This window comes from Frigoribacterium salinisoli (assembly GCF_054781095.1).
Genome location: NZ_BAAGVB010000001.1, coordinates 336,725 through 449,535, shown reverse-complemented (window position 1 = coordinate 449,535; position 112,811 = coordinate 336,725). Strand labels below are relative to the sequence as shown.

The window sequence follows — 112,811 nt, the reverse complement described above, 5'->3', positions numbered from 1 at the left end:
GTCGGCCCGGGGACCCCCGGGCCCGCGGGGCCGGAGGCGCCGGGCACGACCGCGGGACCGGGCGCGTCGGCCCCGGCGCCGGGGGTCGCGCCTCCTGACCCCCCGTCGTCGGTGGTGCGAGCCGGATCCTTGCGCGAGAACAACCCCATGCCGTCGACCCTACGGCCCCTTGGTAGGGTCGTTCGTCGACTGATCGAGGAGCACCACGTGGGAACGGTTCCGTCGGGCCCGCCCGAGGCCCTGCACCGCGACGTCGTCGGCGACGTGTGGGACGCCGACCCCGCCCTCGCGCTGCTGCGGAGCGTGAACGGACGGTGGATCCTGCCCCTGTTCTCCGAGCACCTGGAGCGCGCGGAGGGACCGGTGTCCGCGGACTGGTTCCACCAGGCCGTCGCCGAGGCGCTGGCCCGGAACGCCGCCGAGCAGGCCGCCCGACCGACGTCGCTCCCTGCTCCCCCGCCGGGCGGAGCCCAGCCCGCGCACGCCCTCGACGCGGCGAGCGCGCCGACCACCCCGATGAGCCCGGCGGACCACTGCCGGCGCTGGGTCGAGAGCCGGTGGCTCGTCCGCACCCGCGCCTCCGGCCCCGAGGGGCGCGCGCACTACCGTCTGTCGCCGCACGCGCTGCGCGCGTTGCGCATGGTGCGCGAGCTCGCCGAGTCCGACAGCGCCGTCTCGGAGGCGCGCCTGGGCAGCATCGCCCACGCCGTGCGACAGCTGGCCTCGCTGGCCGACCCCGACGCGGCGTCGCAGGTCGCCCGCCTCGACGAGCAGATCGCCGAGCTCACCCGTCGTCGGGACGCGATCGCCGCGCACGGACCCGAGCCCGTGGCCGCCGACGCCCTCGCCCGCCAGGTGCGCGAGGTGGTCCGGCTGACGGCGTCGCTGCCCGCGGACTTCCGGCAGCTGGGCGCCATGGTCGAGCAGCGGCACCGCGAGGTGGCTCGCCGGGCGACGCACGACGACGTCGGCAAGGGCGCGCTCGTCGACCAGTACCTGCGCGAGAACGACCTGCTCGAGCAGACCCCCGAGGGCCGGGCGTACCGGAGCTTCGCGCAGATGCTGGCCGGGCGCGAGGTCGACGCCATGCGCGCCGACATCGAGGCGATCCTCACCCACCCCGAGGCCGCCGAGCACCTCGGCGACGGACAGCGGGCGCAGCTCGAGCAGCTGATCTCGTCGCTGCTCGCCGAGGAGCAGCAGGTGCAAGAGACGTACGCGCGGTGGACGGCCTCGCTGCGGCGGTTCCTCAGCCGGTCGAGCGCCGACCGCCACCAGCGGCTGCTCACGCTCGCCGAGCGGGCCCTGCACGCGGGCAGCACCTGGGTCGACCGGCAGCCGGGGCACGCCTGGCTGCCCGAGGACGTGCTCGGGCTCGGCCCCCTCGACGCCGTCGACGTGTCGCAGGTGCAGCTCTGGAGCGAGCGCGGGCGGCCCACCGTCGAGGTCGCCGTCAGCGAGGGCGCCGTCGCGCTGCCCGACGCCGACCGGGCCGCGCTGCGGCTCACGGCCGGCACCAGCACGGCCGCCGTCGCCGCGACCGTCGAGCGGCTGCTCGACGAGGCCGCGGCCGCCGGCGTCGCTGCCGCGGTCGACTCGGAGGCGGACCCGGCCCCCGACCGGGCGCGCTCCGACGGCACGGTCGCGGTGACCAGCGTCGACGTCTACCGCGCCACCGACCCCGAGTTCCGTCGTCTCGGCCTCGTGCTGAGCATGCTCGACCTCGCCATCGACCGGGGCCTCGTCGCCGACGACACCGAGTCCGTCGCGCTCGCGGGCGACGACGGCACGGTCCGCCGGGTCACGCTGCCCCGTCTCGTGTTCACCCGCGACGCCACGACCACCCTGCAGGAGGACCCCGCGTGACCGACTCCCCCGACGCGACCGGCGTGGCGCCGACCCCGCCCGAGCACGCGCCCGCGACGGCAGCCTCCGAGCTGCCCCTCGCCGGCCGCCGCGCGCTCGTCACGCTGCTCACCCACCGTTTCGTCGCGCGCTCGCACCAGCGCGAGGCGTGGGCGGGACTGCTCGCGCACGAGGACGAGATCCGCCAGCGCCTCGGCGAGCTGTTCCTCGAGCTCGAGGTCGACCACCGGCACGAGGTCGCGTTCAAGCGGCAGGCGGGCGGCGACGACGCCCCCGTGCTGCTCCGGCGGGAGAAGCCCCTGTCGCGGGACGCCTCGTTCCTGCTGATCTTCCTGCGGCGCGAGCACGCGTTCACGGACGCCGAGGACGACGCGGTCGTGGTCTCGCGCGACCAGATGGCGGAGTTCCTCGGCCGGTACCACGACGACGCCCACGACGAGGTCCGCGCCGCGCGCCGGGTCGACGCGGCCGTCGCGGCCCTGCTGCAGCGCGACCTGCTCGAGCCCGAGCCCGACGACCCGCAGCTGTTCACGGTGGCCCCGGCCATCGTGCCGCTCGTGCGCCCCGAGCAGCTCGCGCACTTCGAGCGCGTCTACCTCGCCGCGGCCGAGGCCGCCGCCGACGGCTCCGGGGGCGCGGACCGCCCCGACGACGACCTCCCGCCCGACGACTCCCCCGCCGGGTCCCCGGCGGACCGTCGCGACGTGACCGGGGCCGAGCCCGGGGCGGGCGCCGCGCCGGACGCCGCGAGGGACCCGCACGACGCCGAGGACCCCCAGGGCCCCGCGGGCTCGGGGGACGCCTCCCTCGACGTCCCCCTGCTCGACCTCCCGACCGACCCCGAAGGTGACCGCGCATGACGGACCCGACCAGCGCCTCCGGCCCCGAGCTCGCCGACGACGTGCGCGACCAGCGCACGCGCGCCGACGCGGAGGCGCCCGCGCTCGACGCCGACCTCGACGGGGACGCCGAGCCCGACCTCGGCATGTTCCACCCGGGGCAGTACCGGATCGAGCTCGTGCAGCTGCTCAACTGGGGCAGCTACGCGGGACTGCACCGCATGCCGGTGGGGCGCGGCGGCATCGCGATCCTCGGTCCGACCGGCCGGGGCAAGTCGACCGTGCTCGACGCCATGTCGGCCGTCATCATGCCCAACCCGCAGGAGTTCAACCGGGCCGCCCGCGACGACTCCCGCCAGCGCAGCGAGCGCACCGTCTACAGCTACGCCCGCGGCAAGACCGACGAGGTGCGCGAGGCCGCGAGCGACCGCACGACGACGCGGTTCCTGCGCCCGCTGGGCCAAGCGTTCGCGAGCGGGGCCGCGATCACCTGGAGCACCGAGCTCGGCGAGACCGTCACCGCCGTGCGCGTGGCCTGGATCGCGGCCGACACGGCCGGCCAGGACGAGGTCACGCAGGCGAGCGTCTACCTGCTCGTCCGCGGCCGCTTCGACCTCAGCCGCCTCACCGAGCTCGGGCGGGACGCCACGAGCTCGTCGCCCATCACGAAGGCGTCGCTGTCGCGGCTCGTCGACCCGGCGCGCGACCTCGTCACCTGGTCGCAGCCCGAGCTGCGCGTGCAGCTCTGCTCGACGCTCGGCATCGGCGGCAGCGACGAGTCGCAGCTCAAGGCGCTCACGCTGCTGCGTCGCGCGCAGGCCTCGAAGGGCGTCTTCTCGATCGACGAGCTGTTCAAGCAGTTCGTCCTCACGCAGCCGAAGGCGCTCTCGCGCTGGGAGACCACTCTCGCCACCTACCGCGAGGCGTCGCAGCTCTACGACGTGTTCGAGACGACCCGCAAGAAGCTCGACGTGCTCCGCGACGTGCCCGACCTCGCGGCCCGCTGGGAGGCCGCAGGGAGCGACGCCGCGGCCGAGCGCGCCCTGCTGCGCGGCGCGGGCGAGGGGGCAGGAGGCGCGAGCGGCTCCGGCGGGTCGGCCACCGGCTCCGTCACCGGCACGAGCCGACTGCGCGTGTGGCTGGCCGAGAAGGTGGGCGACTGGGTCTCGGGCGAGGTCGGCCGGGTGCTCGACGCCAAGCGCACCGCGACCGACGAGCGCCGGTCGGCGGTCGCCGACGAGGAGGTCGCCCTGCGCAGCCGCGAGACGGCGCTCGTGCAGCTGGCCGAGGCCGGGGGCGACCCGTCGGGGTCGTTGCGCGAGCAGCTGGCCGGCGCGCAGCGCGAGCTGGCGCTCGTCGACCGCGAGCACGGGCGCCTCGCCGCCGTGCTCGGCGCGGTCGACGTGCCCGTGCCGACGAGCGAGGACGAGGTCGCGGCGTTGCGCGCACGCGCCGTGTCGCTCGCCGAGGAGGAGGCCGCGGCCCGTCGGGCCGGTGAGGAGGAGCGGACCGAGCTGGCCGCCCGCATCGCCGCCGCCCGGCAGGCGGTCGCCGCGAAGCAGCGCGAGAAGCAGTCGTTCGAGCAGCGCCGCAGCAACGTGCCCGACGAGGCCGTCGAGCGTCGCCGCCGCATCGCCGAGGGCGCGGGCGTGCCGCTGGCCGACCTGCCCTACGCGGGCGAGCTCTTCGAGGTCGCGCCCGAGCACCAGGGCTGGGCCGTGGCCGTCGAGCGCGTCCTGGGCGACGTCGCCACGCACCTCCTGGTCGGCCGCGACGACTTCGCCGCCGTGCGGCGCTTCGTCGACGAGCACGACATGCGCGGCCGTGTCACGGTCGTGCCGGTCACGGCGAGCCTCGCGCCCTCGCGGACCGCGATCGAGGGCACCGTCCCGTCGATGCTCGTCCTCGACGACGCGCACCCCTACGCGGGGTGGCTGCACGACGAGCTCGTCGACGACCGCAGCGTGCTCTGCGTCGAGGCCCCGGCCGAGCTGGACCAGCCGCTGCCCGCGGGCGTGCGGGGCGCGGTCACCCGCCGGGGCCTCCGGACGGCCTCGCGCCAGCGGGTCGTCAAGGACGACCGTGCCGGCCGCTCCTGGATCGGGCTCGACAACGCCTCGCGCGTGCAGGAGCTCGAGGCCGAGGTGGACGCCCTCATGGGCGAGCTGGACCGGGCGCGCGAGGCGTGGGACGCGGCGGAGCAGGAGTCCACGGCGCGACGTCGCGTGCTCGAGGCGCTGCGGCGCGCGGGCGAGGTCTCGTGGGAGGACGTCGACCGGGGCCCGGCCGCGGCGCGCGTGGCCCTGCTGCAGGAGCAGCTGGACCGCCTCTCGCAGGAGCGCCCGGAGATCGCCGAGCTCCAGGCCGCGATGCGTCGGCACGACGACGAGCGGGTCGCCGCGGCGCAGCGGAAGGCCGCGGCGGAGGCCGAGCTGGCGCGCCTCGAGGAGGAGCACGGCCGCCTCGTCGACATGGAGGACCTCTTCGCGGACGCCCTGGCCGAGGCCGAGGCGTCCCCCCTCACGCCGGAGGAGCGGGCCCTGCTCGCGCCCCTGCCGTTCGCGGCCCCCCGGGGCGTCGCCGACCTCGAGCGCGCGCACCGCGAGGCGGTCGAGCAGCTGCGCGGGCGGATCGCCGTGCACGAGCGGGAGCGCGAGCAGCACGAGGCGATGCTCGAGCTCGTCTTCTCGCGCTACCTCGAGCTCGACCCGAACGCGGGCGTCGACGCGACGATCGACAGCCTCCCGGCGGTGCTCGCGATCCACCGCGGCCTCGTCGAGGACGACCTGCCGCACGCCGAGCAGGACTGGCTCGCCCAGGCCGGCGCGAGCGTCGGCGACAGCCTCCGCGCCCTGCTCGTGCAGATCGAGGAGGACGGGCACGTCATCCGCCGCGGCGTGCGGCCGATCTCGGAGGCGCTCCGCGCGATCGAGTTCCGCCAGGGCTCCACGCTCGACATCGAGCCGCTCGCCGTGACGAACTCGGACCTGCAGGAGTTCCGGCGCACCCTCCGAGCGCACACGGCCGCCGACGCCGGTGCCGCGGGTGCTGCTGCCGCCGACCCGGCGGCGGTCGAGCGGCGCTTCCTGGCGCTGCGCCGCGACCTCGCGCAGCTCGAGGAGCGGTCCCAGGCCGGCGAGGCGTGGCGGCGACGGGTGCTCGACGCACGCGAGCACTACCAGTTCCGCGCCATCGAGACGCGGGCCGACGGCACGCAGATCGTGCACGAGGGCGTCGCGGGCAAGTCGGGCGGCGAGGGGCAGGAGCTCATCGCGTTCGTGCTCGGCGCCGCGCTGCGGTTCCGCCTCGGCGACGGCACCGACCGCGTGCCGACCTACGCGCCGATCGTGCTCGACGAGGGCTTCGTGAAGGCCGACACCGAGTACACGGGCCGGGCGCTCTCGGCGCTGCGGTCGCTGGGGTTCCAGCTCGTCGTCGGCGCCCCGCGCGACAAGGTCAACGCGTTCGAGCAGCACGTCGACAGCGTCGCGTACATCTCGAGCGACCCGTCGGACCCGGAGCTGTCGCGCATCTACCCGCTGACGATCCGCGAGGCCATGGAGGTCGAGCGGCACGGCCTGGAGCCGGCGCTGCTGGGCTGAGGCGCGCGGGCCTCAGCCCGCGGGGGCGTCGACGCGCACGCCGGTCTCGAGCTCGACGAAGCGCCACATCCAGTCGAGCGCGATCGCGGGCGTGAGCCCGGGCGCGTGCTGCGACAGCTGCGTGGCGAGGCCGTCGCTGTACGCGGCCAGCTTGAGGGCGAGGGCCGACGCGTCGTCCACGCGGAGCACGCCCTGCTCGGCACCGCGGCGTAGGGTGCGCGTGAGGCACGCCTCCCAGACGCGGATGCGGGCCACGTACTCGGCGGCGACGGCGGGCTTGCGGGCCACGGCCGTCCAGTAGTCGGACCAGAGGCGCCAGTGGTCCTCCGTGGCGTCGGTGCCCGAGAACAGCGGCTCGACGAGCATCCGCACCCCGGCGACGGGATCGGGCTCGGCGTCGACGGCCTCGATGATCGACGAGTAGAACCGCGCCGTCTCGAGCACGACGACCTCGTTGAGGATCTCCGCGACGCTCGCGAAGTGGTAGGTCACGGTGCCCACCGACACGCCCGCCTCGGTGGCGATGTCGCGCAGGCGCGTCGCGCCGAGGCCCTCGCGCAGGATCACGGTGCGGGCCGCGTCGACGATGAGGGCACGGCGCACCGCGGGCTCGAGCCGCCCGGCCGCGGTGCGCGGCGACCCGCCCGCGGTCGTGCCCGTGCTCGTCACGCCGACGTCCTCGGGACCACGTCGTCGAAGCGGCGCTCCGCGACCAGCTGGACCTCGGCCTCCGGTCCCCCGTCGCGGGCCCAGGCCTGCACGGTGTTGACGACGTGGAACGCCTCGGCGTCGGCGGTGACCTTCGAGGTCGTCTCGAGCCAGGCCCACCAGTCGGGCTTCTCGAGCCCGATCGACCAGTGCGACTCGGCCGAGGCCGAGAGGGGGTCGCCGTCGACGATGCGGTAGGTCTCGCGGCTGTCCTCGGTGAAGACGAGCCCGTCGGGGTACTCGCGGCCGCCGCCGTAGCCCGGGTCGACCTCGAGCACCCACTCCCCGGTCTCGACGTCGTGGGCGACCCCGCGCTGCGGGAGGGTCGAGCCGGACGGCAGGCGACGGATCGCCAACGGCTCGGCGTGCTCCGGGGGCTCGAAGGTCACGCCGTCGTCGGTGGTGCGGGTCCACGTGGGCAGGGTCACGGTGCTGCGCTCGGGGACGAGCGTCAGCGTCGCCTCCTCCGGGTGCGGCCAGACCCACGGCCAGTACGCCGACGACACGGCGATCCGCAGGCGGTGGCCGGCCGGGAACGAGTGGCCGGTCGAGACCAGGGCGACCCGGACCTCCTGCTCGACCCCGGGCTCGAGGGCGTCCGCCCGGTCGCGCCCGTGCCGCGAGTCGAGGTTGAGCACGCCGCGCGTGACGAGCGTCGAGCTGCCGTCGGGGGCGACGTCGCAGAGCCGCACGATCACGTGGGCGTGCGCGACGTCGCTCGTGAGGGCCAGGTCGACGAGCACCGAGCCGAGCACGTCGAGCGGCTCGTCGAGCGGCAGGTCGAAGCAGACCGAGCGGCCGTCCTCGGCGCGCTGGTCGGGCGGCAGGTCGGTGGCGTTGCCGAACGGGAAGAACCGGCCGGCGTCGAGCCCGGTGCTCTGCGGCGAGCGCACGACGACGGCACCGCGGTCGCCGCCGTCGAGCTCGGCGAGCGGCAGCGCCGTCGCGGTCGTGGCCGTCGACGGCCACGCCTCGGCGGCGACCCAGCGCCCGGTGCGCTGGTCGTAGGAGGTGGCAGGAGGCTCGGAGTCGTTGATCCAGGCCCGGAGCGCGGGCTCCGCCTCGACCCCGTTCTCGTCGCCGAGCAGCCAGCGGTCCCACCAGCGGAGGGTCTCCTGGAGGAACCCGATGCCGGGGCCGGGGGCGAGCCCGCGGTCGGGGTACTGGTGCGACCAGGGGCCGATGATGCCCTTGACGGGCGCGTCGAGGTTCTCGACGAGGCGCAGCACGGCGTCGCGGTACGGGTCCGCCCATCCGCCGACGGCGAGGACCGCCGCCCGGATGCTGGAGTAGTCCTCGCAGACGCTGCCGTGCCGCCAGTAGTCGTCGCGCTCCTGGTGCGAGAGCCAGACGGGCGTCAGGGGGCGCTGGTGCTCGAGCCGTTCGCGCCAGCGCTCGACCCAGTCGGCGCCGACGACCTCGGGCCGCGGCGGCCGCGCGTTGAACGCGAACATGGTCCCGCCCCAGGCGGCCATGTCGATGCCGAGCACGGCGCCGCCGATGTAGTGCACGTCGTTGTCGTAGCGGTCGTCGGTCGAGCAGACGGTGACGATGGCCTTGAGGGCCTCGGGTGCCCGCCCGGCGAGCTGCAGGGCGTTGAAGCCGCCCCACGAGATGCCGAAGGCGCCGACCCCGCCCGTCGACCACGGCTGGGCGGCGAGCCACTCGATCAGGGCGATGCCGTCGTCGAGCTCCTGCACGGAGTACTCGTCGTCGAAGAGGCCGTCCGAGGAGCCCGTGCCGCGGATGTCGACGCGCACCGAGGCGTAGCCGCGGGCGGCGTACCAGGGGTGCCGCTCGCTGTCGCGCGGGGCGGTCCAGTCGTCGAGCCGGTAGGGCAGGTACTCGAGCAGCACGGGCACCGGCCGGTCGACCCGCGGCGCCCAGACGCGGGCGTGCAGCCGCGTGCCGTCGGGCATCGGGACCCATTCGTCGCGCACGGTCACCTCGTGCAGGGTGCGGTCGGTCACGCGCTCTCCCATCGCTTGCTCCTGTGGCCGTCGCCGTGGTCGTCCCAGCCGTCGGTGTCGCGCCAGCTCGCGCGGCCGTCGCCGACGCCGGGTAGCTCGGTCGCGCCCGGGTCGAGCGTCGCGTCGAGCAGCGTGCGCGTGTAGGGGTGGGCCGGTGCGCGGAACAGGTCCTCCGTCGAGCCGATCTCGACGATCCGGCCGCCCGTCATCACGGCGACGCGATCGGCGACGCCGCGCACGACGGCCAGGTCGTGGCTGATGAAGAGGCAGCTGAGCCCCTTCTCGTCGCGCAGGCTCGTGAGCAGGTCGAGCACGCCGGCCTGCACGCGCACGTCGAGGGCCGTCGTGATCTCGTCGGCGATGATGAGGTCGGGGCCTGCCGCCAGGGCGCGGGCGATGCCGACGCGCTGCCTCTGGCCGCCCGAGAGCTGGGCGGGCAGGCGGCTCGCGAAGTCGGGCGTGAGGCCCACCTCGACGAGCAGCTCGCCGACCCGCTCGGCGGAGGCACTGCCCGTGAAGAGCTTCAGCGGTCGCGCGATCGCGGCACCGACCGTGCGGCGGGGGTTGAGCGACGTGTCGGCGTTCTGGAAGATCAGCTGCACCGAGCGGCGGAGGGCGAGCGCGCGGCCGGCGACCGGCTGGGTGAGGTCGCCCTCGAGCCCGTCCGAGCCGTGGAACGCGAAGCTGCCCGATTCGGCGGGGATCAGGCCCGCCATGGCCGTCGCGAGGGTGGACTTGCCGCTCCCGGACTCCCCCACGACCGCGAGGGTCTCCCGCTGGCCGATGTCGAACGAGACGCCGTCGACGGCCGCGGGCAAGCCGCGCGCGTAGCGGACGACGAGGTCGCGGGCGACGACGACGGGAGCCGCGGGGGCGAGGTGGGACCCGCCTCCTGAGGGCAGGCCGGTCGCCCGGGCTCGGGGCACGCTCGCGAGCAGCTCGCGGGTGTACTCGTGGTGGGGGTCGGCGAAGAGCTCGGCCGTCGGCCGGTGCTCGACGACGACGCCGTCGCGCATGACCGCGATCTCGTCGGCCATGGTCGAGACGACGCCGAGGTCGTGGCTGACGAGCAGGATCGCCATCTCGAGCTCGACGGCGAGGTCGCGGACGAGCTCGAGCACGGCGGACTGCGTCACGACGTCGAGCGCGGTCGTCGGCTCGTCGAGCACCAGCAGCTTCGGTCGCGCGGCGATCGCCATGGCGAGGGCGATGCGCTGCTGCTGCCCGCCCGACAGCTGGTGCGGGTACCGGTCGACGAGGGTCTCGGGGTCGGGCAGCCGCACGTGGCGGACGAGCTCGAGCACGCGGTCGTGCCCGCCCGGCAGCCCGTGGCTCTCGAGCGCCTCGCGCAACTGGCGGCCGACGCGCATCGAGGGCGTGAGAGCCTGGCCCGCGTTCTGCGCGACGAGCGCCGCCGTCCCACCGCGCAGGGCCCGCCGGTCGCGGTCGTCGAGCCCGAAGACGTCGGCCCCGGCGACCGTGACGCTGCCGCCGACGACGGTCGAACCGCGGCGCAGGTGCGCCAACAGGGTGCGGGCGACGGTGGACTTGCCGCTGCCGCTCTCGCCGACGAGGCCGAGCGCCCGGCCAGCCGGGATCGCGAAGCTCACGCCGCGCACGACGGGCACGTCACGGCGACCCGCGGCGTACGAGATGGAGAGGTCGTCGATGCGGACGACGGGCTCGGTGAGGAGGGGCGTGGAGGTGGTGCCGGTGCTCTCGGGGCGGGGCTCGAGGGGCGTGGAGCTCACGAGACGGCTCCCTTCTGTGCGCGGTCGATGCCGAGCGACTTGCTGAGGCCGTCGGCGCTGAGGTTGAGGCCGACGACGAGGGTGGCCAGCGCGACGACGGGCGCGAGCGTGCCGGTCGGCACGACCGTGAGGGCGGTGCGGTTCTCCTGCACCATGAGACCCCAGTCGGGCGTCGGCGGGTTCGCGCCGAACCCGAGGAACGACAGGGTCGAGATGAGCAGCACGATCCAGGAGGCGCGCATCGCGTACTCGACGAGCACCACGTCCGTCACGTTCGGCAGGATCTCGCGGAACACGATGCTCAGCGGCTTCTCGCCGCGGGCGCGGGCGGCGGTGACGTAGTCCTGCGTGATGACGGTGCGTGCGGCGCCGCGGACGACGCGGGTCACGGCCGGTGCGTAGACGACGGTGACGGCGAGGACGATCACCCAGAGGCCCGAGTCGAAGACGGTGACGACGACGAGCAGGGCGAGGATCGACGGGACCGCGAGGAGCGCGTCGACGATGCGCATGACGACCTCGTCGAACCAGTTGTCGGCGTAGGCGGTCACGCAGCCGAGGACCGTGCCGATCGCCACGGCGATGGTCGTCGCCAGGAAGGTCACGAGCAGTGCGTACCGGCCGCCGTTGAGGGTGCGCGAGAGGATGTCGCGCCCGTACTGGTCCGTGCCGAGCCAGTGCGACCAGGTCGAACCGGTGAGGGCCGCGGTCGAGTCGGTGGCGACGGGGTCGTGCCCCGCGATCCACGGGGCGAGCACGGCCAGCACGACGTGCAGGGCGATGAGGCCGAGGCCGATGGCGAGGGCCGACGAGCCGCTGATGCTGCTGGTGAGGCTGGACGCGACGCCGCGCACCCGGCCGGGCAGGCCGGCGGGGCCTCCCGAGCCTCCTGCGCCTCCTGCGCCTCCTGCTGTGGCGACGCGGGTCGCCTGCGTGGTGCTGCGGGTCATGAGCGGGCCTTCCGTCGGGTGCGGAGCCGGGGGTCGAGCGCCAGGGCCGTCAGGTCGGCCGCGAGGTTGCAGACGACGTAGACGAGGGCGCTGACGACGGCGATGGCCTGGATCGTGGGCAGGTCGCGGTTGAAGACCGACTCGAGCATGAGCTTGCCCATGCCGGGGTAGTTGAAGACGTTCTCGACGACCACGACGCCACCGAGCAGCCAGGCGACGTTGAGCGCGACGACCGTGAGGGTCGGCAGCAGCGCACTGGGCACGGCGTGGCGCCAGACGACCTGGCGGGTCGTGAGGCCCTTGAGCTCGGCCGTCGTGACGAACTCGCTGGCCATGACGTCGATCGTCGACGACCGGGCGGTGCGCACGATGTAGGCCGCCATGGCGAGCGTGAGCACGATGACCGGCAGCCACACGGCGGGCAGCAGCTCGGCGACCGTGGCGCTGTCGCCGCGCAGCACGACCGCCGGGAACACCGGGATCGCGACCGCGAAGAGCAGCACCAGGATCGTGGCGACCATGAACTCGGGCACGCTCATCACGACGAGGCTGACGAGCGAGATGGCGTGGTCGCTGGGGCGTCCGCGCCGGACGCCCGCGACGACGCCGAGCGTCAGCGAGACGAGGATGCCCACGACCATGGCCGGGACGGCGATGAGCATGCTGTTGCGGAAGGCGACGAGCAGGTCGGGACCGACGGGCTCACCGCTCACGAGCGAGGTGCCGAAGTCGCCCGTCGCGGCCGCGAGCAGCCAGTGGCCGTAGCGGACCCAGACGTTCTCGTCGAGGCCGAGCGTCGCGCGGACGGTGGCGAGGGCCTCCGGGGTGGCGTCCTGGCCGAGCAGCTGCTGGGCGACGTCGCCGGGCAGCAGCTGCACGGCGAAGAAGACGAAGAACGAGGCCAGGAGGACCGTGAGCAGCGCGGTGCCGAGGCGGCGGGCGACGAGCAGGGCCGACGTCGTGATCGTAGGGTTCATGCGCGGAGTCCGATCGAGAGGTAGTCGAACTCGAAGCCGTGCTCGCGGTAGTTGACGACCTCGCGGCTCAGGCCGACGAGGCGGTCGCCGAACATGGGGGTCATGTCGGCGGAGTCCTCGACGACGACGCGCTGGGCGTCCTGGTAGAGCATGCGGCGACGGTCGTCGTTCATCTCGGCGCGGGCGGAGTCGAGCAGGCCGTCGAACGTCGGGTTCGACCAGGCGCTCTCGTTGTACGACGAGCCGGTGCGGAAGATCTGGTTGAGCAGCTGGTCGATGGGGCGCCCGGTGAACCAGTAGCTCACCATGAGCGGCTCCTGCATCCAGATCTGCGTGTAGTACGAGTCGGACGAGGCGTTGCGGACGACGAGGTCGATGCCGGCCTCCTTCACGGCGTCGCGGTAGGCGACGGCCATGGGGGTGAACACGGACTCGTAGCTCGACGTGAAGATCTCGGTGCGGAACCCCTCGCGGCCGGCCTCCTTGAGCAGGAACCGTGCCTTGTCGGGGTCGTGCTCGCGCTGCTCGTCGAGGAACACCGCCTGGGTGGGCGGCACCGGGTTGTCCCAGCCGGGCGAGCCGGTGCCCTGCAGGGCGGTGTCGACGATCGTCTGCGGGTCGTAGGCGAGCTTCATCGCCTGGCGCACGCGCGGGTCGCTGAACTCGTCGCTCGTGAAGAGCATCGGGATCGTGTACCACTGGGCGTTCGCGGAGCGGGCGACCGTCGCGGTGCTCGACGCCGAGACGACCTGGGCGGTGGCGTAGTCGAGGTTCGTCTGCGAGATGAGGTCGATCTGCCCGGCGAGCAGGGCGTTGACGCGGGCCGTGGTGTCCTGGATCGAGTAGAAGTCGATGCCGTCGAGCACGGGACGACCGGCGAAGTGGTCGTCGAACGCCTCGATGCTGCCCGTGCCGGCGGGCTCGAAGCTGCTGAGGCGGAACGGCCCGGTGCCGATGCCCGTGCGGCCGATCTCGCCGGCACTGCCCTCGGGGATGATGTAGCACTGGTACGCCGTGAGCAGCGAGGGGAACTCCGCGTTGGCGGTGAGCAGCTCGATGCGCAGCGTCATTGGGTCGGGGGCGCTCATGCTGCCGGGGCCGATCATCGCGGCGAGCACCTCGCCCTGCGGCGAGGCCGTCTCGGGGTCGAGGATGTGCTCGATCGAGTAGATCGCGTCGGCCGCCGTGAAGCGACGCCCGTCGTGGAACCGCACGCCCGAGCGGAGCTCGAAGGTCCACACGCGGCCGTCGGGGGTGGCGGACCACTCCGCGGCGAGGTCGGGCACGGTGACGCCGGCCTCGTCGAGCTTGACGAGGCGGTTGTAGAGCGCGCCGAGGTACTCGTAGGCCGACAGCGAACTGGCGGAATCGAGGGTCTCGGCGGCGGAAGCGGCCGGGCGCGCGATGCGCAGGCGACCACCCCGGGCGGCAGCGCCGGTGGCGGCGGCCTCGGGGATGGTGGGCGTGCGGCGGTCGGGCGCGCACCCGGCGAGCGTGAGCAGGCCGAGGCCGGCGAGGCCCGCGGCTCCTGCGAGCACGGCGCGGCGGCTGGGCTGCGCGCGTGCGGCGGACGGGGGGACGATCGGTGTCATTCGGGGAAGACCTTCCGGGTTATCGTTCGCCTGAACGATAAGGGGAGGCACCGGTCTGTGGCTAGTTCGGGGGGCGGGGGTGGCCCGCCGCTCCCGTGCACGGTGTGCACGCCCGATCGGCAGCGATAAGGGGATCGCGCGGGGGTGGAACGGGCCCGCGGACGGGGCAGAACTTTACGTAGTCGTTACCTGGCGGCGGGGGTCTCGGTGGCAGGTGTCGTGCTGAGGCGGCCGCTGCGGCGGGCCCGGTCGGCACCGTGTCGGGGCGTGCGGCGGTGGTCCAGGCGGGCGTTGCGCGTGGAGAGGGACGTGACGCGGCCGGGCCCGGGCGTGCCGTGTCCCTTCGGCCGTGTCACGCGGGTCGCACCCGCGTCAGGCGGGCCGCGCGCGGGAGAGCAGTCGCACCGCCGGCAGGTCGGGCAGCGCCCAGTCGAGCTCGGCCAGGCGGGCGGGTTCGACCCACTCCATCTGGTCGTGGTCGGTGCTCCGCGTCGGCCGGGGCCCGTCGAGCGTCGCGCGGAAGCAGGCGAGCTCGATGACCCGCTCCCCCACGCGCGTCGCGTCGGTGGTCAGCTCGTCGCCGACCACGATGTCGACGGACAGCTCTTCCGCGATCTCCCGGACCAGCGCCTCCTGCGCCGTCTCGCCCGGCTCGACCTTGCCGCCCGGGAACTCCCACAGGCCCGCCGACGCCTTGCCGGGCGCGCGGCGGCAGGCGAGCACGAGGCCGTGGTCGACGACGACCGCGGCGACCACGCGGAGGGGTGGCGCGGCGGAGTGGTCGGTGGGGTCGGTGGGGTCGGGCACGAGGTCAGGGTAGCCGTGCTCATATCTAGGGGCTCGGGATCTCCGATCACGTGAAAACTTGGCGCGACAGGTGTGACCTGCTCGAGACGCAGCAGCACTTGTAATAGCGTCACCACATGGCCCGCATAACCAGCTTCGAGCCCGGAGCTCAGGAGATCCAAGCCCACCCGAGCGAGGTGACGTGTTTCCACCAAATCGTTCTCGACTCGGACGGCAAGCGTTTCCTGCACCTTTCGACCTTCGGCTCCCAGGACCGGGCTTCGAAACCCAAGTCAAGCCAGTCGATTCAGGTGGGTGAAGAAGAAGCTCAAGAGCTAGTGCAGATTCTCTTGAACGCCTTTCCAGGGATCAGGTCCTCCTAGGGCGCCACCCACATGACTGACCGCGGCACAGCCCGCCCTCACCCCTCCACGAGCTCGATGAACCGCGACAGCAGCCCCAGCCCGCCGATGCTCGTCGGCATCGCCGAGGTCAGCGCGGGCGAGTGCACGAGGTACGCCGCCCACTTCGCGCGCGAGAGGGCGACGTTGAGCCGGTTCGGCATGAGCAAGAAGTCGAGCCCGCGCGGGATGTCCGCCGCCGACGACGCCGCGAGCGACACGATCGCGACGACCGCCTCCCGCCCCTGGAACAGGTCCACCGTGCCCACGGTGGTCCCCCGCAGCCCGGCCCCGTCGAGCGCCTCGCGGATCAGCGCCCCCTGCGCGTTGTAGGGCGCGACGACGATGACGTCCTCGTCCGTCAGGAGGCGCGTCCCCTGCTCGTCGGTCCACTCGCGACCGACGACGCCCCGCGCCAGCTCGACCACCCGTGCCGCTTCTTCGGGCGACGCCGTGGTGTTGCCGGCGTGCACGACGGGCTCGACGTGCAGCCCCGGCGCGAGGCCGGCGAGGCACCGCTCGGCAGCGCTCGACGTCAGCTGCCCGGCGTAGGACAGCCGCGAGACGGGCGCCGTCAGCGCCGGGTGCATGCGCCGGGTGCGCGCGAGGAAGTACCCGAGCTCGGCCGGCAGTACGTCCCGCCCGTCGGCGAGCCAGCCGAGCGCCGAGGTGTCGACCGGCTCGGGGTGCGACCCCTGGCTCACCTGCGGCAGCTGCTGCGGGTCGCCGAGCAGCAGCAGGCGCTGTGCCGACACCGCCGACGCGATCGTGGGCGCGAGCGAGAACTGCCCCGCCTCGTCGACGACGAGCAGGTCGAGCGAGCGGCGGGCGATCGTGTCGGCGTTGGCGAAGGTCCAGGCGGTGCCGCCGACCACGCCCCCGGTCTCGCCCGGACCGGTGAGGAACGCCGCCAGCGCCGCGTTGTCCTTCATGGGCGTCCAGGCCGCGGCCTCGAGCGCCTCGGGGTCGGTCCCCTTCTGCGGCACCTTGGCCACGCGCGCCGGGTCGACGCCCTTGCCGACGACGGCGTCGAGGAAGTTCTCCGCCACCGCGTGCGACTGCCCGACCACGCCGACCCGCCAGCCGTGCTCGGTGACGAGGCGCGCCACGACCGTCGACCCCACATAGGTCTTGCCGGTCCCGGGCGGACCCTGGATCGCGAGGTACGACCGGTCGAGCCCGAGGAGCGTCGCCAGGACCGCGTCGACGGTGTCGTCGCCCGCGACGGGCACGACTCCCCCGCGCGGCGGCACCCGGCGCAGGAGGTCGAGGGCCGGGTCCGCCAGCGGCTCCGGCAGGGCGTCGAGCACGCTGCGTCCCCACTCCGAGATGGCTGCCGGCTGCGGCGCTGCGCGCGGTGGAGCGGCAGGAGTAAGCGCGAGCGGGTACTGGTGGTGCGGCTCGGCGCCGCTCGGGAGGGACTCCTTGACGAGCACGACGACGCGGTCGTGCTCCGCGTCGACGTCGAGCACGGTCGCGCGGGCCGTGGCACCGCGGAGGCCTGGGCCGGGGGCGGCGACCGACTCGGGGAGCGGGGCGTCGTAGACGAGGTGGGGCGCGCCTCCTGCGCTGGGCTTCTTCCCGGATCCCAGCTTGCTGCCGGGGGCGAGCGTGCCGCTGAGGCGCAGGTCGCGGGAGAGCGTCCGGGCGCGCGGCAGCTTGTCCCAGTCGCGGACGACCTCGGCACGCTCGACGACGAAGACGTCACGGGTGTCGGCCCACTCGTCGAGCGGGGCGCGGAGGCGGTCGAAGTGCTCCTGCCAGAAGGTCTTCGCCTCGCGGCGGTGGTAGTCGATGGCGGCTGCGGCGAGGGCGAGGGCCGTCTCGTCGGGGGTGCGATCGAGCGGGACGACGTCGGCGAGCAGGGCCTGCAGCTCGAGGTAGACGGGGTCGGGCTCGGCGCGGACGCGTTCGTCCTCGACGAGGGGCAGTGCCTCGTCGCTCGTCTCGCCCTCGGGCACGAAGCCGAGCAGCCAGTCGCGGAGCCGCAGCGTGGAGCGGCAGTCGTACTCGTTGTAGTCGGCGACCTGGTCGAGGCGGTCCTGGCCGGCGGGGTCACCGGCGCGCAGGGCGGTGATGGCCTCGACGTAGGCGGTGATGCTGTCGGCGGCGTTGACCACTCCTCCCCCGTCGCGGTAGTCGTCGCCCATGTACAGCGGCTCGAGCTTCTTGATGGAGTAGCTGCGCGACCCGACGAGCAGGGCTTTCCGCACGATGGGGTAGAGGTCGACGAGCACGCCGTCGCGCAAGAGGTCGTCGACCTCCTCCTCGCCGACGCCGTGACGGGCGGCGAGCGAGAGCAGGTGGGTGCGCTCGTAGGCGGCGTAGTGGTAGATGTGCAGGCCGGGATGGGCAGTGCGACGTTCGCGGACGAAGGCGAGGAAGTCGATCAACGCCTGTCGCTCCTCGCGCAGGTCGTGCGCCCAGAACGCGCTGAAGCGGGCCTGGTCGTCGACGAGGCCGAAGAGGTAGTCGAGGCCCCAGATCTCGTGCCCGGACTCGCTGTACAGGGGGTCGCCCTCGAAGTCGAAGAAGATGTCGCCGGGGTCGGGCGCCGGGATCGCGGCGAGGGCACCCGGGTCGACGAGCCGCACCTGCGGCACGCCACCCTCGCTGGCGACTTGCAGCTCGGCCTGGGACCGGAGGCGGGTGAGGGCCGCCCCGCTGACGCCCGGCACGCTGCCGCTGCTGGTGGCGAGGTCGTCGATGCTGTGGATGCCCGCGGCGTGGAGGGCGGTCCGCTGCCCGAGGCTGACGCCCGCGACGAGCACGAGGTCGCGGTGCGCCTCGACCTGGGCGGAGCACTGCGAGCAGCGCCCGCAGGCAGTGACGCCGGAGGCCCCCCACGGCAGGGCCTCGGGTGCGGCCAGTCGCTCGTCGAGCACCCTGCGCAGGCGGGCCCGCTGTGCGCGGTACACGGGGGCGATGTCGTCGAGCGCGTGGGTGGAGGTGCTGCCGTCGCCGAGGACGAGGTGCACCTGCCGTCCGACGGAGATGCCGAGGGCCTCGATCTGCTCGGCGTAGGCGGCGAGCTGCAGCAGGGCGGGGATCTTGGCGTGCCGGGCGAGCTTGGTGTCGTAGACCTCGTAGGCGCCGTCGGGAGTCCGGAGGAGGAAGTCGCTGAACCCGATGAAGGTGCCGTCGAAGAACGTGGCCTGGTAGAGCACGTCGGCGCCGTCGTGCATGGCCTGCTCGGCGGCGGCAGCGGCGGCCGGGTAGCCAGCGCGGTCGGGCCGTTCAAACTCGACGACATCGTGCGTCGCACGCAGTTGCTCGAGGAACCGCACCTCGTGGTCATCGCCGAGCCGAGCCGTGCGGTCGAGCATCGCATCGGCGACCTCGGCGATGGGATCGGTGCGCCCCAGCTTCGCGTCGAGGCGCCGCAGGAACGCCCACTCGCAGGCCGCCCACGTTGTCAGGTCGGAGGGGCTCGTGACGACGGTGCCGGTGTCGGGGTCGATGTAGATGCTGTTCTCCTCGCGGGGCCCGGTGGGTGCGGTCTCGGGGTCAGGCTAGCCAGAGCCGGGGACATTCTGGGGCGACGACGGCCACGCTGTGAGACGGCGTGGCACGGGTACCGCACGAGCGTGCCGTCCTCCCCAGGATCCGTGAGGGGACGACCCTCCCCGACCACCCACACGTGCGCTCCTACGCGGCTGCCCCGCCTGCTTGCCTTCGGGTCATGATCATCGAAGCTGGGTACGGCCTGCACTTCCTCCTCGCCCCGACCGTCCGCGAAGAACGCTTGGAGGGGGTCCGTCACTCTCTCTGGGCACTGGGGACCGATCGTGATCTACGGCTCGTCTCTCTCGATGCCGTGGCCGACTGGAGGGGGCACGATCTCGGGCAGTACGGCGACGCCATCGCTCGCGCCCTCGACGTCGAGCACGCAGACGTCGCGCACTACGCTCTCGCGTACTGGTCCCCCGTCGTCCTCAAGGACGACCGCCTGGACCTACGCGGGACGGAGTACGGGCTCGCCGCGCACCCCGCGCTGGTCGCCCGCGACCTCCTGGGCGTCGCCGCCTACGACGACGAGGGGTTCCGGAACACGTTCCCCCGGTTCGAGTTCAACGAGTACCTCTCGTACGAGCATCTTCCTCGGGCACACGTCCTCAGCGGGCCGCACGAACTGCAAGGGTGCCCGTGCGCTGCGTGCCGTCAGCAGCGCTCTCGGCTCCACGAACGGGGACGACGGCGAGACGCGCGAGAGTCGCGTCGGGGTATCAGCGAGTACGCGTCCACCCCCGGTACTACGGCCAGCGCCGGTTGCACGGCTGCTCATCCCCCGGAGCATCAAAAGTTCTGGTCGGGCTGACAGGATTTGAACCGGCGACCCCTTGACCCCCCGGTGGAAGGAGCAGGACTCATAGCCCACTTGACCGGGAATTTCCGTTTCAGAAGTGCGCCCCACGCGTCACACTTTGCACAAGTTGCAGGCAATTGGTCACCTGATTGGTCCAGTTCCTCTGGCCTCACAGGTCACCCAGGTTTAGTCGCCGTGAGACGCCTGTCAGCCCGGGTAAGCCGGTTGCCGGCTTGGAGTGTTCTCGACGCGTCCCGTGGCTGGCCGCCTTCTGGCAAGCTCCTCTGGCCGGATAGACACCCTGGGCACGCTCTTGCCCAAACCTCCGAAGAGAGCCAGTCCGTCTGCACTCATTTACGATGTCGGCGCTGTGATCCACAATGGACACATGCCCGCCGTTGCCCAAACCCTGCGTCTTGCGCAGCTCAAGGAGAGCGACGCAGCATGGCGGCTGCTGGACGCCGACTCGGCGCCGGTCATCATTGGCTTGCTCGGGCATCACCTCGGCGGCGATGAACGACGCGTCGACGCGGAGGAGCTGTACGAGCGGCTAGACGCAGACGTTGAGCGTCTGCGCGCCCACGGATTGCGGCTTCCGCTCAGTGCAAAGGGCTACTGCGCTCAGTGGCGCGCAGCCGGATTCCTCACACGACGGGCTTCTGCCGAGTCACGTGGCGAAACTCTTGAACTCTCCCCCGACGCAATCGTCGCGATCCGCTTTGTCGAGGGACGGGCTGCGCCGCGTTCGAGTGCGACGGAATCGCGGCTTGCGAGCCTTGCTGTGCAGGTCCGTCAACTTGCAATCGACACCGACCCCGATGCAGCGACACGCATCGCCTTGCTCGATGAGGAGATTGAGAGCATAGAGCGACGCATCCGCGCACTTCGCTCCGGCGACGAAGCAGCCCTCGACGACAGTCGAGCAATAGAGCGTGTGCGTGATCTGCTCGCACAGGCTGCTGACGTTCCGGATGACTTCGCGAGGGTTCGCGCCGACTTCGAAGCGCTCAACGCATCGTTGCGTCAGAAAATCGTCGAATCGGATGCGTCGCAGGCAACCGTCGTCGATGAAGTGTTTCGCGGTGTCGACCACATCTCCGAGTCCGAGGCTGGGCGTAGCTTCTCCGCGTTCTCGCAGCTCGTACTCGACCCAGCGCTCGGCGCGGCGTTCGAGGCAGACATCCGCCGTGTGCTTGACCGCAATTTCATCCGCGAACTCATTCCAGCCGAGCGTCGGCTACTGCGGTCTTTCCTGACGACGCTGAAGGCCCGTAGCGCAGAGATCCACGATGTGATCACGGTGTTCGCCCGGGCCCTGCGCCGTTATGTGCAGTCTCAGGCCTACCAACGCGACCGCGTCATGCGCTCACTGCTGCGCGATGCCCAGCATGCGGGCGTGCAGGCCGCAGCTCACATACGACCATGGCATCCGATCGGGCTGTCGCTGGACCTATCCTCCGTTGCGCTCGCGACGCTCGGAACGCTCGACCTCCACGACCCTGCGGAGCTTGACGCGACCGAGGAAGTCATGCCGATCGAGGTTGAGGTGGCTGACCTGGAAGAGCTGCGCGCGTTGGCGCGCGAGACCGAGATCGACTTCGACGAGCTCACACGCAATGTCAACGATGTCCTCACCCAGTTCACCACCTGCACGGTGGCGGATGTGCTTGCAGCGCATCCGGCCACGCAGGGGGTCGCCAGCGTCGTCGGGCTGCTCACGCTGGCTGCCGCCCACGGGAGGGTAGACGACGAGCCCGAGGTGCTCGAATGGACGAGCACCAGCGGCGTTTCACGCACCGCCGTGATCCCCACGCACCGTTTCACGGGGGTGGTCTCATGACCGATATAGAAACTGCTGGCGTCGAGGAAAACGGCGAGAAGCTCTGGCCAGGAGACATGGGCACGCTCCCCGATCGCACCCGCCGCGTGCTGCTGAGGCTTGTGCGCGGACCGTACCTTTCGGGAGCACGTGAGCCGCAACTGTGGGCAGTGCTCCTCAGCGACGAATCCGCCATCCGCGAGCGGCTCGCGGATCTCTTCCTCGACCTCGTAGTGGACACCGCGAACGAGTTCGCGTTCGTACGCAATGCGCCGTCTGACCAAGCGCCGAACGCCGTGCGCTCGGAGAGCCTGACTTTCCTCGACACCGCCATGCTGCTCGTGTTGCGTCAGACGCTGCTGAGCGAAGAAGGGCGAGGACGCGTGATCGTGGGACAGGCCGAGGTCTTCGAGCAGCTCACGGCATACCGCACCCCCGACCGCGATGAGAAGGACTTCGCCGCGCGTCTGAACTCGTCGTGGCACAAAATGCACAACAAGCTGCGCGTCCTTCACTCGGCAGGCGATGACAGGGCCGAGATCTCCCCCGTGCTGCGTCTAATCGTCGACGCCGACCAGGTGCGCGCGATCACGGCCGAGTACGAACGCATCGCACGCGATGGCGCAGGACCCGCCCGTCTCGAAGACGAGCCCTTCGAGAAGGATGACGAATGACGATGCTGAACGTACGCGACGAGGGTGTCATCGAGAATCCCGATCACCCTGGGCAGTGGCGGCTGACGCGCATCGAACTCGTCAACTGGGGGACGTTCGCGGGTCACGCAACGGTCGAGATTGCGCGAAAGGGACACCTGTTCACGGGGGCGTCAGGCTCTGGGAAATCGTCGCTCCTCGATGCGATCGCCGCCGTCCTCACACCCGATCGGTGGCTACGCCTCAACGCCGCAGCCCAGGAGGGCACAGCCCGCCAGGGCGACCGCACGCTCATGTCCTATGTGCGCGGGGCATGGAGCAAGGAAGCAGACACGAACGCAGACCGCGCCGTGACCAGCTTCCTCCGGGGCAAGGCGACGTGGAGCGGCGTCCTGCTGCGCTACGAAAACCTCATCGATAGTCCACTGTCACTCGCACGTGTCTTCCACGCGCCTGGCACACGAACCGACGCTGCCTCGCTCAAAGACGCGCGCTTGGTCGTGCAGGGCGAGTTCGAGCTGATGACGCTGAAACCCCATGTCGAGAGTGGGATCGATGCCAGGAAAATGACGGCGGCGCTGCCCGACGCCCTCATCACCACCGGCGGCAAGCACGGCAGATTCCACGAGCGCGTCGTGCGCCTGTTCGGATTCCGCGGAGACACAACGCTCCAACTCCTGCACAAGACACAGTCCGCGAAGAACCTCGGGACATTGGATGCGCTCTTCCGAGGATTCATGTTGGACCATCCCGGCACGTTCGCGCGGGCCGAGAACGCCGTCGAGCAGTTCACCGAACTCGATCGCGCACACGCACACGTTGTGGACCTGCGGCGCCAAGCCGATGCGCTTCGCCGGGTAAATACCGCGATCACGGCATTCGACGCGGCGAGCGCCCAGGAGACCGCCGCAGCTGGACTCCACGACGCCGTGGACGCCTATACGGCCATGCTCACACTGCAGATCGCCCGTGCGGAGCTTGCCCCGGTCCGCGCGGAGCTTGCGCGCGCCGACGCACGGCTGCGTGACGCGGAGCGCGAGCATCAGCTCGCTATGTCGGCGCTTGAGAGCGCACGAGCGCGCGTACGCAACGAGGGCGGTGCTCGCGTCGAGCTGCTGGGCGCGCAGATCGCGACGGCGGAGGCGGAAGAACGTGGCGTCGCTCACGAACGCGCACGAATTGCTGTTGAATTGGAGCGACTTGGCGCGCCCATGCCCGTGGGGCCCGCAGAGTTCACCGAACTCCTTGCGACCGCGATGGCGGAGGCCACACGCGGTATCACTGCAGTACCGCACGCGCTCTACGACGCCCGCAGCGAAGCCCGGAAAGCTCACGAAGAGACCCATAGGCTGATCACCACGGTTCGCATCAGCCGCACGAACCTTCCTCCCCGCTTGCTCGCGGCCCGAGCGTTCCTCGCCCAGAGACTCCACGTCCCCGAGGCCGCGATACCGTTTGCAGCGGAGCTGCTCTCAGTCGTTCCCGCGCACGCGGCCTGGCGTGGGGCGATTGAACGGGTGCTCGCTCCCTTGGCTACAACGCTTCTCGTGCGCGACGAGCATCTGGCCACCGTTCGCGGCGCAGCCAACGGCCGACATCTCGGTGTACGGCTCGTGATCGAGGCCGTCCCACCCGTCACCGAGGCCGCTCGCCGACCGCGCGACGCGCGGTCCCTCGTTCACCGAGTCGCCGTCGCGGACGGCGTCTTCACTTCATTCCTGCGCACGCGACTGACAGCCGACTACGACTACACGTGCGTCGATGACCCCGACGAGCTCGACCGCATCGATCGCGGTGTCACGATCACTGGTCTGGTGAAGCGCTCGTCACGGCGGTATGAGAAAGACGACCGCTCCGAAGTCGGCGACGCAACACGGTGGATGCTTGGTGGCGACGTCCACGACAGGACGGAGGCACTCCTCGATCGACTGGGTATTCAAGAGGCTACGCTCGCCGCCGCAAAAAAGGCGGTTGAGACTGCCGAGGCAGAACGTACGGCGGCTGCCGAACGGCGCAGCGTGTTCAGCCGCGTCGCCGAGTTCACGTGGGATCGCATCGACACTGCATCTGCGCAGGCCGCCGTCGACGCCCGACGAGCGGAACTCGCAACGCTGACTGCTGCATCCCATACACTCCGCGACGCACAGGCAGCGCTCGAACTCGCAACGAATCGCATGACAGACACCGACGACGAGCGTGGGACAGCACGCGGCACGAACGCAGTCGCCGCAAGCAGGGTTCAGACGGTCGAGCAGCGGATCGAGGAACTGGAATCGACACCGGGCGAACCGATCGTGTCCGAGTTCCGCACGGAATTAGAAACCAGATTTCGTGCAGAGCGGCGCTCACTGTCCCTGGAAACCGTCGACGCAGTCGCACGCAAAGTGCAAGCCACGCTCTCGCGGGAGAAGGACGCAGCAGGCAAGCGCGTGCAAAGTGCTGCCGAAACGTTCGCCGGCGGCGCCGCAGCATTCGCGGCAGCATGGCCCGCGGCATCCGCAGACCTCACCATTGAGATCGGCGACCGTTACGGCTACCGCGACCTGCTCGAGGGTATCGTGGCGCGCGGGCTCCCCCAGAAGGAGGGCGAGTTCCTCACTCTTCTGCGCGAGCGATCCCGCGACCTCATCGCTCACCTCTTGGGCGACCTACGCGACGCTCCCGCACTCGTGCGAGAGCGAACCCTGCCGGTGAACGCCTCCCTCGGACGATCCCCGTTCGAGGGAGACGACCTATTCCTGGAGATTGAGGTGAAGACCGCCCGGACAGGAGAGGTCGAGCAGTTCCTCGCCGATCTGCGCCGCATCGTCGAAGGGAACTGGTCTGACGAATCACTCACCGCAGCCGAGGAACGCTTCGGCGTGCTCCAACGCGTGATCAGCCGGCTCGGATCGAGAGACCGCGTCGACCAAGACTGGAAGACCCGAGTTCTCGACACTCGACTGCACGTCACCTTCCTCGCACGGGAGAAATCTGTGACGGGACGTGTCGCCCGCGTCTATGACTCCTCAGAGGGCCTGTCCGGCGGGCAACGCCAGAAACTTGTCGTGTTCTGCCTCGCCGCGGCTCTGCGCTACCAGCTCACAGAAGAGGAAGACGAAGTTCCACGTTTCGGCACCGTCGTCCTCGATGAGGCGTTCTCCAACGCCGACAGCGCATACACGCGCAGCACGATGGATGTCTTCGACGCGTTCGGGTTCCATATGGTCCTCGCCACACCTCAGAAGCTACTGCAGACCCTCGAACCGTACGTCGGCGCCATCACCTCGGTATCCAACCCCGCTCGCAACGCGTCGCGGATCGCCAACGTCGTCTTCGACACAGCGTCCGCGCACGATCCTGTCATGGTTCCCGCAAATCCCGCCAGGGCCGCAGAGTGACCACGCCCGTGACCGTGGATCAATTTCGTGAACGTGCCCGGCGCCTCATAGGGCGCACAAGCCGCACCTGGGCTGCCTCTGGTGACGAGTCCGTCGTGATCGATATGCCGCTTCATCCGCCCACCGAGCGCGCAGCGCTCGCGGATCTCGAAGCCGCACGCAGGTGGGTGGACTCATGGCGACATGCCTCCTCGACGATGCCGATCGAGCTCTCGTGGACCGCCCGCGACTGGCCTCGCATCGGATCGCAAGAGCTCCCGGAACGTGCAGTCGTACTCGGGCCCGGCAACATCGCCACCGTCGCCGGCGCCACCGAAGCACGCGCGTGGACCTCACTGAGCACCCGACTGTCAGAACTACGTGCCCTCATCGGCACGGACGACAGCGTCGCAACCACGCTCCGCTATCACGCGCGCACCATCGCGGCCCTCTCCCCGGACGACGTCGAGCGGCTCCACGGAGTGCTGCGCTGGCTCAGCGAGAACCCTACATCCGGACGCACGGCCCGAGAACTGCCAATCCGCGGCGTGGACACGAAGTGGATTGAGGCCCGACGTGGACTCGTCGAAGCGCTACACCGGCTGATGTTATCGACCCCCGGACTCGGCCTACGCGAGCAATCTCCGCTCGTGCGCATGCGCGCGCTCGACGGACGCATAGCCCCCGGCGGTCTGACAGACATCTCCGCTCCGATCGACCACCTCGCAACACTCTCACTACGTCCCGAACGCGTCTTCGTCTTCGAGAATCTGGAGTCCGTGCTGGCAATGCCTCCCCTACCCGGGACTATCGTCCTCAATGGCGGCGGCTACCGCGTCGATCTCATCGCCCGGCTACCGTGGGCGCAGAAAGTCACCTACTGGGGCGACCTAGACTCCCACGGCTTCGCGATCCTCCACCGGTTGCGCTCGCACGGCGTCCAAGCGACAGCCGCACTCATGGACACCGAAACCCTGCTCGCACACCGCGACCTCTGGGTCCTGGAACCCGAACCAAGTATCGCGTCGCTCCCCCTCCTCACCGCCGACGAGGAATCGACGCTGCGGCTGCTGGGCGCCGAGGGCAATGTGCGACTGGAGCAGGAGCGCATCCCGTGGCAGTACGCGCTTGCGCAATTGGGCATCGACTGACACACGGGTGCCAGAAGTTGGGATCATGGCTCGCCTGACCTGAAGTACTGCGATCACGTTCGCCCGAGTTGCGCGCTGTGGTGCAAAGCGCCACTTTGGTCGCACCTCAATCGCTGACTGCATCTGTACCGCCGGACTGATCGAGTCAGCCTGCCCACGGTCAATGTGGCTTGGCGTTCAACACCTCCGCGATGTACTGGCCGCGAAACTGTACCGGTGCCGTGAACTGCTCCCAAACGTATTGGCTACAAGCCGAGTACGCCCATTCCTTGCCGTTAGGGAACCGGACAAGGATGGTTTCAAGCTCTGCCACGAACGCCTCCGCGACCTTGCGTGAGGACCCCGCGACTGGTTGCCATTCGATCATGATTCCTCCGTGTTATAGGTGCCACGCCATGACTCCATCGCGGCGGCGACGTTGGGAACGGTGCTTTGCGACCGCCAGGACAGCAGAGACGGGTCATGCGCGTTGGGGAATGGTTTCGGGGCGTCGACTAGAGTCCTCACCGGGAGCGAAACAGCCTCTCCCGAGATCAGGGCCTCGCCTGTTCGTAACGAGGGCAGCACCGCGGCGAGGCCGGAGACGCTGTCGGGAAGAGCAGCACGGATCTTTGCTTGGCCAGCCGAGTTGCTCAGTCGCAACGCGATCAATGTGCCCGACTGCGCAAGCGCCGTTTCCGGAAGCTCGGAAGGTCGTTGCGTGACTAGCATCAGGCCAACGCCGTACTTGCGGCCTTCCCGAGCGATCCAATTCGCTGCCCCCGGGCCATCGCAATCGCTCCGTCGCCTAGATACCTGTGCGCCTCCTCCAGGACGATGAAGACAGCTCGAGTCCTCCCGATGCCTTCTCCGCCGCTGGGAGTCCGTATCGCGGCCTCGAAGATGAGCGTCAGGATCACTCCGATAGCCATCTCGCTAGCTGTCTCGGGGACACCGCTGAAGTCCAGGATTCAAACTGGCATTTCGCGGCAAAGCCAGTTTGCGACCTCGTCGACGAGTGGATCATCACCTTTTTGATCTCCGGCTGGTTGTTGCAGGAACGCGGGGCGGGGGTCAAGAAGACCAAGTCGAAGAAGTTCGGGGAGGGCTCCATGCATGCCGTGATAGGGGCCCTTAAAGGGAGCTATGGCGCCGGCTCCGTAGGGTTCGCATCTTCGGGGCTCGAGTTGACTTGCGTCACCTTCGGACTCGACGGCAGCGATGCTCGGGTCCTTCTGGACCCGAAGGGTCTCGTTCTCCTCGGCATCGAGCTGATACCGAACCGCCCGTAGGTCGAACGCTACGGGCGTGTCTTCGGTGACAGCGGCGTCGTCGATACGGAGCCATTTGGCGGCGTCTGAGAACTCGTGTCGCGTCTTGGTGACCAGCTCAGCAAATCGATTCTGGGGGGTCATGCCCCCCTGGGAGCCTGCGAAGGCAGCCAGGATGTCACTCGCGGGCAAGGCCCAATACGGGACTCGAGTGCCCCGGTCCCCATCTGCTAGGACTGACCGCACCGACGCTTCGTCTCCCAGCGCATCGGCGTACTCACCGTGAGGATCGATGACCACGATGTTTGCGGCATCCCACCCACTGCGAGCGAAGCTCTGGAGCAGCGACGCAACGCAGCTCGTCTTGCCGGAACCGGTCGATCCCACCACTGCGACATGACGAGTAACGAATCGGCTAGCGTCCAAGCAGACCGGGATTTCGTCAGCCGCAGCGAGTCTTCCAACTCCGACTGAAGCCTCTGTCTGCGAGGGAAAGAGCGCGCGGAGATCGTCAGGGGTTGCGAAATGGACGGGTCGTCGAGACCCGGATAGCTCCCGACACCTCGCTAGATTTCGCCAGTAGCCCTGTTCACTTCCCCGAGCAGTTCCACCTGAAGCCATCGATCGCCCATTTTAATTTGTCACAGTTGGACGGGAAGCGCCGCTCAGCTCAGCGATCCCAAGGAGGCTTACTTGGACTATGAGATCGACTAGGCCCTGAGGAAATCTGACAAGGGACCCAATCTGCCCGATCCGTTGGAGCTGGCCGCGGTAGATCGGGGCCACTTCTGCCAGGTCCGGGTCAAGTGCGACTGTAACCTGCGCCCCGAGAATGTGACGGACTCGGCCGATGCAGGTTGGTTGGCGCTCAGGCATTGAATCTCGCGGTAGTGGTAAGCAACTCGCTAAGCCGTGCTTCGAGTTCCCCGTGCGGGGGCAAGCTCCTCGCGAGGAAGCGACTCAGTTGAGCAAAATCTCCAAGATGGAAGGGTCCATCAGCCCAGACATCGTCGGGGGCATCTTGAGGCTCATCCCAGTCGTACCGCAAACCTCCCAGGATCGCTTCCGTTGGTGACAGAACCTAAAAGTTCGGGACCGTGAGTGCAACCTCAGCGAGCGCCTCGGGGATCGAGTCAAAGCAGAACGCGATGAACTCGGAGCGCGGGCGCCGTCTCGCGGACTCGAAGAGAACCTCATTCAGATGCTGGCCTCCAAAGGCATACCCCGTAATCAGGACGAGACTCTCCGGGTGATGAAGCGCGTGCGTCAGTCGATCTTGAAGCACGACGAAGGGAACTCGCCGAGACTCGTCGTACTTTGTGTCAGAGGGGTAAATAGCTGCCGGGAGCCCTTCCGGCGTCGCCGAACCCAGGCGGACAACCTCGCGTTGTTCGGCGGTGCCCCAAGTCCAGTGGACCGAACCGTGCAGTTTCCATAGACGGACAACCTCTGAGGGAAGCAGGTCTTTGCCGGCGGCAACCGATGGCTCCACGAGATCGCTCCGGAATCGCGCCCGAAGCGTGCCGACAAACCCATCGAAATACCCAACGCTCAAGGATTCAAGACCAGTCCCAACAAGATGATCGTAATTGACCGTGAAGATTTGGAGAGCTTGATAGTATCCAGCTCTAGCCACCCAATTAGCGAGCCGTAGTGCAGGATCAAGATTAGCATTTGAGACGTCGAGTTGCTCGATGATGAGGCGGCAAATTGCCAGATCTAGGTCTTTTGCACTCTCAGCGGATAAACCGTCGACACGATCGTCTGTTTCTTCAAGAAGCGCTGCGATACGCCGGACACGACTTAGCACCTGTTCCAGGTTGCGTGTCCTGGAAAGCCGTTCGAAGGCCGACTTCTGGTCTCCCGTGAGGGTGTTCCTGACGCATTCAGCGAGGCCGGCGACGTCTGGGAGACCACCAGCTCGCAATGCTCCCGCCCCGATGAAGATACAGACGTGACGGGAACGCGAAGCGAGCTTCTCACTCAGTCCGCCAACGAAACGGAGCACATTATGTCCTGGCATAGTTGAAAGCCACGGCACCGTGCTCTGTGCTCTGTGCTCTGTGCTCTGTGCATCGTTGCGACTCGCGCGACCCTCGCAGGCTACTGCCGCCGTCGTCCTCCAACTCCATACTCCTGCTGCCACACTTACAACAGTTCGTTGAGCCATCCATACTTATCCGAGAAGTACTGGTATCGCCGGTCGAGCATAGCGTCGCTCGGTGCCCCAGCTCTGCTCGGCTGGTTCAAGACCTGATGCGTCTGCTCGATAAATCGTCGCACAGCAAGATCGTCGCCAGCCTGGCTGAGGACGTCTGGATGGAAGACAAGCTCAAGACTGCCAGGAAGCACCGCTATTTGATGCCGGTCGAAGGAGAGATGATGGTTCGCGCACAGCGCGATGCCGTTGACCAGGCTGTCATCCGAGCCTGGGGCAGATGCGGGATAGATGTGCGCTCCTTGGACGAGCGAGAGACCGAGATCACACATGGCGCAGCGTCTTCCATATGCGTCGAGAATCTGGCCTCGGAACCTTGTATCCCTGACCAGGACGGAGACGGCACGACGCAGCCGGCGCCGCCCACCTGGCGTGTCGGCATCCGGGTCGTCAGCTTCAAAGTAGCCCGTCGCCCGAATTGATTTCTGAACTACGTAATCATCTAGGTCTATCCCGGAGGCGTACGCCTCGACCGCGAGCGCAGTGAGTTCAGGCCGGAAACAAGTGATTCGCTCTCCGGAGCCACTGATCTGCGTCGACCATCCGGCTTCCTCGGCCTCAACTAGAGTATCTAGAGAAACGAACACCGACCATCGAGTCGCGCGATCGGCTCGCCTCTCCGCATCTGCGAGAGCAAGTACAGGGTTGCCCATGCGGACAAACCGGTCGTCTTCCCATACTCCCAGGAGCAGGGAAACACGCCCCGGCTGCCCAACGAGCGGAACACCACCGGCCGGGTTCTGGAAGCGGCGCTCAAGGTCATCTCTCCCCCGGTGTGATAACCCGATCGGACCAACGAAAAGAGAAACCGGCAAGATCCTGCGCTCGGATAGGACCTCGGCAAGAGAGGGCCACCCGTTTGCATCTTCCTGGAGCCGCAGGGCCGGACTTGCAAGGACGGCGAGCCGGTCGACCAGATCATTACGCGACGGCATCGCGCCCTTGACCGCGGTAAGGAAGCGCCGCCCACTGCTTCCTGCCCATTCTCAGCCCACTGCGACCCGATTTAGGGCCAGCTCTCGGCCGAGGTACCCCAACTGGTCCATCAACGCTCGGACCACAGCCTTGCCAAGTTCCAGCGGGACAGCATTGCCGAGCTGACGTTGCACGTCTGCGCGGGTGCCTTCGATCTTGAAATCGTCGGGGAAGGACATGAGTCGAAGCATCTCGTTGACGCGGAGGCGTCGTGCTCGTTCTTCGCCGGAGGCGGTGCGGACGTTCTCCCAGTGGAATGGTCCGACCCATGGGCCGGGCTGCGCCTGGAGCGTGGTGGAGGGCCGGTTGGGCTCGAGGCGGAGCAGGAAGGTCCAGTAGCGGCTGCGCCATTCGAAGTGGTTGCGTCCGCCGTAGCGATCGGTGTGCCAGAGGTAGTTCTGGCCGGGCGGGATCTCCGCGGCAAGCTGCCCGTAGTTGCCATCGACGATCTCGTCCTCGGCTGCGCGGACCAGTCTGGGCAGTCCCTCAAAGGCCTGGGAGGCGGTGACGTGAGGGATCTTGCTGGCGTCGACGGTGCGGGTGTGCTCGCTCCATCCGGAGTGGGTGGGCTCGGGGAACTCGAACTTCCCCCCGTCGCGCCGCCCGACGACGAACACGCGACGGCGCAGCTGCGGGACACCGTAGTCCGCAGCGAGCAGCACCTTCCACTGAGGGTTGTAGCCGAGTTCGCCGAGTCCCTTGAGGAGCCGCTCGAACTGGGCTTTGTGGGTCTTGTAGGTAAGGCCCTGCACGTTCTCCAGGATGAACGCCTCGGGGCGTGACTCGCGGACGACGCGGACGTACTCGTCCAACAGGGAGGCGTTGGGGTCGCGGCTCTCGCGCTTCTGCTCCAGCCAGAACCCGGATTTGCTGAACGGGGTGCACGGCGGGCCGCCGACGACCAGCACGGGCTCCTTGGCATGTAGCCCTGCGGTGGCGAGGATCTGCTCGGTGGAGACCTGTCGGATGTCGCCAGTGAGGGTCGCGGCGCCGTCGAAGTTCGCCTTCAACGTCTGCAACGCGGGCTCGTTGTAGTCCGTCGCGACCGACACACGAAGGAGGCCGCTGCCGAGGTCGCAGGCATCGAGGGGTTCGGCGTCGGCACGTTCGACGGCGAGGTCGAGTCCTCCTGCTCCGGAGAACAGGCTCACCACTGGGAGCTGTTCGCCCATCGGCCACCTCTTTCTATACGTGCACGCACGGCCCGCCTCTGCGGGCAGTGCGTGTCTGACCAGTATCGTCGAGACGAGTCTGCCGACGGCCACCGACATGCCCAACGTGACCAAGGACGTCGGTGGACAACCCGAGCCGGAAGGGGTCCTGTGGAGGAAGAGCCGCTCGCCGGGCGAGCCTTCGGCGAGGTCTACCGCGTCCAGGGGCGCAGCGACTTGCACGCGTTCCTCCTCGACGCCGTCCGTGCATCCGGCGGCCGAGTGCTGTACGCGAGCGACCCGCACCGCGCGCCGGTCTATCTCGGCGTGCAGCTGGACTCCGACGAGCGGATCGGGATGCTCGTGTACCCGTTCCGAGTCAAAAAGGTGGAGACCAAAGGCAGGCCGGACGACGAGGTCCGCGGCCAGCTCCGATACGGCGCGGAGGAGTCCTGGAAGAGGGAGCACCCGGTCGGACGGGATGTCGCCGCCGTGGACGTGACGATGATCCTCGGCGTCGATCTCGCCGACGGCGTCATTCTCGGCCTGGACGCGAACCTCTGGGACCCGCTGCCCATGGGCATCTCCTTCTACACCAAGGCTGCCGAGATCACGCAGGCCAAAGCATCCGGTTGGCACGTCTGGGAGAAGATCAACCGGCCAGGAACAAAGCGCTCCGAGCCCCGCTCCCCCACCAGCCTGGAGACGTTCGTCGCGTTCACTCCCGACCGCCTCATCGACTACGCACGTCTTGAACGACGAGCGACCTCTCTATGTCTGGACCCGCCGCTGCGATACTCGGCCGCCGTCGCGCTCGCAGACAAGACAGCGGTCGACAAGCTTCCGCGCCGACACGTGCTGGAGGAGCAGTTCGCACTCACCAGCGAGCAGATCCTCGACATCATCGGCGGCCGCAACCGACTCTCGGTCGCCGTACGCGGCGGGGTCGCCGAGTACCATCTGGAGCACCTGCTCGAGACATCGCCCGACATCTCCGCGGTCGAGCGGCTCGACGTGGACGCGATGCACGACTTCGACGTGATCCTCGCGGGCGGAAGGCTGATGAGGGTCGAGTGCAAGAACGCGAGCCCCAAGACCTCCGCCGCCGGGAACTTCAAGGTCGAGGTGCAGAAGACCCGCGCCTCAAAAGGCGATCCCGCGTCGCGCTTCTACCCCGTCGACGGGTTCGACGTCGTCGCCGCGTGCCTCTTCTCGCCGACCGGACGGTGGGAGTTCCGTTACGGGCTCACCTCACGCATGCCGCGGCACAAGGATTTTCCCGACAGACTCGCGCCGATCCAGACGATCACCGACGACTGGGCGGAGAGCCTGTCCGCCCTCAACGAGTGACCTTTCGTCGATCGCGCACGACATCCACGATGCACGCGGCGATAGAGGTGGCGGCTTCGTGTTCCCAGAACCGAAGAACCCTCCAGCCGCGCCCCTCAAGCAACGCGGTGGTCTCGATGTCGCGGAGCCGGTTCCGACCTATCTTGCCCTCCCAGTAGTCGCGGTTCGTCGACGGCATCTTGAAGTGCTCGGGACAGCCGTGCCAGTAGCAGCCGTCGATGAGCACCGCGACGCGGGCGCGAGTGAACAACAGATCTGCCGTCCTGGGCAGGTCGCGCTCCGGTCGCGCGTTGACCCGGTATCGCAGTCCCGTGGCATGCACCAGGCGGCGGACCGCCAGCTCCGCCTGCGTGTCCCGGCTTCGGTTGCCCTGCACAGTCTTCCGAGCGGCAGCACTGGAAGCCCACGGCGTGTACATGCTTTGAGGTTACGGACTCGTCGTGAATGGTTCACCCCGTCGGAGCCAGTGAGCACATCCAGAAACGACCAAGCCCTGATGAAAGTTGCCTCTCACCAGGGCTTTTGGTCGGGCTGACAGGATTTGAACCTGCGACCCCTTGACCCCCAGTCAAGTGCGCTACCAAGCTGCGCCACAGCCCGAAGAAGTCGTTCCGAAGAGCGTCTCCTTGGTCGTTGCTCCGACCGAAGCAACTCGACCAGCATAGCGGACCCCGGGCCTCCTGTTGACCACGCGGTCGACGTCCCGTCGCACGCAGGCCGTGACCCGGCGGACCGCCGACTGTTGCGCCCCGTGACGCTCTCCGCGCGGCCCGACCCCACGTCGCCCTACCGTCGGGTCATGTCCACGACGACCGCTCCCGCCGCAGCCCGCGCCCTGCCCGTCACGCTCAGCGGTGTCGGCCGGAGCTTCGGCCGCGACGTGCTCCGCGGCGTCGACCTGGCGATCGAGCCGGGCGAGATCGTGGCCGTCCTCGGCCCCTCGGGCTGCGGCAAGTCGACGCTGCTGCGCCAGGTGGCCGGCCTCGACTCCCCCGACGCGGGCGCCGTCGAGATCGCGGGCAGCCGGGCCGTGCACGCGGACCAGCGGTGCGCCGTCGCGTTCCAGGAGCCGCGCCTCCTGCCCTGGCGCACCCTTCGCGGCAACGTCGCGCTCGGGCTGCCGAAGGGCACCGACAAGGCCGAGGGAGCCCGTCGCGTCGACGAGCTGCTCGAGCTCGTCGGACTCACGGCAGCCGCCGACCGCCGCCCCCGCGACGTCTCGGGCGGCATGGCCCAGCGCGCGAGCCTGGCCCGGGCCCTCGCCCGTGAGCCGCGGGTGCTGCTCCTCGACGAGCCGTTCGGCGCCCTCGACGCGCTCACCCGGCTGCGCATGCAGGACCTCCTGCTCGACGTCCACGCCGCCGTGCCGACCACGGTCGTCCTCGTCACGCACGACGTCGACGAGGCCCTCTACCTCGCCGACCGCGTCGTGCTCCTCGCCGACCTCGCGCACGCCGACCTCACCGAGGGCGCAGGAGGCGCGACGAGCGTCGACCGCATCGCCCGCGTCCCCGGCGCCCGCCCCCGGGATCGCGACGCCCCCGAGCTCGCCGTCCTGCGGCAGGAGCTGCTGGCCGGCCTCGGCGTGGAACGTCACGCCCGCCGCGCCTCCCCCACGCACTGACACCCGTCCCAGCACCGCACCCGACCCACCACCACCCACACCAGGAGACGCCATGACCCGCACCGCACCCGTCGCCCGCACGAAGGCCGCCGCCGCCCTGGCCCTCTCGGCGAGCGCCGCGATGCTGCTCAGCGGCTGCGTCGCCGGCGAGGACGCCGCCGCGGGCGGAGCCGACCAGGCCGGCGCCGCCACCGCCTCCGGCGAGTGGAGCGCCGACACGCTCGCCGTCGACTTCGCGACCTACAACCCGCTCAGCCTCATCGTGAAGGACCAGGGGTTCCTCGAGGACGAGCTCGGCGACGACGTCGAGGTCACCTGGACCCAGTCCGCCGGCTCGAACAAGGCCAACGAGCTGCTGCGCGCCGGCGCCGTCGACGTCGGCTCCACCGCCGGCAGCGCAGCCCTGCTCGCCCGCTCGAACGGCTCCCCCATCAAGACCATCGACATCTACTCGCAGCCCGAGTGGTCGGCGCTCGTCGTCGCCGGCGACAGCGACGTCACCGACGTCGAGCAGCTGAAGGGGAAGACGGTCGCGGCGACGAAGGGCACCGATCCCTACTTCTTCCTGCTGCAGGCGCTCGACGAGGCGGGGCTGAGCGCGTCCGACGTGACCGTGCAGAACCTCCAGCACGCCGACGGCCGCGCCGCCCTCGAGAACGGCAGCGTCGACGCGTGGGCCGGCCTCGACCCGATCATGGCCGCCAGCCAGGCCGAGGCGGGCACCGAACTGCTCTACCGAAACGTCGACTTCAACACCTACGGGTTCCTCAACGCCACCGAGGAGTTCCTCGAGACCAGCCCCGACCTCGCCCAGGCCGTCGTCGACGCCTACGAGGAGGCCCGCGCCTGGGCCACCGAGAACCCCGACGAGACCGCCGCGATCCTCGCCGAGGTCGCCGGCATCGACCCCGCCGTCGCCACCTCGGTGCTCGAGCGCACCCACTTCGACGTCTCGCCCGTGCCCGGCGACGACCAGCGCGCCGTGCTCGAGGAGGTCGGACCGATCCTCGTCGAGTCTGGCGACGTCACGTCGCAGGACGCCGTCGACGATGCCCTCGACTCGCTCTTCGAGCCCACCTATGCCGAACAGGCCGACCGCTCGTGACGCAGCTCGTCGTGACCGGGGCCGACCGCGAGGCCGACGCGCAGCAGGCGGTGCGCGAGTCCCGACCGGACGCCGTGGGCTCCCCCGGCCCCGCACCTCCTGACCGCCCCCGCAGGAGGCTCGCCTGGCTGGGCGCGCTCGTCCCCCTGGCCCTCGTCACGGCCTGGGTGCTCGCCACCGAGGTGCTCGGTGCCCCGGCGTACAAGCTGCCCTCGCCCGGCGACGTGTGGGCGGCCGCGCTGCAGCTCGCCGGGACCGGCCAGCTCGGGCTCTACGTCGCGATCTCCGTGCAGCGGGTGCTGCTCGGCTTCGCCGTCGGGGCTGTCGTCGGGCTCGCCCTCGGCGCCGTCGTCGGGCTGTCGCGCGTCGGAGAAGCACTTCTCGCGCCGACGATCGCCGGCGTGCGCGCTGTGCCGTCGCTCGCGTGGGTGCCGATCCTGATCCTCTACTTGGGCGTCGGCGAGGACTCCAAGATCGTGCTCATCGCGATCGGGGCCGCGTTCCCCGTCTTCACGACGGTCGCCGGGTCGCTCCGTCACGTCGACCCGCACCTCGTCGAGGTCGGCCGCGCGTACGGACTGCGGCCGGTCGAGCTGTTCGCCCGCGTGCAACTGCCGGCCGTGCTGCCGGCGCTCGTGTCGGGCCTCCGGCTGGCCCTCGCGCAGGCGTGGCTGTTCCTCGTGGCGGCGGAGCTGATCGCCTCGTCGATGGGCCTCGGCTTCTTGCTGTCGGACTCGCAGAACAACGGGCGGGTCGACCGGATGTTCCTCGCGATCCTCCTGCTGGCCCTGCTCGGCACCGTCACCGACGCCGTGCTGAACCTGCTGCAGAGGGTGCTGCTGCGCCGCTGGCGCTGATCGGGAGGCGGAGGCGGACGAGCGGCGATCCCGGGACAGCTGGACCGGGTCCTCACTCGTGCCGCCCGCTCTCCGCGCCGACCCGGCCTGCTGCCTTACCAGGGCCCGCCGTCGGGTCCGAAGACCTCGCGGTAGGCGCGCACGGTGCGCACGGCTCGTGCGCGGGCGACCCAGGCGCGGCGACTCTCGGTCGACGTCGCGGGGACGTCGGGTGCCGGAGGGGACGACGGCAGGGTCCGACGCCCCAGCAACGGCCGGATCGTGTGCACCCTCCTGGCCCGGTGCTCCGCGTCGACGGCCCGGAACGCGACGGTGAGGCCGACGATCCCGAGGACGGCGGCGACGAGGAGGTGGACGTCGTCCTCGGTGGTGACCCTGCCGACGGCAGCTTGCGCCGCGAACGACACGATCCCGGTGACGACGAGCACCGCGAGCGCGTGCTGCCTCCCGAGGATCCGGACGCGCAGCAACGCGAGCTCGCGCAGGTCGGCCTCGTGCTGACGCCGCGTGCGCTCGTGACGGAGGTGCTCGTCGTGCAGCTGTGCCGCTCGCTCCATGAGCTGGATGCGCAGCTCGTGGACCTCCTTGACCAGGAGCACCCGCAGCTCGTCACCGGCGAAGAGGCTCTCCGGCGGGGTCGTGCCGGTGAGGGGTGAGCTGGTCGTGGGCTCCCGGAGACGCTCGGCCATGCTCGCCAGCGTAGCGATCTGTCATGTCACATGACGCGGCGGGTCGGGCGGCGCCGGGAGAGCGCGATCAGTGAGGTGCGGGTTCCGGTCCTGCCCCTGCGGCGGCGCTCGCCTCGGGCTTCGGGAACGCCTCGCGCATGTGCCTGCTGCTGAGGACGGCGCTGATGCCGACGAGCAGGAACGAGAACACGATCTGCTCGAGGACCATCCAGGCCGGGTAGAGGCCGGGGATCGAGGCGACGACGAGCGTGACGACGGGGAAGATGCGGCTGAACAGGCGGAGGCGCGAGTACGCCCACCACCAGCCGAGCTGTGCCCGCCACGCGAAGACGTAGAGGGTGAGCGTGATGCCGAGGACGGCGGCGCACCGGACCCAGACGGCGAGCGGCACGACGTGGCCCGAGTCGGAGAGCGCGACGGCGATGACGACGGCCCCGGTGCTCACGACGGTGAGGGCGACGAGCAGCCAACGCAGCCTCTGGAACGCGAGGACGGTACGCGGGTGCTGCCGCATGTCCTCCCGGATGACGTAGGCGCGCTGCCGCCCGCCGGCGAACCGGTCGATCTGGAGCCGCTGCCAGGCCCGGTCGGCGACGACCCCCACGCAGGAGGCCCGGGTCGCCCCGGTGCGCGCCTCGCGCTTCACCTGCGCGCTCCTGCTCGTCGTCCCACGAAGCACCATCGTGCCCCATGCCGCTCCCGCCGTCGAACCGCGGCGGAACACGCTGGCCGGGGCGACGTTCTCATGACCGCTGCGGGGTCGTCCGTGCTGGTCAATAGGTGTTGCCGCCGTCGTAGTCGGCGAGGTCGGTGACGCACGCAGAGAACGAGGACAGGGCGATGTGCCGCCCGTCGTCGTAGGCGTCGATGATGATGATGGCGTGCCCTGGGCCCTCGACGACGAGGCGGGGCCCGCCCCGTCCGGCCTTCTCGAACGATGCCGGGAGACCCGTCTCGGCGGTCCACGCCGTCGACATGCGCTCCAGCAAGGGCACGAGGTCTTGCTGTTCCTTCACGATGACCTCTGCGGCGCTGGCCCACTGGAAGGCCTCCTCGGAGCAGGACATCAGGACCCCTTCGGCGTTCTGCCACGACTCGGCGACCACCTCTGCAGGTACGGCGGCCACCAGCAGTGACGTCCAGGCGAGTGTCTGCTGCTTGGCATCGGCGAGGTCCATGGTCGACCCGATGGTCTCCTCTGGGTCGCGGTGCGAGGCATGTGATCCTCCGGCGAAGCCGGCCACGACGAGCAGGGTGGCCGCCAGGGCCAGTACCTTCGCGCCTCGAGCGGACATCGGTCGAGGACGTCCTTCTCGAGGTCGGAGCCGAGCCGTCGGACGATCGATCGGGGGTCGCCTGGTCATGGCTCTTGCGCGTAACACGGCGAGTAGGCCGTGATCTGGAAGACGGGCAGGGTGCGCTGACCCATGACGATGCTCGCTCCCGTGTCGATCTCCTGCGCGAACAGACGCGCGCCTCCCCCGAGGTCGGTGTCTTCTTGCACCTCGGACTCACCGGTCTCGCGGAGCGACGCCGCGATCTCGCGGATGACGCCGTCCGGATCCCCGTCAGACCGGGGCCGAACGTCGACGAACCGCGATCTCTGCACTGCCGATGCCGAACACGACAACGCCACATCGTCGGTCATCCGGTCGACCAGCTCTTCGTCACCGTCACGGGGAACGAGACCGATGAAACGTTCCACGACACGGTCGAGAGCCTCCTGCGCGGTCTGACGGTCAGGGAGCGCAGCTGCTCCGAGGTCTGCGTTCGTGGCAGGAGAGTAGATGGTGCAGGCGGACAGCTCCAGTGCGCACAGGAGAACGACGATGAAGGAGGCAGCTCTGCTCGACACGGCGTTCCTCCGGAACTGGCGGACACCGTTCACAAGGCGCGTCTTGTTCGGACACGCGGCAGATGACGATGGTCTGTTCAAGGCTCTCAATATGTGTTGCCCCCGTCGTAATCCGCCAGGTCGGTCACGCACGTGGAGAACGACGAGATGGCCAGCCTGCGACGGTCGTCGCGCGCGTCGATGATGATCGCAGCGTGACCGGGACCCGAGACGACGAGACGCGGGTTCCCACGACCGGTCTTCTCGAACGAGGTCCTGAAACCGTCGTCGTCACTCCAGGTGGCAGCCATGCGCTCGAGCATCGGAACGAGGTCCTGCTCCGCGTCGAGGGTGACCTCCGCCGCGCTCGACCACTGGTACGAGTCCTCCGAGCACGACATGAGCACGCCGTCGTCGTGCTGCCACGACTCCGCGACGAGCTCCGTCGGGACAGCGCCCATCAGCATGGAGGTCCAGCCCAGCGTTTGCTGCTTCGCCTCGGCAAGGTCGACGGTGGGCACAGTGGTCTCCTCGGGGGCGAGATCCTCCACCGGGGAGGATGCCCGACCGCAGCCAGCCAGGGCGAGCAGGGCGGCGGCAAGAACCAGCGTGGTCCAGCCATGAGGGAACTTCGTTCGAGGGCGTCTTTCTCGAGGCCGAGGCCGAGGCCGAGACCGAGTCGTCGAATGATCGATCGGGGCTCGCTCGGTCATGGCTCTTGCGCGTGACACGGTGAGTAGGCAGTGACGTGCAGGGAGCCATCGCGCTCCTGCCCGACGACGATGCCCGACCGGTCAACGTCGTCCTCAGCGATCATGATCGTGAGTCCCTCGGCGAGGCTCTTCTTCGTCCGGACGGGCCACCCCGTCTCGTCACGAAGATGCTCGGCGAGATCGCTCAGCACCACTTCCACGTCTGCGTCTGCGTCTGCTCCAAGGCGGACATCCGCATGACGCGTCCGCTGGGCCGTCGTCTCACCGCAGCTGATCTCCGATTCTCCCTCCTGATGAGCCACACCCTCCGCGTCGACCTCAGGCGTGCCCGCTACTGCTAGCTCGAGCAACATGTTCGCTCTTGCTTGGGCTACGGCTCGGTCGGAAGCCGTCGCGACACGCGTGTCCGCACGATCGGAAGAGGTACAACCGAGCAGGGCCAAGGGGACCCCGAGAAGTGTGACGACCGGCATCCACCCACCCCCGCGCCGTCCTCTTCCAGAGCCCCTCGGGCAGGCGCTCGTTGCTGGAGTCCTCGTCCAGCACCCGATGCTCGTCATGGACCCCTCAGCTCTGGGCAACGATGTCGTCGCGCGGTCCTCTGCCCGACGAGCGCCCCGGGGCAGGGGGCGGGTGTCTTGCGCTCCCGTCATTCGTCGACCTCGTAACACGGCGAGTAGGCCGTGATCTGGAAGACCGGCAGGGTGCGCTGACTCATCACGATGCTCGCTCCCGTGTCGATCTCCTCCGCGAGAAGCCGAGCATCCCCCATGATGTCGATGTCCTCCTCCACGTCGAACTCCCCGGTCTCGCGCAGCGAGGCCGCGATCTCGCGGATGACGTCATCCGGGTCCCCGTCAGACTTCGGCCGCACGTCGATGAAGCGTGACTCCTGCACTGCCGATGCCGATGCCGAACACGGCAACGCAACGTCGTTGCTCACGCGGTCGATCAGTTCCTCGTCGCCGTCACGGGGAACGAGGCCGACGAAACGTTCCACGAGACGGTCGAGAGCCTCCTGCGCGGTCTGATGGTCAGGCAATTCATCCACTCCAAGGTCTGCACTCGGCACGGGCAAGAGAAGCGTGCAGGCGGACAGCGTCACGGCGCAGAGGAGAACGACGACGCTCGACGCGGCCCTACTCGACATGGTTCTCCTTCAGTACCCGGAGGAGATCGTCACGCACTTGCCGATTCTCTTCACGGGTAGCGGACGCCACGAGATTGTGGTTGTCCACCAAGAGGTCCCCCACCTGGTCCAGCGCGAGGGGGTCGTCCCGGAAGTCGTTGTCTCGGGACGACGAGTAGTAGTCATCGTGCGTGAAGGCCGACCTGTGCCTGGGATTGTTGTAATGCCAGACCTTGCCCGTCGCCTGGGCGACCTGCAATGCGTCCTTGTAGCTGAAGTCGTAGTACTCGGTCTCCGGATGCGGCTTCCAGACCAAGGGCATGCCCGCCCCCGAGAGCGAGACGACACGGTCGTAGTGCACGCCCAGGCATTCGGAACTCGTGATGTTCGCCAGACCCCAACTGTGACCGACAGCGTCGATGGTGACGGACGGCAAGGTGTCCAGTGTCAGCTCGAGTGAGCGTTGGAACGTGAACAACGACACACTGGACAAGCCCGTGAAGACCTCGTTGTTCGCCTCTAAGTACCCCCATGCCTTCTCCTCGGGCTCGACGGCGTGCTCGCCGGGAAATGCACCGTCCTTGAAGGCGAAGGTGACGGCATCAGCACCCAAGGACTCCTGCATCCATCTCGCCATCGCCTGGGCGCCGTCCTTCTTCGCGTAGAACGAGTCGAGCGAGGTGAACGTCCCAGGAACGTACGTGGCGACGTGGTTCGTCGTGGCACGGAAGGTGCCGAACATCTCGATGAGCCGTCCACCGTCGTGGTCGTACAGGTACAACTGCACCTCCGGCGACGGCCCCACCGCACGTTGCAGGTACGCCTTCTCCCGCCGCAACGAGACCACATCAGCTCCGGGCAGCACCAGCTCGCGCTCGATGTCGCGAAGCCTCGCTGCAGCGTTGAGTGCGTTGGCAGCGATGCGGGCATGGGGTGGCAGGCCGTCGAGACGGCCCAGGAGACCGGGCATCACCCCGACGAGTGCCGCCTGACGGGGCGAGAGCACCCAGGGGTCGCCACCGTCCATGGACGCCCACCACTCATGGACGTCTCGCGGCGAGCCCTCGAGGAACGGCTGCAGCACCTCCGGGTGCCTCTCGGCGAGCAGCCTCATGTCCGTCGCGGACAGGTCGCCCAGGTACCTCAGCAGCTGGCCGCTGGTCGGACACCCGGCACTGCTCGTGCCCAGCACGAGGGCGAGCTTGCCGAGCGCCGCCGTGCTCCCCAGCGCCGCCCTGCACGCCGCGTCGGCGCGCCTCCTGTCGGCGACGAGGTCGTCCCAGTCGAGGTCGAGGCGGCGCCCCAGCGCGTCGGCGGCGGCGATGCGGTCCGCCGCCGAGGGCAGCACCATGCCGAAGGGCAGGGTCTCGGCGGGCCGCGCGCTGAGCATCAGGCCCTCCTCGCGGATCGCCGCCGCCCGCTCCCGCTCCACCTCGCCCCGCCGGCGCTCCAGCTCGCGCTGGCGCTCCTGGATGCCCTCGACGGCGCGCGCGTAGACGCGCAGGGCCTCCGCGTGCTCGTCGAGACCGGTGCGGAGCGTGCGGGCGTCGCGCAACGCCTGGTCGAGCCCCGTCGCGAAGGCGTCGCGGGCGGCGCCCTCCCACACGGGCGGAGCGGTCTCGGCGAGGGCCGACGAGCCCCGCTGCACGACGAGGTCGAGGTCGTCGACCTCGTCATCGCGAGCCGCCGCCAGTCGGCGGATGCCCGCGGGGTCGCCCACCCCCGGGTTCGTCAGCAGGTCAACCACGCCCTGCCCCCTCGAGCTCGGCCTCGACTCTCTCCACCTCGTCGGCGGCTGCCCGGGCCAGCCTGGCGACGGCCCGGAGGGACTCGGTCAGGAGCTCGGAGCGCCGCCGCTGGTCACCCGCGGTGGACTCGAACTCGGTGACGACCGAGGGCGAGCCGAGCGCCCCTCCTGCGGCGTAGCGGAGGTCGGTGGACCAGCCCGCCCGCCCCGCCAGCTCGTCGACGCCCGTCGCCACTGCCGCGAGCGTGCCGCCCGCGACCACCATCTTCGACCCCATGTGACCTCCGACATGTCAGTACCAGTTCGGGGTCACCCTACAAGACAGAACGCTCGGCCGCAGGGGCCGAGCGTTCTGGTGGGCGGCGTCCACAGGCGCCGCGGGTGGGGTGGAGGGGTCAGGTGCGCTTGCGCTTCTCGCGCACGCGCATGTTGACCGTGATCGGCGTGCCCTCGAAGCCGAAGATCTCGCGGAGGCGGCGCGTGATGAAGCGCCGGTACTGCGGATCGAGGAACCCGGTCGTGAAGAGCACGAAGGTCGGCGGACGGTTCGCCGCCTGCGTCCCGAACAGGATGCGCGGCTGCTTGCCGGAGCGGAGCGGGTGCGGGTGCTCGGCGACGAGCTCGGCGAGCAGGGCGTTGAACTTGCCCGTCGGGATGCGGGTGTCCCACGACTCGAGGGCCAGCTCGAGCGCGGGCACGAGCTTCTCGAGGTGACGGCCCGTGCGGGCCGAGATGTTCACGCGCGGCGCCCACGACACGTGGTCGAGGTCCTGCTCGATCTCGCGCTCGAGGTAGCGACGACGGTCGTCGTCGAGGAGGTCCCACTTGTTGAACGCGAGCACGAGCGCACGGCCCGACTCGAGGACGAGGTCGATGATGCGGAGGTCCTGCGTCGAGATCGGCTCGGTGACGTCGAGGACGACGACGGCGACCTCGGCCTTCTCGAGCGCGGCCGACGTGCGCAGCGACGCGTAGAAGTCGGCGCCCTGCTGCAGGTGCACACGCTTGCGGATGCCGGCGGTGTCGACGAAGGTCCACACGCGGCCCGCGATCTCGACCTGCTCGTCGACGGGGTCGCGCGTGGTGCCGGCGAGCTCGTTGACGACGACGCGCTCCTCGCCCGCGGCCTTGTTGAGCAGCGAGCTCTTGCCGACGTTGGGGCGGCCGAGGATCGCGACGCGGCGCGGCCCGCCGACCTCCTCCTTGGCGACGGCGGAGACGTCGGGCAGCTTCGTCATGGCCAGGTCGAGCAGGTCGGCGACGTTGCGGCCGTGCAGGGCCGACACCGGGAACGGCTCGTCGAGGCCCAGGGACCACAGCGATGCGGCCTCGAGGTCCTTGCGGGCGTCGTCGCTCTTGTTCGCCACGACGATGATCGGCTTGTGCGAGGCCCGGAGCATGCGCACGACGTGCTCGTCGGTGGCCGTGGCCCCGACGTTGACGTCGACGACGAACAGCACGGCGTCGGCGAGGTCGACCGCGATCTCGGCCTGCATGGCCACGGACTTGTCGATGCCGAGCGCGTCGGGCTCCCACCCGCCGGTGTCGACGAGGGTGAAGCGACGACCGCCCCACTCCGCCTTGTACGAGACGCGGTCGCGGGTGACGCCGGGCTTGTCCTCGACGACGGCCTCACGGCGGCCGAGGATCCGGTTCACGAGCGCGCTCTTGCCGACGTTGGGCCGACCGACGATCGCGAGCACCGGCAGGGCCGGCGAGTACGTCAGCGCGTTCGGGTCCCACTCGCCGTCCTCGAGGACGGACAGGTCCTCGTCGGCGAGCTCGTAGTCCTCCAGGCCGGCCCGGAGCGCGCGTGAGCGCTGCTCGGCGTCCTCGTCGGGCAGCTCCTGCAGGCGCTGCACCATCTGGGCGTCCAGCTCGGGAAGCTTGTCGTCGTCTGCCACGGGGGCTCCTAAAGAATCGTGCCCGCGCCGGGCGCCGGGGCGGCCCGCACGAGCGTGACCACGGCCTGCACGGTCTGGTCGAAGTCGAGATGGGTGGAGTCGACCGTCTCGACGCCGGGGGCGGCGGTCATGAAGTCGACGACCTTGCTGTCACGCCGGTCGCGGTCGGCGAGCTGACGTGCGGTCTCGTCCGCACTCTGCCCGGTGACCTCGGCGGAACGCCTGGCCATCCTAGCGGCTTCGCTCGCCGTGAGCAGGATGCGCACCTGGGCGTCCGGGGCGACGACCGTCGTGATGTCGCGGCCCTCGGTGACGATCCCCCCCTTGTCGGTGGCGGCGATGATGCGACGGAACAGGTCGACCATGTACCGCCGGACCTCGGGCAGCTTCGCGACCGAGCTCACGGCACCGGTCACCCGCGGGGTGCGGATCTCGTCCGTGACGTCGCGCCCGTCGACCGTCACCGACGGCGCGGCCTCGGGGTCGGTCGCGATGGCGTACCGGAACGCGGGCAGCGCGGCGACGACCGCGTCGGCGTCGTCGAGGTCGACGCCCGTCTCGAGGACGTGCAGCGCGAAGGCCCGGTAGGCCGCGCCGGTGTCCTGGTAGTCGAAGCCCAGCGAGAGGGCCGCGGCACGGCTGACGCTCGACTTGCCGCTGCCGGCGGGCCCGTCGACGGCCACGACGAGGTGCGCGTGCACCGCCTCGGCCGTCTCGGCGCGGAGCTCGGCGACGTGCGCCTCGCCCGCGGGACCGCCCACGCCGTGCTCGCCGGGGACGCGCTCGGGACCGGAGGCGAGGTCCGCGGCGGGGCCGGTCGGGCCTCCTGCGCTGCCCTGCGCGCTCACGAGCGGGCCTCCGGGATCGTCCAGCCGCGCCGTTCCAGCTCGGCGACGAGTCGTTCTTCGTGTTCGGGCACGATGGCCACCTCCGCGAGTCCGACCTGCGCGCCCGGCGAGTGCTCGAGGCGGAGGTCTTCCAGGTTGACGCCGATCTCACCGATCTCGGTGAGCAGGCGAGCGAGCTGCCCCGGCACGTCGTCGACCATGACGACCACCGAGCTGTACTGGTCCGAGCGCCCGTGCTTGCCGGGCAGGCGCGCCACTCCCCCGTTGCCGGCACCGACCGCCTCGGCGACGGTACGCCGGGCCCCGGGCGCCGACGGCTCGGCGAGCGCCCGCACGACTCCGTCGAGGTCGTCGCGCAGCTCGCGGAGCACCGGCACGACGTGCTCGGCGTTGGCGGCGAGGATCTGCACCCACAAGGCGGGGTCGCTCGACGCGATGCGCGTCACGTCGCGGACGCCCTGCCCCGCGAGGCCGAGCGAGGCGTCGGGCGCGTCACGGAGGCGCGCGGCCATGAGGCTCGCGACCACCTGCGGCGCGTGGGAGACGAGGGCGACGCCGGTGTCGTGCTCCTCGGGGGTCATCTCGACGGGCGTGGCGCCAAGGTCCAGGGCGAGGTCCTCGACGGCCGCGGCGCGACGGTAGGTGATGTCGTCGTGCCCCGCGATCACCCAGGGGCGCCCGACGAAGAGGTCGGCGCGGGCCGAGATGGCCCCGCCGCGCTCCCGACCGGCCATGGGGTGCGAGCCGATGTAGCGGCTGAGGTCGGCACCGCGGGCGCGCAGCTCGGCGAGCGGCGCCCCCTTGACCGACGCGACGTCGGTGACGAGCGCGCCGGGGTGAGCCGCCAGCTCGCGCGCGACGACGTCGGCGGTGACGTCAGGAGGCACGGCCACGACCACGAGGACGGGCGCGTCCCCCTCGGCGGGCGGGCGCCCCGCGCCGTAGTCGACGGCGAGGCTGCGGGCCGCGGGCGACACGTCGTCGAGGACGACGTCCACGCCCTGCTGTCGCAGCCGCAGGCCGATGCTCGCGCCGAGCAGGCCCGAGCCGACGATGCGGACCTGGCCGCTCAGCCGGCGGTCGCCCGTGGTCAGGTCGCCGACGGTCTGGTCGGACGGGCTGCCGTCAGGATTTGGGGCGGCGGTCGCGTGCGTCACCGGCCGTCACCACCCCGAGGGCCCCGACCACCGCCGCGCGGTCCGCCGCGGTCGTCGCGCGAGGGACGCCGGTCGTCGTCACGGCGCGGACCACGGTCGTCGCGACCCTGGTAGCCACCACCGCGAGGCGCGGCACCGCGGTCGTCGCGACCCTGGTAGCCGGAGCGCGGAGCACCGCCACGGTCGTCACGGGGAGGGCGTCGATCGTCGTCGCGGCGCGGGGCGCGGTCGTCACGGGGAGGGCGTCGATCGTCGTCGCGGCGCGGCGCACGGTCGTCACGGCCCTGGTACCCGCCACCACGAGGAGCAGCACCACGGTCGCGGCGACCCTGGTAGCCACGGCGGTCGTCGCGACCCTGGTACCCGGAGCGCGGGGCGCCTCCACGGTCGTCGCGCGGAGGACGACGGTCGTCGTCGCGGCGCGGCACACGGTCGTCGCGACCCTGGTACCCGCCACGCTCGGGGCCGCCGCGGTCGGCGCCGCCACGGTACCCACCACCACGAGGGGCGCCACCGCGGTCGTCGCGACCCTGGTACCCGCCACCACGAGGAGCAGCACCACGGTCGTCGCGACCCTGGTACCCGGAGCGCGGGGCGCCTCCACGGTCGTCGCGCGGAGGACGACGGTCGTCGTCGCGGCGCGGCCCACGGTCGTCGCGACCCTGGTACCCGCCACGCTCGGGACCGCCGCGGTCGGCGCCGCCCCGGTACCCGCCGCGCGCAGCGCCACCGAGGGCGTCGCGACCCTGGTACCCGCCACGGTCGGAGCCGCCGCGGTACCCGCCGCGGTCGTCGCGCCCGCGCTCGGGGCGTCCGCCCGGCTCGCGGTCGCCGTCACGACCCGCGTCGCGGCGCCCGGCCTGTTCGCGTCGCACCTCGGCGCGGCGCGAGAGGGGTGCACCGCCACCGCGGGGCGCGCGGTCGGGACGGGACCCGTCGGGGCGACCCGGGCCTCCTGCGGGGGTGCGCCCGCGGCGTCGCTCGTCGCGCGCGTCGGTGTCGGGGTCGAACTCGACGTCGTCCTCGTCGTAGTAGTCCTTCTCGGCGTCGACCTCGACGTCGACGACGTCGGCCTCGGCGAGCCCGGTGCGGTCGTCGGCGTCGTCGGGGCGCTGGGCGTCCTGCGGGTCGCGGGCGAGCGTGAGGATCGCGCCGAGCTCGTCGCGCGTGAGGGCGCGCATGTGGCCGATCTTGAGCGTGCCGAGGTGGAGGGGCCCGAACTGGCGGCGGACGAGGTCGATCACGGGGTGGCCGACCGCCTCCATCATGCGGCGCACGATGCGGTTGCGACCCGAGTGCAGGGTGATCTCGACGAGCGAGGAGTCGCCCGAGCGCGACAGGCCGGCCCCGCCCCCGACGAGGCGCGCCTTGTCGGCGGCGATCGGACCGTCGTCGAGCTCGATGCCCGCCGACAGCTGCGCGAGCACCTCGCGCGTGACCTGGCCGCGCACCTTCGCGACGTACGTCTTGGTGACGCCGAACGAGGGGTGCGCGAGCACGTGCGCGATGCGGCCGTCGTTCGTGAGCAGCAGGAGGCCGCTGGTCTCGGAGTCGAGGCGGCCCACGTTGAACAGGCGCTCGTCGTACTCCTCGGTGAACTGCCGCAGGTCGGGGCGGCCGTGCTCGTCGCTCAGCGACGAGACGATGCCGACCGGCTTGTTGAGCATGACGTAGCGGCGCGTGGCGTCGAGCTGCACGACCGTGCCGTCGACGACGACCTCGTCCGTCTCGGGGTCGATGCGACGACCGGGCTCGGTGACCACGCGGCCGTTGACGCGCACGCGGCCGGCGGCGATCAGGTCTTCGGAGACCCGGCGGGAGGCGACGCCCGCGGCGGCCATGACCTTCTGCAGGCGCTCGCCGCCGGGCAGGTCGCCGTCGTCGTGGGACTCGGTCGTGGGTGCGTCAGGCGACATCGGAGACCCCTTCGCGGCCGTCGGAGAGCAGGGGCGACAGGAGCGGGAGCTCGTCGAGGGAGGTGATGCCGAGGTGCGTCAGGAGGAGCTCCGTGGTCTGGTAGGTGACGGCGCCCGTCACGGGGTCGGTGCCGGCCTCGGTGACGAGGCCGCGCCCGAGCAGCGTGCGCACGACCGAGTCGACGTTCACCGCCCGGATCTGCGCCACGGCGCTGCGCGTGACGGGTTGCTTGTAGGCGATCACCGCGAGGGTCTCGAGGGCCGCCTGCGACAGTCTGGTCGGGTTCTGCGTGAGCACGAAATCGCGCACGAGCGGATCGTGCTCGGAGCGCACGTAGAACCGCCAGCCGCCGCCCACCTCGCGCAGCTCGAAGCCGCGCCGTGGGCCGCCGGCCTCGCCGTCGTAGTCGGCCACGAGTGCGGTGAGCGCGCGCCGCACCTCGGCGACGGGTCGACCGGCACCGGTGGCAAGCTCCGTGGGCGACTGCGGCTCGTCGGCCACCATGAGCAGCGCCTCGAGGCGGCGCTGGAGCAGGTCGAGGTCAGCCGTCATAGTCGGCCCCCAACGCCACCAGGGACTCGTCCGTCCAGCTCTCGGCGGTCCAGCGCAGGCTCAGCTCGCCGAGCGGCTCGACCTGCTCGAACGTGAGCGCGGCGGTGCGGTAGAGCTCGAGGACCGCGAGGAACCTGGCCACCACCACGCCCTTCTGGTCGACGCCGGCGACGAGCTCGCGGAACGTCGCGACCCCGGACCTCCTGAGCATCGCCACGACGTGCGCGGCCTGCTCGCGGATGCTCACCAGCGGCGCGTGCAGGTGGTCGAGCCCGACGGTGGGCACCTCGCGCGGCGTGAGCGCGAGTGCGGCGAGCGCGGCGAAGTCGTCGGGCGAGAGGGTCCAGGTCAGCTCGGGCACGGTCTCGCGGTACTTCTCCTCCAAGCGCACCGAACGGGCGTGGCGACGCGACTCGGCCTCGGCGTGCTCGGCGAACCACCGGGCGGCGAGCTTGAAGGCGCGGTACTGCAGCAGCCGCGCGAAGAGCAGGTCGCGCGCCTCGAGCAGCGCGACGTCCTCGGCGTCGACGAGCTCGCCCTGGGGCAGGAGGCCCGCCACCTTGAGGTCGAGGAGCGTCGCCGCCACGACGATGAACTCGCTCGCCTGGTCGAGGTCGACCTCGGCGTCGACGTCGCGCAGGTAGCTCAGGAACTCGTCGGTGACCGCCGAGAGCGCCACCTCGGTGACGTCCATCTCGCGCTTGGTGATGAGCGAGAGCAGGAGGTCGAAGGGGCCCTCGAAGTTGTCCAGCGTGACGCGGAACCGCGCGCCCGTGCCCTCGCGCGGAACGAGGTCGAGGCCGGCGTCGCCCCGTTCGGCGACGGGCGCCTCAGGCAGCGGCACCACGGGAGATCAGCTCGCGCGCGAGCTGCCGGTACGCCTTGGCCGCCGCGTGCTCGGGGGCGAACTGCGTGATGGGCACGCCCGAGACGGTCGCGTCGGGGAACTTCACGGTGCGACCGATGACGGTCTCGAGCACCTGGTCGCCGAAGGCCTCGACGACGCGCTCGAGCACCTCACGGCTGTGCAACGTGCGCGAGTCGAACATCGTGGGGAGGATCCCGTCGAGCTCGATCGCCGGGTTGAGGCGGTCGCGGACCTTGTCGATGGTCTCGACGAGCAGGGCCACGCCGCGGAGGGCGAAGAACTCGCACTCGAGCGGGATGAGCACGCCGTGCGCGGCCGTGAGGGCGTTGACGGTGAGCAGGCCGAGCGAGGGCTGGCAGTCGATGAGGATGACGTCGTACTCGCCGGAGACCTGGCGCAGGACCCGCGCCAGGATCTGCTCACGGGCGACCTCGTTGACCAGGTGCACCTCGGCGGCGGAGAGGTCGATGTTGGCGGGCATGACGTCGAGGCCGGGCACGCGCGAGTGCACGATGACGTCGTGGGCGTCCTTCACGGTGCCGATGAGCAGGTCGTAGACGGTGGCCTGGTCGTGGGTCTGCAGCGCGAGGCCGGCCGACAGGGCGCCCTGCGGGTCGAAGTCGATGGCGAGCACGCGGCGGCCGTACTCGGCGAGCGCCGCGCCCAGGTTGATGCTGGTGGTCGTCTTGCCGACGCCGCCCTTCTGGTTGCAGAGCGTGATGATGCGAGCGGGCCCGTGCGTCGCCAACGGCTCGGGGACCGGGAACTCGGTGCGCGGGCGACCGGTCGGCCCGAGCTCGGGCGTCGCCGGCACGCCCTCGAAGAGGGTGGGGGTGCTCGAGGTCGGCTTCGTGCTCACCCTCCCAGGGTACCGGCGAGGTCCGACGGGGCCGGGGCGCGGCACGCGCGACACGGACGATGGGCCTCACCCTCTACATGAGGGTTGACCCTGGTCAGGGACCGGTTGCGACCGGGGGCGCAGGAGGCGCGGGCGACCCCGGCACGGTCCCCGCGGTCGCCGTCGTCGCCCGCGGGTGCGCGGTCGTGTAGACGTCGCGCAGGGCGTCGGCCGTGACGAGCGTGTAGAGCTGCGTCGTCGCGACCGAGGAGTGCCCGAGGAGCTCCTGCACCACGCGGACGTCGGCCCCGCCCTCGAGCAGGTGCGTCGCGAAGGAGTGCCGCAGGGTGTGCGGCGACACGTCGACGTCGAGCTCGGCCCGCTCGCCGGCGGCCTGCAGCACGAGCCAGGCCGACTGTCGGCTCAACCGCGCTCCCCGGCTGCCGAGGAACAGCGCGGGCGTCGACCCGCCCCGCACCGAGAAGACCGGACGGGCCCGCACCAGGTAGGCGTCGAGCGCCCGGCGCGCGTAGCTGCCGAGCGGCACGATCCGCTGCTTGGACCCCTTGCCGAGCAGGCGGACCACGTCGCCGTCGACGACGTCGTCGACGTTGAGGCCGACGGCCTCCGAGACGCGGGCCCCCGTCGCGTAGAGCAGCTCGAGGAGCGCCTTGTCGCGCACCCGCTCGGGCTCCTCTCCGTCGGTGGCCCGCAGCAGCGCCTCGACCTGCGCGAGCGTGATCGCCTTGGGCAGCCGGGCCGGCTGCTTCGGCGGGCGGGTCGTCGCCGCCACGTCGGCAGCCACGAGCCCCTCCTCGAGGAGGAACCGGTGCAGCCCCCGCACGCTCGAGAGCACACGGGCGACGCTCGACGGCCCGAGCGCCCGCTCCGCCCGCGTGGCCAGCGCCACCGGGAACGCCGCCACGTCGGCCGCCGTCACCGCGCCGACGTCGCCGCGCCCGAGGCCCGCCAGGTGCTCGGCCCAGAGCACGAGGTCGCGGCGGTACGCCGCCGCCGTGTTCGGGGCGAGGCCGCGCTCGACCGTGACGTGCCTGAGGTAGCGGTCCACGGCCTCCTGCACGGTCGTCACGGCGTCGCCCCGACGAGCGTCACGCGCTGATCGTCACCCCGGCGAGCGTCTTCTTGCCCCGCCGCACGACGACGACGCCGTGCAGCGGACCGCTCTCGGCGAGCGTCTGGTCGGCCGACGCGACGCGCGCGTTGTTGGCGTAGACGCCACCCTCGGACGCGGCCCGACGAGCCGCGCCCAGCGAGGCCACGAGCCCCGTCTCGACGAGCGCCTGCGCGATCGTCGCGCCGCCCTCGAGGGTCGCCGACGGTAGCTCGGCCGTCGCGCTCAGCAGCGTCGTCTCGTCGAGCAGCGCGAGGTCGCCCTGCCCGAAGAGCGCACCGGAGGCGTCGATCGCCGCCTGTGTCGCCGCCTCGCCGTGCACGAGGCGCGTGACCTCCCACGCGAGCGTGCGCTGCGCCTCGCGGCGGAACGGCTCGTCGGCCACGGCCCGTTCGAGGCGCTCGATCTCGTCGCGCCCGAGGAACGTGAAGACCTTCAGCCGCTCGACCACGTCGGCGTCGTCGGTGTTGAGCCAGAACTGGTACAGCGCGTACGGGCTCGTCAGCTCGGCGTCGAGCCAGATCGCGTTGCCCTCGCTCTTGCCGAACTTCGTGCCGTCGCTGTTCGTGATCAGCGGCGTGCCGATCGCGTGCACGGCCACGCCCTCGGTGCGACGGATGAGGTCGACGCCGCCGATGAGGTTGCCCCACTGGTCGCTGCCGCCCGTCTGCAGCACGCAGCCGTAGGTCGCGTGCAGCTCGCGGTAGTCGAGCGCCTGGAGGATCTGGTAGCTGAACTCGGTGTAGCTGATGCCCGCGTCGCTGTGGAGGCGCGCGCTCACGGCGTCCTTCTTCAGCATCGTGCCCACGCGGAAGTGCTTGCCGATGTCGCGGAGGAACTCGATCGCCGAGATCGGGCTCGTCCAGTCGAGGTTGTCCACCACCCGGAGGCCGTTCTCGCCGTCGGGCGACAGGAACTTCTCGACGTGGCCACGGATGCGCTGCACCCACTCGCCGACGACCTCGGGGGTGTTGAGCGTGCGCTCGGCGGTCGGGCGCGGGTCGCCGATGAGGCCCGTCGATCCGCCGACGAGCCCGAGCGGCTTGTGGCCCGCCAGCTGCAGGCGGCGCAGGGTCAGCAGCTGCACGAGGTTGCCCAGGTGCAGGCTCGGCGCCGTCGGGTCGAAGCCGCAGTAATAGGTGATCGCAGGTCCGGCGAGGAGGGACTTCAGGGCATCGGCGTCGGTCGAGACGTGCACGAGGCCGCGCCACACCAGTTCGTCCCACACGTCGTCGAAGGTGGGGTCGTTCCGTTGGGCGGCCAGGACGTCCGCGGTCGTTCTGCTGGTCACCCGCACACGGTATCAGCGCGCAGGAGGCCCGCCCCGCCCCCGGCGCGACGTGGCCGCCCGGTACGCCGACACCGTCGGGTCGCCGGGCAGCCAGAACCGCCACGGGAAGGCGTCTCCCCCGGCGTGCCCGGACACGCCCACGCGCGGCCCGGTGGCGACCTCCGGTGCGGGCCCGGACGGGAGGTGGAGCGAGGCGCGTCCGGTGCCGAGCCGGAGGCCGTCGTCGGCGAGCTCGATGCCGAGCGCCGTGCCGAGCCGGCCGGGCCCGCTCGCGAGGTCGTCGTCGCGACGGGACGTCGCGCGCCGGGCCCGCGCCTCCGGTAGCCCCGCGACGACCTCGCCGGCGCGGAGCAGCAGCCCCGACGCGTAGCCCTCGGGACCGCACACGACGTTGACGCAGCGGTGGATGCCGTACGAGAGGTACACGTAGAGCGTGCCGCCCGGCCGGAACATGCTGCCGTTGCGGGCCGTCTCGCCCCGGTGCGCGTGCGATCCCGGGTCCTGCCCCTGCCCGTGGTACGCCTCGACCTCGGTCAGGCGGACGGCCACGGGCCCGACCCGGAGGACGGCACCGAGCAGGCTCGGTGCCACCTCCAGGGCCGGGCCCTGCAGCAGTGCGGCGGCCTCGGGGTCGAGGCCGGGTACGGGATCGGTCACGCCACGGCGGGGTCCAGCTCCCGCACGAGACCGCGCACGCGCTCGGTCAGCGCCGCGACCTGCTCGGCCACGCGCTCGGGCGCCGTGCCGCCCGCACCCCGACGGCTCGCGATCGAGCCCTCGACGGTCAGCACGGCCCGGATGTCAGGGGTGAGGTGCGGCGACACCTGGCGGTACTGCTCGTCGCTCGGCTCGTCGAGCTCGAGATCGTGCTGCTCGCAGAAGCGGACCAGCTCACCGCTGATCTCGTGCGCGTCGCGGAACGGCACGCCCTGGCGCACGAGCCACTCGGCGACGTCCGTCGCCAGCGAGAAGCCCTGCGGGGCCAGCTCGGCCATGCGGGCCTCGTCGAACGTGAGCGTCGCGACCAGGCCCGTGAAGGCCGGGAGCAGGACCTCGAGCTGCGTGACGGAGTCGAAGACGGGCTCCTTGTCCTCTTGCAGGTCGCGGTTGTACGCCAGCGGCAGCCCCTTGAGCGTGGCCAGCAGGCCGGTCAGGTTGCCGATGAGGCGACCGGACTTGCCGCGGGCGAGCTCCGGGATGTCGGGGTTCTTCTTCTGCGGCATGATGCTCGACCCGGTCGAGAACGCGTCGTGCAGCGTGACGAAGCCGAACTCCCGCGTCGACCAGAGGATGATCTCCTCCGACAGGCGCGAGAGGTCGATCCCGATCTGGGCGGCGACGAAGGCGAACTCGGCCACGACGTCACGGCTGGCCGTCGCGTCGATCGAGTTCTCGGTCGTCCGGTCGAAGCCCAGCTCGGTGGCCACGAGCAGCGGGTCGAGGCCGAGCGAGCTGCCCGCCAGCGCCCCGGCGCCGTAGGGCGACGCGCCGGCACGCCGCGACCAGTCGCGCAGGCGCTCGAGGTCGCGGACCAGCGGCCAGGCGTGCGCCAGGAGGTGGTGCGCCAGCAGCACGGGCTGGGCGTGCTGCAGGTGCGTGCGCCCGGGCATCACCGCGGTCTCGTGGGCGGTCGCCTGCGAGACGACGGCGTCGACGAGCGCGACGACCTGACGGCCGATCGTGGCGGCGTGGTGGCGCAGGTACAGGCGCACCAGCGTCGCGATCTGGTCGTTGCGGCTGCGGCCCGCACGGAGCTTGCCGCCGAGCTCGACGCCCGCGATCGCGATGAGGCCCCGTTCGAGCGCCGAGTGGACGTCCTCGTCGGACTCCTCGGGCGCGAAGGCACCGCTCGCCACCTGCTGCTCGAGCTCGTCGAGCGCGGCGACCATGGCCGTCAACTCGTCGGCGTCGAGGTACCCAGCCGCGGCCAGGGCGCGGGCGTGCGCCCGCGACCCGGCGAGGTCGTACGGTGCCAACTGCCAGTCGAACTGCGTCGACCGGCTGAGCGCCGCCAGCTCGGGCGACGGCCCGGAGGCGAAGCGGCCGCCCCAGAGGGAGCCCGCCTCACCGGCACGCTCGTTGGCCGTCACGGCCGGGGCGTCGCCGCCCCCGGCCGTGACGTCGGGCGTCGTCGCGTCGTCGGTCGCCATGCCTACTGCTGGCTCAGGTCGCGCCGCGCCGAGATCTTGCTGGGCAGCGACCAGATCTCGATGAAGCCCTTCGACAGCGACTGGTCGAACGTGTCGCCCGTGTCGTAGGTCGCGAGGTCGAAGTCGTAGAGGCTCTGCTCGCTGCGCTGACCGGTGACGACCGCGCGGCCGCCCTGCAGCTTGAGGCGGATCTCGCCCGAGACGTAGCGCTGCGTGTCGTCGATGAAGACGTCGAGCGAGCGCTTGAGGCCGGAGAACCAGAGGCCGTCGTAGACGAGGTTGGACCACTCGGCCTCGACGCCCCGCTTGTAGCGGCCGAGGTCGCGCTCGAGGGTGAGCGCCTCGAGGGCCTCGTGCGCGACGATGAGCGCCACGGCGCCGGGGGCCTCGTAGACCTCGCGGCTCTTGATGCCGACCAGGCGGTCCTCGACGACGTCGATGCGGCCGACGCCGTGCTTGCCGGCGAGCTCGTTCATCCTCTCGACGATGCCCAGCGGCGTGTAGGCCACGCCGTCGATCGCGACCGGGACCCCGGCCTCGAAGCGGACGACGACCTCGTCGGCGTCCTTCAGGACGGCCGGGTCCTGCGTGTACTCGTACAGGTCCTCGATGGGAGCGTTCCACGGGTCCTCGAGGAAGCCCGTCTCGACCGCGCGACCCCAGACGTTCTTGTCGATGGAGTACGGGTTCGCCGCGCTCTGGCGGATCGGCAGGTCGTGCTGCTCGGCGTAGACGATCGCCTTGTCGCGGGTCAGGGCGAGGTCGCGGACCGGCGCGATGCTCGTGAGGTCGGGCGCGAGCGCGGCCACGGCGGCCTCGAAGCGGACCTGGTCGTTGCCCTTGCCGGTGCAGCCGTGCGCGACGCTGTCGGCGCCGAGCTCCTTCGCCACGCGGGCGAGGTGGCGCGCGATGAGCGGGCGGCTCAGGGCGGAGACCAGCGGGTAGGTCTTCTGGTACATCGCGTTGGCCTTGAGGGCCGGCATGAGGTAGTCCGTGCCGAACTCCTCCTTGGCGTCGACGACGACCGACTCGACGGCGCCGCAGCCGAGGGCACGCTGACGGATGTCCTCCATGTCCTCACCGCCCTGACCCACGTCGACGGCCAGGGCCACGACCTCCTTGCCGGTCGCGTCGGCCAACCAGCCGATGCCGACCGAGGTGTCGAGGCCGCCCGAGTATGCGAGGACTACGCGCTCCGCCATGGTGCTCCTTGATGCGTTGGTGTTCGTGTGCTGTCGTGAGGGGGGTAGGTGGCGACGCCGACCGGGCGGTCGGCGCCGCCGGGGGCTCAGTGCTCGAGGAGCCAGGCCAGCAGCGCCTTCTGGGCGTGCAAGCGGTTCTCGGCCTCGTCCCAGATGACGCTCGAGGGTCCGTCGATGACGTCGGCGTCGACCTCGTACCCGCGATCGGCGGGGAGGCAGTGCAGGAAGATCGCGTCGTCGGCGGCCTCGCCCATGAGGGCGGCGTCGACCTTGTACGCGCCGAAGACGGCGACCCGCTCGGCCTTCTCGTCCTCCTTGCCCATCGACACCCAGGTGTCGGTGACGACGACGTCGGCGGAGGCGACGGCCTCGTGCACGTCGGTGGTGACGAGCACCGAGCCCGCGGTGCCCGCGGCGATGCGCTCGGCGTCCGCGACGACGTCCGCCTCGGGCTGGAAGCCCTGCGGTGCCGCCACGCGGACGTGCATGCCCGCGGTGGCGCAGGCGAGCAGGTAGCTCTGGCCCATGTTGCTGCGGCCGTCGCCCACGAAGGTCACGGTGAGGCCCGCGAGGGTGCCCTTGCGCTCACGGATGGTCTGCAGGTCGGCGAGCAGCTGGCACGGGTGGAAGTCGTCGCTCAGCGCGTTGACGACGGGGACGCGCGTGCCCGCGGCCATCTCCTCCAGGCCCGACTGCGCGTACGTGCGCCAGACGATGGCCGAGACCATGCGCTCGAGCACGCGGGCGGTGTCGGAGGGGGTCTCCTTGCCGCCCAGCTGGCTGTTCGCCGTGGCGATGATCAGCGGGCTGCCGCCCAGGTCGGCGACGCCCACCGCGAAGGAGACGCGGGTGCGGGTGGAGGACTTGTCGAAGATGACGGCGACCGTCTGCGGCCCCTCGAGGGGACGGCGCGCCCAACGGTCGCGCTTCATGGCGTCGGCGAGGTCGAGGACCTCGAGCTGCTCGGCGGGCGACAGGTCGTCGTCGCGGAGGAAGTGGCGGGTCATGCGAGGCCTTCCAGGACGGTGGAGAACAGGGTCGTGAACTCGGCGATCTCGGCGTCGCCCACGATGAGGGGCGGGGCGAGCCGGATGCTCGAGTCGTTCGGGGCGTTGACGATGAGGCCGGCCTCGAGGCAGGCCGCGGCGATCTCGGCCGCGACCGGCTGGGTGAGCCCGACGCCGACCAGGAGCCCGCTGCCGCGGATCTCGGCGACGAGCGGGGAGCGCAGGCCCTCGATCGCCGCGCGCAGCTGCGCGCCGCGGAGCGCCGCCTGGTCGACGAGGCCGGCGCGCTCGATCTCGCCGAGCACGGCGTTGGCCGCGGCCGTGGCCAGCGGGTTGCCCCCGAAGGTGGTGCCGTGCTGCCCGGCCTCGAAGAGGTCGGACGCGTCGCCGAAGGTGACGAGCGCGCCGATGGGCACGCCGCCGGCGATCCCCTTGGCGAGGGTGATCGCGTCGGGCACGATGCCGGAGCGCTGGAACGCGAACCAGGAGCCCGTGCGGCCGATGCCCGTCTGGATCTCGTCGAGCACCAGCAGCGCACCGTGCTCGGTCGTGAGCTCGCGGGCACGCTCCAGGAACCCGTCGGGCAGGTCGAGGACCCCCGCCTCGCCCTTGATCGGCTCGACGAAGACCGCGGCGACCCGGTCGTCCATGGCCGCCTCGAGAGCCTCGAGCGTCGTGTCGATGTGCTCGACGCCGGCCGGCACGGGCTCGAACGGCTCGCGCAGCGCCGGCTTGCCGGTGAGGGCGAGCGCGCCCATGGTCCGACCGTGGAACGAGGCCTGCAGCGCCAGGACGCGCGTGCGGCGCCCGTCACCACGGTTGAGCCGGGCGAGCTTGAACGCGGCCTCGTTGGCCTCGGCGCCGCTGTTGCCGAAGTAGACCCGGCCGCGCTCCCCCGCACCCGTGAGCCGGACCAGGCGCTCGGCGAGCTCCAGCTGCGGCGCGGTCGCGAAGTAGTTCGAGACGTGGATCAAGCTGCCCGCCTGCGCGGCGATCGCCTCGACGAGCACCGGGTGCGCGTGACCGAGGGCGTTGACCGCGATGCCGGCGAGGAAGTCGAGGTAGCGCTTGCCCTCCGAGTCCCACACCTCGCACCCGCTGCCGCGCTCGAGGAGGACCTTCGGGACCGTCGTCGAGCGCATGATGTGATCGCCGAATCGGCGCTGCCAGGTACCGCCTTGCGTCTGCGTCATGGTCACGACTGTCCTTCCTTCTCGGGGGCCCCGGACGGGGCGGTGGTGGGGACGGCGGAGGCGGCGCCGGTGGACGCCGCTCGCTCGTCGGGGACGACCTCGGTGCCCGACCCGCGCTGGGTGAAGACCTCGAGGAGGATCGAGTGCGGGATGCGACCGTCGATGATGGTCGCCCCGCCGACGCCGCCGACGACCGCGTCGAGGCAGGCCCGCATCTTGGGGATCATGCCCGACTCGAGCGACGGCAGGAGGTCGCGCAGCGCCGAGACCGAGATGGCCTCGACGAGCGAGTCCCGGTCGGGCCAGTCGGCGTAGAGCCCGGCCACGTCGGTGAGGACCACGAGCTTGGCCGCGCGCAGCGAGACGGCCAGGGCCGCCGCCGCCGCGTCCGCGTTGACGTTGAGGAGCTGCGACGCGTCGTCCTCGTCGGCGGCGAGGCTCGAGACCACGGGGATGCGCCCGGCGTCGAGCACGTCGAGCACCCGCGAGGGGTCGACCGCGACGACGTCGCCCACGTGGCCGAGGTCGACGGGGGCGCCGTCGACGACGGCCTCGCGCCTCCTGCCCGTGAAGATCGGGGCGCCGTCGCGTGAGACCGCGCGGGCGAGGTCGCCGTGCTCGCCGATCTGGGCCACGAGCTCGCCCGCGACGCCACCCGTGAGGACCTCGCTGACGACCGTGATCGCCTCGGTGCTCGTGTAGCGGTACCCGCCCCGGAAGTCGCTCGGGATCCCCGCCTCGGCCAGGGCGGCGGTGATCTGCGGACCGCCGCCGTGCACGACGACGGGACGCAGTCCGACCGTGCGGAGGTAGACCATGTCCTCGGCGAACGCACGACCGAGCTCGGCGTCGACCATGGCGTTGCCGCCGAACTTGACGACGACCACCTCGCCCGAGAAGCGCTTGAGCCACGGCAGCGACTCGATGAGGGTCGCGGCCTTGACCGCGGCGAGCTCCTGCTCGCCCTGTGCCTGCTGGTGAGGGCCCGCCATCAGCTGGAGTACGCGCTGTTCTCGTGCACGTAGTCGTGCGTGAGGTCGTTCGTGAGGATCGTCGCCTCGGCCTCGCCGACGCCCAGGTCGACGAGCACGTGGACCGCGCGCGAGCTCAGGTCGACCTCGTCGCTCGGCCGGTCGGGGGCGCCCTCGTGGCAGACGCGGACGCCGTTCATCGACACGTCGACGGCGTAGGGGTCGAAGGCGGCACCGGTCGTCCCGATCGCCGCGAGCACGCGACCCCAGTTGGGGTCGTTGCCGAAGACGGCCGCCTTGAACAGGGCGTTGCGGGCGATGGAGCGCCCCACCTCGACGGCGTCGGCCTCGCTCTCGGCGTGGACGACCTCGATGCGGATGTCGTGCGAGGCGCCCTCGGCGTCGCCCTGGAGCTGCTCGGCGAGGTCGGCGCAGAGCTGCTCGACCGCCGCGGAGAACGCCTCGGGCGAGGGGCTCACGCCCGACTCGCCGCTGGCCAGCAGAACGACGGTGTCATTGGTCGACATGCACCCGTCGGAGTCGAGCCGGTCGAACGTGCGCCCCGTGGCGTGCCGGAGGCTCGCGTCGAGCTGCGCGGCGGGCAGGTCGGCGTCGGTGGTCAGCACGACGAGCATGGTGGCCAGGCCGGGCGCGAGCATGCCCGCGCCCTTCGCCATGCCGCCGACGACCCAGCCGTCTCCCGTGACGACGGCCTGCTTGGGGCGGCTGTCGGTGGTCATGATGGCCCGCGCGGCGTCGTCGCCACCGTCGACGCGGAGCTGAGCCGCGGCCTCGGTGCTGCCGGCGAGGACCTTGTCGCGGAAGACCTGGTCACCGACGCCGATGAGGCCCGTCGAGCAGACGACCACGTCGCCCGCGCCCACGCCCAGCAGCTCGCCGACCCGCTCGGCGGTGGCGTGCGTCGTCTGGAAGCCGAAGGGCCCGGTGAAGCAGTTGGCTCCCCCGCTGTTGAGCACGACGGCCTCGACGACGCCGTCGGTCAGCACCTGCTGCGACCACAGCACGGGGTGGGCCTTCGCCCGGTTGCTCGTGAAGACGGCGGCGGCCGCCTTGCTGCGCCCCTGGTTGACGACGAGCGCCACGTCGCGGGCGCCCGTGCTCTTGAGCCCGGCGACGACGCCGGCCGCGGCGAAGCCCCGCGCGGCCGTGACGCTCACGGTGCCACCCCGTCGACGCTCAGGCCGGTGGTCTCGTCGAGGCCGAGGGCGAGGTTCGCGGCCTGCACGGCCGCCCCGGCCGTGCCCTTGACGAGGTTGTCGAGCGCGCTGACGACCACGACGCGTTCGGCGGCCTCGTCGACGGCGATCCCGACGAGGCAGGTGTTCGCCCCGATCGTGTCGGCCGTGCGCGGGAACTCGCCCTCGGGCAGGAGGTGCACGAAGGGCTCCGCCGCGTAGGCCCGCTCCCACGCGCCCCGCACGTCGTGCGCCGAGACGCCCGGTGCGAGCGTCGCGGTGGTCGTGGCCAGGATGCCGCGCGACATGGGCACGAGCACGGGGGTGAACGACAGGCGGACCTCGGTCGCACCGGCGAGCCGGAGGTTCTGCTGCACCTCGGGCACGTGCCGGTGCGTGCCGCCGACGCCGTAGGCCGACGCCGACCCCAGCATCTCGCTGGCGAGCAGGTGCGCCTTGAGCGCCTTGCCGGCGCCGGACGGGCCGACGGCGAGCACGGACACGATGTCGGTGGACTCCACGACGCCCGCGGCCACGCCCGGGGCGAGGCCCAGGGTGATCGCGGTGACGTTGCACCCGGGCACGGCGATGCGCTTCGTGCCGACGAGCTCGTCGCGCTGACGACCGCCCGTGCCACCGTGCAGCAGCTCGGGGAGGCCGTAGGTCCAGGCCCCGAAGAACTCGCCACCGTAGAACGTGGCCCAGTCGGCCTCGTCGGTGAGCCGGTGGTCGGCGCCGCAGTCGACGACGAGCACGTCGTCGGGCAGCTCGGCGGTGATCGCCCCGCTCTTGCCGTGCGGCAGCGCGAGGAAGACGACGTCGTGCCCGCGCAGGTTGACCGCGGTGGTCTCGACGAGCGTGAGGTGGCTGAGGCTGCGGAGGTGCGGTTGCACGCTGACGAGCGGCTGGCCGGCGTTCGAGAACGCCGTGACCGTGCGCACCTCGAGGTCGGGGTGCGCGGTCAGGATGCGGAGCAGCTCGCCACCGGCATAGCCGCTGGCGCCCGCCACGGCGACGGAGAGGGGCATGGGTCCACCCTAGTGTTCGAGGTCGGTCGAGGATCGGGGCGGCGACGCCGGGCGAGGTCTAGTCGCGGAGCGTCGCCCCCGATCGCTCGCCCGCCAGCCGGACCGCGCCCTGCTTCGCCCCGGTGGCCTCGGCCGCCGTCAGCGTACGGTCGTCGGCGCGGAAGCGCAGGGCGAACGTGAGGCTCTTGGTGCCGGCCTCGAGCCCCTCGCCGCGGTAGTCGTCGACGAGGCGGACGGCCTCGAGCAGCTCGCCCGCGCCCTCGCGCACGGCGGCCAGGACGTCCCCTGCGGCCACGCCCTCGGCCACGACGAGACTGAGGTCTTGCGTGGCGGCGGGGTAGGTCGAGATCGGCGCCGGGCTGGGCTCGCGACGGGCGAGCTCGAGCAGCCGGTCCAGGTCGAGCTCGGCGAGGGCGACGACGCGCGGCAGGTCGAGCTCGTCGGCCAGGGCGGGCAGCAGCTCTCCGGCGTGGCCGACGACCTCGCCCGCGACGACGATCTCGGCGGTGCGGCCAGGGTGCAGCGACACGTGGTGCCCCTGGCGGAACTCGACCTCGGCGGCGACGGCGTGGGCGGCGACGCGCACCGCGTCGAGCACGTCGACGAGCGACGCGGCCACCTCGGGCTGACCGGGCTGGCGATCGATGGAGGCACCGAGGGCGAGGACGCCCAGGTGGCGCGGCTGCGGGGGCAGGCTCGCGTGCAGCTCGGCGAGCACGTCGGCGTCGGGCACGGCCGCCCCCTGCGGCACCTCCGCGGTGCCGTAGGAACGGTCGGCCTCGGGCAGGAAGACCCGCCCCGACTCGAAGAGGGCCAGGTCGACGAGCCCGCGGGACAGGTTGCGCCGCGCGACGTCGAGCAGCCCGGGCAGCAGGGACCGGCGGAGCTCGGCCGCGGCCGAGTCGAGCGGGTTGGCGAGCCGGACGCCCGTGACGGCGCTGCCGTCGGCACTGCCGAAGGCGGCCTGCTGCGCGGCCGTGAGGAACGGGTACGCCGCGACCTCGTCGAGCCCGGCACCGGCGAGGGCCGTGGCGACCCTGCGCGCCAGCACCTGCTCGCGCGTGAGGCCGCGACCGGGAGGCGCGACCGGGAGCACGGAGGGGATCCGGTCGTACCCGGTCACCCGCGCCACCTCTTCGACGAGGTCGGCGGAGTGCACGAGGTCCGGACGCCAGCTGGGCGGGGTCACCGACCAGCCATCGGCGACCGCCTCGACGGTCGCGCCCACGGTCTCGAGCGTCGAGACGATCTCGTCGTCGGTGTAGTCGACGCCCATGAGCGCAGCGGTGCGTCCGCGCGGCAGCGTCACCGCGGACGGCGCAGGGGCCTCGTCGAGGACCGAGCCGAGGTCGTCGGCGGTGCCCCCGGCGAGCTCCACGAGGAGGTCGACGACGCGCTGAGCGGCCACGCGGGACACCGCGGGGTCGACGCCGCGCTCGAAGCGCTTGGACGCCTCGGAGGGCAGCTTGTGCCGACGGGCCGTGCGAGCGACCGACACGGGGTCGAAGGTCGCGGCCTCGACGAGCACGTCGGACGTGGCCTCGCCGATCTCGGTCGTGAGGCCGCCCATGACGCCGGCGAGCCCGATGGCCCCCGACTCGTCGGCGATGACCAGGTCTTCGGGGTGCAGGTCGCGGACCTGGCCGTCGAGCGTCTCGAGGCGCTCCCCCGGTGCCGCGCGGCGGACCGACAGCCCACCGCTGAGCGCACCGAGGTCGTAACCGTGGATGGGCTGCCCGAGCTCGAACATGACGTAGTTCGTGATGTCGACCGGCAGGGAGATGCTGCGGACGCCCGCGAGCCGCAGCCTGCTGCGCATCCAGGCCGGCGTCGGGCGCGTCGGGTCGATGCCCCGCACGACGCGCGTGACGAACGTGGTCACGCCGGGACGGCCGCGCACGGGGGCCTCGTCGGCGAGGACGACGTCGAAGCCGGATCCGTCGCGCGGATCGACGGCCAGTGCCGGGTCGCGGAAGCTCGCACCGGTGGCGTGCGAGTACTCGCGGGCCACGCCGCGGATGCTGAAGGCGTAGCCGCGGTCGGGCGTGACGTTGATCTCGACCGCGGACTCGTCGAGGCCCAGCAGGGCCACCGCGTCGGTGCCGACCTCGGGGTCGAGCCCGAGCGACGAGAGCAGCAGGATGCCGTCGTGCTCGTCGCCGAGGCCCAGCTCACGGGACGAGGCGATCATGCCGTCGCTGACGTGGCCGTAGGTCTTGCGCGCCGAGATGGGGAACGGGCCGGGCAGCACCGCGCCGGGGAGCGACACGACGACCTTGTCGCCGACGACGAAGTTGTGCGCGCCGCAGACGATGCCCCGGACGTCGTCGGGACCGACCGCGACCTGGCACCAGTTGATCGTCTTGCCGTTCTTCTGCGGCTCGGGCACGAGCTCGAGGACCTGGCCGACCACGAGCGGGCCCGTGACCTCGCCCGCGTGCACGGCCTCTTCTTCGAAGCCGACGGAGACGAGCGCCGCGTGCACGTGCTCGAGGGAGACGTCGTCGGGCAGGTCGACGTGCTCGGCCAACCAGGAGAGGGGGATGCGCATCAGACCACCATGCCGAACTGCTCGCCGAACCGGACGTCGCCCTCGACCATGTCGCGCATGTCGTCGAGGTCGTTGCGGAACTGGAGGGTCCGCTCGATCCCCATGCCGAAGGCGAAGCCCTGGTACTGGTCGGGATCGATGCCCGCCGCCCGGAGGACGTTCGGGTTGACCATGCCGCACCCGCCCCACTCGACCCACCGCGCGCCGCCCTTGGCGTGCGGCTGCCAGACGTCCATCTCGGCGCTGGGCTCGGTGAACGGGAAGTAGTTGGGCCGCAGGCGGATCTGCGCCTCGGCGCCGAACATCGACCGCGCGAGGTGCTCGAGCGTGCCGCGCAGGTGCGCCATGGTGAGGCCACGGTCGATGGCGATGCCCTCGATCTGCGTGAAGACTGGGGTGTGCGTCGCATCGAGCTCGTCGGTGCGGTACACCCGGCCGACGGCCACGTTGTAGACCGGCAGGGGCTTCTCGAGCAGGGTGCGGATCTGCACGGGCGAGGTGTGCGTGCGGAGCACCAGGTGCTGGTCGACCGGGTCGACGAAGAAGGTGTCCTGCATGGCGCGCGCGGGGTGGTCGGCGTCGAAGTTGAGGGCGTCGAAGTTGAACCACTCGTGCTCGAGCTCGGGACCCTCGCTGAGCTCCCAGCCCATCGCCGTGAAGTGGTCGACCATCGTCTCTTGCAGCAGGGTCAACGGGTGCCGCGAGCCCGCACGGCGACGGGTCGGCAGGGCCGTGACGTCGACCGCCTCGGCCTCGAGCCGCGCGGCCTCCTCGAGCTCGGCGAGCACGGCCTCGCGATCGGTGACGGCCTTCGCCACGCGGCCCCGTGCCGCGCCCATGAGCTTGCCCGCGCCCGCCTTCTGGTCGGACGGCAGGTCGCGGAGACCGGCGTTCATGCGGGCGAGCACGGAGGCTTCGCCGACGTGGCGCGCGCGTGCGGCCTTCAGCTCGGCGACGGACGCGGCGGTGGCGATCGCCGCGAGGGCGGCGTCGACCGCCGAGGCGACGGCCTCTTCGGTGATCGGGACGGTGTCTGGCACGAGCACAGAGCTTACCGAGGTCCGACGGTGCCCCGCGCGCCGGCGGGGGAACCGTGGACGATCACTGCCGGCTCTCGCCCGTGGAGGAGGGCAGGCCGACGGCGAGGCCGGTCGCCTCGACGCGCGTCCCCTGGTCCGTGCCCGTGCCTCCTGCGCCCCGGCCCTGCCCGCGACGACGGCGCGGCACGACGGCGCGACGCCCCGTGCGCCGGTCGACGATGCGCACGACCCACGACAGCAGGAGGTTCGTCGCGAGGTAGACGACGAGCACGACGATCCAGAGCGTGAACTGGTACGTGTTGCCGTAGTAGGACCCCAGCCGGTTCAGCCCCGAGCGCGTGAGCTCGACGTACCCGACGATGTAGCCCAGGGAGGTGTCCTTCAGGAGCACGACCAGCTGCGCCAGGATGATCGGCAGCATCTGACGGAAGGCCTGCGGGAACTCGACGAGGAACCGCGTCTGCACCGGTCGCAGGCCCAGCGCCAGGCCCGCCTCGCGCTGGCCCTTGGGCAGCGAGGCGATGCCGGCCCGCAGGATCTCGCCGATGAGCGCGCCGTTGTAGACGATGAGCGCCGCGACGACGGCCCAGAAGGCGCCCGTCGCGAAGACCAGCAGGATGAACAGCATCATCAGCAGCACGGGCATGCCGCGGAAGAACTCGAGCACGAAGGCCACGGGGACGCGGACGACCCTGCTGCGAGCCGTGCGCCCGAACGAGAACAGCACGCCGACGACGAGCGCTCCGACCGCGGCCACTCCGGCGGCCTGCACGGTGGCCAGCCAGCCGCGACCGATGGCCCGCCAGAGCGCCAGGTCGCCGACGATGTCCCACCGGCTCGCGTCGAACATGCCGGGCGTCTCGGCACCGTTGGCGTTGAGGCGCGGCTTGCCGAGGGCCCAGGCGAGCCAGGAGAGGCCTGCGAGCAGCAGCAGGACGCCGACGACCGAGATGACGCGCGAGAGCCGACGTGCGCGGGGACCGGGGGCGTCGTACAGGACGGACGTGGTCATCGGAGGACTGCGACCTTCTTCTCGATGCGGGCCGCGATCTGCCCGAGGCTGACGGTCACGAGGAGGTAGGCCACGGCGACGGCCAGGAGCGTCGTGACCACCGCGTCACCGCGGTCGTTGGCGATGTACCGACCCGCCGCGAAGAGCTCGGACACGAAGAAGGCGCCGGCCACGGAGGTGTTCTTCGTGAGCGCGATGAAGACGTTGATCAAGGGCGGCACGACCATGCGCAGTGCCTGCGGCAGCACGACGGACGTCAGCGTCTGGCCGAACCCGAGGCCGATGCTCCGGGCGGCCTCCGCCTGCCCGACGGGCACGCCGTTGACGCCGGAGCGGACGGCCTCGGCGACGAACGGCGACGTGTAGGCGGTGAGGCCGATGCAGGCCAGCGTGAAGTAGTCCAGGGGCACCTGCAGGTAGGGCAGCACGTAGGCGCAGCCGAACAGCACGATCGTCAGCGGCACGTTGCGCAGGGCCTCGGTGTAGACGGTCGCGAAGCCGCGGAACGAGGCGACCGGCGAGATGCGCATCGCCGCCACCACGACGCCCACGACGACCGCGCCGAGGCCCGACACCAGCAACAGGCGCAGCGTGGTGAGGAACCCGTCGAGGAACCGGGGCCAGTTGTCGGCGACGGCGTCGAGGCCGGGGATGAGGTCGACGGGGTTCATCGGGTCTCCAGGTCACGGGCGGCACCGGGGTGCCGGGGCAGGACGGGCAGGAGGCGCGGGTCGTCGTGACCCGCGCCTCCTGCCGCGTGCGTCAGTAGCGGTCGACCGCCGGGGGCTCCGGCGTCGGCAGGACGGTGCCCGCGGTCTTCTCCCAGAGCTCGGCCCAGGTGCCGTCCTCGTAGGACTCCTCGAGGGTGTCGTTGATGAAGTCGCGGAACTCGGTGTCGTCCTTCGCGAGGCCGATGCCGTAGGGCTCCTCGGTGAAGGGGGCGTTGACGACCTCGAAGTCGCCCTCGTTCTGGTCGGCGAGGCCGGCCAGGATGACGTTGTCGGTCGTGACGGCCTGGACCGCACCCGTGCGGAGCGGCTCGAGGCAGTTCGAGTAGGTGTCGGTCGCGATGATGTCCGAGGTGTACTCCTGGACGTTCTTCTCGCTCGTGGAGCCGCTCACCGTGCAGACCGCCTTGTCGGCGAGGTCCTCCGGGCCCTCGATGCCGTCGGGGTTGCCCGCGAGCACCAGGAGGTCCTGACCGGCCTGGTAGTAGGGCCCGGCGAACGAGATGACCTCCTTGCGCGCGTCGTTGATGGTGTACGTCGCGACGACGAGGTCGACCTGGCCGTTCTCGATGAAGGGCTCGCGGTTGGCCGACACGGTCTCGACCCAGTCGATGTCCTCCGGCGCGATGCCGAGCTTCGCGGCGATGAGCTTGCCCATCTCGGCGTCGAAGCCCTCGGGCTGGCCGTCGGGGTTCACCAGGCCGAAGAGCGGCTGGTCGAACTTCGTGCCGATGGTGATGGTGCCCGCGTCGGCCAGCTCCGCCATGGTGCTGCCGGCGGGGAACTCGGCCGGCTCCTCGACCTCGACGGACGGTGCCTGCGAGTCGCTGCAGGCCGAGAGGCCCACCACGACGACGGCGGCTGCGGCGGCTGCGGTGAGGCGTCTGCTGAGTCGCATCTCGTTCTCCTTGTGAAGGGGGTCCACCGACCGGACGGCCAGCGGGACGACGTGCGGCCGGCGCCGCACGGGGGTCAGTGGGTGAGGATCTTGGAGAGGAAGTCCCGGGCGCGGTCCGAGGACGGCGCCGTGAAGAACTGCTCCGGCGTCGCCTCTTCGACGATCTCGCCGTCGGCCATGAACACGACCCGGTCGGCGGCCTTGCGCGCGAAGCCCATCTCGTGCGTGACCACGATCATCGTCATGCCGTCCTTCGCGAGCTGGACCATGACGTCGAGCACCTCGGTGATCATCTCGGGGTCGAGCGCGCTCGTGGGCTCGTCGAGGAGCATGACCTTCGGGTCCATGGCGAGGGCCCGGGCGATCGCCACGCGCTGCTGCTGGCCACCCGAGAGCTGCGAGGGCATCTTCGCCGCCTGGTTCGCCACCCCGACGCGCTCGAGCAGCTCCATCGCGCGCTTCTCGGCCTCGACCTTGGAACGACCGCGGACCTTGATCTGCCCCAGGGTCACGTTCTCGAGCACCGTCTTGTGGGCGAAGAGGTTGAAGTTCTGGAACACCATGCCGACGTCGGCGCGGAGGGCGGCCAGGGCCTTGCCCTCCTCCGGCAACGGCGTGCCGTCGATGGTCACGACGCCGTCGTCGATGGTCTCGAGGCGGTTGATGGCCCGGCACAGCGTCGACTTGCCGGAGCCGCTCGGCCCGATGACGACGACGACCTCGCCGCGCGCGACGGTCGTGGACACGTCGCGGAGGACGTGCAGGTCGCCGAAGTGCTTGTTGACGCGGTCGACGACGACGAGGGGCTCCATGTCGCCACACAAACAGAAAGGCAGGTTCCGGTCAAACTCCCAGGCCGTTCGTAACAGAACCGAAACGACTGGTGCGCTCCCCCGGTCGCGCGCCTCCTGCCCGGATCAGGACCGCTGGGCGAACGCGCTCTCGTACAGGCACACGGAGGCCGCCGTGGCGAGGTTCATCGACTCGGCCTGCCCGTAGATGGGCACCACCACGACGTCGTCGACACGGGCCAGGTCGTCGTCGGTGAGGCCCCGGGCCTCGTTGCCGAAGAGCCAGGCGGTGGGGCGCGTCAGCGTGCCCTCGTCGCGCACCTCGGGCAGGGCGCGGCCCTTGACGTCGGCGGCCAGGACCTGCAGGTCGGCCTCCCGGCAACGCTCGAGCGCGGCGGGCAGCTCGACGCCGACGGCCACGGGCAGGTGGAACAGCGAACCGGTGGTGGAGCGCACCACCTTCGGGTTGTAGAGGTCCACGCTGCGACCCGTGATGACGACCGCGTCGGCGCCGGCTGCGTCGGCGGCACGGATGATCGTGCCCGCGTTCCCCGGGTCGCGCACCTCTTCGAGGATCGCGATCAACCGAGGCGCCGGTGCTCCGTCGCGCGGCGTGAAGACGTCCTTCACGGCCGTGGGGAACTGTCGGCAGACGGCGACGACCCCCTGGGGCGTGACGGTGTCGGCCATCGCGCCGACGACGGCCTCGGAGGCGTACTCGACGTCGACGTCGGCCTCGTCGATCGCGGCGGCCAGGCCCGCGTAGCGCTCGAGGGCGGTCGGCGTGACGAACAGCTCCAGGACGAGCTCGGGCCGCCAGCGGAGCGCCTCGGCGACGGCCTGCGGCCCCTCCAGGAGGAACGTGCCGGTCTCGGTGCGCGCGTCGCGCCTCGCGAGCCTCGCGATCGCCTTGACGCGGGGGGAACGGGGGTTCTCGAGGAGTTCGGGCATCCGACCAGTGTGCACGAGAAGGGCCCGCACGTCGTGCGACGTGCGGGCCCTCGTGCCCCGGAGGGCGGTGGTGCGGTGCGTGCTACGCGGCGGCGTCGGCCTTGGGGGCCGAGGTGTCGGCGGGCAGCGCGGCCTTGGCCGTCGCGACGAGCGAGGCGAAGGTGGCGGGCTCGTTGACCGCGAGGTCGGCGAGGATGCGACGGTCGACCTCGACGCCGGCCAGGCCGAGGCCCTGGACGAGGCGGTTGTAGGTCAGGCCGTTCGCACGCGACGCGGCGTTGATGCGCTGGATCCAGAGGCGACGGAACTCGCCCTTCTTGGCGCGGCGGTCACGGTACGAGTAGACGAGGGAGTGGGTGACCTGCTCCTTCGCCTTGCGGTACAGGCGCGAACGCTGACCGCGGTAGCCCTCGGCCCGCTCCAGGACGACGCGACGCTTCTTGGCGGCGTTGACCGCCCTCTTGACTCTTGCCATGGTGTTGTTCCTCTACGTTCGTGTCGTCGGTCTCAGCGACCGAGCAGCTTCTTGGCGACCTTGGCGTCGGCGGGGGCGAGCACCTGGTCCTGGTTCAGGCGGGCCTTGCGCTTGGCCGACTTGACCTCGAGGTTGTGGCGCATGCCGGCCTGCTGCTTCATCAGCTTGCCGGTACCGGTCACCTTGAAGCGCTTCTTGGCACCGGAGTGCGTCTTCTGCTTGGGCATCTGTTCTCGTTCTCTCTCTGGGTCACTCGGCCGGTGCGTCGGCCGCGACCTCGTCGGACGTGGGGTGCTTGGGCCCCTTGGCGGCGACCTTGCGGGCCTCCGCCTCGGCCTTGGCCTCGGACTTGTTCTTGTGCGGCCCGATGACCATGACCATGTTGCGGCCGTCGATGGTCGGGGTGGACTCGACGCTGCCGAACTCGGCGACGTCCTCCGCGAAGCGCTGCAGGAGGCGCACGCCCTGGTCGGGACGCGACTGCTCGCGGCCCCGGAACAGGATCATGGCCTTGACCTTGTCGCCGCCCTGGAGGAAGCCCTCGGCGCGCTTGCGCTTGGTCTCGTAGTCGTGCTTGTCGATCTTCAGGCGGAAGCGCACCTCCTTGAGGATGGTGTTCGCCTGGTTGCGACGCGCCTCTTTCGCCTTCTGAGCGGTCTCGTACTTGAACTTGCCGTAGTCCATGATCTTGGCCACGGGCGGCTTCGAGTTCGGGGCCACCTCGACGAGATCGAGCTCGGCCTCCTGGGCCAGGCGCAGGGCCATGGCGATGGGGACGACGCCGACCTGCTCACCTCCGGGGCCGACGAGGCGGACCTCGGGGACGCGGATGCGGTCGTTCGTACGGGGATCGCTGATGCGGAGCTCCTCTGTCGTGTCTTCGTCATCCGGTGCACCTGGCAGGGCATCGGAGAAAGAGGAGGCTCACGCACGGGTCGCGGACGACGACGCACGACACCCTGGCTACCGATCCTGTCGACGACGCCCTCGGAAGGGGCCGCACGGTCGGACCGGCGGGGTGCAACGACCCGGTAACCTCGTACAACGGTCGACGCGGGTGGGAGGGACTCCACTTTCGCACCGGGACAGATGCCCCGGGCCTCCAAGACGATAGCAGAGGATCACATGGAACACACCCCCCACGACACGCACGGCGAGGCGGACCCGACGACGGGCGCCGCGCGCGACATCGCGGACGTCAACGCCGTCGAGGTCATCAACACCGTCGCCGTGCACCTCATGAGCGCCGCGGCCGTCAAGGTCGGGCTCGCGGACGACCCCGACGCGCAGACCGACCTCGACGAGGCGCGCAAGCTCATCACGTCGCTCGCCGGACTCGTCACGGCCAGCGCGCCCGAGATCGGCAACCAGCACGCCCGCGCGCTCCGTGACGGCCTCCGATCGCTGCAGCTGGCCTTCCGGGAGGCCTCGACCTTCCCCGACCCGATCGGTCAGGGCCCCGGCGAGAAGCTCACCGGCCCCGTGAGCTGAGCGGGGCCCGCGCCGCCCGGCTCGGGGCCCGCGCCGCCCGGCCCCCTGCCGGGCGGCGGGCTCCGCGAGCCCCCGGCCGTCGCCGAGCGATGCCGGGCGTCGGGCCTCGGGCGCCGGGCACCAGGTCTCAGGCGTCAGGCGTCAGGCGGGGACGACCCGCACGGCCAGGCTGTCGACCCGTTCCGCGACCACGGCGTGCGCCGACCAGGCGGCCTGCAGCCGGGCGAGCAGGGCCGTGAGGGCCGCACGGTCGAGCCCGGGACGCAGGGCCAGCCGGACGACCAGCTCGGGACCGTCCAACCGTGCGCCCGGCGTGCCGGGAGCCAGGACGACGCCCGCGACCGCGGGCTCCCCCGCGACGCCCTCGAGGAACGCCTCGAGCACGGACCCGTCCTGGTGGCTCGGCAGCCACGGGTGGTCCTGCGCCACCGCCCAGACGGCGGGCCGGCGGAGGCCGAACTCCGTCGGGCTGCCGGGATCGAGGACCATCAGCTCCGTGCCCTCCGCCGCGGCCGCGAGGGCGACGCGACGGGCCTCGACCGGGACCGGACGCGCCTCCTGACGCCACGCCTGCAGGGCCGCGACCGAGGTGAAGGCGGGCAGCACGTCCCGCCCGTCGGGCCCGGCGACCGTGACGATCGACAGCTCCTGCGTCTTGTCGACGCGCACGCCGTGCTCGTTCAGCCCCTCGTCGCCCGCCACCGCGACGAGCGGGACCAGCAGTCGAGCCGGGCGCAGGGCGTCGACGACCTCGTGCGCCCCCGCCGCGTCGGCGGCGAAGCGCTGCAGGGCGTCCAGGAGGCGCGGATCGGCGCTCCCGTCGTCACCGGCGAAGGCCGTGTCGTGGTGCTGGAACGTCCGGCCCGCCCAGGGGCGCCCGGCGCTGTCGGCACCGGGTGCACCCGGCGACGACGCACTGGTCGGCGCGCGCCCTCCCGGGCCGTGGTCGCGGGGCTCGTGGTCGTCGGGGCCGCGCTCCCCCACGTCAGCCCGCGGCGACGTCGAGCGCCGCCGGCAGCGTGAACGCCCCGGCGTAGAGGGCCTTGCCGACGATGGCGCCCTCGAGGCCGAGCGGGACGAGCTCGCGCAGCGCGACGAGGTCGTCGAGGCTCGAGACGCCGCCGGACGCGATGACGGGGCGGTGCGTGCGGTCGAGCACCTGGCGGAGCAGCTCGATGTTCGGGCCCTTCAGCGTGCCGTCCTTCGTGACGTCGGTGACGACGTAGCGGGCACAGCCGGCGTCCTCCAGGCGCTCGAGGACGGTCCAGAGATCGCCGCCCTCCTTCGTCCAGCCGCGAGCCGCGAGCGTGGTGCCGCGCACGTCGAGCCCCACGGCGATCGCCTCGCCGTACTGCGCGATGACGTGGGCGGCCCACTCCGGGTTCTCGAGGGCCGCCGTGCCGAGGTTGATGCGCTTGACGCCCGTCGACAGCGCTTCGTCGAGCGACCGGTCGTCGCGGATGCCGCCCGAGAGCTCGACGTTCACGCCCTTGACCTGCTTGATCACCCGGCGCAGCACCGCGCGGTTGTCGCCCCGACCGAAAGCGGCGTCGAGGTCGACGAGGTGCAGCCACTCGGCGCCCTGCCGGACCCAGTCCTCGGCGGCGTCGACGGGGTCGCCGTAGTTCGTCTCGGTGCCGGCCTCGCCCTGCGTGAGGCGGACGGCCTTGCCGTCGGCGACGTCGACCGCCGGGAACAGCGTCAGTCGGGGGGTCTCGGTGAACTCGCTCATGGTGTCTCTCCGGCGCGGCGCGCCTGTGCTGCTGCACCCCGCGGGGTGCGGGGTGCGGGGTACGGGGTCAGAGGGTGCCGAGCCAGTTCGAGAGGAGCCGGATGCCCGGCTCGCCCGACTTCTCGGGGTGGAACTGCGTGGCCCAGAGCGGGCCGTTCTCGACGGCGGCCACGAACCGGCCGCCGTGGTCGGCCCACGTGACGCGGGGCCGCGGGAACGGCGGGATCACGTCGAGGGACCAGTCCTGGGCGGCGTAGGAGTGCACGAAGTAGAAGCGCTCGTCGCGGACGCCGTCGAAGAGGACGCTGTCGCCGGGGGCGTCGACGGTGTTCCAGCCCATATGGGGCAGCACGTCGGCCTTGAGCTCGTCCACGACGCCCGGCCACTCGCCCAGGCCACCGGTGCGGTCGCCGCGCTCGACGCCGCCCTCGAAGAGGACCTGCATGCCCACGCAGATGCCCATGACGGGGCGCCCGCCGGCGAGGCGGCGCTCGATGAGCTCGCCGCCGCGGATGGACTCGAGCTGGGCCATGACGGCCGAGAACGCCCCGACCCCGGGCACGAAGAGCCCGTCCGCCTCGGCGACCCGTTGCCGGTCGCGCGTGAGCTCGACGTCGGCACCGGCCGCCTCGAGCGCCTTGACGGCCGAGTGCACGTTGCCGCTGCCGTAGTCGAGGACGACGACATCGGGCCGGGCGCCGCCCTGCGGGACGGCGGTCACAGCGCGCCCTTCGTGGACGGCACGCCCGTCACGCGCGGGTCGGGCTCGACCGCCTTGCGGAGCGCACGGGCGAACGCCTTGAACTCGGCCTCGGCGATGTGGTGCGGGTCGCGACCCGAGAGGACGCGGACGTGCACGGTCAGGCCCGCGTTGTAGGCGATGGCCTCGAAGACGTGCCTGACCATGGACCCGGTGAAGTGGCCGCCGATGAGGTGCAGGGCGAAGCCCTCCGGCTCGCCCGTGTGGACCAGGTAGGGGCGACCCGAGACGTCGACGACGGCCTCCACCAGCGCCTCGTCGAGCGGCACGAGGGCGTCGCCGTAGCGCGAGATGCCGGACTTGTCGCCGAGCGCCTCGCGCAGGGCCCCGCCCAGGGCGATGCCGATGTCCTCCACCGTGTGGTGGACGTCGATGTGGGTGTCGCCCGTCGCCTGCACGTCGAGGTCGATGAGCGAGTGCTTCGACAGCGCGGTGAGCAGGTGGTCGAAGAACGGCACCGACGACGACACGGTCGACGTGCCGGTGCCGTCGAGGTCGACGGAGAGCGCGATGGTGGACTCGCTCGTCGAGCGTCGGACGGACGCACGACGGGACGCGGGCTGCTGGTCGGTCACCCGACGAGCCTAACGCCTCACGGTGCCGCGCCCGACGGGTGCAGGAGGCCCGTCAGCGTCGCCCGGTCACCTCGCGCAGGGCGTCGAGGAACGTCGTGGTCTCGGCCTCCGTGCCGGCGCTCACCCGGAGGTGCCCGGGGATGCCCAGGTCGCGCACGATGACCCCGCGCTCGAGCAGCCCCTCGAAGACCGCTCGGGGATCGTCGACGCCGCCGAAGAGGACGAAGTTGGACCAGGTGCGCCACGGCCGGTAGCCGAGCGCCGTGAGCTCCGCCACGATGCGGTCGCGCTGCCCCTTGATGTCGTCGACCATGGCGAGCATCTCGTCGGCGTGCGCGAGGGCCGCGACGGCGGCCGCCTGGGTGAGGGAGGACAGGTGGTAGGGCAGCCGGACGAGGCGCAGCGCGTCGGCGACGGCCGGGTGGGCGGCGAGGTAGCCGACGCGCGCCCCGGCGAAGGCGAAGGCCTTGCTCATGGTGCGACTGACGACCAGGCGCTCGCGTCCCTCGAGGAGGGTGAGCGCGGTGGGCTGCCCGGTGGGCATGAACTCGGCGTAGGCCTCGTCCACGAACACGATGCCGTCCGTGGCGTCGTAGGCGGCGCGGACGGTGTCGAGGTCGAGCGGCGTGCCCGTCGGGTTGTTCGGCCCGCAGAGGAAGACCAGGTCCGGGCGCGTGCGCTCGATCTCGGCCACGGCGGTGGTCGGCGAGATCTCGTAGTCGGCGTCGCGGACGCCCTCGACCCAGGTCGTGCCCGTGCCCGACGCGATGATCGAGTGCATCGAGTAGGTGGGCGGGAAGCCGAGCACGGTCCGGCCTGGTCCCCCGAAGGCCTGGAGCAGCTGCTGGATGACCTCGTTGGACCCGTTCGCCGCCCAGATGTTCGCACTGGTCAAGCCGTGGCCGAGGTACCGCGCCAGGGACTCGCGCAGGACCGTGAACTCCCGGTCGGGGTAGCGGTTGACCTGCAGCACGGCCGCCGCCATGGACTCGACGATGTCACGGGCGACCCCCTCGGGGATGGGGTGCGTGTTCTCGTTGACGTTCAGCGCGACGGGCACGCGCGGCTGGGGCGCGCCGTAGGGGGTCAGGCCGCGCAGGTCGTCGCGGAGGGGCAGGTCGTCGAGGCTGAAGGGCACCGACCCAGCCTAGGACCGACCCGGCGCGCTGACGACGGCCTCAGCCCGCGTACTGCGTCGGAACGGCGAGCTGCTGCCCAGGGTGGACCGCAGGGCTGCTCAGGGCGTTGAGCGAGACGATGTCGGCGATGACCTCACGAGGGTCCGCGTTCGGGGCCAGGTCGGCGGCCAGCTGCCAGAGCGTGTCGCCGCCCTGGACCGTGACGGTCGCGAACTCGGTCGACGCGGGCGTGTCGGAGGCGACGGCACCGCCGCCGTCGAGGACGCCGAGCGCGACGCCGGCCAGGAGCGGCACCGCGGCGAGGGCGGCGAGGACGCCGCGCCCACGGCGCGTGAGGCGCAGGTGGCTCGCGACCACCGTGCGCGCCCCGGTCGACCCGTCGACGGGGGACGCGGCGGAGGTGGAGACGACGGAGACGGCACGGCGGGTGCCGACGGGGGCTGCTGCGATGGCGCTCATGGTGTTCCTCTCTCAGGGGCGGTCCGTGCTCCGCGTTCGGCACTCGGCCGGGGGTGCCGAACGCGAAGACGTGTTCCGAACATACCTTCGAACACCCGTGCTGGCAACCCCGATCTGGTCCCGCTACCCGCGGATCTCGCGACACACTCGAACAGGTGTCCCGGGACCAGTGGTGCATCGGATACGGTTTCGATCGGTGGCACCAGTGCACCATCGACCACCGACATCGACGGCAGGAGAGCCATGAGCGACGCGCAGCGCACGACCGAGGCCCCGGCGGGCAGCGCCCGCAAGCCGCTGACGCCGAAGCAGGAGTCGATCCTCGAGGCCATCCAGGAGAGCATCGCCGGCCGGGGCTACCCGCCGAGCATGCGCGAGATCGGCGACGCCGTCGGCCTGCGCTCCCTCTCGAGCGTCACGCACCAGCTCAACCAGCTCGAGCTCGCCGGTCGCCTCCGCCGCGACCCCAACCGGCCCCGAGCGATGGAGGTCCTCGCCCACGAGGACTCCCCCGTGGCCCCCGTGGCCTCGATCCTCGCCACGAGCGACGACGGCGACACGGCCCACGTGCCGATGGTCGGCCGCATCGCCGCCGGCGTGCCCATCACGGCCGAACAGCAGGTCGAGGACGTCATGCCGCTGCCGCGCCAGCTCGTCGGCAAGGGAGACCTCTTCATGCTCCGCGTCGTCGGGGACTCCATGGTCGACGCCGCCATCTGCGACGGCGACTGGGTCGTCGTGCGCCAGCAGCAGAGCGCCGAGAACGGCGACATCGTCGCCGCCATGCTCGACGACGAGGCGACGGTCAAGGTCTTCCGGCAGCGTGACGGCCACACGTGGCTGCTGCCCCGCAACAGCGCGTTCGAGCCCATCCTCGGCGACCACGCCCAGATCGTGGGCAAGGTCGTGGCGGTCCTGCGCAGCGTCTGAGCCCGCGCCTCCTGCCCTGCACGACGGAGCGCCCGTCCCCCACCAGGGGACGGGCGCTCCGTCGTCGTGCCGGGGGTCAGGCCCGGCCGGCGACCGCCTCGGTCGCGAACTCCTGCAACGACGAGACGTCGCTCGGGTACACGCGGACCCGCACGTGCGTGCCCGACTCGACGTAGTCCGTCGTGAGGACGCGCCCCGACTCGTGCAGGTGCGACACCACGTCGCCACGGTCGAACGGGACCAGCAGGTCGAGCTCGACCTCGGGCTCGGGGAGCAGCGCCGCGATGCGGGAGCGCAGCTCGTCGATGCCCTCGCCGGTGCGCGCCGAGACGAAGACCGCCGTCGGCACGAGCCCGTGCAGCACCACGCGCTGGTCGTCGTCGACGAGGTCGCTCTTGTTGAAGACCACGATCTCGGGGATGTCGCGCCCGTCGACCTCGCCGATGACGTCGCGCACGGTCGCCAGCTGGGCGGCCGGGTCGGGGTGCGAGCCGTCGACCACGTGGACGATGACGTCGCTGCCCTGCACCTCTTCGAGCGTCGACCGGAACGCCTCCACGAGCTGGTGCGGCAGGTTGCGCACGAAGCCGACGGTGTCGGAGTAGGTGAACGGGCGCCCGTCGGGCGTCGAGCTCTTGCGCACCGTCGCGTCGAGGGTCGCGAAGAGCGCGTTCTCGACGAGCACCCCCGCCTGCGTGAGCCGGTTGAGCAGGCTCGACTTGCCCGCGTTGGTGTAGCCCGCGATCGCCACCGAGGGCACGGCGTTGCGGTCGCGGTTCGCGCGCTTGGCGTCGCGCGCCGGCTTCATCTCCTTGATCTGGCGACGGAGCCTGGCCATGCGGGTGTGGATGCGACGACGGTCGAGCTCGATCTTGGTCTCACCCGGGCCGCGGCTGCCCATGCCGGCCCCCGCGCCGCCGACCTGCCCACCGGCCTGGCGCGACATCGACTCGCCCCAGCCGCGCAGGCGCGGGAGGAGGTACTCGAGCTGCGCCAGCTCGACCTGGGCCTTGCCCTCGCGGCTCTTGGCGTGCTGGCTGAAGATGTCGAGGATCACGGCCGTGCGGTCGATGACCTTGACCTTCACCACGTCCTCCAGGGCACGCCGCTGGGAGGGCGCCAGCTCGGTGTCGGCGATCACGGTGTCGGCGCCGAGCGCTGCGACCGTGCCGCGGAGCTCCTCCGCCTTGCCCTTGCCGAGGTAGGTGCTGGGATCGGGGTTGGGCCGCCGCTGCAGGAGGCCGTCGAGGACCGCGGCGCCCGCAGTCTCGGCGAGGGCGGCGAGCTCGCGCAGGCTGTTCTCGGCGTCGGCGAGCGAGCCCTGGGAGTAGACGCCGATGAGGACGACGTTCTCGAGGCGGAGCTGTCGGTACTCGACCTCGGTGACGTCCTCGAGCTCGGTCGAGAGCCCGGCGACCCGGCGGAGGGCCGCGCGGTCCTCGCGGTCGAACTGGTCGCCGTCGGAGGATCCCTCGCCCGAACGGTCGAGGGACCGGGTCTGGATGGCCTGGGCGGGCGAGAAGAGGGTGTAGCCGGAGGCCCGCGACGCCGCCCGCTCGAGGACGCGCTCGACCACGTCGTCGGTGCCGGGGTGCCGCTCGTCGTCGAACGGGGTCGTGGGGGTGTCGGTCATCGTGGTGATCGTAGTCCTTTCGGCGTTCCGGTAGGTTCGAGGTCGTGACCAGTGAGCACTATTTCTCTCCGGAGCCGGAGAGCCCGCTCCGCCGTCGCAGCATCACGGTGACGCTCGCGGGACGCACGGTGCCCGTGACGACCGCCGCGGGAGTGTTCAGCCCCGACCGGGTCGACCCGGGCACGAGCGTGCTGCTGTCGCGCGTCCCCGCTCCCCCCGCCTCCGGCCACCTGCTCGACGTCGGCTGCGGCTGGGGTCCGATCGCACTGACCCTCGCCCTGTCGTCGCCCGACGCGACCGTGTGGGCCGTCGACGTGAACGAGCGGGTGCTCGACCTCGTGCGCGAGAACGCCCGGAGCCTCGGCCTCGAGAACGTCAACGCCGCCAGGCCCGAGGATGTTCCCGACGACCTGCGCTTCGCGACCCTCTGGTCGAACCCGCCGATCCGCGTGGGCAAGCCCGAGCTCCACGCGATCGTCTCGCACTGGCTGCCCCGGCTCGAGACCGGCGCGGACGGCTGGCTCGTCGTGCAGAAGCACCTCGGTGCCGACTCGCTGCAGCGCTGGATCGGCGAGGAGCTCGGCGACGCCCTCGAGGCCTCGCGCAGCTCGACGGACAAGAACTACCGCGTCATCCGGGCGCACCGGCGCTGACCTCCGCGCAGGAGGCTCGACAGCGGCCACGGGGTGGGTCAGACCGCGACCTCGCCCGAGAAGACCAGCTCGGCAGGCCCGCTGAGCAGCACGTGCTCACCGTCGGCAGCGGCCACGACGCGGACGCCGAGGACCCCGCCGGGGACGCTGACCGTCCAGGCGTCGGGCGCCCCCGTACCGGCCCAGTGGCGCACCGCGAGGGCCGCCGCGGCCGCGCCCGTGCCGCAGGAGAGGGTCTCGCCGCTGCCGCGCTCGTGCACCCGCATGCGGAGGACCCCGGTGCCGTCCACGACCAGCGGGTCCGCGGGAACGACGAACTCGACGTTGGTGCCGCCGGCGGGGGCGGGCTCGACGACGGGCGGCACCGAGAGGTCGAGCGCCGCGAGCTCGGCCTCGCCCGCCAGGGCCACGACGACGTGCGGGTTGCCGACCGAGAGCGCGAGGCCGGGGCGGGCCGCGTGCAGCTCCCGGGCGCGGACCTCCGGCTCGTCGCGCTCGAGGTGCCAGGCACCGAGGTCGACCTCGAAGCCGCCGCGCACGCGGGTCACCGTGCGGACGCCGGCCCGCGTGCCGATGCTCAGCGCCTCGCCCTCGTCGAGCACCACGAGGCCGCGCTCGAGCAGGTAGCGGACGAAGACGCGGACCCCGTTGCCGCACATCTCGGCCACGCTGCCGTCGGCGTTGTGGTAGTCCATGAACCACTCGACGCCCTGCTCCGCCGCCGCCGCCGCGGTGCGGTCGAGGAGCGCTCCCGAGCGCGCGGCGCGGATGACGCCGTCGCCACCGATGCCGAACCTCCTGTCGGCGAGGGCACGCACCAGGTCGGGATCGAGGGGGAACTCCGCCTCGGGATCGGTGAAGAGCACGAAGTCGTTGCCCGTGCCCTGGCCCTTGGTGAAGTGCAGCGTCGTCGTCACCCGGCGAGTCTATCGACGGCCCGCTGCACGGCCTCCTGATCACCGGGACCGGACCAGTCGACGTCGTCGTAGCGGCGGAACCAGCTCACCTGGCGGCGGGCGTAGCGGCGGGTGAGGGCGGCCGTCTCGGCGATCGCCTCGGCCTCGCCCAGCTCGCCCCGCAGCTGACGGGCGGCCTGCGCGTACCCGATGGCCCGCGACGCGGTGGCGCCGCGCTCGAGCCCCCGGGGCAGGAGGTCGCGCACCTCGTCCACGAGTCCGTCGCGCCACATCGCCTCGACCCGACGGTCCAGGCGCTCGACGAGCTCGGAGCGCTCGACCCGCAACCCGTGCACGGCGGCCTCGCGCCACGGCGTGGGCGCGGCGGGGAGCCCCACCGAGAAGGGCTGCCCCGTGATGTCGACCACCTCGAGGGCGCGGGCGAGGCGCCGGCCGTTCGTCGCGCCGATGGCCGTCGCCGCGGCCGGGTCCCGCTCGCGCAGGAGGGCGTGCAGCCGCCCGGGGCCGCGCTCGTCGAGGAGGGACTCGTAGTGCGCCCGCACCTCGGGGTCGGTGCCCGGGAAGCGGAAGTCCCAGAGCACGCTCGACACGTAGAGGCCCGATCCCCCGACGAGCACCGGCACCGCTCCTCGAGCGAGCACGGCCTCGACGACGGCGCGCGCCTCGCGCTGGTAGCGCTCCACGCTCGCCTCGTCGACGACGTCGAGCACGTCGAGCAGGTGGTGCGGGACGCCCCGGCGCTCGGCCGGCGACAGCTTCGCGGTGCCGACGTCCATGCCCCGGTAGAGCTGCATGGCGTCGGCGTTGACGATCTCGGCGGCCCGACCACGCGCCGCCAGGCCCTCCGCGAGGTCGAGCGAGAAACGGGACTTGCCGGTGCCGGTCGCTCCGACGACGACGGCCAGCACCGTCAGCGCTGCCCGTCCGCGACGCGCAGCGACGGCAGGCCCAGCGAGACCCTCGCCGGTCCCCCCGACGACGGCGCTGCCGGGACGCCGCACGAGGCGGCCTGAGCACGGTCCCAGGCGTCGCCGGAGGGGGTGCGCCGGAGCTCCCACGCCGACCCCGGGCTCGCGTCGGCCACGAGGTAGAAGGTCGCGGCACCGGTGACGTCCACGCCCACGATGTCACCGGGACGTGGCTCCTGCGCCCCCGCGGGCACCTCCACGTGCACGAGGCGGCCGTCCTCCGCCCGCCCGGACAGACGGTGCCTGCTCGCGTCCTTCCGGCCCTCGCCCGAGCCGACGAGCACCGCGACGCGGCGCCCGACCTGTCGCTGGTTCTCGTCCGCGCTGATCGCGTCCTGGAGGGCGACGAGCCGCTCGTAGCGCTCCTGCACGACCTCCTTGGGCAGCTGGTCGGGCAGCGTCGCGGCCGGCGTGCCCGGTCGGATCGAGTACTGGAAGGTGAACGCCGAGGCGAACCGCGCCCGCTCGACGACGCGGAGCGTGTCGGCGAAGTCCTCCTCCGTCTCCCCCGGGAAGCCGACGATGATGTCGGTGCTGATCGCCGCGTGCGGGATCGCGGCCCGGACGCGGTCGAGGATCCCGAGGAACCGCGCGCCCCTGTAGCTGCGCCGCATGGCGCGCAGCACGCGGTCGGACCCGGACTGGAGCGGCATGTGGAGCTGCGGCATCACCGCGGGGGTCTCGGCCATCGCCTCGATGACGTCGTCGGTGAAGGCGGCGGGGTGCGGGCTCGTGAAGCGCACGCGCTCGAGCCCGGGGACCGCGCCGGCAGCACGGAGCAGCTTGCCGAAGGCGAGGCGGTCGCCGAACTCGACGCCGTAGGAGTTGACGTTCTGTCCCAGGAGGGTGACCTCGACCACGCCGTCGGCGACGAGGGCCTCGATCTCGGCGAGGACGTCGCCCGGGCGGCGGTCCTTCTCCTTGCCCCGGAGGCTCGGCACGATGCAGAACGTGCACGTGTTGTTGCAGCCGACCGAGATCGAGACCCAGCCGCTGTGGGTCGACTCCCGCTTGGTGGGCAGCGTGGACGGGAACACGTCGAGCGACTCGAGGATCTCGACCTGGGCCTCGTCGTTGTGCCGCGACCGCTCGAGGAGCGCGGGGAGCGCACCCGTGTTGTGCGTGCCGAAGACCACGTCGACCCAGGGGGCGCGTTCCAGGATGGTCGCGCGGTCCTTCTGGGCGAGGCAGCCGCCCACGGCGATCTGCATGCCCTCGTGCCGCCGCTTCACCCCGGCGAGCTGCCCCAGCGTCCCGTAGAGCTTGTTGTCGGCGTTCTCGCGCACCGCGCAGGTGTTGATGACGACGACGTCGGGGTCGACGCCGTCCGCAGGACGGTAGCCGGCCGCCTCGAGCGAGCCGCTGAGCCGCTCGGAGTCGTGCACGTTCATCTGACAGCCGAAGGTGCGCACCTCGTACGTGCGGAGGGAGGCCGCGCCCGGACCGCCCGGGGCCGTGATCGGGTCGGTGAGCGGCGTGGGCGTGACCGTCGTCATGGGACCCGAGTCTACGACCGCTGCCCACCGGCCCTGGAGGCCGGCGGGCAGCGGCCGGACGGACGCGCCGGGGCGGGGGCGATCAGCCGCGAGCCCAGGGCACGGGGTGCCGTCACTCGAAGCGGACGCCGCCACCCTTGGCGCCGCCGCGGGGCAGTGCCCGTTCGATCGCTCGTCGCACGGTCTCGGAGCGGTAGCCCCGACGCTGCAGGTAGCCGTGCAGCCGTCGCTCGGCCGTCTCCCGGTCGAGCCCGCGGAGCGACGAAGCCCGCTTGCGGGCCCACTCGTCGGCGCGCGCCTGCTCGTCGTCGTCGTCGATGTCGTCGAGCGCGGCCGTGACGGCGTCGCCGTCCAGGCCGCGCTGCCGCAGCTCCGCCGAGACAGCGCCGCGACCGAGACCCTTGCGACGCTGCTTCTGCTCGACCAGGTCACGGGCCAGCTGTGCGTCGTCGAGCAGCCCCACCCCCTCGAGGCGCGCGACCTCGTCGGCGACGACGGACTCGTCGAGATCGCGATCGCGGAGCAGTCGCGTCATCTCCGCGGAGGAGACGCCTCGCCGGGAGAGCGCGTGCAGGCTGACGTTCTCGGCCCTGCGGCGCTGCGCCTCGAGCCCCTCGGGCTCGTCCGGCCCGTCCGGCTCGTCGTCGTGGGCACGATCGTCGATCGCGCCCGTCGCGGGAGCAGCCCAGTGCTCCGTCACGGCTGCGAGAGCGCGGCGCTCGGCGTCGGTGGTGGCCGTGGACGTCCGACCCCCGTCGGGGCCCGTCGTCGACGCGCGACCGACGTCGGTGCTCGAGGAGGGGTCGCTCGCTGCGGCCCCTGCCGGGGCCCCACCGGCCCGGGCCGCACCCCCGCGACGCCCGAAGAGCGGCGTCACGGGGGCGAGGTCGTCCGCGCCGGCGTCAGGCGCGGTCATGCGCCCTTGCGCGCGGCGATCTTCGTCTGGATGGACTCGACCGGCGCCTCGACGGGTGCCTTCGCACCGCCCACGCCGAGCTTCGCGAGGATCTTCTGCTCGATCTCGTCGGCGACGGGCTTGTTGTTGAGCAGGAAGTTGCGCGAGTTCTCCTTGCCCTGCCCCAGCTGGTCGCCCTCGTAGGTGTACCAGGCGCCGGACTTGCGGACGATGCCGTGCTCGACGCCGAAGTCGATGAGGCTGCCCTCCCGGGAGATGCCGACGCCGTAGAGGATGTCGAACTCGGCCTGCTTGAAGGGCGGGGCCATCTTGTTCTTGACCACCTTGACGCGGGTGCGGTTGCCCACTGCGTCGCTGCCGTCCTTCAGGGTCTCGATGCGACGGATGTCGAGGCGGACCGAGGCGTAGAACTTGAGCGCCTTGCCGCCGGCGGTCGTCTCGGGGCTGCCGAAGAACACGCCGATCTTCTCGCGCAGCTGGTTGATGAAGATCATCGTCGTGCCGGTCGTGTTGAGACCACCGGTGAGCTTGCGGAGGGCCTGCGACATGAGGCGCGCCTGCAGGCCGACGTGCGAGTCGCCCATCTCTCCCTCGATCTCGGCGCGCGGCACGAGGGCCGCCACCGAGTCGATGACGACGAGGTCGATGGAGCCCGACCGGACGAGCATGTCGGCGATCTCGAGCGCCTGCTCGCCCGTGTCGGGCTGCGACACCAGGAGGGCGTCGATGTCGACGCCGAGCTTCTTGGCGTACTCGGGGTCGAGCGCGTGCTCGGCGTCGATGAAGGCTGCGATGCCGCCGTTGCGCTGGGCGTTGGCGATGGCGTGGAGCGTGAGCGTGGTCTTTCCCGAGGACTCGGGACCGTAGATCTCGATGATGCGCCCGCGGGGCAGCCCGCCGATGCCGAGCGCGACGTCGAGGGCGATGGAGCCCGTGGGGATGACGGCGACCGGAGCACGCTCGTCGCTGCCCAGGCGCATCACGGCACCCTTGCCGAACTGTCGGTCGATCTGGGCGAGCGCGGTCTCGAGGGCCTTCTCGCGGTCTGCTGCTGATGGCATGGGATCTCTCTCTCGGTGGATGCCGGTGCGCCTGTAGGCTGTCGCGTCGCTGCCGACCCGTGGTGCGAGGTCACCAGCTGTACGACAAGGCTGGTGCCGCCGGGGTGGCCGGCGACGGTGGAGCGTCGATGTCGACACGCTACGGGTGACCCCCGACATCGACGAGCGACGGCGGAGGACCTGTGGACGAGCGACATCACCGCCCTCCTGTGGAGGCTAGCAGCGTCCGAACACGCGTTCGAGCGACGCGCCGCAGCCTTCCGAACACACCGACGGGCCGCCTCCGCGCCTCCCGGCCCCCGGGGACGACGCCCTCGTCGTCAGCGCGGCGGGCGGGGCAGGCCGACGCCGTGCCGCCTGGCCTCGGGCACGCCCTGCGCCTCGCAGAGCGCGATCCAGACGTCGCGGGGCGGGACGCCGTCGCGCAGCGCCTGCTGCGCCGTGCGGTCGCCGAGGTCGTGGAGCACGACGTCCTTCGTGACCACGGGGGCGTAGGCCTCGCCGAACTCGGAGACGACGGCCACGGTGAACTCGCTCGTGCGCATCGGTCGATCGTATCCGGCACGAGGTGCACGGTCCTCGCCCGGGCGCCGCGTCGGGGCCCTGCGGTCACCCGTGGACGCACGGACGCCCCGGCCGGAGCCGGGGCGTCGTCGGTGTCTCGGGGTCCGCGTCAGCGGACGGCGAGCCCGGGGTCGAACTCGGCGACGAGGTCGTCGGGCAGGGTGTCGGGGACCGTGGCCAGCCCCTCGACGACGGCCAGCCGGTCGCCGACCTCGCGCATGATGACCGAGATCGGGGTGTCGAGGGCGTCGGCCACCGAGGCGAGGATCTCGGAGCTCGCCTCCTTCTGACCGCGCTCGACCTCGCTGAGGTAGCCCAGGGCCACGCTCGCCTTGCTGGCGACCTGACGGAGCGTCCGGCCCTTCTGCAGGCGGAAGTCTCGAAGGACGTCACCGATCTCTTGTCGTACCAGGACCATGGGACCCTCCTCCGTTCATGACGACCCACCCCGTCGGGACGATGAGGTGGAAGGGTGCCACGAGCGCCGTGGCCGACTGCCACTGTAACCAGTCGGCACTGGGCGACGCTTGTGAACCCACGGTGTGCAACCCGTGCACCCGCCCCGACATTCCCGCTACCGGGACGAGCCCGACGGACCCTCGCGGAGCAGTGCGAGCAGGGTCGAGAGGCATTCGGAGACCGAGGCCGCGCGGATGGCCGCGCGGTCGCCGAGGAGCTGCAGCGGCACGACGCGCACGCCGTCCCCGAGGGCCACGCCGACGAACACGGTGCCCGGTGCCTGCCCGCCCTGCGGGTCCGGCCCGGCCACGCCCGTGGTCGACAACCCGACGTCGGCGGGGCGGCCGTCGACCGCCAGGCGGTCGCGCACCCCCGTCGCCATCGCGGCGGCCACGTCGCCGTCGACCGGCCCGCGCTCCTCGAGGAGGCCCGCGTCGACGCCGAGCAGCGTGTGCTTGAGCTCCGTGTCGTACGCCACGACTCCCCCGCGCACGACCGCCGACGCCCCCGGCACGCTCACCAGCGCGGCGACGACCAGCCCGCCCGTGAGCGACTCGGCCACGGCCACCGTCAGACCACGGTGGGCGAGCTCGGCGACGACGTCGGCAGCGAGGCTCACGAGGTCCGGCCGTGCTTCACGGCGACGCGCACGTAGTCCGCGCCGGAGGCGAGCGTGGCGACGACGGCCAGCGTCATGGTCACGGTGTTCACGACGTGGGCGGCGTCGCCGACCAGGTGCCACCACGGGAACAGGGCGAGCGTGACCGCGACCGCCTGCAGCACCGTCTTCGCCTTGCCGCCCCGCGAGGCGGGGATCACCCGGTCGCGCAGCACGGCGAAGCGGTAGACCGTGATGCCGACCTCGCGCAGCAGGATGAGCGCCGTCACCCACCAGGGCAGCTCCCCCAGGACCGTCAGCGCGACCAGCGCCCCGCCCACCAGGACCTTGTCGGCGATGGGGTCGACGAGCTTGCCGAAGTCCGTCACGAGGTCGAGCCCGCGCGCGAGCATGCCGTCGAGGCTGTCGGTGAGGATCGCCACCACGAAGAGGACGGCCGCCGCGAGGCGCAGCGCCCCGTCGTCGCCCCCGTCGACGAGGAGCATCGCGATGAAGACGGGGGCGAGCAGGATGCGCAGGACCGTCACCACGTTGGCGACGTTGGCCGTGCTGGCCGGCCCCGGCCCCTTGCGCAGCACGCGGCCGCGCCAGGGGAACGAACCGCCACGGCCCGGAGGTGTCGTCATGGTCAGTCCCGTCCCGTCAGTTGCCAGGCGTCGTGGTCGCCCTCGTCGCCGTCGACCTCGTCGTAGCCCCGCGTCATGGCCTCGACCGGGTCGTGGACGGCCATCGGGCTCGCGCCTCCTGCGCCGTGGCCCGGGACGGCCGGGCTCGCGCCGCCGCCGCCCCGGATCTTGTCCAGGGTGCCGGGCAGCTGCTCGGCCGTGACGAGGACGTCGCGCGCCTTGGAGCCCTCCGAGGGCCCCACGATGTCGCGCGACTCCATGAGGTCCATGAGGCGGCCGGCCTTGGCGAACCCCACGCGGAGCTTGCGCTGGAGCATCGACGTGGACCCGAACTGCGTGCCCACGACGAGCTCGACAGCCGCGACGAGCAGCTCGAGGTCGTCACCGATGTCGCCGTCGATCTCGCGCTTCTCGACGACGGCGGCCACGTCGGGCCGGTACTCCGGCCGCGCCTGGCTCGTGACGTGCTGCACGACCTGGGTGATCTCGCTCTCTTGCACCCAGGCGCCCTGCACGCGCATGGCCTTCGACGCGCCCATGGGCAGGAAGAGCCCGTCGCCCTGGCCGATGAGCTTGTCGGCCCCGGGCTGGTCGAGGATGACCCGCGAGTCGGTGACGCTCGTGACCGCGAACGCGAGGCGCGACGGCACGTTCGCCTTGATGAGCCCCGTGACCACGTCGACCGAGGGACGCTGCGTCGCCAGCACGAGGTGGATGCCCGAGGCGCGGGCCAGCTGCGTGATGCGCACGATGCTGTCCTCGACGTCGCGCGGCGCCACCATCATGAGGTCGGCGAGCTCGTCGACCACGACGAGCAGGTACGGGTACGGCTTGAGCTTGCGCTCGCTGCCCGCGGGCAGCACGATCTCGTCGGCCACGACCGCCCGGTTGAAGTCGTCGATGTGCCGGAACCCGAAGCTCGCGAGGTCGTCGTAGCGCATGTCCATCTCCTTCACGACCCACTGCAGCGCCTCGGCGGCCTTCTTGGGGTTCGTGATGATGGGCGTGATGAGGTGCGGCACCCCGGCGTAGATCGACAGCTCGACGCGCTTGGGGTCGATGAGCACCATGCGCACGTCGGTCGGCTTCGCCCGCATGAGCAGCGACGTGATCATCGAGTTGACGAAGCTCGACTTGCCCGACCCGGTGGCGCCGGCCACGAGCAGGTGCGGCATCTTCGCGAGGTTGGCGACGACGTACCCGCCCTCGACGTCCTTGCCGACGCCGATCGTCAGCGGGTGCGTGCTCTTGGCCGCGGCGGCGGAGCGCAGCACGTCGCCGAGCGCGACCACCTCTTTGTCGGTGTTCGGGATCTCGACGCCGATGGCGCTCTTGCCCGGGATCGGCGAGAGGATGCGGACCTCGTTCGAGGCGACCGCGTAGGCGAGGTTCTTGGTCAACGCCGTGACCCGCTCGACCTTCACGCCCGGGCCGAGCTCGATCTCGTAGCGCGTGACCGTGGGCCCGCGCTTGAACCCCGTGACCTTCGCGTCGACGCCGAACTGGTCGAGGACGGTGGTGATGGCCCGCACGATCGCGTCGTTGGCCTCGCTGCGCGCCTTGGCGGGCGGGCCCAGCTCGAGCACGGTCGCCGACGGCAGGTGGTAGGGGCTGCTGGCCGTGGCCGGATCGACGCCCTCGAGCGACGGCGGCGCCGGCTCGTCGTCGGACGGCGCCAGGAACGCCGACGCGGCGTCGCTCTCGCCCTCGTCGAGCACGGGCAGGACCGTCGTCTCGGCGACGGGGTCGGGCACCGTGCCGCCGGCGTGCCGGACGGCGTCCTCGGCGAACGCGAGGTCGTCGAGCAGCTCGGCGGAGAAGACGTCGGTCTCGGCGGTCGCCGGCCCGTCGCGACCGGGCAGCGGGGCGGGGACGGTCGGTGCGTCCGGCGCGGCCGCCTCGGCCGCACGGGCCTTGCGTCCCTTCTTCGGCGGTGCGTACGGGGCGTCGTCGACGGGCGCGATGAGCGGGGTGTCGTAGGCGGGGTCGTCCTCACGACCGGACTCGTTGCGTCGCCACCAGGGCAGCTGGGCCTCGGCGTCGTCGTCGTCCGGGCCGGCGCCCGCGGCCTTGCCCTTGCCCTTGCCCTTCGCGCCCGTCGGGGCTCCGCCGACGGCGTCGTCGGAGGCGTCCGTCGTCTCGCCGAACAGCCAGGCGTACAGCTCGCCCAGGCGGTGCCCGATGCGGTTGGGCGGGGTCTTCGTGATGATGAGCAGCGACAGCACCAGCAACGCCACGACGAGCGGCACGGCGACCCACTCCGTGGCGAGGGCGACGAGCCAGCTGGCGACGACCCAGCCGAGCACGCCGCCACCGGTGGCGAGCTCGGGCAGGCCGGCGGACGCCTGTGGCTGGCCGCCGAAGATGTGGCAGAGCGCACTGACCGAGACCAGGGAGAGGCCGAGGCCGATCCCGATGCGGGTGTTGTCGTGCACGGAGCTGGGGTGCCGGAAGAGCCACCCCGCGAAGAGGACCATGATGACCGGCAGGGCGTAGGCCACCCGGCCCAGGAGGCCGCCGAACGTGTAGGCGTCGAAGGCCTGGGCCAGCGGGTCGGTGGGGTTCAGCCACTCGACCACGGCGCCGGCGACGGCGAGCAGCACGAGCAGGAACGGCACGCCGTCGCGGCGCTCGCCCCGTTCGAGGTCCTCGCGGCCGAGGAGCCGGAACCCGGCGCCCGTCATGTGCGCCAGGCCCATCCAGGCCCGGACGAGGAGGTTCGGCCCCTCGTCGACGGGGCGGGGCTGGGCGACGGGCAGCTTCTTCGTGGCCTTCGTCGTCGTCGACGGGCGCGACGACGAGCGCTGTCGAGCGGTCGGCTTGGTGGGCGTGGCCATGGGCTCCACGGTACCCGGCGCCACCGACGCGGCCCGGAGGCGTGCGGCGCGTCCGACCCGCCCCGCGCCTCTGGCCCGCCCGTCAGTAGCGGATCGCGTCGATCACCTTGACGCGCACGGCGACCAGGGCCGGCAGGAGGCCCGCCACGGCTCCGATGACCGTCGCCGAGACGAGCCCCAGGACGGCGGCCCCGACGGGGAAGGGCGGGACGTCCTCGAGCGGCCCCTGCGCGATGAAGCCCTGCACCGTCGGGTCTTGGACGACGGCCACGGCGACCGCGACCCCGGCCAGTCCGGCCAGCACGGTGCCCGCCACGCTCTCGAGCATCACGGAGAAGAACACGCGCGGCGCCGTCGCCCCGAAGGAGCGGCGCACGCCGATCTCGCGGATGCGCTGCCGCACGGTCACGAGGGCGATGTTGACCAGGCCGAGGCCGCCCAGCAGGAGGACGAGCACTCCCACGCCACCGATGGCGAGCTTGACGGGCAGGAACGGGTCGCCCTCCTGACCGGCCGCGTAGTCCTGCCGGTTCGCGACCACGTCGACGTCGTCGCCCAGCGCGGACGCGACCTCGCTGCGCACGAGCTCGCCCAGCGCCTCGCCGTCGCCCTCGGGGACCCACATCTCGTGCTGCGGCTGCTCGTCGCCGTACCCGCCGGCGAGGGCCGTGGCCGAGCGGAGGTCGCGGTCGACCGGCAGCATGAACGCCGCCGGGGACTCCTCCCAGCCCGGAGCGGGCGTGACCCCGACGACCACGGCCGTCACGGCGTCCGCCCCCAGGAGGCGCACCGTCGGGTGCGTCGCGACCTCGGGCGCGCCCAGGCGCTGCCAGAAGGCGTCGTTGACGACGAGCGCGGGCGCCAGGCGGTCGGCGTCGCGCTCGGTGAACCACGAACCCTCGGCGACGCGCAGGCGGTGCATCTCGGCGAAGGGGACCTCGACGACCTCGGTGGGCACCTCGACGACGCCGTCCGCGAACTGCACCTCCCGCTGGGCGTAGGTGTGGACGCTGGTCCAGGTGATGCCGTGGCGCGCGGTGGCGCTGCTGAAGGCGTCGTCGACGTCCGCGGGATCGAGGGAGGCGCCTCCGGTCGCGTAGGCCTCCAGCACGAACGTCGCCGGGCGCCCCTGGTAGCGCTCCTGGCTCTCGCGGGCCGATTGCTCGGCGAGCGCCCCGACGCCGGTCGTCGCCGTGATGGCCGCCACGGCGACGGCCACGCCCAGGAGGCTCAGCAGGACCCGCAGCCTGTTGACGCGCAGCTCGGCCCACGCCTCGACGACCGCACCGACGACGCTGGTCACGACCCGCATCACGGGGCCGCCTCGAGCTGCTCGGCGCGCGCGACGCGCGCCCCGGTCGGCACCGCGGCGGACAGCACGCCGGCGTCCAGCTCGTGGTGCCGCGTCGCGAGCGCGGCGACCGCGGGGTCGTGGGTGATCGTCACGAGCGCGGCGCCGTTCTGCCGTGCGACGTCGTCGAGCAGCGCCATCACGGTGGAGCCCGTCTCGACGTCGAGCGCGCCGGTCGGTTCGTCGGCGAGGATCAACCTCGGCTCACGGACGAGGGCCCGCGCGATGGCCACGCGCTGCTGCTCCCCGCCCGAGAGACGGTGCGGCATGGCCTCGGCACGGTGCCCGAGCCCGACCCGCTCGAGCATCTCCGCCGCGAGGCGGCGGCGGCGCCAGAAGCGCCGCCCCGTCGCCTGGAGCAACGGGGTCGTCACGTTCTCGAGCGCCGTGCGCCCCTGCAGCAGGTTGAACTGCTGGAAGATGAAGCCGACCTGCTCGCCGCGGAGGCGGTCGCGACGCCCCGTGCGGAGCGTGGCGACGTCGACCCCGTCGAAGGAGTGGACGCCGCTGGTGGGCGAGTCGAGCAGGCCCAACAGGTTGAGCAGGGTCGACTTGCCCGAACCGGAGCGGCCCACGATGCTGATGTGCTCGCCCACCTCGACGGCGAGGTCGACGCCGCGGAGGATCGTCAGCCGACCCCCGTCGGCGAGCGGCACGGTCTTCGTCACGCCCTCCAGGGCCACGAGCGTCATCAGCCGCAGGCCTCGAGGCCGTCCGGGCCGCAGCCCAGTTCCACGGCGGGCGCCCCGGGGACGAACTCGAGGACCTCCTCCCCCTCCTCGAGGCCGCTCGTGACCTCGACCGTGGTGCCGTCGGACACCCCGAGGCCTATCTCGCGCTCCTCCTGCTCGCCCTCGGGCGTGACCGTGCGGACGATGCCCTTGCCGGCCGCACCCTCGACGGCCGTGAGCGGCACCGTCAGGACGTCCGTCGCGACGCCGGCGGGGACCGTGAGCTCGGCCGCGAGACCGGCGAAGACCGTCACGTCGCCCGGGACGGAGCAGGTGACCTGCTGCTCGCCGCCGGTCGATCCGTCGGACCCGTCGGACGAGGACGCGCCAGCGTCGGCCGAGGGCGCTCCGGAGGCGCCGGTGCCGATGACGAGGCCGGTGCAGGCGAAGGGCGCCGGTCCCCCGGCGATCGCGACCGTGCCCTCCGTGGGCCGGGAGACGAGCCGGTACAGCTGGGCGGCGCCGAGCGAGGCGGTGACGTGGAAGCTCCCCGGTGCGACCTGGGCGACGGCGTCGCCGACGGCGACGGCCTGGTCGCGGATGACCGGCAGCTCGGCGACGGTGCCGGCGACGGGGGCCGTGACGACGGCCGTCTCGACGAGCGGCTGCTTCTCGACGACCGTCCCGTCGGGCTGCACCACGGGATCCCGGGGCGTCTCGCGGCGCAGGCCGACCAGGCTCTGCCCGGCCTCGACGGCCTCTCCCGGCTCGACGTAGACCTCGGAGACCTCGCCTGCGAGCGTGGCCCTGGCCGCGCTCGGCGCGTCGGCCGCCACGCTCGCGTCGACCACGACGTCGTTGACGACGGTCCCTCGGGCGACGGCCACGACCGGCTCGGCCAGCTCGCCGGTCGGTACGGTGACGTCGTCGTCGCCCTGCGCCGCGGTCGGGAAGAAGGCGACCTTGACGAGGGCGACGGCGATCGCCAGCAGGATCAGGATGCGGAGGATCGGGAAGATCCAGGTCTTGGCGACGCCCATGCGCGCAGGCCCCCCTCGTGGAACATCAGATGACGCCCCCGACCCTAGGGCATCACCGCCCGAGCGCACCTCAGCCCCCAGGATGATCACCTGGGGGCCGAGGGACGGATCGGGCGGGCTACTACGCCGCGACGACGACCGGCACGATCATCGGCCGGCGGCGGTGCCGGGTGTTCACCCAGCGGCCCGTCGTGCGGCGGACGACCTGGCTCAGGGCGTGCAGGTCGCGGGTGCCCGCGTCGGCGGCCTCGGTGAGCGCCGCCACGATCTTGGGCACGACGTCGTCGAACACGGAGTCGTCCTCGGCGAAGCCGCGTGCCAGGACCTCGGGGCCGACGACGACGCGCCCGCTGGCCTCGTCGACGGCCACGAAGACCGAGATGAAGCCCTCTTCCGAGAGGATGCGCCGGTCCTTGAGGTCGGCGTCGGTGATCCCTCCGACCGTGGAGCCGTCCACGTAGACGTAGCCCAGGTCCAGCTGCCCGACGACCTCGGCGACGCCGTCGCGGAGGTCGACCACGATGCCGTCCTGGCCGAGGATCGTGTTCGCCGCCGGCACGCCCGTGCGCTGCGCCAGCGCGGCGTTGGCGTGGAGGTGGCGGTGCTCGCCGTGGACCGGCAGGACGTTCTTCGGACGCAGGACGTTGTAGCAGTAGAGCAGCTCCCCGGCGGCGGCGTGACCCGACACGTGCACCTTCGCGTTGCCCTTGTGCACGACGGTGGCGCCGAGCTTGGTCAACCCGTCGATGACCCGGTAGACGGCGTTCTCGTTGCCGGGGATGAGGCTGGAGGCGAGGATCACGGTGTCGTCGGCGCCGATCTCGATGGGGTGCTCGAGGTTGGCCATGCGGGCGAGGACGGCCATCGGCTCGCCCTGGGAGCCCGTGCTCATGTAGACGATGCGCTCGTCGGGGAGGTCCTTCGCCCTCTTCGCGTCGATGAGGACGTCCTGCGGCACCGTGAGGTAGCCCAGCTCGGCCGCGATCGCCATGTTGCGCACCATGCTGCGTCCCATGAACGCCACCCGGCGACCGTTCGCGTGCGCGGCGTCCAGCACCTGTTGGACGCGGTGCACGTGGCTCGAGAAGCTCGCGACGACGACGCGCCGGGGTGCCCGGCGGATGACGTCGTCGAGGACCGGGCCGATGTCGCGCTCGAGCGGGGTGAAGCCCGGCACATCGGCGTTGGTCGAGTCGGGCAGGAAGAGGTCCACGCCCTCCTCGCCGAGCCGGGCGAACGCGCGCAGGTCGGTGATGCGCCCGTCGAGGGGCAGCTGGTCCATCTTGAAGTCGCCCGTGTGCAGCACGGTGCCCGCCGTCGTGCGCACGGCGACGGCCAGCGCGTCGGGGATGGAGTGGTTGACCGCGATGAACTCGAGGTCGAAGGGGCCGAGCTGCTCGCGCCCGCCCTCGGCCACGACCAGCGTGAACGGCTTGATGCGGTGCTCCTTGAGCTTCGCCTCGACGAGGGCGAGCGTCAGCTGCGACCCGACGAGCGGGATGTCCGGGCGGAGCCGGAGCAGGTACGGCACGGCGCCGATGTGGTCCTCGTGCCCGTGCGTCAGGACGATCGCGAGCACGTCGTCGAGGCGGTCCCGGATCGGCGAGAAGTCGGGCAGGATCACGTCGACGCCCGGCTGGTGCTCCTCGGGGAACAGCACCCCGCAGTCGACGACGAGCAGCTCGCCGTCGAGCTCGTAGACGGTCATGTTGCGGCCGATCTCGCCGAGGCCGCCGACCGGGACGATGCGCAGGGTGCCCTCGGCGAGCGGCGCCGGGGCGTGGGGTGTCGTCGTCGGGTGCATCAGGTCCTCCTGGGAGAGCGGGGCGCCGCCCCTCGTGGTCCGCGCGTCAGCGCGTGGTGCCGTGCACCTTGGGCAGGGCGCCGCCCGCGGCGGCGTTGCGGTCGGGGCGGAAGCGCGACAGGTCGAGGCCGGGGATCCGGCCCACCTTCGAGAGCTCGTCCTCGATGAGGGCCGCCTCGCTGTCCTCCGGGCCCACCAGGGGCAGGCGGACGCGCGGGCTGGAGATGCGGCCCAGGCCGTGCAGCACGTACTTCGCGGCCACGGTGCCGGGCACGTGCGTCATGACGGCGCGCACGAGCGGCTCGAGCTGCTGGTGCGCTGCGGTCGCCGTGTGCAGGTCGCCCGCGTTCACGGCGTCGACGATCGTGCGGTACGGCGCGGCGGCGATGTTGGCCGTGACGCCGATGAGACCGGAGGCCCCGATCGCCAGGTGCGGCAGCACGTTCGCGTCGTCGCCCGAGAAGTACAGCAGGTCGGTCTGGTTCATCACCCGGCTCGCCTGAGCGAAGTCGCCCTTGGCGTCCTTCACGGCGAGGATGTTCGGGTGCTTCGCCGCCCGGAGCAGCGTCTCGTACGTGATGGGGATGCCCGCACGGCCGGGGATGTCGTAGAGGATCACGGGCAGGTCGGTCGCGTCGGCGATCATGCGGAAGTGCGTCAGCACGCCCGCCTGCGTCGGCTTGTTGTAGTAGGGCGTGACGATCATGACGCCGTCGGCGCCGGCCTTCTCGCTCGCCTTGTAGAGCTGGATCGCGTGCGCGGTCTCGTTCGACCCGCCGCCCGTGACGATCTTGGCGCGACCCGCGGCCACCGACTTGCCGACCTCGACGAGGCGGAGCTTCTCGGGGTCGGTCAGGGTGCTGGTCTCGCCCGTCGTGCCGGTGACGACGATGCCGTCCGCACCCGCGGTGATGCAGTCGTCGATGTGCTGCTCCACCCCGGGCCAGTCCACCTCGCCGTCGGCGGTGAAGGGGGTGACGAGCGCGACGAGGACCTGACCGAAGGGATTGCTGTTGTTCGACACGGGCACCAGCGTACCGGCAGCGGCGCGCACGGCAGCCTGCCGGACGTGGGTCGCCGCAGCGTCGCGACCCGTGCCCTCCTGCCCCTCGGTCAGGGCGCCACGCGCCCGTTCGCCGCGAACGCCGCCGCCGTGCCCGGCATGAGCTCGGTCCAGGCGGTCTCCATCTTCTCGGCGCACATCTCGATCTCGCGCTGGGGGAAGGACGGGAACGAGGCGTCGTCGCTCTTCGTGCGGAGGCTCAGGAAGTTCATGAGCGACCGGGCGTTGAGCGTGACGTACATCGACGAGTAGATGTTCAAGGGCAGGACCACGCGGGCCACCTCGCGGGCGACGCCGGCCTCGAGCATGCGCTGGTACGAGGCGAAGGCCTCGGCCGACGTGCGTCGCACCTCGTCGTCGACGATCGCGTGCTGCTCGTCGGTGCCGGCGAGGAACTCGTAGGCACCGGGCTTGCCGACCTGCACGAGGTTGCGCTGCGGACCGGGCACGTAGAAGACCGGGCGCAGCTCGCGGTAGCGACCGCTCTCTTCGTTGTAGCTGGCCATGCGGTGCCGCATGAACTCGCGGAACACGAAGATCGGTGCCTGCACGTAGAAGGTCATCGAGTTGTGCTCGAAGGGCGACCCGTGGCGGTCGCGCATGAGGTAGTTGATGAGGCCCCGGTCCCGGCGCGCCTGCACCTCGGGGTCGACGCTGGTCTCCGCGCCCTGGGCGATGTCGAGGGTCTGCTCCCCCTGCGTCGACACCCTCGCCGCGAAGACGACGTCGGAGTCGGAGGCGTTGGCCCGGACCAGCTCGACGGTGACGTCGGAGCGGAAGACGAGGTCGTGGGCGGGGGTCGCGGGGGTCTCGGTCACGGCGACGACTCTACCCTCCGGGCCACGGTGGGCGAGCCCAGGGCGAGCCGCAGGCGAGCCGCAGGAGGCGCGCCTACGGTGGCAGGGGCCGGGGGCGTCCCGGCGCGACGACGAAGGCAGAGGGACCATGACGGACCAGACGCAGACCGTGCTCATCGCGGGGGCCTCGGGCATGATCGGCACCGAGCTCACCCAGCAGCTGCGGGCGGAGGGGCACACCGTGCTCTCGCTCGTCCGCCGGGCTCCCCGGGCGCAGCACGAGCACGCCTGGTCGCCCGCCCACGGCATCGTCGACCACCACCTGCTGGGACGCGTGGACGCCGTCGTCAACCTCTCGGGCGCGCCCCTGGGCCGTCTGCCCTGGACGCCCCGCTACCGGAGGGAGATCCGCGACTCCCGCGTGCAGGCGACCACGACGCTCGTGCGGGCGATGGCGCGCACGGACACGCCCCCGCGCACCTTCCTCAGCGGCTCGGCCGTCGGCTTCTACGGCGATCGCCCCCTCGACCGCCTCACCGAGGACGCCGGCAAGGGGCACGGGTTCCTCGCCGACGTCGTGGAGGCCTGGGAACGGGCCGCCACGGGCGCGCCCGAGGGCACGCGCGTGGCGCTGCTGCGCACGGGCATCGTGCTCGGACCGGGCGGAGCCGTGAAGCCCCTCGTGCCCCTCACCCGGCTCGGCCTCGGGGCGACGATGGGGTCGGGGAAGCAGTACTGGCCCTGGATCAGCCTCCACGACGAGGCCGCCGCCATCGGGCACCTGCTCACGTCGGAGCTGTCCGGTCCCGTCAACCTCGTCGGGCCCGAGCCGGCCACGAGCGCCCAGGTGACGACGGGCCTCGCGCAGGAGCTCCACCGGCCGCACGCCCTGAGGGTGCCCGAGGGCGTCATCGCGAACGCGATGGGCGACGCAGGGCGCGAGATGCTGCTGGCCAGTCAGCGCGTCGTCCCCGAGGCACTGCTCGCCGACGGGTTCGCCTTCCGGCACCGCACGCTGGACGAGGCGCTCGACGCGCTCCTGCCGCTGCTCTAGCCCGCGCCGCCCGGACGGGCGGACGCGTCGGTGCGTCGCAGGGCGACGGCGCGACGCACCGCCCGCCGGGCGCGCCTGCGGTCACCGCACGCGTCGTACGCGAGGCCGAGCCGGAACCACGCCCGCCAGTCGTCCGGTCGCCGTTCGACCTCGGCCGCGTAGGGCGGGAAGGCCGCGTCGGCCGCCGCCCGGTCGTAACGGCCGGAGGCGCGCCGCGGCACGTCGTCGACGGGGAGGGTCCCCTCGGCGGCCATCTGCCGCACGATCTGCTGGGAGCGGAACCCGAAGGACACCTCGGCCCACAGTGCCCAGGCGCCCAGCAGCGGGAGCACCACGAGGGCCGCCCCGAGCACGACGGCGACGGGCTCCCCGCTCGCGACGAACAGCCACGCGCGGTGACCGACGAGCACCAGGTAGAGCACCAGGAGCGCCACCATGACGGCGGCGGCGACGCGGCCCCGCACGTCAGTCGAGGTCGAGCACGCGGTCGAGGCCCACGACCACGCCGCGGACGCCGCGGACGGCCCGGAGCGCCACGAGCACGCCCTGCTCGTACGCGGACTGCGAGATCGTGTCGTGCCGGAGGGTGAGCGTCTCGCCCTGCCCGCCCAGGACGACCTCTTGTCGCGCGACGACGCCCCGGAGACGGAGGCTGTGCACCGGCACGCTCGCGACCTGCTGGCCCCGGGCCCGCTGGTCGGCGTGCGGTGCGTCGACCGGGCCGAGGTCGCGGCGGGCCTCGGCGACGAGCTCGGCCGTGCGGACCGCGGTGCCCGACGGCGAGTCGACCTTGCCCTCGTGGTGGGCCTCGATGATCTCGACCGACTCGTAGAAGCGGGCGGCGACGGTGGCGAACCGCGTGGCGAGGACCGAGCCGAGCGAGAAGTTCGGCACGACGAGCACGCCCGGTCCCACCGCGGGGTCGGCGACGTCGCGCACCAGCGCGGTGAGCGAGGCGAGACGATCGGCGCTCCAGCCCGAGGTGCCCACGAGCACCGGCAGGCCGGCCCGCACGGCGTGCTCGACGACGGCGGGGCTGACCGCCGGGTGCGTCACGTCGACGACGACGTCGGCGCCCTCCATCGCGGAGAGGGCGTCCCGGGAGGAGAGCCCCGCGTGCAGCTCGAGGTCGGGTGCGGCCTCGACGAGGCCGACGATGTAGGAGCCGAGGGTGCCGGTCGCGCCCACGACCGCGATGCGCGTGGTCATGCCCACGACCCTACCGGGAGCCGTCAGATGGGCTGTTCGACGGGGAGCCCCGTGCGCAGCTCGACCGGCAGGTGCCCGAGGTCGTTGTGGGTCACGAGCTCCGGCGGCTTGGCCGAGCGCACGCGGATGATCGTGAGGCCCGCGTTGGCCTGGTTGATGCCCATCCAGCGCCAGGCCGGTGCTCCGAAGACCTCGCGGACGAACCAGCCGATGACGAAGTTGTGCGTGATCAGCAGGTCGTGGCGGTCCTCCCGGGAGGGCGTGAGCCACTCCGAGACGGCGTCCGCCATCTGCGCCTGCCCCGCCTCGACCTCGTCGTCGGTCACCGCTCCGAAGAACGGCTTGTACGCCTGGGGCATGTCGCTCGTGGGGCCGCTCGGCACGCAGTCGAAGAGGAGCGTCGAGGGCTCGCAGGCGAGCGCTGGCATGCGCTCGGTCATGATCCGCGCGGTCTCGGTGGCGCGCTCCAGCGGCGAGTGCCAGGCCGCGTCGAAGGGCACCCCGCCCAGCCGCTCGGCGATCAGGCGCGCCTGGCGCTTGCCTCGCTCCGACAACGGGCCGTCGGGCAGTCCGTGCTCTGCGTCCTGCTGTTCGCCGTGCCGGACGAGGTAGAGGTAGTGCGACACGGAGGCCTCCTGGTTCACCGGGCCCCCGCCGGCGCCGTCGCCGGGAGGGCAGATTCGTCGACCTCGCCCACCACGACGGTGGAGAGGGGGCCGCGCAGCAGCGTCGCGGCGAGCTCGCGCACGTCGTCGGCCGTGACCCGTTCGAGCCGGCGGAGCGACTCGTCGAGGTCGACGAACTCCCCCGTCGTCAGTTCGGCGCGACCGAGGCGGTTCATGCGCGTGTCGCTGTCCTCCAGGACGAGCGCGGCGGCACCGCCCAGCTGCCCCACGGCGCGACGGTGCTCGTCGGTCGTGATGCCCCCGTCGGCCAGCCCCGCCAGCTCGTCGAGCATGAGCGCGGCGACCTGGGGGGCGTTGCGCGGGGCGCACCCGGCGTAGAGGCCGAAGAGGCCTGCGTCGGAGTAGCTCGGGCCGAAGCTGTGGACCGAGTACGCGAGGCCGCGACGTTCGCGGACCTGCTGGAACAGCCGCGACGACATGCCCCCGCCCAGGACCGCGTTGAGCACGCCCAGCGCCGGACGGCGCGGGTCGCCCACGGCGAGTCCCGGGACGCCCAGCAGCACCGTCGCCTGCTCGAGCGGACGGCGCACCACGGTGACGGGCCTGCCCTGGGTCAGGACGGCGGCCCCCTGTCGACGACGCGCGGACGGACCGGAGGCCCGGTCGCGCCAGCCCGCCGCGTCGAGCGCCGCGGACACCCGGCGCACCACGTCGTCGTGGTCGACCGCCCCGGCCACGGACACGACCAGCGCGCCGGCCCCGTAGTGCTCCCGGTAGTGGTCGACGACGTCGTCCCGCCGCGCGACCCGGATGGCGTCGGGCGAACCGCCGATGGGCCGCCCCAGGGGATGGTCGCCGAAGACGGACTCGAAGAGGCGCTCGCCGGCCACGTCGGCGGGGTCGTCGTCGGCCATGGCGAGCTCTTCGAGGATGACGCCGCGCTCGGTCTCGAACTCCCCGGGATCGAGGACGCTCGAGGTGACCATGTCGGCGAGCACGTCGACCGCCGAGGGCAGGTCGACGTCGCGCACCTTGGCGTAGTAACAGGTGTGCTCCTTGGCGGTGGCGGCGTTGTGCTCGCCCCCCACCGACTCGAAGGAGACCGCGATGTCGAGCGCGGTGCGCGTGGGGGTGCCCTTGAAGAGCAGGTGCTCGAGGAAGTGGGTCGAGCCGCGGTCCGCGACGGACTCGTCGCGGGACCCGACGGCGACCCAGAAGCCGACCGTGGCGCTCCGCGCACCGGGGACCGCCTCGGTCAGCACGCGCGTGCCCGAGGGCAGGACCGTCCGACGGACGACCGCGTCGCCCGTCGCGACGAACGACAGATCGACCGCGTCGAGGGGAAGGGGGACCGGGCCGTTCATCAGGTCGAGCCTACGGGACGACGCCCCGGAAGGCCCTGGCACCTGCACTGGGGTACAGAAGGGGGACCCACAGACGACTTTGTTTGTCCTCCTTTCTGCTACTGTCGTCCCGTCGCCGCCGCTCCGTCCCTACCGGAGAGCGGCGACGCCACGGGCCGCGACCCCCAGCGGCCTCGGCGACGGCCCCCGCCGTCGCGTCCCGCCGAACAGCACCGAGGAGCACGCCATGACGGTCGAGTCCCCCACCTTCGTCCAGTCCGTCTCCCCGCCGGCCGTCGGCGCCGGTCCGCGGTCCGGGGGCGCCAAGCTGCGCGTCCTCGACACCGCGGACCGCCTCTTCTCCGACGAGGGCATCCGGGTCGTGGGCGTCGACCGGCTCATCGCCGAGTCGTCCGTCACGAAGGCGACGTTCTACAAGCACTTCGGCGCGAAGGACACCCTCGTCCTGCACTACCTGACCCGTCGCCACGAGGCCGACGTCGCCGAGCACGACGAGGTCGCCTCGTCGACCGACGACGGAGCCGAGGCGCTCCGCGAGCTCGTGGAGCGGCTCACCGTGCGCCTGCAGAAGGTCGGCTTCCGGGGCTCGCCCTACGCCAACGCCGCGGCCGAGTTCAGCGACCCGACGCATCCCGTCCGCGGCCTCGTCGCCGAGCACCGCGAGTGGCGCACCGGCGCCTACGCCGAGCTGTTCCAGCGCGCGGGGCACCCGATGCCGGGCGACGCGGCCGACGACCTGCAGCTGGCCGTCGACGGAGCCCAGCTGGGCGCGTACGCGGGCGACGCGATCGCCGCCGTCGCGAGCCTCCGTCGCGCGCTGGACCGCCTGCTCGCCGCCTGACGCGCCGCGCTGCGGCAGGAGGGCCCGCTCGACCGTCAGGTCGGGCGGGCCCTCCGTCGTCCTGCCCGTGCGGCACGCTCCGCCGTCGGCACGGGCACCAGCAGGAGCAGCAGCAGCAGCGTCAGTCGCTCGCGCGATCGAGGTCGAGCACCTGCGACCGCGACAGCTGCACACGGGCCGCCTGCGCCAGCTGCACGACCTGCGCCGCGTTCGTCGCGCTCGCGACCGGCGCCACGACGTTCGGCTTCGCGAGCAGCCAGGCCAGGGCGACGGCCGCGGCCGACACCTCGTGCACGGCAGCGATGCGGTCGAGCTCGTGGAGCACCCGCAGTCCGCGCTTGGTCAGGTGCTTCTGCACGGCCGCCCGGCGGGGGCTCCCCGCGGCGTCGGCCCGCGACCGGTACTTGCCGGTCAGGAACCCCCCTGCCAGGGCGAAGCGGGGCATGACGCCGAGGCGCTGCTGCGCGGCCACGTGCGCGAGTCCCTGCTCGTACTCGCCGCGGCGCAGGAGGTTGTACTCGTTCTGGAGCGCCACCATGGGCGCGACGCCGAGCATGCCCGCCGCGATGCGCGCCTCGTAGAGGCGGTTGCCCGAGTGGTGCGATCCACCGAACCAGCGCACCTTGCCGGCGCGGATCAGGTGGTCGACCGCGAGGAGCGTGCGCTCGAACGCCACCTCGGTGTCGTCGACGTGCAGGTAGAGCAGGTCGATGCGGTCCGTGCCGAGCCGTTCGAGGGAGGCCTCGACGCTGCGCTCGATCGCCCGGGGCGTGAGGCCGGGGTGGTCGGCGCCCTTGCCGACCTTGGTCGAGACCACCATCTCGTCGCGCGTGCGGCGCCGGCGCATCCAGGCGCCGATCATGATCTCGCTGCGCCCGCCGGCGTAGGAGTCCGCGGTGTCGACGAAGTTGCCGCCGACGTCGTGGTACGCGTCGAGCACGGCGGTGGTCTCGGCCTGGTCGGCGGTCCAGCCGAAGACGTTGCCGCCGAGGGCGAGCGGGAACACCCGCAGGTCGGAGACGCCGAGGCGTCGCCGCGGCTGGATGACGCCCAGGTCGACGGGCACCGTGGGCAGCCCGCTCGCGGCGGTCACGACGCTCGGCGCGGCCGCCGCAGCGGCTCGGTCGCGGCGTCGTCGTGGTGCGGGCAGCTCGACCGCGGGGACGACCGGCGACGCTCCCGTGCCCCGCCCTCGGGCTGGTCGCTCGGTCACGCTGCCTCCTCTTCGCGACGCCCGGTCCCCCGACCTCGGCGCCGTCGGAGCGGGCCGTCCACGTCTCGCCCCGAGCGTACGTGCTGGGGCCGCGGACGGCGCGGCGACGCACCCGATCGTTACCGGGACGACGCCCCGAGTTCGGGGGACGATCCGCCCCCGCAGCTCGACGCGCAGGAGGCCCGCCCCGACGGATCGGGACGGGCCTCCTGGGCTCACGGGTCGGGTCAGCCCTCGACGGGCGACTCGACCTCGGGCGAGGCGGCGTCGTCGGCCTCCTCGGCGACCACCGGGGCGAGCGAGAGCTTGCCGCGGTCGTCGATCTTCGTGATCTCGACGAGGACCTTCTGGCCGACGCCGAGGACGTCCTCGACGTTCTCGACGCGCTTGCCGCCGGCCAGCTTGCGGACCTCGCTGATGTGCAGGAGGCCGTCCTTGCCGGGGAGCAGCGAGACGAACGCACCGAAGGCGGCGATCTTCACGACCGTGCCGAGGAACTGCTCGCCGACCTCGGGGTTGGTCGGGTTGGCGATGGCGTTGACCTGGGCACGAGCGGCCTCCGCCGACGGACCGTCGACGGCGCCGATGTACACGGTGCCGTCCTCCTCGATGGAGATGTCGGCGCCGGTGTCGTCCTGGATGCCGTTGATCGTCTTGCCCTTGGGGCCGATCAGCTCGCCGATCTTGTCCTGCGGGATCTGGACCGAGATCACGCGGGGCGCGGTCGGGGCCATCTCGTCGGGGGCGTCGATCGCGCTCGTGAGCACGGCGAGGATGGCCGTGCGGGCCTCCTTCGCCTGCTTGAGCGCGGCGTCGAGGACCGCGGTGGGCAGGCCGTCGAGCTTCGTGTCGAGCTGGATCGCCGTGACGAACTCGCTCGTGCCGGCCACCTTGAAGTCCATGTCACCGAGGGCGTCCTCGGCTCCCAGGATGTCGGTGAGGGCCGCGTAGCGGGTCTGGCCGTCGACCTCGTCGGACACGAGGCCCATGGCGATGCCGGCGACCGGGGCGCGCAGCGGCACGCCGGCGTTGAGCAGCGACAGCGTCGAGGCACAGACGGAGCCCATCGAGGTCGAACCGTTGGAGCCGAGCGCCTCGGAGACCTGGCGGATCGCGTAGGGGAACTCCTCGCGGCTCGGCAGGACGGGGACGAGGGCGCGCTCGGCGAGGAAGCCGTGCCCGATCTCGCGGCGCTTCGGCGAGCCCACGCGGCCGGTCTCACCGGTCGAGTAGGGCGGGAAGTTGTAGTGGTGCAGGTAGCGCTTCTTCGTGACCGGGCTCAGCGAGTCGATCTGCTGCTCCATCTTGAGCATGTTGAGCGTGGTCACGCCCATGATCTGGGTCTCGCCGCGCTGGAAGATGGCGGAGCCGTGCACGCGCGGGATGACCTGCACCTCGGCGTCGAGCGGACGGATGTCGGCGAGGCCGCGGCCGTCCATGCGGACCTGCTCGGTGAGGATGCGGCCGCGGACGACCTTCTTCGTCGCCGTCTTGTAGGCGGCGCCGACCTGGCCCAGTGCGGTCTCGGGCAGCTCGCCGGCCTCGACCTTGGCCGCGATGGCGTCCTTGACGCGCGCCTTGAGGGCGTCGTCGGCGTCCTGGCGCTCGATCTTGCCGGCGATCGTGTACACCTCGGCGAGCTCGGTGCCGGCGGCCTCGGTGACCGCCGCGAGGACCTCGTCGGTGTAGGGCAGGAAGACCGGGTAGTCGGCGATCTCCTTGGCGGCCTGGGCGGCCATCTGCGACTGCGCGTCGACGAGCTGCTTGAGGAACGGCTTCGCCGCCTCGAGGCCCTGGGCCACGACGGCCTCGTCGGGCTTCGTCGCGCCGCCCTGGATGAGGCCCCAGGCGTGCTCGGTGGCCTCGGCCTCGACCATCATGATGGCGACGTCCTCGTTGCCCTGCGCGTCGGTGACGACGCGACCGGCGACCGTGAGGTCGAAGACGGCGTCGGCGAGCTGGCTCGCCTTGGGGAACGCGACCCACTGGTCGCCGATGAGCGCGAGGCGCACGCCGGCGATGGGGCCGGAGAACGGCAGGCCCGAGATCTGGGTCGAGGCGCTGGCCGCGTTGATGGCGAGCGCGTCGTAGAACTCGTCGGGCGCGATGCTGAGCACCGTGATGACGACCTGGACCTCGTTGCGCAGGCCCTCGACGAAGGAGGGGCGCAGCGGCCGGTCGATGAGGCGGCAGACGAGGATCGCCTCGGTCGAGGGGCGGCCCTCGCGACGGAAGAACGAGCCGGGGATCTTGCCCGCGGCGTACGAGCGCTCCTCGACGTCGATGGTCAGGGGGAAGAAGTCGAAGTTGTCCTTCGGCTTCTTGCTGGCGCTCGTGGCGCTCAGCAGCATGGTGTCGTCGTCGAGGTAGGCAGCGACGGCCCCCTGGGCCTGCTGCGCGAGACGACCCGTCTCGAAGCGGACGGTGCGCTTGCCGAACTTGCCGTTGTCGAGGACGGCTTCGCCGAACTTGATCTCTGGACCCTCCATGGGGCAGCTCCTCTTTGTCCTCCATCGAGGCCCCGTGTGGGCCTCGCTGTCGTGCGGGAGCAGGGCGGTCGCGGCAGCCCGCGGTCCTCTGGTCGGAGGCAACGCTCGCTCGTCGACGGCACAGGAGGCGGTCGTACGTCTGGCCAACAGTAGAAACGGTCGGACCCGCTGGGGTTCCGCCTGTCACCACCGGTGACCAGCAGCCGTGTCGGCCTGCTCCGCGAGCGAGCCTACCACCGGCCCCTCGCGGGCCTCCTGGAGGCGACGCTAGGGTCGTCGCATGGTCGACTCCCCCGCTCCGTGCCGCCTCCCGCGGTCCGGCACGGGCCGAGGTGCCCGGGCGGCCCGGGCCACCGCGACGGCGCTCGTGCTCGCCCTGGGGGCCTCCGTGCTCGGCACGACGCCCGCCCCGGCCGCCGAGCGGCCGTCGTGGGACGACGTCCGTGCCGCCCGGGGCGACGCGGCCGCCACCCAGCGCCAGGTCGACGCGGTCGAGGCGGCGCTCGACGACCTCGAGGCCACGGCCGCCGCCCGGGGGCGCAGCGCCGTGACGGCGGGTGCCGAGGCCGCCGAGGCGCGGACGGCGCTCGCGGCGGCGACCGCGGACCGGGACCGTCTCGCCGGCGACGCGGACCGCGCCGCCGAGCGCGCCGACGAGGCGGCGCGCAGCGCGGGGCAGCTCTCGGCCCAGCTCTACCGCACGGGCGGGGCCCGGTCCCTCGGCACGGGCCTGGTCGGGTCGGACGACGCCGGCGACGTCCTCTACCGCCTGGGCGCGCTGACCCAGCTCGGCGACCGCTGGCAGGGCGTGCTCGTCGGGGCCCAGGTCGCCCAGGGCACCGCGAGCTCCCTGCGGGACCGGGCCGCCGCGGCCGCCGGCGCCCTCGAGCGCGCGGCCGCCGAGGCCGACCGCAGCGCCGCCGAGGCGGCCGACGCCCAGCGCGCCGCCGACGCCGAGGTCACCACCGCGCAGGACGAGGGCGCGGAGCTCTACGCGCAGCTCGCCGAGCTCAAGCAGACCAGCGTCGACGTCGAGCAGCAGTACCGGGCGGGCGTGGCCGCGGAGAGGGCCTACGCGGAGCAGGCGGCAGCGGCGGCAGCAGCAGCAGCGGGGACCTCGGGAGGCGACGCCGCCTCCGGCACCGTCGTCCCGCCCGTCGCGGCACCACCTCCCGCCGCACCACCGGCCTCGGCACCGCCCGCCCCCGCCCCGTCGACCTCGCGGCCCGCGCCTCCGCCCGTCGCGCCTCCTGCCCCCGCCCCGGTCGCGCCGCCCGTGGCGGTCGTCGACGACCCTGCCGGCGCCAAGGCCTACGCCCGGTCCGCCCTCACGGCCCGCGGCCAGGGCGGCGACCAGTACACCTGTCTCGTGCAGCTCTGGAACCGCGAGTCGGGCTGGCGCACCGGGGCGACCAACCCGTCGAGCGGCGCCTACGGGATCCCCCAGGCGTACCCGGGCTCGCAGATGGCGTCGGCGGGCCTCGACTGGCGCACGAACCCCCGCACGCAGGTCGACTGGGGACTGGGGTACATCCGCGACCGGTACGTCACGGCGTGCGCCGCCTGGGACCACTCGAACCGCAAGGGCTGGTACTGAACCGGTCGACGGACCACCGCTCGCCCGGCCCTCGGCGCCCGCGGCTCCCCCGCACCACGAAGGACGGCCCGCCCCTCCGTGAGGAGGGACGGGCCGTCGGTCGAGACGGGTCTCGACGAGGTGCTAGCGGCGCAGGCCGATGCGCTCGATGAGCGAGCGGTAGCGGTTGATGTCGACGTTGCTCAGGTAACCGAGCAGGCGACGGCGCTGACCGACCAGGAGGAGCAGGCCACGACGCGAGTGGTGGTCGTGCTTGTGCTCCTTCAGGTGCTCGGTGAGGTCCTTGATGCGCTGCGACATCACGGCGATCTGGACCTCGGGGGATCCGGTGTCGCCGGGGTGGGTCGCGTACTCGTCGATGATCGCCTTCTTGACCTCGGGTGCGAGTGCCATGGGGATCCCCTCTCTCGTTCGTTGCGCGGTGCTCGTCGCAGGATGCGTGAGCTCTCTTGATCCGCGGCCGTCATGACGGCAACCTGTGGAGCTTACCAGACGGGGGCCTGCTGGCGGGCCCTCGAGCGAGGGCGACGTCGGCGCCGCCGCGGCAGGACCATGCCGACGAACGCCGCACCGATCACGGCGCCGAGGGTGTTCATGACGATGTCCTGCGGGTCGGAGAAGCGCGTGGCCGAGAGCATCGCGCCCTGGTACCACTCGATGGCGCAGGTCGCGGCGAAGCCGACGACGATGCCGACCCACCAGTACCGGCGCGGCAGCAGGAGGGCGGGGAACATGCCCATCGGCACGAACATCGCCACGTTGGCCGCGGCCTCGACGCGCGCGAAGGTGATCCAGTCCGTCTCGTCGTGGCGGGAGAAGAACCCGAGCGCCCGGTACAGGAGGTCGCTCGCCCCGGGCCCGTACACCGACGGGCGCAGCGTCATCCACGCCACGAAGGCGAGGTAGACGAGGCTGAGGAGCAGCAGGACGGCACGGCGCATCCCCCCATGGTGCGGCAGGCGACCTGGGCGGAGCCCCCTCGGGGCCGGAAGTCCTCCGGGAGGACGACCGGGATCGACCGGACGTCGCAGGCCGCCCCCGGCGCCGGCCCTAGCCTGGCGGGGTGCAGCAGCTCAGCGATCTCTGGTCCCGCGTCGTCCTCCGCGCCGAGCCCCTGCCCGTCGGGTGGCTCCTCGCCGCGGTGGCCGTCGGGGTCGTCCTGGTGGTGCTGCCGGGCACCTGGCGGCGGGTCCGGCACGCCGTGACGGTGCTGCACGAGGGCGGCCACGGCCTCGCAGCCGTGCTCTCGGGTCGGAGGCTCTCGGGCATCCGCCTGCACTCCGACACCTCGGGGCTGACCGTGTCGCGCGGGCCGGCCCGGGGCCCGGGCATGGTCGTGACGCTGCTCGCGGGCTACACGGCCCCCGCCCTGGCCGCGCTCGGTGCCGCCTGGCTCATGGGTGCGGGCTACGCGGCGGGCCTGCTCTGGGCGCTGCTGGTGCTGCTCGCCCTGGTGCTGGTGCAGATCCGCAACTGGTTCGGCCTGTGGGTGGTGCTCGTCGGCGTGGCGCTCGTCGCGGGCGTGACGTTCGCGGCTCCGCCGCTGTGGCAGCAGCTCTTCGGGGTCGTCGTGACGACCGTGCTCGGGGTGGGCGCGCTGCGGGCCGCCGTCGAGCTGCAGGGCAGTCGACGCCGCTCCCGGTCGTCGGCGTCGGACGCCGACCAGCTCGCCCGTCTCACCCGGGTGCCCGGCCTCGTCTGGGTGGCCCTGTTCGTCGTCGTGGCCGCGGCGTGCGTCGTCGGTGGCGCCGTGCTGCTCGTCCCGGGCGTGGGCGACGCGGTGGGCGGGCTGCGGGGCTGACGCCGGCCCGGCCGCGACGGTCAGGAGGCACGTGCCCGGTCGTCGAGAGGCTCGGCCCCGACGGTCAGGAGGCGCGTGCGCTGGGGTCGGCCCGGCGCGCCCGTCAGGCGGGCGCGCTGGTGAGCGCGTGCACCGGCACGGTCGCCGCGAGCCGGTCACGGCCGCCGAGGCCGTCGAGCTCCAGCAGCACCGCGATGCCGACGACGTCGTAGCCGGCCCGCTCCAGGAGCGTCACGGTCGCGAGGGCGGTGCCGCCCGTGGCGAGCACGTCGTCGACGACGAGGACGCGCGCGCCCTGGGGCAGCTGGCCCGGACGCACCTCGAGCGTGGCCTCGCCGTACTCGAGCGCGTAGCTCTCGCTGAGCACCTCGCCGGGCAGCTTGCCCGCCTTGCGCACGGTGACCACGCCGACGCCCTGCTCGATCGCGATGCCGCCGGCGAGCGCGAAGCCGCGGGCCTCGATGCCCGCGACGGCGGTGAACGACCCGTCGAAGGGCTCGGAGAGGCCGGCGGTGACCGTCGCGAAGGCGTCGGCGTCGGAGAAGACGGGCGTCACGTCGCGGAAGAGGATCCCGGGCTTCGGGAAGTCGGGCACGAGGGCGGTGAGGCGGTCGACGAGGGCGGCGGCGTCAGAGGTCGTCATTGGGTCGAGGTTACCGGGGGCGAGGGGCATGCCGGGACCGGGCGGGCCTCCTGCGCCCCGTGCCGGGGAGGCCCACCGGTCGGACCGTCGGTGGTCGGTGGCAGGGTCGGGGCATGACCCGCCACGTCGTGCCCCCGTACCTGCTGGCCCGCCTCGCCGAGGCCGGCGACCGGTTCGACCGGGCGGCCCGGGCCGCGCGCGCCGGGCTGGCCGGGTGGGAGGCCGTCGCCGACCACCGGGACGACGCGCCGCCGTCGGCGGTCCCCGGCCGGAGCGGCGGGCTCGACCGCACCGTCTCCGACGCCGGCGGTCGCGAGGAGCTCCCCGGCCGCACGGTCCGCACCGAGGGCGGCCCCGCGACCGACGACGTCGCCGCGACCGAGGCGTACGACGGTCTCGGTGCCACGTACGCGCTCCTCGCCGAGGTCTACGGGCGCTCGTCGATCGACGACGACGGGCTGCCCCTCCGGGCGACGGTGCACTACGGCGACGACTACGACAACGCCTTCTGGGACGGCGAGCGGATGGTCTTCGGCGACGGCGACGGCGAGGTCTTCCGTCGGTTCACCGCGTCGGTCAGCGTCATCGGGCACGAGCTCGCGCACGGCCTCACCCAGTACACGACGAACCTCGCGTACCGCGGGCAGTCCGGCGCCCTCAACGAGTCGGTCAGCGACGTCTTCGGGGCGCTCGTCGAGCAGTACGCCGCGGGCCAGACGGTCGACGAGGCGTCCTGGCTCATCGGCGAGGGGCTCTTCACGGAGGCGGTGCAGGGCCGCGCGCTCCGCTCCATGGCCGCGCCGGGCAGCGCGTACGACGACGACGTGCTCGGCAGCGACCCGCAGCCCGGGCACCTCGACGACCTCGTCGTCACGGAGCAGGACGCCGGCGGCGTGCACATCAACTCCGGCATCCCGAACCGCGCCTTCCACCTGGTGGCCACCGCGCTCGGCGGCCACGCGTGGGAGCGCGCGGGGCAGGTCTGGTACGACACCGTCACGGCGGGCACGCTGCCGGCGACCGCCGACTTCGCCCGCTTCGCGGCGGCGACCCTCGAGGCGGCCGTCGCGCGCTACGGGGCCGGCTCCGACGAGGCGCGCGCGGTCGCGGCCGGTTGGACGGCCGTGGGACTGCCGCTCGACGCGTCCTGACGACGGCGCCGACCGGGAGGCGCCGGCCCGGGCCCGGGCAGGAGGCGCGGGTACCATCGCGACATGATCGTCACCGTCGCGCGCACCGGGGGCGTCGCGGGCCTCACGCGCACCTGGCGCGTCGACGTGGACGCGGAGCCGGACACCGAGTCGTGGCTCGTGCTGCTCGACGCCCTGCCCTGGTCGGACCTCCCCCGCGGGCAGGAGGCCCGACCCGACCGCTTCGTCTGGCTGGTCACGGTCGGGGCCCGCCCGGTGCGCGAGGCCACCCTGCCCGAGCAGCAGGTGACGGGACCGTGGCGCGAGCTCGTCGACCGGGTGCGCGCCGCCGGGTCCGCCGACCGCCCCTCCGGCCGGGGCTCGGTGCCGGGCGACGAGGGCCCGTCCGCCCCCTGACCCTGCGCGGCGTTCCTGGGCGCGTCCGGGCGCCCGCGGTGGAGGATGGACGGATGACGACCTCCGACGACACCGTCAGCGTCCGACGGGCCGAACAGGACGACCTGCACGCGGCGGCCGGGCTGCGCTGGCGCTGGATCGTGGGCGAACGCGGGAGCGCACCCCTCGACGACGCCGAGGGATTCGCCGCCTCACTGGTGGCCTGGGCGGACCAGCACGCCGACACGCACCTGTGCCTCGTCGCCGTCGACGGCGCCCACGGCACGGAGCAGGTCGTGGGGCTGGCCTGGCTCGCCCTGCAGGAGCGCGTGCCGACGCCCTCGCTCCCCCGACGCCTCACCGGCGACGTGCAGTCCGTCTACGTCGCGCCGGAGCACCGCGGCGCCGGCGTCGCGCGGCGCCTGGTCGACGCCCTCCTCGCCGAGGCCTGGGCGCTCGGGCTGGAGCGCGTCACGGTCCACTCCGACCCGGGCGCCGTGCGCCTGTACGAACGGGCCGGCTTCGCGGCGACCCCGAGCCTGCTCGAGATCGACCGCCCCGACCCAGCCCGGGACCGTGCCGACCCGGTCCCGGACCTCGACGCCCCCGCCCCGACCCCCGACGAGGAGCACCGCCCGTGAGCGAGCCCGCCCGCACCCCCGACGACGCGCAGGCGCCCCGCCTGGCGCGCCGCCACGTCGTGCTGCCCGTCCTCCTCTCGATCGGGGTCGCCGCCCTCGCCGCGGTCGTCGTCGTGGCGTTCGCCGTCGCCGGGCCGGAGGCGAAGGACGGGCACCGGCCGGACGTCCGGGTCG

The 112,811-nt window shown here is 72.0% G+C and carries 107 protein-coding genes, 1 tRNA gene and 1 pseudogene (2 of these 109 running past the window's edge); 24 read left to right on the top strand and 85 right to left on the bottom strand.

The window, feature by feature from the left end; translation table 11 throughout:
- A protein-coding gene (locus tag ACYVHQ_RS02160; RefSeq protein WP_460510487.1) for an SseB family protein crosses the window boundary here: on the bottom strand, positions 1-149 show its 5' portion. It extends 865 nt beyond the left edge of the window; 149 of the gene's 1,014 nt are visible here — the first part of the coding sequence; the start codon lies at positions 147-149; its stop codon lies off the left edge, out of view.
- 58 nt (positions 150-207) lie between these two features.
- On the opposite strand from ACYVHQ_RS02160, the gene ACYVHQ_RS02155 reads away from it, so the two are divergent.
- Genes ACYVHQ_RS02155 through ACYVHQ_RS02145 form a run of 3 tightly spaced genes read left to right on the top strand, consistent with a single transcriptional unit; the run spans position 208 to position 6,307 of the window.
- Positions 208-1,866 carry a DUF3375 family protein gene (locus tag ACYVHQ_RS02155; RefSeq protein WP_460510486.1) on the top strand — a complete coding sequence of 553 codons (1,659 nt, stop codon included), beginning with the start codon at positions 208-210 and terminating at the stop codon, positions 1,864-1,866.
- Complete coding sequence (locus ACYVHQ_RS02150) at positions 1,863-2,726, top strand: DUF4194 domain-containing protein (RefSeq protein WP_460510485.1); 864 nt, start codon at positions 1,863-1,865, stop codon at positions 2,724-2,726. The genes ACYVHQ_RS02155 and ACYVHQ_RS02150 overlap by 4 nt, the downstream gene beginning before the upstream one ends.
- Positions 2,723-6,307, top strand: a complete 3,585-nt coding sequence (locus ACYVHQ_RS02145; RefSeq protein WP_460510484.1) for an ATP-binding protein — start codon at positions 2,723-2,725, stop codon at positions 6,305-6,307. The genes ACYVHQ_RS02150 and ACYVHQ_RS02145 overlap by 4 nt, the downstream gene beginning before the upstream one ends.
- A 12-nt stretch (positions 6,308-6,319) precedes the next feature.
- Here the strand turns inward: ACYVHQ_RS02145 and ACYVHQ_RS02140 are convergent, their stop codons facing one another.
- From ACYVHQ_RS02140 to ACYVHQ_RS02110, 7 genes are all read right to left on the bottom strand, one after another.
- Positions 6,320-6,976 carry a TetR/AcrR family transcriptional regulator gene (locus ACYVHQ_RS02140; protein ID WP_460510483.1) on the bottom strand — a complete coding sequence of 219 codons (657 nt, stop codon included), beginning with the start codon at positions 6,974-6,976 and terminating at the stop codon, positions 6,320-6,322.
- Positions 6,973-8,985 (bottom strand): CocE/NonD family hydrolase, encoded by a 2,013-nt coding sequence (locus ACYVHQ_RS02135; protein WP_460510482.1) that lies wholly within the window; start codon positions 8,983-8,985, stop codon positions 6,973-6,975. The genes ACYVHQ_RS02140 and ACYVHQ_RS02135 overlap by 4 nt, the downstream gene beginning before the upstream one ends.
- Positions 8,982-10,736, bottom strand: coding sequence for a dipeptide ABC transporter ATP-binding protein (locus ACYVHQ_RS02130; protein WP_460510481.1), 1,755 nt, complete (start codon positions 10,734-10,736; stop codon positions 8,982-8,984). The genes ACYVHQ_RS02135 and ACYVHQ_RS02130 overlap by 4 nt, the downstream gene beginning before the upstream one ends.
- On the bottom strand, positions 10,733-11,686 hold the full coding sequence (locus ACYVHQ_RS02125) for an ABC transporter permease (protein WP_460510480.1): 954 nt from the start codon (positions 11,684-11,686) through the stop codon (positions 10,733-10,735). The genes ACYVHQ_RS02130 and ACYVHQ_RS02125 overlap by 4 nt, the downstream gene beginning before the upstream one ends.
- Positions 11,683-12,663: an ABC transporter permease gene (locus ACYVHQ_RS02120; protein WP_460510479.1), complete on the bottom strand. Its 981-nt coding sequence runs from the start codon at positions 12,661-12,663 to the stop codon at positions 11,683-11,685. The genes ACYVHQ_RS02125 and ACYVHQ_RS02120 overlap by 4 nt, the downstream gene beginning before the upstream one ends.
- Positions 12,660-14,255 carry an ABC transporter substrate-binding protein gene (locus ACYVHQ_RS02115; RefSeq protein WP_460510478.1) on the bottom strand — a complete coding sequence of 532 codons (1,596 nt, stop codon included), beginning with the start codon at positions 14,253-14,255 and terminating at the stop codon, positions 12,660-12,662. Before ACYVHQ_RS02115 ends, ACYVHQ_RS02120 begins: the two co-directional genes overlap by 4 nt.
- 372 nt (positions 14,256-14,627) lie before the next feature.
- On the bottom strand, positions 14,628-15,062 hold the full coding sequence (locus tag ACYVHQ_RS02110) for a (deoxy)nucleoside triphosphate pyrophosphohydrolase (protein ID WP_460510477.1): 435 nt from the start codon (positions 15,060-15,062) through the stop codon (positions 14,628-14,630).
- A gap of 116 nt (positions 15,063-15,178) precedes the next feature.
- Here ACYVHQ_RS02110 and ACYVHQ_RS02105 point away from each other — a divergent pair, with 116 nt between their 5' ends.
- On the top strand, positions 15,179-15,424 hold the full coding sequence (locus ACYVHQ_RS02105; RefSeq protein WP_460510476.1) for a hypothetical protein: 246 nt from the start codon (positions 15,179-15,181) through the stop codon (positions 15,422-15,424).
- A gap of 38 nt (positions 15,425-15,462) precedes the next feature.
- Here ACYVHQ_RS02105 and ACYVHQ_RS02100 read toward each other — a convergent pair whose 3' ends face one another.
- A complete protein-coding gene (locus ACYVHQ_RS02100; protein ID WP_460511216.1) occupies positions 15,463-18,861 on the bottom strand; it encodes a TM0106 family RecB-like putative nuclease in 3,399 nt (1,132 codons plus the stop codon).
- Between the two features lie 263 nt (positions 18,862-19,124).
- Between ACYVHQ_RS02100 and ACYVHQ_RS02095 the strand changes: the two genes are divergently transcribed.
- From ACYVHQ_RS02095 to ACYVHQ_RS02075, 5 genes are all read left to right on the top strand, one after another.
- A complete protein-coding gene (locus ACYVHQ_RS02095) occupies positions 19,125-19,760 on the top strand; it encodes a hypothetical protein (RefSeq protein WP_460510475.1) in 636 nt (211 codons plus the stop codon).
- 376 nt (positions 19,761-20,136) lie between these two features.
- Positions 20,137-21,588: a DUF3375 domain-containing protein gene (locus tag ACYVHQ_RS02090; RefSeq protein ID WP_460510474.1), complete on the top strand. Its 1,452-nt coding sequence runs from the start codon at positions 20,137-20,139 to the stop codon at positions 21,586-21,588.
- On the top strand, positions 21,585-22,241 hold the full coding sequence (locus tag ACYVHQ_RS02085) for a DUF4194 domain-containing protein (protein ID WP_460510473.1): 657 nt from the start codon (positions 21,585-21,587) through the stop codon (positions 22,239-22,241). The genes ACYVHQ_RS02090 and ACYVHQ_RS02085 overlap by 4 nt, the downstream gene beginning before the upstream one ends.
- Positions 22,238-25,600: an ATP-binding protein gene (locus tag ACYVHQ_RS02080; protein WP_460510472.1), complete on the top strand. Its 3,363-nt coding sequence runs from the start codon at positions 22,238-22,240 to the stop codon at positions 25,598-25,600. The genes ACYVHQ_RS02085 and ACYVHQ_RS02080 overlap by 4 nt, the downstream gene beginning before the upstream one ends.
- Positions 25,597-26,730 carry a Wadjet anti-phage system protein JetD domain-containing protein gene (locus ACYVHQ_RS02075; protein WP_460510470.1) on the top strand — a complete coding sequence of 378 codons (1,134 nt, stop codon included), beginning with the start codon at positions 25,597-25,599 and terminating at the stop codon, positions 26,728-26,730. Before ACYVHQ_RS02080 ends, ACYVHQ_RS02075 begins: the two co-directional genes overlap by 4 nt.
- A 160-nt stretch (positions 26,731-26,890) precedes the next feature.
- Here the strand turns inward: ACYVHQ_RS02075 and ACYVHQ_RS02070 are convergent, their stop codons facing one another.
- From ACYVHQ_RS02070 to ACYVHQ_RS02045, 6 genes are all read right to left on the bottom strand, one after another.
- Positions 26,891-27,097, bottom strand: coding sequence for a hypothetical protein (locus ACYVHQ_RS02070; protein WP_460510468.1), 207 nt, complete (start codon positions 27,095-27,097; stop codon positions 26,891-26,893).
- Positions 27,094-27,477, bottom strand: a complete 384-nt coding sequence (locus ACYVHQ_RS02065) for an ATP-binding protein (RefSeq protein ID WP_460511215.1) — start codon at positions 27,475-27,477, stop codon at positions 27,094-27,096. Before ACYVHQ_RS02065 ends, ACYVHQ_RS02070 begins: the two co-directional genes overlap by 4 nt.
- Before the next feature lie 203 nt (positions 27,478-27,680).
- Positions 27,681-28,601, bottom strand: coding sequence for an ATP-binding protein (locus tag ACYVHQ_RS02060; RefSeq protein WP_460510466.1), 921 nt, complete (start codon positions 28,599-28,601; stop codon positions 27,681-27,683).
- Between the two features lie 460 nt (positions 28,602-29,061).
- On the bottom strand, positions 29,062-29,988 hold the full coding sequence (locus ACYVHQ_RS02055) for an SIR2 family protein (protein ID WP_460510464.1): 927 nt from the start codon (positions 29,986-29,988) through the stop codon (positions 29,062-29,064).
- A 140-nt stretch (positions 29,989-30,128) separates the two neighbouring features.
- Positions 30,129-31,133 (bottom strand): HNH endonuclease, encoded by a 1,005-nt coding sequence (locus ACYVHQ_RS02050; RefSeq protein WP_460510462.1) that lies wholly within the window; start codon positions 31,131-31,133, stop codon positions 30,129-30,131.
- 51 nt (positions 31,134-31,184) lie between these two features.
- Positions 31,185-32,345, bottom strand: a complete 1,161-nt coding sequence (locus ACYVHQ_RS02045; protein WP_460510460.1) for a DNA cytosine methyltransferase — start codon at positions 32,343-32,345, stop codon at positions 31,185-31,187.
- A 150-nt stretch (positions 32,346-32,495) separates the two neighbouring features.
- Here ACYVHQ_RS02045 and ACYVHQ_RS02040 point away from each other — a divergent pair, with 150 nt between their 5' ends.
- Positions 32,496-33,674, top strand: a complete 1,179-nt coding sequence (locus tag ACYVHQ_RS02040) for a hypothetical protein (RefSeq protein WP_460510459.1) — start codon at positions 32,496-32,498, stop codon at positions 33,672-33,674.
- Here the strand turns inward: ACYVHQ_RS02040 and ACYVHQ_RS02035 are convergent.
- Both ACYVHQ_RS02035 and ACYVHQ_RS02030 read right to left on the bottom strand, forming a co-directional pair.
- Positions 33,664-34,092, bottom strand: a complete 429-nt coding sequence (locus ACYVHQ_RS02035; RefSeq protein WP_460510457.1) for a very short patch repair endonuclease — start codon at positions 34,090-34,092, stop codon at positions 33,664-33,666. The two genes, ACYVHQ_RS02040 and ACYVHQ_RS02035, sit on opposite strands and share 11 nt — an antisense overlap.
- A 105-nt stretch (positions 34,093-34,197) precedes the next feature.
- Positions 34,198-34,274 (bottom strand) — tRNA-Pro (locus tag ACYVHQ_RS02030).
- A 199-nt stretch (positions 34,275-34,473) separates the two neighbouring features.
- On the opposite strand from ACYVHQ_RS02030, the gene ACYVHQ_RS02025 reads away from it, so the two are divergent.
- From ACYVHQ_RS02025 to ACYVHQ_RS02015, 3 genes are read left to right on the top strand one after another with little or no spacing between them, the layout of a single operon-like run.
- Positions 34,474-35,298, top strand: a complete 825-nt coding sequence (locus tag ACYVHQ_RS02025) for an ABC transporter ATP-binding protein (protein ID WP_460510455.1) — start codon at positions 34,474-34,476, stop codon at positions 35,296-35,298.
- 52 nt (positions 35,299-35,350) lie between these two features.
- Complete coding sequence (locus ACYVHQ_RS02020; RefSeq protein ID WP_460510453.1) at positions 35,351-36,403, top strand: aliphatic sulfonate ABC transporter substrate-binding protein; 1,053 nt, start codon at positions 35,351-35,353, stop codon at positions 36,401-36,403.
- Positions 36,400-37,260, top strand: coding sequence for an ABC transporter permease (locus ACYVHQ_RS02015; protein WP_460510451.1), 861 nt, complete (start codon positions 36,400-36,402; stop codon positions 37,258-37,260). The genes ACYVHQ_RS02020 and ACYVHQ_RS02015 overlap by 4 nt, the downstream gene beginning before the upstream one ends.
- A 95-nt stretch (positions 37,261-37,355) precedes the next feature.
- Here ACYVHQ_RS02015 and ACYVHQ_RS02010 read toward each other — a convergent pair whose 3' ends face one another.
- From ACYVHQ_RS02010 to infC, 36 genes and pseudogenes are all read right to left on the bottom strand, one after another.
- A complete protein-coding gene (locus tag ACYVHQ_RS02010; protein ID WP_460510449.1) occupies positions 37,356-37,949 on the bottom strand; it encodes a hypothetical protein in 594 nt (197 codons plus the stop codon).
- A gap of 67 nt (positions 37,950-38,016) precedes the next feature.
- Positions 38,017-38,595 carry a hypothetical protein gene (locus ACYVHQ_RS02005; protein WP_460510447.1) on the bottom strand — a complete coding sequence of 193 codons (579 nt, stop codon included), beginning with the start codon at positions 38,593-38,595 and terminating at the stop codon, positions 38,017-38,019.
- Positions 38,596-38,722: 127 nt separating this feature from the next.
- Positions 38,723-39,193, bottom strand: a complete 471-nt coding sequence (locus ACYVHQ_RS02000; protein ID WP_460510445.1) for a hypothetical protein — start codon at positions 39,191-39,193, stop codon at positions 38,723-38,725.
- A gap of 116 nt (positions 39,194-39,309) precedes the next feature.
- Positions 39,310-39,804, bottom strand: coding sequence for a hypothetical protein (locus ACYVHQ_RS01995; protein WP_460510442.1), 495 nt, complete (start codon positions 39,802-39,804; stop codon positions 39,310-39,312).
- An 86-nt stretch (positions 39,805-39,890) separates the two neighbouring features.
- A complete protein-coding gene (locus tag ACYVHQ_RS01990) occupies positions 39,891-40,304 on the bottom strand; it encodes a hypothetical protein (protein ID WP_460510440.1) in 414 nt (137 codons plus the stop codon).
- A 188-nt stretch (positions 40,305-40,492) separates the two neighbouring features.
- Positions 40,493-40,849, bottom strand: coding sequence for a hypothetical protein (locus tag ACYVHQ_RS01985; RefSeq protein ID WP_460510438.1), 357 nt, complete (start codon positions 40,847-40,849; stop codon positions 40,493-40,495).
- Positions 40,850-41,145: 296 nt separating this feature from the next.
- On the bottom strand, positions 41,146-41,601 hold the full coding sequence (locus tag ACYVHQ_RS01980; protein WP_460510436.1) for a hypothetical protein: 456 nt from the start codon (positions 41,599-41,601) through the stop codon (positions 41,146-41,148).
- A 34-nt stretch (positions 41,602-41,635) separates the two neighbouring features.
- On the bottom strand, positions 41,636-43,372 hold the full coding sequence (locus tag ACYVHQ_RS01975) for a WXG100 family type VII secretion target (protein WP_460510434.1): 1,737 nt from the start codon (positions 43,370-43,372) through the stop codon (positions 41,636-41,638).
- Positions 43,365-43,649, bottom strand: coding sequence for a hypothetical protein (locus ACYVHQ_RS01970; protein ID WP_460510432.1), 285 nt, complete (start codon positions 43,647-43,649; stop codon positions 43,365-43,367). The genes ACYVHQ_RS01975 and ACYVHQ_RS01970 overlap by 8 nt, the downstream gene beginning before the upstream one ends.
- A 118-nt stretch (positions 43,650-43,767) precedes the next feature.
- A complete protein-coding gene (der, locus tag ACYVHQ_RS01965; protein WP_460511214.1) occupies positions 43,768-45,237 on the bottom strand; it encodes a ribosome biogenesis GTPase Der in 1,470 nt (489 codons plus the stop codon).
- Between the two features lie 47 nt (positions 45,238-45,284).
- The gene (gene cmk, locus ACYVHQ_RS01960) at positions 45,285-45,977 is read right to left on the bottom strand and encodes a (d)CMP kinase (protein WP_460511213.1); all 693 of its coding nucleotides are present in this window, start codon (positions 45,975-45,977) and stop codon (positions 45,285-45,287) included.
- Positions 45,978-46,120: 143 nt separating this feature from the next.
- Entirely contained in the window at positions 46,121-47,218 is a 1,098-nt protein-coding gene (locus ACYVHQ_RS01955) for a prephenate dehydrogenase (protein ID WP_460511212.1), read from the bottom strand.
- 1,184 nt (positions 47,219-48,402) lie between these two features.
- Positions 48,403-49,197, bottom strand: a pseudogene (locus tag ACYVHQ_RS01950) (pseudouridine synthase); the annotation flags it as partial.
- Positions 49,187-49,750 carry an SMC-Scp complex subunit ScpB gene (gene scpB, locus ACYVHQ_RS01945; RefSeq protein ID WP_460510430.1) on the bottom strand — a complete coding sequence of 188 codons (564 nt, stop codon included), beginning with the start codon at positions 49,748-49,750 and terminating at the stop codon, positions 49,187-49,189. The pseudogene ACYVHQ_RS01950 and the gene scpB, both read right to left, overlap by 11 nt.
- Positions 49,740-50,597, bottom strand: a complete 858-nt coding sequence (locus tag ACYVHQ_RS01940) for a segregation and condensation protein A (RefSeq protein WP_460510428.1) — start codon at positions 50,595-50,597, stop codon at positions 49,740-49,742. The genes scpB and ACYVHQ_RS01940 overlap by 11 nt, the downstream gene beginning before the upstream one ends.
- Positions 50,581-51,432 (bottom strand): ParA family protein, encoded by an 852-nt coding sequence (locus tag ACYVHQ_RS01935; RefSeq protein WP_460511211.1) that lies wholly within the window; start codon positions 51,430-51,432, stop codon positions 50,581-50,583. Before ACYVHQ_RS01935 ends, ACYVHQ_RS01940 begins: the two co-directional genes overlap by 17 nt.
- A 139-nt stretch (positions 51,433-51,571) precedes the next feature.
- Complete coding sequence (locus ACYVHQ_RS01930) at positions 51,572-52,546, bottom strand: site-specific tyrosine recombinase XerD (RefSeq protein WP_460510426.1); 975 nt, start codon at positions 52,544-52,546, stop codon at positions 51,572-51,574.
- A gap of 19 nt (positions 52,547-52,565) precedes the next feature.
- Positions 52,566-53,879, bottom strand: coding sequence for a tyrosine--tRNA ligase (gene tyrS / locus ACYVHQ_RS01925; RefSeq protein ID WP_460510424.1), 1,314 nt, complete (start codon positions 53,877-53,879; stop codon positions 52,566-52,568).
- A 12-nt stretch (positions 53,880-53,891) separates the two neighbouring features.
- Positions 53,892-54,536: a DNA-3-methyladenine glycosylase gene (locus ACYVHQ_RS01920; RefSeq protein ID WP_460510422.1), complete on the bottom strand. Its 645-nt coding sequence runs from the start codon at positions 54,534-54,536 to the stop codon at positions 53,892-53,894.
- On the bottom strand, positions 54,533-56,029 hold the full coding sequence (gene argH / locus ACYVHQ_RS01915; protein ID WP_460510420.1) for an argininosuccinate lyase: 1,497 nt from the start codon (positions 56,027-56,029) through the stop codon (positions 54,533-54,535). Before argH ends, ACYVHQ_RS01920 begins: the two co-directional genes overlap by 4 nt.
- A 2-nt stretch (positions 56,030-56,031) precedes the next feature.
- Positions 56,032-57,231 carry an argininosuccinate synthase gene (locus ACYVHQ_RS01910; protein ID WP_460510418.1) on the bottom strand — a complete coding sequence of 400 codons (1,200 nt, stop codon included), beginning with the start codon at positions 57,229-57,231 and terminating at the stop codon, positions 56,032-56,034.
- Positions 57,232-57,317: 86 nt separating this feature from the next.
- The gene (argF, locus tag ACYVHQ_RS01905) at positions 57,318-58,238 is read right to left on the bottom strand and encodes an ornithine carbamoyltransferase (RefSeq protein WP_460510416.1); all 921 of its coding nucleotides are present in this window, start codon (positions 58,236-58,238) and stop codon (positions 57,318-57,320) included.
- Positions 58,235-59,431 (bottom strand): acetylornithine transaminase, encoded by a 1,197-nt coding sequence (locus ACYVHQ_RS01900; RefSeq protein ID WP_460510414.1) that lies wholly within the window; start codon positions 59,429-59,431, stop codon positions 58,235-58,237. The genes argF and ACYVHQ_RS01900 overlap by 4 nt, the downstream gene beginning before the upstream one ends.
- A gap of 2 nt (positions 59,432-59,433) precedes the next feature.
- Complete coding sequence (argB, locus tag ACYVHQ_RS01895; RefSeq protein ID WP_460510412.1) at positions 59,434-60,423, bottom strand: acetylglutamate kinase; 990 nt, start codon at positions 60,421-60,423, stop codon at positions 59,434-59,436.
- Positions 60,423-61,580, bottom strand: a complete 1,158-nt coding sequence (gene argJ / locus ACYVHQ_RS01890; protein ID WP_460510410.1) for a bifunctional glutamate N-acetyltransferase/amino-acid acetyltransferase ArgJ — start codon at positions 61,578-61,580, stop codon at positions 60,423-60,425. The genes argB and argJ overlap by 1 nt, the downstream gene beginning before the upstream one ends.
- Positions 61,577-62,626 carry an N-acetyl-gamma-glutamyl-phosphate reductase gene (gene argC, locus ACYVHQ_RS01885; RefSeq protein ID WP_460510408.1) on the bottom strand — a complete coding sequence of 350 codons (1,050 nt, stop codon included), beginning with the start codon at positions 62,624-62,626 and terminating at the stop codon, positions 61,577-61,579. The genes argJ and argC overlap by 4 nt, the downstream gene beginning before the upstream one ends.
- 58 nt (positions 62,627-62,684) lie before the next feature.
- Positions 62,685-65,177 (bottom strand): phenylalanine--tRNA ligase subunit beta, encoded by a 2,493-nt coding sequence (gene pheT, locus ACYVHQ_RS01880; RefSeq protein WP_460510406.1) that lies wholly within the window; start codon positions 65,175-65,177, stop codon positions 62,685-62,687.
- Positions 65,177-66,217 (bottom strand): phenylalanine--tRNA ligase subunit alpha, encoded by a 1,041-nt coding sequence (gene pheS, locus ACYVHQ_RS01875; protein ID WP_460510404.1) that lies wholly within the window; start codon positions 66,215-66,217, stop codon positions 65,177-65,179. Before pheS ends, pheT begins: the two co-directional genes overlap by 1 nt.
- A gap of 61 nt (positions 66,218-66,278) precedes the next feature.
- Positions 66,279-67,229 (bottom strand): amino acid ABC transporter permease, encoded by a 951-nt coding sequence (locus tag ACYVHQ_RS01870; RefSeq protein ID WP_460510402.1) that lies wholly within the window; start codon positions 67,227-67,229, stop codon positions 66,279-66,281.
- A complete protein-coding gene (locus ACYVHQ_RS01865) occupies positions 67,226-67,900 on the bottom strand; it encodes an amino acid ABC transporter permease (protein WP_460510400.1) in 675 nt (224 codons plus the stop codon). The genes ACYVHQ_RS01870 and ACYVHQ_RS01865 overlap by 4 nt, the downstream gene beginning before the upstream one ends.
- 91 nt (positions 67,901-67,991) lie before the next feature.
- Positions 67,992-68,855: a glutamate ABC transporter substrate-binding protein gene (locus tag ACYVHQ_RS01860; RefSeq protein WP_460510398.1), complete on the bottom strand. Its 864-nt coding sequence runs from the start codon at positions 68,853-68,855 to the stop codon at positions 67,992-67,994.
- Positions 68,856-68,929: 74 nt separating this feature from the next.
- Entirely contained in the window at positions 68,930-69,667 is a 738-nt protein-coding gene (locus ACYVHQ_RS01855) for an amino acid ABC transporter ATP-binding protein (protein WP_460510396.1), read from the bottom strand.
- A gap of 105 nt (positions 69,668-69,772) precedes the next feature.
- Positions 69,773-70,597, bottom strand: a complete 825-nt coding sequence (locus ACYVHQ_RS01850) for a TrmH family RNA methyltransferase (protein WP_460510394.1) — start codon at positions 70,595-70,597, stop codon at positions 69,773-69,775.
- Positions 70,598-70,679: 82 nt separating this feature from the next.
- Positions 70,680-71,072 carry a 50S ribosomal protein L20 gene (gene rplT / locus ACYVHQ_RS01845; RefSeq protein ID WP_460510392.1) on the bottom strand — a complete coding sequence of 131 codons (393 nt, stop codon included), beginning with the start codon at positions 71,070-71,072 and terminating at the stop codon, positions 70,680-70,682.
- A gap of 32 nt (positions 71,073-71,104) precedes the next feature.
- Entirely contained in the window at positions 71,105-71,299 is a 195-nt protein-coding gene (gene rpmI / locus ACYVHQ_RS01840; RefSeq protein ID WP_460510390.1) for a 50S ribosomal protein L35, read from the bottom strand.
- Between the two features lie 22 nt (positions 71,300-71,321).
- Positions 71,322-71,930, bottom strand: a complete 609-nt coding sequence (infC, locus tag ACYVHQ_RS01835; RefSeq protein WP_460511210.1) for a translation initiation factor IF-3 — start codon at positions 71,928-71,930, stop codon at positions 71,322-71,324.
- A gap of 267 nt (positions 71,931-72,197) precedes the next feature.
- Here infC and ACYVHQ_RS01830 point away from each other — a divergent pair, with 267 nt between their 5' ends.
- Positions 72,198-72,563, top strand: coding sequence for a DUF1844 domain-containing protein (locus ACYVHQ_RS01830; protein WP_460510388.1), 366 nt, complete (start codon positions 72,198-72,200; stop codon positions 72,561-72,563).
- A gap of 141 nt (positions 72,564-72,704) precedes the next feature.
- On the opposite strand, the gene ACYVHQ_RS01825 is transcribed toward ACYVHQ_RS01830, so the two are convergent.
- The 6 genes from ACYVHQ_RS01825 to ACYVHQ_RS01800 all read right to left on the bottom strand — a co-directional run bounded on the left by ACYVHQ_RS01825 (position 72,705) and on the right by ACYVHQ_RS01800 (position 77,228).
- Positions 72,705-73,547, bottom strand: a complete 843-nt coding sequence (locus ACYVHQ_RS01825; protein WP_460510386.1) for an SseB family protein — start codon at positions 73,545-73,547, stop codon at positions 72,705-72,707.
- 1 nt (position 73,548) lies between these two features.
- On the bottom strand, positions 73,549-74,295 hold the full coding sequence (gene priA, locus ACYVHQ_RS01820) for a bifunctional 1-(5-phosphoribosyl)-5-((5-phosphoribosylamino)methylideneamino)imidazole-4-carboxamide isomerase/phosphoribosylanthranilate isomerase PriA (RefSeq protein WP_460510384.1): 747 nt from the start codon (positions 74,293-74,295) through the stop codon (positions 73,549-73,551).
- 67 nt (positions 74,296-74,362) lie between these two features.
- Positions 74,363-75,016 (bottom strand): imidazole glycerol phosphate synthase subunit HisH, encoded by a 654-nt coding sequence (hisH, locus tag ACYVHQ_RS01815; RefSeq protein ID WP_460510382.1) that lies wholly within the window; start codon positions 75,014-75,016, stop codon positions 74,363-74,365.
- The gene (gene hisB, locus ACYVHQ_RS01810) at positions 75,013-75,630 is read right to left on the bottom strand and encodes an imidazoleglycerol-phosphate dehydratase HisB (protein WP_460510380.1); all 618 of its coding nucleotides are present in this window, start codon (positions 75,628-75,630) and stop codon (positions 75,013-75,015) included. Before hisB ends, hisH begins: the two co-directional genes overlap by 4 nt.
- A 52-nt stretch (positions 75,631-75,682) precedes the next feature.
- Positions 75,683-76,768: a histidinol-phosphate transaminase gene (locus ACYVHQ_RS01805; protein ID WP_460510378.1), complete on the bottom strand. Its 1,086-nt coding sequence runs from the start codon at positions 76,766-76,768 to the stop codon at positions 75,683-75,685.
- A gap of 40 nt (positions 76,769-76,808) precedes the next feature.
- Complete coding sequence (locus tag ACYVHQ_RS01800) at positions 76,809-77,228, bottom strand: LysM peptidoglycan-binding domain-containing protein (RefSeq protein ID WP_460510376.1); 420 nt, start codon at positions 77,226-77,228, stop codon at positions 76,809-76,811.
- A 243-nt stretch (positions 77,229-77,471) separates the two neighbouring features.
- Here ACYVHQ_RS01800 and lexA point away from each other — a divergent pair, with 243 nt between their 5' ends.
- Positions 77,472-78,158, top strand: coding sequence for a transcriptional repressor LexA (lexA, locus tag ACYVHQ_RS01795; protein ID WP_460510374.1), 687 nt, complete (start codon positions 77,472-77,474; stop codon positions 78,156-78,158).
- 76 nt (positions 78,159-78,234) lie between these two features.
- On the opposite strand, the gene hflX is transcribed toward lexA, so the two are convergent.
- A complete protein-coding gene (hflX, locus tag ACYVHQ_RS01790) occupies positions 78,235-79,791 on the bottom strand; it encodes a GTPase HflX (protein ID WP_460510372.1) in 1,557 nt (518 codons plus the stop codon).
- A 44-nt stretch (positions 79,792-79,835) separates the two neighbouring features.
- On the opposite strand from hflX, the gene ACYVHQ_RS01785 reads away from it, so the two are divergent.
- On the top strand, positions 79,836-80,444 hold the full coding sequence (locus ACYVHQ_RS01785) for a class I SAM-dependent methyltransferase (protein WP_460510370.1): 609 nt from the start codon (positions 79,836-79,838) through the stop codon (positions 80,442-80,444).
- Positions 80,445-80,482: 38 nt separating this feature from the next.
- Here ACYVHQ_RS01785 and dapF read toward each other — a convergent pair whose 3' ends face one another.
- From dapF to thyX, 16 genes are all read right to left on the bottom strand, one after another.
- Positions 80,483-81,361, bottom strand: a complete 879-nt coding sequence (gene dapF, locus ACYVHQ_RS01780) for a diaminopimelate epimerase (protein ID WP_460510368.1) — start codon at positions 81,359-81,361, stop codon at positions 80,483-80,485.
- On the bottom strand, positions 81,358-82,275 hold the full coding sequence (gene miaA / locus ACYVHQ_RS01775; protein ID WP_460511209.1) for a tRNA (adenosine(37)-N6)-dimethylallyltransferase MiaA: 918 nt from the start codon (positions 82,273-82,275) through the stop codon (positions 81,358-81,360). Before miaA ends, dapF begins: the two co-directional genes overlap by 4 nt.
- Complete coding sequence (gene miaB, locus ACYVHQ_RS01770; protein ID WP_460510365.1) at positions 82,272-83,825, bottom strand: tRNA (N6-isopentenyl adenosine(37)-C2)-methylthiotransferase MiaB; 1,554 nt, start codon at positions 83,823-83,825, stop codon at positions 82,272-82,274. Before miaB ends, miaA begins: the two co-directional genes overlap by 4 nt.
- 112 nt (positions 83,826-83,937) lie before the next feature.
- The gene (locus ACYVHQ_RS01765) at positions 83,938-84,741 is read right to left on the bottom strand and encodes a regulatory protein RecX (RefSeq protein ID WP_460510363.1); all 804 of its coding nucleotides are present in this window, start codon (positions 84,739-84,741) and stop codon (positions 83,938-83,940) included.
- Entirely contained in the window at positions 84,738-85,802 is a 1,065-nt protein-coding gene (gene recA, locus ACYVHQ_RS01760; protein ID WP_460510361.1) for a recombinase RecA, read from the bottom strand. Before recA ends, ACYVHQ_RS01765 begins: the two co-directional genes overlap by 4 nt.
- A 320-nt stretch (positions 85,803-86,122) precedes the next feature.
- Positions 86,123-86,347, bottom strand: a complete 225-nt coding sequence (locus tag ACYVHQ_RS01755; RefSeq protein WP_460510359.1) for a DUF3046 domain-containing protein — start codon at positions 86,345-86,347, stop codon at positions 86,123-86,125.
- Between the two features lie 128 nt (positions 86,348-86,475).
- Positions 86,476-86,784 carry a helix-turn-helix domain-containing protein gene (locus ACYVHQ_RS01750; RefSeq protein ID WP_460510357.1) on the bottom strand — a complete coding sequence of 103 codons (309 nt, stop codon included), beginning with the start codon at positions 86,782-86,784 and terminating at the stop codon, positions 86,476-86,478.
- 156 nt (positions 86,785-86,940) lie between these two features.
- Positions 86,941-87,444: a CinA family protein gene (locus tag ACYVHQ_RS01745; protein WP_460510355.1), complete on the bottom strand. Its 504-nt coding sequence runs from the start codon at positions 87,442-87,444 to the stop codon at positions 86,941-86,943.
- Entirely contained in the window at positions 87,441-88,070 is a 630-nt protein-coding gene (pgsA, locus tag ACYVHQ_RS01740) for a CDP-diacylglycerol--glycerol-3-phosphate 3-phosphatidyltransferase (protein WP_460510353.1), read from the bottom strand. The genes ACYVHQ_RS01745 and pgsA overlap by 4 nt, the downstream gene beginning before the upstream one ends.
- Positions 88,071-88,072: 2 nt before the next feature.
- Positions 88,073-90,907 (bottom strand): FtsK/SpoIIIE family DNA translocase, encoded by a 2,835-nt coding sequence (locus tag ACYVHQ_RS01735; protein ID WP_460510351.1) that lies wholly within the window; start codon positions 90,905-90,907, stop codon positions 88,073-88,075.
- Positions 90,908-90,989: 82 nt separating this feature from the next.
- Entirely contained in the window at positions 90,990-92,219 is a 1,230-nt protein-coding gene (locus tag ACYVHQ_RS01730) for an ABC transporter permease (protein WP_460510349.1), read from the bottom strand.
- Entirely contained in the window at positions 92,219-92,950 is a 732-nt protein-coding gene (locus ACYVHQ_RS01725; RefSeq protein ID WP_460510347.1) for an ABC transporter ATP-binding protein, read from the bottom strand. Before ACYVHQ_RS01725 ends, ACYVHQ_RS01730 begins: the two co-directional genes overlap by 1 nt.
- A complete protein-coding gene (locus tag ACYVHQ_RS01720) occupies positions 92,950-93,969 on the bottom strand; it encodes an HlyD family efflux transporter periplasmic adaptor subunit (protein ID WP_460510345.1) in 1,020 nt (339 codons plus the stop codon). Before ACYVHQ_RS01720 ends, ACYVHQ_RS01725 begins: the two co-directional genes overlap by 1 nt.
- 121 nt (positions 93,970-94,090) lie before the next feature.
- Entirely contained in the window at positions 94,091-95,773 is a 1,683-nt protein-coding gene (locus ACYVHQ_RS01715) for a ribonuclease J (RefSeq protein WP_460510343.1), read from the bottom strand.
- A 46-nt stretch (positions 95,774-95,819) separates the two neighbouring features.
- Positions 95,820-96,797, bottom strand: a complete 978-nt coding sequence (dapA, locus tag ACYVHQ_RS01710) for a 4-hydroxy-tetrahydrodipicolinate synthase (protein WP_460510341.1) — start codon at positions 96,795-96,797, stop codon at positions 95,820-95,822.
- Between the two features lie 89 nt (positions 96,798-96,886).
- Positions 96,887-97,654, bottom strand: coding sequence for an FAD-dependent thymidylate synthase (gene thyX, locus ACYVHQ_RS01705; protein WP_460510339.1), 768 nt, complete (start codon positions 97,652-97,654; stop codon positions 96,887-96,889).
- A gap of 127 nt (positions 97,655-97,781) precedes the next feature.
- Here thyX and ACYVHQ_RS01700 point away from each other — a divergent pair, with 127 nt between their 5' ends.
- The gene (locus ACYVHQ_RS01700) at positions 97,782-98,687 is read left to right on the top strand and encodes a TIGR01777 family oxidoreductase (protein ID WP_460510336.1); all 906 of its coding nucleotides are present in this window, start codon (positions 97,782-97,784) and stop codon (positions 98,685-98,687) included.
- Here ACYVHQ_RS01700 and ACYVHQ_RS01695 read toward each other — a convergent pair.
- Genes ACYVHQ_RS01695 through ACYVHQ_RS01680 form a run of 4 tightly spaced genes read right to left on the bottom strand, consistent with a single transcriptional unit; the run spans position 98,684 to position 101,886 of the window.
- Positions 98,684-99,151, bottom strand: coding sequence for a hypothetical protein (locus ACYVHQ_RS01695; protein WP_460510334.1), 468 nt, complete (start codon positions 99,149-99,151; stop codon positions 98,684-98,686). The two genes, ACYVHQ_RS01700 and ACYVHQ_RS01695, sit on opposite strands and share 4 nt — an antisense overlap.
- A gap of 1 nt (position 99,152) precedes the next feature.
- Positions 99,153-99,896 carry a 4-hydroxy-tetrahydrodipicolinate reductase gene (gene dapB / locus ACYVHQ_RS01690; protein ID WP_460510332.1) on the bottom strand — a complete coding sequence of 248 codons (744 nt, stop codon included), beginning with the start codon at positions 99,894-99,896 and terminating at the stop codon, positions 99,153-99,155.
- A 23-nt stretch (positions 99,897-99,919) separates the two neighbouring features.
- Positions 99,920-100,522 (bottom strand): histidine phosphatase family protein, encoded by a 603-nt coding sequence (locus ACYVHQ_RS01685; protein ID WP_460510330.1) that lies wholly within the window; start codon positions 100,520-100,522, stop codon positions 99,920-99,922.
- Positions 100,523-100,536: 14 nt separating this feature from the next.
- The gene (locus ACYVHQ_RS01680) at positions 100,537-101,886 is read right to left on the bottom strand and encodes a M16 family metallopeptidase (RefSeq protein WP_460510328.1); all 1,350 of its coding nucleotides are present in this window, start codon (positions 101,884-101,886) and stop codon (positions 100,537-100,539) included.
- A 226-nt stretch (positions 101,887-102,112) separates the two neighbouring features.
- On the opposite strand from ACYVHQ_RS01680, the gene ACYVHQ_RS01675 reads away from it, so the two are divergent.
- Positions 102,113-102,727, top strand: a complete 615-nt coding sequence (locus tag ACYVHQ_RS01675; RefSeq protein ID WP_460510326.1) for a TetR/AcrR family transcriptional regulator — start codon at positions 102,113-102,115, stop codon at positions 102,725-102,727.
- A gap of 121 nt (positions 102,728-102,848) precedes the next feature.
- On the opposite strand, the gene ACYVHQ_RS01670 is transcribed toward ACYVHQ_RS01675, so the two are convergent.
- On the bottom strand, positions 102,849-103,940 hold the full coding sequence (locus ACYVHQ_RS01670) for an aldo/keto reductase (RefSeq protein ID WP_460510324.1): 1,092 nt from the start codon (positions 103,938-103,940) through the stop codon (positions 102,849-102,851).
- A gap of 227 nt (positions 103,941-104,167) precedes the next feature.
- Complete coding sequence (locus ACYVHQ_RS01665; protein ID WP_460510322.1) at positions 104,168-106,429, bottom strand: polyribonucleotide nucleotidyltransferase; 2,262 nt, start codon at positions 106,427-106,429, stop codon at positions 104,168-104,170.
- A gap of 280 nt (positions 106,430-106,709) precedes the next feature.
- On the opposite strand from ACYVHQ_RS01665, the gene ACYVHQ_RS01660 reads away from it, so the two are divergent.
- Positions 106,710-108,026 (top strand): aggregation-promoting factor C-terminal-like domain-containing protein, encoded by a 1,317-nt coding sequence (locus ACYVHQ_RS01660; protein WP_460510320.1) that lies wholly within the window; start codon positions 106,710-106,712, stop codon positions 108,024-108,026.
- Positions 108,027-108,149: 123 nt separating this feature from the next.
- Here ACYVHQ_RS01660 and rpsO read toward each other — a convergent pair whose 3' ends face one another.
- Together rpsO and ACYVHQ_RS01650 are read right to left on the bottom strand one after the other, a co-directional pair.
- Entirely contained in the window at positions 108,150-108,419 is a 270-nt protein-coding gene (gene rpsO, locus ACYVHQ_RS01655; RefSeq protein WP_460510318.1) for a 30S ribosomal protein S15, read from the bottom strand.
- Positions 108,420-108,511: 92 nt separating this feature from the next.
- Positions 108,512-108,967, bottom strand: a complete 456-nt coding sequence (locus ACYVHQ_RS01650; protein WP_460510316.1) for a VanZ family protein — start codon at positions 108,965-108,967, stop codon at positions 108,512-108,514.
- A 122-nt stretch (positions 108,968-109,089) separates the two neighbouring features.
- Here ACYVHQ_RS01650 and ACYVHQ_RS01645 point away from each other — a divergent pair, with 122 nt between their 5' ends.
- Positions 109,090-109,827 (top strand): M50 family metallopeptidase, encoded by a 738-nt coding sequence (locus ACYVHQ_RS01645; protein ID WP_460510314.1) that lies wholly within the window; start codon positions 109,090-109,092, stop codon positions 109,825-109,827.
- A gap of 103 nt (positions 109,828-109,930) precedes the next feature.
- Here the strand turns inward: ACYVHQ_RS01645 and ACYVHQ_RS01640 are convergent, their stop codons facing one another.
- The gene (locus ACYVHQ_RS01640; RefSeq protein WP_460510312.1) at positions 109,931-110,470 is read right to left on the bottom strand and encodes an adenine phosphoribosyltransferase; all 540 of its coding nucleotides are present in this window, start codon (positions 110,468-110,470) and stop codon (positions 109,931-109,933) included.
- 113 nt (positions 110,471-110,583) lie between these two features.
- Here ACYVHQ_RS01640 and ACYVHQ_RS01635 point away from each other — a divergent pair, with 113 nt between their 5' ends.
- The 4 genes from ACYVHQ_RS01635 to ACYVHQ_RS01620 form a co-directional block, all read left to right on the top strand.
- Entirely contained in the window at positions 110,584-111,621 is a 1,038-nt protein-coding gene (locus ACYVHQ_RS01635) for a M4 family metallopeptidase (RefSeq protein WP_460510310.1), read from the top strand.
- A 63-nt stretch (positions 111,622-111,684) separates the two neighbouring features.
- Positions 111,685-112,017, top strand: a complete 333-nt coding sequence (locus tag ACYVHQ_RS01630; RefSeq protein WP_460510308.1) for a protealysin inhibitor emfourin — start codon at positions 111,685-111,687, stop codon at positions 112,015-112,017.
- Positions 112,018-112,070: 53 nt separating this feature from the next.
- Positions 112,071-112,637 (top strand): GNAT family N-acetyltransferase, encoded by a 567-nt coding sequence (locus ACYVHQ_RS01625; RefSeq protein WP_460510306.1) that lies wholly within the window; start codon positions 112,071-112,073, stop codon positions 112,635-112,637.
- A protein-coding gene (locus ACYVHQ_RS01620) for a hypothetical protein (protein WP_460510304.1) crosses the window boundary here: on the top strand, positions 112,634-112,811 show its start. 503 nt of this gene lie beyond the right edge of the window; 178 of the gene's 681 nt are visible here — the first part of the coding sequence; its start codon is at positions 112,634-112,636; the stop codon falls past the right edge of the window. The genes ACYVHQ_RS01625 and ACYVHQ_RS01620 overlap by 4 nt, the downstream gene beginning before the upstream one ends.

Excerpts from the sequence above, each read along its gene's own strand:
- ACYVHQ_RS02050 (WP_460510462.1), bottom strand. The coding sequence starts at position 31,133 with ATGCCGTCGCGTAATGATCTGGTCGACCGGCTCGCCGTCCTTGCAAGT.
- ACYVHQ_RS02080 (WP_460510472.1), top strand. The coding sequence starts at position 22,238 with ATGACGATGCTGAACGTACGCGACGAGGGTGTCATCGAGAATCCCGAT.
- ACYVHQ_RS02010 (WP_460510449.1), bottom strand. The coding sequence starts at position 37,949 with ATGGCCGAGCGTCTCCGGGAGCCCACGACCAGCTCACCCCTCACCGGC.
- ACYVHQ_RS01660 (WP_460510320.1), top strand. The coding sequence starts at position 106,710 with ATGGTCGACTCCCCCGCTCCGTGCCGCCTCCCGCGGTCCGGCACGGGC.
- ACYVHQ_RS02090 (WP_460510474.1), top strand. The coding sequence starts at position 20,137 with ATGCCCGCCGTTGCCCAAACCCTGCGTCTTGCGCAGCTCAAGGAGAGC.
- ACYVHQ_RS01680 (WP_460510328.1), bottom strand. The coding sequence starts at position 101,886 with ATGAACGGCCCGGTCCCCCTTCCCCTCGACGCGGTCGATCTGTCGTTC.
- argF (WP_460510416.1), bottom strand. The coding sequence starts at position 58,238 with ATGACCCGCCACTTCCTCCGCGACGACGACCTGTCGCCCGCCGAGCAG.
- ACYVHQ_RS02045 (WP_460510460.1), bottom strand. The coding sequence starts at position 32,345 with ATGGGCGAACAGCTCCCAGTGGTGAGCCTGTTCTCCGGAGCAGGAGGA.
- priA (WP_460510384.1), bottom strand. The coding sequence starts at position 74,295 with ATGAGCGAGTTCACCGAGACCCCCCGACTGACGCTGTTCCCGGCGGTC.
- ACYVHQ_RS02070 (WP_460510468.1), bottom strand. The coding sequence starts at position 27,097 with ATGATCGAATGGCAACCAGTCGCGGGGTCCTCACGCAAGGTCGCGGAG.
- rpmI (WP_460510390.1), bottom strand. The coding sequence starts at position 71,299 with ATGCCCAAGCAGAAGACGCACTCCGGTGCCAAGAAGCGCTTCAAGGTG.
- ACYVHQ_RS02105 (WP_460510476.1), top strand. The coding sequence starts at position 15,179 with ATGGCCCGCATAACCAGCTTCGAGCCCGGAGCTCAGGAGATCCAAGCC.
- ACYVHQ_RS01630 (WP_460510308.1), top strand. The coding sequence starts at position 111,685 with ATGATCGTCACCGTCGCGCGCACCGGGGGCGTCGCGGGCCTCACGCGC.
- ACYVHQ_RS01765 (WP_460510363.1), bottom strand. The coding sequence starts at position 84,741 with ATGACCGCGCCTGACGCCGGCGCGGACGACCTCGCCCCCGTGACGCCG.
- ACYVHQ_RS01910 (WP_460510418.1), bottom strand. The coding sequence starts at position 57,231 with ATGGCGGAGCGCGTAGTCCTCGCATACTCGGGCGGCCTCGACACCTCG.
- ACYVHQ_RS01715 (WP_460510343.1), bottom strand. The coding sequence starts at position 95,773 with ATGCACCCGACGACGACACCCCACGCCCCGGCGCCGCTCGCCGAGGGC.
- ACYVHQ_RS01665 (WP_460510322.1), bottom strand. The coding sequence starts at position 106,429 with ATGGAGGGTCCAGAGATCAAGTTCGGCGAAGCCGTCCTCGACAACGGC.
- ACYVHQ_RS01985 (WP_460510438.1), bottom strand. The coding sequence starts at position 40,849 with ATGTTGCTCGAGCTAGCAGTAGCGGGCACGCCTGAGGTCGACGCGGAG.
- ACYVHQ_RS02085 (WP_460510473.1), top strand. The coding sequence starts at position 21,585 with ATGACCGATATAGAAACTGCTGGCGTCGAGGAAAACGGCGAGAAGCTC.
- ACYVHQ_RS02125 (WP_460510480.1), bottom strand. The coding sequence starts at position 11,686 with ATGACCCGCAGCACCACGCAGGCGACCCGCGTCGCCACAGCAGGAGGC.
- ACYVHQ_RS02025 (WP_460510455.1), top strand. The coding sequence starts at position 34,474 with ATGTCCACGACGACCGCTCCCGCCGCAGCCCGCGCCCTGCCCGTCACG.
- ACYVHQ_RS01865 (WP_460510400.1), bottom strand. The coding sequence starts at position 67,900 with ATGAACCCCGTCGACCTCATCCCCGGCCTCGACGCCGTCGCCGACAAC.
- ACYVHQ_RS01900 (WP_460510414.1), bottom strand. The coding sequence starts at position 59,431 with ATGACGCAGACGCAAGGCGGTACCTGGCAGCGCCGATTCGGCGATCAC.
- argH (WP_460510420.1), bottom strand. The coding sequence starts at position 56,029 with ATGGCGACCGACGACGCGACGACGCCCGACGTCACGGCCGGGGGCGGC.
- ACYVHQ_RS01735 (WP_460510351.1), bottom strand. The coding sequence starts at position 90,907 with ATGGCCACGCCCACCAAGCCGACCGCTCGACAGCGCTCGTCGTCGCGC.
- ACYVHQ_RS01675 (WP_460510326.1), top strand. The coding sequence starts at position 102,113 with ATGACGGTCGAGTCCCCCACCTTCGTCCAGTCCGTCTCCCCGCCGGCC.
- argC (WP_460510408.1), bottom strand. The coding sequence starts at position 62,626 with ATGCCCCTCTCCGTCGCCGTGGCGGGCGCCAGCGGCTATGCCGGTGGC.
- ACYVHQ_RS01755 (WP_460510359.1), bottom strand. The coding sequence starts at position 86,347 with ATGCGCACGAGCGAGTTCACCGTGGCCGTCGTCTCCGAGTTCGGCGAG.
- ACYVHQ_RS01720 (WP_460510345.1), bottom strand. The coding sequence starts at position 93,969 with ATGGGCGTCGCCAAGACCTGGATCTTCCCGATCCTCCGCATCCTGATC.
- ACYVHQ_RS01855 (WP_460510396.1), bottom strand. The coding sequence starts at position 69,667 with ATGGAGCCCCTCGTCGTCGTCGACCGCGTCAACAAGCACTTCGGCGAC.
- ACYVHQ_RS02095 (WP_460510475.1), top strand. The coding sequence starts at position 19,125 with ATGATCATCGAAGCTGGGTACGGCCTGCACTTCCTCCTCGCCCCGACC.
- ACYVHQ_RS01625 (WP_460510306.1), top strand. The coding sequence starts at position 112,071 with ATGACGACCTCCGACGACACCGTCAGCGTCCGACGGGCCGAACAGGAC.
- ACYVHQ_RS02120 (WP_460510479.1), bottom strand. The coding sequence starts at position 12,663 with ATGAACCCTACGATCACGACGTCGGCCCTGCTCGTCGCCCGCCGCCTC.
- ACYVHQ_RS02145 (WP_460510484.1), top strand. The coding sequence starts at position 2,723 with ATGACGGACCCGACCAGCGCCTCCGGCCCCGAGCTCGCCGACGACGTG.
- ACYVHQ_RS01830 (WP_460510388.1), top strand. The coding sequence starts at position 72,198 with ATGGAACACACCCCCCACGACACGCACGGCGAGGCGGACCCGACGACG.
- ACYVHQ_RS02035 (WP_460510457.1), bottom strand. The coding sequence starts at position 34,092 with ATGTACACGCCGTGGGCTTCCAGTGCTGCCGCTCGGAAGACTGTGCAG.
- scpB (WP_460510430.1), bottom strand. The coding sequence starts at position 49,750 with ATGACGGCTGACCTCGACCTGCTCCAGCGCCGCCTCGAGGCGCTGCTC.
- ACYVHQ_RS01700 (WP_460510336.1), top strand. The coding sequence starts at position 97,782 with ATGACGGACCAGACGCAGACCGTGCTCATCGCGGGGGCCTCGGGCATG.
- ACYVHQ_RS01800 (WP_460510376.1), bottom strand. The coding sequence starts at position 77,228 with ATGAGCGCCATCGCAGCAGCCCCCGTCGGCACCCGCCGTGCCGTCTCC.
- rplT (WP_460510392.1), bottom strand. The coding sequence starts at position 71,072 with ATGGCAAGAGTCAAGAGGGCGGTCAACGCCGCCAAGAAGCGTCGCGTC.
- hflX (WP_460510372.1), bottom strand. The coding sequence starts at position 79,791 with ATGACCGACACCCCCACGACCCCGTTCGACGACGAGCGGCACCCCGGC.
- der (WP_460511214.1), bottom strand. The coding sequence starts at position 45,237 with ATGGTGCAGCGCCTGCAGGAGCTGCCCGACGAGGACGCCGAGCAGCGC.
- lexA (WP_460510374.1), top strand. The coding sequence starts at position 77,472 with ATGAGCGACGCGCAGCGCACGACCGAGGCCCCGGCGGGCAGCGCCCGC.
- ACYVHQ_RS01650 (WP_460510316.1), bottom strand. The coding sequence starts at position 108,967 with ATGCGCCGTGCCGTCCTGCTGCTCCTCAGCCTCGTCTACCTCGCCTTC.
- ACYVHQ_RS01730 (WP_460510349.1), bottom strand. The coding sequence starts at position 92,219 with ATGCGGGTCGTGACCAGCGTCGTCGGTGCGGTCGTCGAGGCGTGGGCC.
- ACYVHQ_RS01635 (WP_460510310.1), top strand. The coding sequence starts at position 110,584 with ATGACCCGCCACGTCGTGCCCCCGTACCTGCTGGCCCGCCTCGCCGAG.
- ACYVHQ_RS01750 (WP_460510357.1), bottom strand. The coding sequence starts at position 86,784 with ATGGTCCTGGTACGACAAGAGATCGGTGACGTCCTTCGAGACTTCCGC.
- ACYVHQ_RS01970 (WP_460510432.1), bottom strand. The coding sequence starts at position 43,649 with ATGGGGTCGAAGATGGTGGTCGCGGGCGGCACGCTCGCGGCAGTGGCG.
- ACYVHQ_RS02060 (WP_460510466.1), bottom strand. The coding sequence starts at position 28,601 with ATGGCTTCAGGTGGAACTGCTCGGGGAAGTGAACAGGGCTACTGGCGA.
- recA (WP_460510361.1), bottom strand. The coding sequence starts at position 85,802 with ATGCCATCAGCAGCAGACCGCGAGAAGGCCCTCGAGACCGCGCTCGCC.
- argB (WP_460510412.1), bottom strand. The coding sequence starts at position 60,423 with ATGGCGGGCCCTCACCAGCAGGCACAGGGCGAGCAGGAGCTCGCCGCG.
- pgsA (WP_460510353.1), bottom strand. The coding sequence starts at position 88,070 with ATGACGACACCTCCGGGCCGTGGCGGTTCGTTCCCCTGGCGCGGCCGC.
- ACYVHQ_RS01850 (WP_460510394.1), bottom strand. The coding sequence starts at position 70,597 with ATGCCCGAACTCCTCGAGAACCCCCGTTCCCCCCGCGTCAAGGCGATC.
- dapB (WP_460510332.1), bottom strand. The coding sequence starts at position 99,896 with ATGACCACGCGCATCGCGGTCGTGGGCGCGACCGGCACCCTCGGCTCC.
- pheT (WP_460510406.1), bottom strand. The coding sequence starts at position 65,177 with ATGCGCATCCCCCTCTCCTGGTTGGCCGAGCACGTCGACCTGCCCGAC.
- ACYVHQ_RS01640 (WP_460510312.1), bottom strand. The coding sequence starts at position 110,470 with ATGACGACCTCTGACGCCGCCGCCCTCGTCGACCGCCTCACCGCCCTC.
- ACYVHQ_RS01725 (WP_460510347.1), bottom strand. The coding sequence starts at position 92,950 with ATGACGCTCGTGGCCCTGGAGGGCGTGACGAAGACCGTGCCGCTCGCC.
- rpsO (WP_460510318.1), bottom strand. The coding sequence starts at position 108,419 with ATGGCACTCGCACCCGAGGTCAAGAAGGCGATCATCGACGAGTACGCG.
- ACYVHQ_RS02020 (WP_460510453.1), top strand. The coding sequence starts at position 35,351 with ATGACCCGCACCGCACCCGTCGCCCGCACGAAGGCCGCCGCCGCCCTG.
- ACYVHQ_RS01860 (WP_460510398.1), bottom strand. The coding sequence starts at position 68,855 with ATGCGACTCAGCAGACGCCTCACCGCAGCCGCCGCAGCCGCCGTCGTC.
- ACYVHQ_RS02115 (WP_460510478.1), bottom strand. The coding sequence starts at position 14,255 with ATGACACCGATCGTCCCCCCGTCCGCCGCACGCGCGCAGCCCAGCCGC.
- ACYVHQ_RS01870 (WP_460510402.1), bottom strand. The coding sequence starts at position 67,229 with ATGACCACGTCCGTCCTGTACGACGCCCCCGGTCCCCGCGCACGTCGG.
- miaB (WP_460510365.1), bottom strand. The coding sequence starts at position 83,825 with ATGACGACGGTCACGCCCACGCCGCTCACCGACCCGATCACGGCCCCG.